Genomic DNA, 115,343 nt, shown 5'->3' with positions numbered 1-115,343 from the left:
CCTCGTCATCGCCCAGGACCCCGAGGAGGCCGAGCGGGACGGGATGCCTCGTCATGCGATCGCCACCGGTCGTGTCGATGCGATCATACGGATCGCTGACATGCCGGCAGCACTCGCCGCATTCGCCGAGCGTATGGCTCGGGAGACGGCCACGCCCGAACCGGACGATCGCGCGGCGCCGGCAAGTGGACTCACCGCGATCATCGACCTGCTCAACGAAGAGACCAACCACGATTTCCGGTTCTACAAGCCCGGGACGATTGAGCGTCGGATCGAGCGCAGGATCGGACTGAGTGGACTGAAGAGTCGCGACCTGACCGGCTATCGCGCGCTGCTCTCCGAAAATAAAGCCGAGCGAGACCTCCTCGCAGCCGATCTCTTGATCAATGTCACCAGCTTTTTTCGAGACGCGAAGGTCTTCGAGACGATCGAGCGTGTGACGATCCCTGCGCTGATCGGCGATCTTGCAGACGACCGATCGCTTCGCGTCTGGGTCGCGGGTTGCAGCACCGGGGAAGAGGCGTATTCACTTGCGATGGTCTGCTGCGATGCCATCGCTGCGTCCGGCCGCAAGATCAAGTTGCAGGTTTTTGCGTCGGACGTCGATGAAGCGGCGATCGAGACCGCGCGGGCAGGTCTCTATTCCTTCGATATTGCGTCGACGATTTCATCGGACCGCCTTGATCGCTACTTCGCGAAGGAGGATGGCGGTTACAGGATTACGACGGCGCTGCGCGGCGCGGTCGTCTTCACCGTCCAGGATATCCTGACCGATCCGCCGTTTTCCCGTATCGACCTCGTCTCCTGCCGCAACGTGTTGATCTACCTCAACGCCGACGCGCAGGCCAAGGTCATCTCGGTGTTCGATTTCGCCTTGCGCGAGGGAGGAATACTCCTGATCGGCCCGACAGAGACTGTCGGAAACACCAAGGGCCGCTTCGAGGTCGTGGCCAAAGCCGAGCGGCTGTACAGGCATGTCGCGCGCAGCCGGGTTGCAGCTGCTCCATTTCCGTTGAGCTTTGCGCAGACGATGCCCCTGCTGACCGCCGCGCAGACCGTGCCATCAGCGGGATCGCGGGCCACGTACTCGGAGATCTGCAACCGTGCAGTGATGTCGAGCCATGCGCCAGCGGCCGTTCTCATCAACCGAAACAGACAATGCCTGTATTCGTCCGGTCCCACGGAGCGCTACCTTCGAGTCGCTCCCGGATATGCGACGCATGACATTCTCGCCATGGCGACGCCGGCCCTCAGAACCAAGCTGAGGCTGGCCATCGAGCGCGTGGGCAAGGCCGAACCTCGTGTCGACGGCGGTCGATCGCGGCTCGTCCACGGTGGAAAGGCGATATGGTTCAGGATCGATGTCCAGTGGCTCGGGGCTGAACAGGATCTCCTGCTCATCTGCTTCGTGGAAGAGGCGCCGCCGGCGGGTCCCCGGTCGTCGTCCGGTCGAACCGGCGAGACCGCGCGAATTGCCGAATTGGAACTCGAGCTCGAGGCGGCTCGCGCTGAGCTCGAAACGACGATCCGGCATCAGGAGATCTCGAGCCAGGAACAAAAGTCCATCAATCAGGAAGCGCTTTCCGTCAATGAGGAATTCCAGTCAACGAACGAAGAGTTGCTGACCTCCAAAGAGGAGCTTCAATCCCTCAACGAAGAGCTGACCGCGCTCAACAGCCAGCTTCAGGAGGCGCTTGAGCGACAACGGCTGACGTCGGACGACTTGCAGAACGTGCTCTATAGCACCGACATCGGCACGCTGTTCCTTGATACTGAATTGAACATCCGGTTCTTCACCCCGGCGATCAAGTCGCTGTTTAGCGTCATTCCGGGTGATATCGGACGCCCGCTCGCCGATCTTGCTTCGATCGCGAACGATCCGCACCTCATCGGAGATGCGCGCAGGACCCTTACCGGGGAACTGGCGATCGAGCGCGAGATCAGCGGCCGGAACGAAGCCTGGTTCGTACGGCGGATCTTTCCCTATCGAGCCCATGATAACCGCGTAGAAGGTGTCGTCATCACCTTCGCCGACATAACTGAGCGCAAGGCTGGAGCCATTGCGCTGGAGGCCGCGAAACTGGATGCCGAGCGCGCCACACGCGCCAAATCGCGTTTCCTCGCCGCAGCGAGCCACGATCTGCGTCAGCCACTCCAGTCGCTCATGCTGCTGCATGGGATGCTGGCGCAAGTCGTCGAAGGCGATACCCCGCAACAGCTGATCTTGCGACAGAAGCGGGCGCTCGGCGCGATGTCCGGTATGTTGAACGCGCTGCTCGACATCAACCAGATCGAGGCGGGCGTCGTCATCCCACAATCCAAAATCTTCCGGATCTCAGATATCCTCGACCGCCTGCATGATGAGTTCATCGACGTGGCACAGGCGCAAGGTTTGTTGCTCACCAGCGTGCCGAGCTCCGCGCTGGTCTCGAGTGACCCCCGGCTGCTCGAACAGATAATTCGCAACCTCATTGGAAACGCGCTGAAATACACCGCGCGCGGCAAGATCCTTTTCGGATGCCGGCGGCGCGGCGACGACCTGCGCATCGAGGTCTGGGACACCGGAATCGGCATTGCCGCCGAAGATCTCGGGGTGATTTTCGACGAGTTCCATCAGTTGAGAACCTCTGGCGCATCCAGCCCGGGCCTCGGCCTAGGCCTGTCGATCGTTCAGCGCATCGGCCATCTGCTCGGTCATGGCATCGAGGTCCGCTCGGCGCCAGGCAAAGGCTCGGTCTTCGCGATCAGCGTTCGTTGTGCCAGCCCTGTGCCGGCGCCCGTCGTGAAGCCCGTCAGCCAGCAAAGAAAGGCGGTCGCGCGGGCGTTGCGGATCCTCATTGTCGAGGACGATCCGGACGTGCTCGCGTTGCTCGAACAGTGTGTGGTGCAGAGCGGCCATAGCATCACCACCGCGAGCGACGGACCGTCGGCGCTGGAGCGGGTCGCGTCGGACGCAGTGCTGCCGGACCTCCTGCTCAGCGACTACAGTCTGCAAGCCGGAATGACCGGCGTCGAGCTTCTAACGGCGCTCCGCGCCAGGCTCGACCAGCATTTGCCGGCGATCATTCTGACGGGAGACATTTCGAGCGAGATCCTCGCGATCATCGCGGCTGAAGACGGTATCCGCCTCAGCAAGCCTGTTGCCGCGAATGAACTCGTGGCCGCAATCACACAGCTCTGTGGTCATCCTCCGCGCCCCGCAGACCTGGTGACGTCGCAGCCCCCCAGCCTGTCACCATTCCTAGTCTACGTCATCGATGACAACGACGACGTGAGAACCGCCATCCGCGATGTGCTCCAGGCCGCCGGGCACCGCGTCGAGGACTATGCGACCGCCGAGTTGTTTCTCCAAGCCTATCGCCCCTGGCAGGAATGCTGCTTGCTGGTCGACGCTAATCTTCCCGGGATGTGTGGAGTTCCCCTCATCAGGGAGTTGCGTGCTCGAGGCGATCAGACTCCGGCGATCGTGATCACGGGCGTCGGCGAGATTAGCCTCGCTGTCGAGGCCATGCGATCAGGTGCGGCGGACTTCATCGAAAAGCCATTTGGGAGTGTCGAGCTCCTGGCGAGTGTCGCGCGTGCTCTCGATCTAGCGAGGGACGTCAACGTGACAAGGGAGGCCCGGAAGCTTGCCGCGAGCCATGTTGCCGAACTCACCCCGCGTCAGCGTGATGTGATGACCCGCGTTCTGGCTGGAAATCCGAGCAAAAACATCGCCGCCGACCTCGGCATCAGCCAGCGGACGGTCGAGAATCATCGCGCGTCCATAATGCGCAAGATGGCTGTTAGGTCGCTCCCCGAGCTCGCCCGACAGGCGCTGTTGGCCGAGCGGGAAGAACCTTGATCGACGGCAGCCCAGTTTCGGCCCTAACAAGCATAGGTCATTTCCCGATCTGACAGCCCCTGCAGGCCCGCGGACGGCTCAACCAGATTTATCGAGTATACCTCTGAAGAGGCCAGCGCGATCTCTCGAGGTAGAACTATGACAGCGGCTGCCGATCAAGGCGACACCCGGCGGAGCTTGCCGAGCAGGTGGAGATGGGGTGGATGCCGCTCTCACCCTCCGTCAGCATCGCAATTGCGAAGCTTGCGGTGTCGAAGCACAAGCTCAGGGGAGACGGCATCTATGAATGAAGTGGCGATCATCGGCGTTGATCTGGCGAAGAACGTGTTTCAGCTGCATGGCGCCGCGGCCGACGGGTCGGTCGTGTTCCGCAAGAAGCTGTCGCGCATGCAGTTCGCGCGTTTCATGGCGGGGCACCGGCCGTGCACCGTGGCGATGGAGGCTTGCGCTGGCGCGTATCATTGGGCGCGGGAACTGGCGGGACATGGTCATCGGGTCCGGCTGATCGCGCCGCACTACGTGAAGCCCTTCATGAAGCGGCAGAAGAACGACGCGGCCGACGCCGAGGCGATCGTCGAGGCTGCACAGCGTCCGATGATGCGCTTCGTCGCGCAGAAGACGGCAGAGCAGCAGGCGCGGGCCATCGCGTTTCGAACCCGTGAGCAGTTGGTGAAGCAGCGGACCAAGGCTGTAAACGCGCTTCGATCGCACCTCTACGAGTTCGGCACTGTCGCGCCTGAGGGGATCGGCCACATCTCGCGGCTTGCCGAGGTGATCGAAGATCCCAGCGCATTCCTGATCTGGATCGATCGATCTGCCGTATGCTCCTTGCGCAGATCGCCCATCTAACGAGTCAGATCAACGCGTTGAAGGCGAAGATCGCTGAGATGTCGAACACAGCAGAGACGCCGCGCCGCCTCCAGACGATGCCGGGCGTCGGGCCGATCACGGCGCTCGCGGTAGAGACCTTTGCGCCGCCGATGGGAGAGTTCCGGCACGGGCGCGACTTCGCCGCTTGGCTCGGCCTGGTGCCACGGCAGCACTCGACCGGCGGCAAACAGCAGCTGGGGAAGACGTCTAAGATGGGCCAGCGCGATATCCGGCGCTCGGCGATTACCGGGGCAATGGCGGTGATCCGATGGGCGTCACGCCGAGGTTCGCCGAGCGGATCCTGGCTGTCGCGGCTCTTGGAGCGCAAGCCACCGATGGTGGCGGCGGTGGCGCTCGCGAACAAGATGGCGCGGGGCATCTGGGCGATGCTGACGCGAGGCGAAGACTATCGCGGCCCGAAAATGATCGGCGCGTGAACTGGTGCCGGCGTCATCGGGGCGATGAAGTTGTGAGGAAGGCATGAGCTGAACGGGCAAATGATCGACATGATCCGGATGGGGCAGCCAGAAACATTCTCCGAGCCTCGAGCTCGCTGTTGGAGATCTGGTCCCGGTCCGCGCATCACCATCTCGGCCAGCGGCACTCATCAGGCCGCACCCAAAGGCCTGACAAGAGTACGCACTCGATCACATGCCCAAGGCTCAGGAATTCCTTGCAAACGGGGGCGGCATCCACAAGAGAATGTTCGCTCCCAGGCCCTCTCCCTCCGCCATCAGCTGAGTTCGAACGGTTCTCCGGCATTCGAAGGGTGTCAAAACCGCCAGTACGCGCGCGGTGTTGCGTGGGAGGTGTTGACTACGGAGGCGGCGGACAGGCTCGATTTCGCTCTCCACCCTGCGCTGTTCTCTGAAGCTATTGACTCCGTCCTTCTAGTCAACAGCTTCGAATGGCGCGGATCGCCTGAGGTTTTTTGTGTTCGAACCACGGCAGTTCTGCAAGCTCGATCACTAGGCGATCAGCGCCCACATCGAATTCTACCCCGAGCTGACGTTCGAAATTGACTCAGAGCGGACGTTCACGTCGAGCTTACGCGATACCTGTGACGTTGCCCCGAACTGTCACCACTCATTGGAGTGGGCCCCTCGGGGCGGACAAGATCAGGCGGCGTCTTTGACCGGCGGCCGGGGGTGCTGCTTCTCGTATTGTTCGGGGCTCAGGTAGCCAAGCGATGAGTGAAGGCGCCTGGCGTTATATTTGTCGATGAAGGCGGGGAGCTGCTCGGCGACGTCCTCGGCGGTGTCGAACTCAACCGGATAGACGCCTTCGACCTTCAGCGTCTTCATGAGACTTTCCATCATCGCGTTATCGTACGGATTGCCCCGCCGGCCCATCGAGCCGACGAGCTTCGCCTCGCGAAGGCGGCCTCGATACTTCTCGGCGGCATATTGCGACCCGCGGTCGCCGTGGTGCACACAGCCGGGCGGCGGTTGGCGAAGCGCGATTGCTGCCTCGAGCGCCGCCAGCGTCAGCCGGGCATCGATCCGCCGGCTCATTGCAAAGCTGACGATCCGGCGGGACCATGCATCCATGATGAGTGCGACGTAGACGAAGCCAACCGCTAGGGCGATGTAGGTGATGTCGGCTGTCCGATGTGCGGTAGCGGATGCTGGATGCGTCGCGCGATCGTCCTCGCGGGTGTGATGATCTCGCTCAGCGCATGCGTCGACGGTGAGTTCTGATAGCGTGCTGGCGTGTGTCCTGGTGCCGAAGTACCGGCAGGGGTTCCTCGATCGCGCCGCGGGTGAGATCGAGCAGTTGCCGGGAGACTCACCGACTTTGAATTTGATTGAAGACTACGCCGTGCTGCGCGCTCAGGCGCGGGCGTGCAAAGGAAGCTAGCCAGCTGCTCGGCTTTTACTGGACGAGCATTGGCCTCCCGCCGGACATCGAGGTGCCGGCGATTGTAGTCAGCGACGGGGCGGAGCTCGCGATGCGCCGCCCGCAGCTCGAGATCCAGGCACGTTACAGCGACCGGCTTTCGGACCTCACCGCCGAACGGCTCGATGCCGAGATCCGGATCGGCGCGCTACGCGATTCGAGCCACATCGCGCGGCCGGTCGCCTCGATCTGGGCTGCCGTGGTCGCAAGCCCGGCCCACTTCGCGGCGCATCCCGCGCGGCAAACCAACGGCGACCTTCGTGGCCACGCGATGGTCGCGCAGGAGCACGAAATGTGGCGCCTCCTCGACAAGGGACGCGAGGTGACGGTGTCGCCCCGTGCGCGGTTCGTCGCCGATAGCGGTCATGCCCTCCTTGCGGCGGCGCTGGCAGGGGTCGGGATCGCCCGGCTGCCACTCTTCCTGTGCGGGCCCGCTATCCGGTCGGGCGCGCTCGATGTCGTGCTGCCGCAATTTGGATCGCCCGAGGCCGGTCTCTCCGTGGTGCGCCCGCCCTCAGCCGGCCCGCCATCGGCGAAGCTGCGCCCTCACACAGTTCCTGCTGGAGCGGTTTGCCGATTGCGCTCTGTGAGCGGACCGGCAGGCGCAAACGCAGCCGGAGCGCCTCCCGGCGACGGCCCATCGTCGGGGTGCCCGGTGTTGTCCGGCCGCGGCACTATGGCCTCCTCGCTTTGCGCCGCGCGCAGGAGGGTCAGGAGCGCGCGGTTGAGCGGCACCGCAATGCCGAGCCTTTCTCCGGCGGCCACGATCGCCCCGTTGAGGGCGTCCAGCTCCAGCGCCCGGCCGGCCAGCCGATCGAGGTGCATCGAGGTGGTCATGTCGGCCGGGATGTCGCGCAGGGTGCCGAGGATCTGCGAGATGTCGTCCTCCGTCACCCGTACGCCGTCTGCGCGAGCGACCGCGACGGCTTCCTCCAGCATGGTCTCGGCGAGCGCACGGACGTCGTCTCGCCGGAAGACGCCGAGGCGCTGCAGCGTGAGGGCGGTGATCGGATTGGCAACCGAATTGATAAGGAGCTTGCGCCAGGCAAGCGCGGAGAGATTATCGCTGATGAAGATCCGCAGCGCTGTTCCGGCAAAGAGATCGCTGAAAGCACGGCCGTCTGGGTCAGCTTGGACCGCGAGGTCGAAGGTCGCCGGCTGACGCAGAACGACGCGATCGGCGCCGACCCGTTCGCCGCTGTAGCTGACGACGGCGGGAACGACCGTTGCCTCGCCGACCCACGGCGCCGTCCTTTCGACTTGTCCCACCCCGTTCTGCAAGACCGCGACGCGGGTCGAGCGGTGGCACAGGCCCGCGAGCCAGGGCGCGGCCGAGGGGGTCTGATGTGCCTTGGTGGCAAGGAGGACCCAGTCGACAGGCCCGGCGTCTTTTGGATCGGTGATCGCCTGGATCCGGACCGCGAGCTCTTCGTGAGATTGCTCGATCACGATGCGTTCGAGCGGCTGCCGGGCGCAGGCGATGATACGATTGCGCCCTGTGGCCTGAAGATATCCGGCCGCGACCGCGCCGATCCCGCCGAGACCCAGGACGGCCACCGTCAGTTCCATGGCGCCGTGCCGGCGAGGCGCTTCGCCTGCGACGGTCGCCGATGTTTTGACCTTGTCCATCTGGCGTCTCCTCTCACGCGAGCGCGTCGAGGAAGCGTCCTAGGACGGCGTTGAATACTGCCGGCTGTTGCCAGAACGGGGCGTGGCCTGCGCGCGGCAGCCGGTGGCAGCGACTGTCCCACAAGTTACCGTAGGCGATACTGTCGAGATAATCGAGATTCACCAGCGGATCGGCGGCTCCGTTCACCACGGCGATCGGAACCTTGCTTGTCTCCACCGCATGGCGCTGGTCGCCTCCGGCGCCGGCGCGCGCGGCCTTGAACAGGACGTCGCGGAACCTCTTGTCGGTGCGCCGGATCGCGGCCGGAAGGAACGGCGGGACGGGGTCGCCGATCATAGCGCGCGCGAAGGCCGTCACGTCCTCGAACGAGAGTTCGGGACGGCCGGCGAAACCGAGTTGCGCAGAAGCCTGGAATGCCTCTGCCATTGCGCCAGATCGCACCGGTGGCGTGCCTATGATCATGAGCCCCTTCAGCCCCGCGAAGCGCGACAGGAGGTCGATGCCGACGTGGCCGCCGAGCGACCAGCCGACGACGATCGCCTCCCCGATGCGCATGCAATTTAAGAGCTCGGCGATGACGTCGGCGAGACCGCTGCGTGTGTAGGTGCGGAGCGGATCGTGTGCATTGCCGGAGGCCCCGTGGCCGGGGAAGTCGACGGCGATCAGTCGCCGGCCTCTCGCGAGGGGGGAGTGGCGCTGGTGCTCGAAGATCTCGAGGGAGGAGGAGTTGCCGTGGAGGAAAACAACCGGCGTTCCGCCGGTGCCACTGTCCTCCCCGCTGTCTTCCACGGCCACGCGGCCGTGCGAGGTGTCGACGTGGGAGAGGGCCGCTGAGCGTTGCATAACTGAAGTCCTGTTCCGTCCCGCATGGATGAGGCGAGCCATCGAGCGCGCCCTGATGGGTCACGCTCGATGGGAACAGGAGCGGACGACCGCGCGATTTCAGCCGGGCGCGGCGAGGCTACGGCTGTAATGAAGCCGGTCGCCGGCGCTCAGTCGGCGAGCGCGTTGGCGGCATCCTCGATCATTGCAACTACGGCGGCGGGCTGGGAGATGAAGACGGCGTGGCTCGCGTCGATCTCCTCAATCTTGCTGCCGGCCCGCTTCGCCATTTCACGCATCAGGTCGGGATTGATCGCGCGGTCTTTGCCCGGGATGAGCGCCCAGCTCGGTTTTGTCTTCCAGGCGGGGTTGGAGATCTTTGTCTCGAACGTGATGGTTGCTGGGAAGACCTGCGAGTGCGCGAGGAATTCGGCATCCGCCGCGGGCAGGTCCGCCGCGAAGTCGGCCGCGAAGACGGCGGGGTCGAGATAGAGGAAGCCGTCGGACGTCGCCTTGATGCCGGTGGTGGCCGGCGGGGTTTCTCCGGCGAGGCCCGCGAGGGTCTCGCCTTCGTCCGGCTGGAAGGCTGCGATGTAGACAAGGCCCGCCACATCATCGGTGGTGCCGGCCTCGGTGATGATCATGCCGCCGTAGCTATGTCCGACGAGGACCGAGGGTCCGTCCTGCAGCTCCAGGACGCGGTGGGTCGCCGCGACGTCGTCGGCAAGCGTCGTCATCGGCGGCTGCACGATAGTGACGTTGTAGCCGCGGTCGGTCAGCCGGTCATAGACGCCGCGCCAGCCGGATCCGTCGACGAGGGCGCCGTGCACGATGACGACGTTCCTGATCGGCTCGGATTTGGCAGGCAGCGCGGTAGTGAGGGCGAGGAGGGCCGCCCCGGCAAGGGCGACGGCATTGATGGTCAGTTCCATTTCAGACACCGTTGATGAGGTTGCAGGAAGAGATCCCTGGCGGAACGGACCGCCGGCGGTACGAGCCCCGGTGCGGGGTTAACTGAGGCGGGTTCAGCCGTTCCGGTAGGTGTAACCGTACCCGTTGAGGGCCGGCGCGCCGCCGAGGTGGGCGTAGAGCACGCGCGATCCTTCTGCGAAGAAGCCCTTGCGCGTGAGGTCGATGAGGCCCTGCATCGACTTCCCCTCATAGACGGGGTCGATGATCATGGCCTCCGTGCGGGCCGCGAGGCGGATCGCGTCATTGGTCTCGTCCGACGGGATGCCGTAGGCAGGGTAGGCATAGTCCGTCTTGATGACGATCTCGTCGTCGCGCACGAGACGTCCCAGGCCGACGAGGTCCGCCGTGCCGTCCACGATCTTCCGCACCTGTGCGCGGGTCTGGTCCGGGGTGCCGGAGGCGTCGATGCCGATCACCCGGTCCGCCCGGTCCTGCGCCGCGAAGCCGACGATCATGCCGGCCTGCGTGGAGCCGGTGACGACGCACACGACCACGTAGTCGAACGTGAAGCCGAGATCCGCTTCCTGCTTGGCCACCTCCTCGGCAAAGCCGATGTAGCCGAGGGCGCCATATTTGTGGACCGATGCCCCGGCGGGGATCGGATAGGGCTTGCCGCCGGTCCGCTCGACCGACTGGATCGCGTCCTGCCAGCTCTGCCGGATGCCGATATCGAAGCCGTCATCGACGAGGCGGCTGTCCGCCCCCATGAGACGCGTCAGCATGATGTTGCCGACGCGGTCGTAAACCACGTCGTCGTGCGGCACCCATGCTTCCTGGATGACGACGCACTTCATGCCGATCTTGGCCGCCACCGCCGCCACCTGCCGCGTGTGGTTGGACTGGACGCCGCCAATCGACACCAGCGTGTCCGCGCCGGACTTGATGGCATCCGGCACGATGTATTCGAGCTTTCGGAGCTTGTTGCCGCCCATGGCGAGGCCGGAGTTGCAGTCGTCGCGCTTGGCCCAGATCTCCACCGACCCGCCAATAGCGTCGGACAGGCGCGGCAGACGCTCGATCGGCGTGGGGCCGAATGTGAGCGGATAACGGTCGAATTGGGTGAGTAGCGACATCACGACAACCTCGTCTAGGGAACGAGTGAAAAGTAGACTTTTTGCGGCGAAAGGTGCTCTCTGATTCGAGTGATGGATTTCCTTCAAGGGCGCTGGTTTCGCCCAAGATCTCAAAAATAAAACGAATGATAGCCAAAAGATGGAAGATTCTTTCAAAGCGCTCGACCGTATCGACATCAAGATCCTGCGGACGCTGCAGGCGGAGGGTCGGCTCACCAACGCCGAGCTTGCGCAGCGGGTCAGCGTCAGCGCCGCAACGTGCCACAGGCGGACGCAGAGGTTGTTCGACGAAGGCTTCATCACCGGAGTGCGGGCCGAGATCGCGCCGGCCGCTGTCGGCCTCAGCGCCCTCGTCATGGTCGGAGTGGTGCTGGACCGCTCGACGCCCGAAAGTTTCGGCGAGTTCGAAAGCGCGGTTCTCGCCCTAAAGGAGGTGCTCGACTGCAACCTCGTCGCGGGCGATTTCGATTATCTCCTCAAGATTCGTGTCCGCGATATGGCCGACTTCAACAAACTGCACAGCGCCAAGCTGATCTCGCTCCCCGGCGTGCGCCAGACCCGCACCTTCTTTGTCATGAAGGAGGTGAAGGAGAGCGGCCGCCTGCCGTTCTAAGCCCACGTCCAGATGAGCACCCGGCGCGTTGCGAATGTTACAATAGTAACTCTTCAGAATTCGCTCCGTAATACGCCCAGCCTACCTGCAGCTCCGCCAGAAATTTTTTCGGCATATTGTGTTCAGGGAGATGCATGTGACGAAACTCGTCCCAACGAAGGTCGCTTCGGGTCGCGGCAACGGCGGGGGTAACGGCCGCTCCTACGATTTCATCGTCTGCGGGGCCGGCTCAGCAGGCTCTGTCGTTGCCGGCCGCCTGGCGGAAAACCCGCAGGTGAGCGTGCTTCTGATCGAGGCGGGCGGCAGCGACGAGGTCCCCGAGGTGATGACGCCAGGCCAATGGCCGGCCAACCTCGGCTCCGCGCGCGACTGGGCCTTTTCCGCAGAGCCGAACCCGCACCTCAACGGCCGGCGGATGGCGCTCAACATGGGCAAGCTGCTCGGCGGAAGCTCCAGCATCAACGTCGGCGTCTGGGCGCGCGGCCACAGGAATGACTGGGAGCATTTCGCCGAGGCGGCCGGCGACCCCGCGTGGGGCTACGAGGCGATCCTCGAGATCTACAAGCGGGTCGAGGACTGGCAAGGCGCCAGCGATCCCGAGCGCCGCGGCGAAGGCGGGCCGATCTACGTGAACTCCGCGCAGAACCCCCAGCCCGTCGCCCGCGCGATGGTGGAGGCGGCGTGCACGCTCGGCATCCCGACGTTCGACAGTCCGAATGGCGTCATGATGGAAGGGCGCGGCGGCGCGGCGATCACCGATCTTCTGGTGAAGGGCGGTCAGCGCTCGTCGGTCTTCCGCTCCTATGTGCGTCCGCGGATGGGACAGGCGAACCTTACCGTGCTCACCGGCGTGCTGGTCAGTCGCCTGACTTGCGCCGGCGACGCGGTCATCGGTGTTGAGGTCATTGAGAATGGTCGGGTCGGCCGCTACGAGGCACGGCATGAGGTGATCGTCTCGATGGGGGCTGTGAATACGCCGAAGCTCCTCATGCAGTCCGGAATCGGGCCGGAGGGCGAGTTGCGCCGGCACGGGATTGACATGGTCCAGCACCTCGAAGGCGTCGGGCAGAACCATCAGGACCACGTCGCTTTCGGCTGCATCTTCGAGTGCAAGGCGCCGCAGGCGGTGAACTACGGCGGCTCCGAGGCCACGCTCTACTGGACGAGCGACGCTTCGCTGGACCTTCCGGACATCTTCCACTGCCAGCTGGAGTTCCCGGTGCCGAGCGCGCAGACCGCTTCGGCCGCCATTCCGGCGGACGGATGGACGATGTTCGCCGGCCTCGCGCATCCTAAAAGCCGCGGATCGCTGCATCTCACCGGCTGTGATGTGCACGATCGGATCCGGATCGAGGCGAACACGCTGTCGCATCCGGATGACCTTTCGGCCGCGTTCACCACGCTGGAGCTGGCGCGCGAACTCGGCAGCGACGCGGCCTTTAAGGAACTCGTGAAGGGCGAGGCCCTGCCGGGCAAGCTCTCCCGCGCCGCGATGGAAGACTATCTGCGCAATGCCGCGGTGACGTTCTGGCACCAGGCCGGTACTGCCAAGATGGGGCGGGACGAGATGTCGGTCGTCGACGCTGAGCTGAAGGTCTACGGCGTCGATCGCTTGCGGATTGCCGACGCCTCGGTCATGCCGGAGGTGACCAGCGGGAACACGATGGCCCCGTGTGTGGTGATCGGCGAGCGTTGCGCCGACATGATCCGCGCGTCCCACGGGATCTGACCCACGGGCCCGCGACGAGGGGTGGCCGTGCGGCCATCCCTTGCGGCCTCGTCCCGTCTACGCCGGCGGGGCGTTCAGCACGAGGCGTGTCCGTGGGTCGCGCGCTGCGCTCAGCCATGTCGCGAGCGCGTCGGCGAGCTGTGTGGGCGTGGGCGGGTAAGGGATCATCTCGGCGATCCCGGCACCCGTCAGCCGCTCGATGTTGAACTGCTTTGTGGTTCGGGCGGAGAGGATGATCGGCATCCCCGGCACGGCCTCGTGAAGCGCGCCGGGGTGGTCCGCGCCGGGGAACGGACCGTCGCCCGAGACAATCACGGCGGCATCGAAGCGCGTCGGTGCAGCGCGGGCGGCTTGGACGGCGCGCGCCCATTCGGCGAAGGCGACGGGCTCGTAGCCGAGCGCGGCCAGCACCTCCTCGAACCGCATGCGCCGCCGCGCGTCCGCCTCCATCAGCATCACCGTTTCGCCGGCGCCATACGTGAGCGCCCGATCCTCCGCGCACGCCGCCACCGGCGGTGCCTGCGGCAGCCAGACCTCAAAGCGGCTGCCGGCCCCCGGCGTGCTCTGGACGGTGATCGTGCCATGGTGATCGCGGGCGATCTCCAGCGCCGTGGCGAGGCCGAGACCGTTGCCCTGCCGACGCGTGGTGAAGAAGGGCTCGAAGATCCGCCCCAGCGTCGCCTCGTCCATGCCGCGCCCGCCGTCCTCCACGCTGATGACGACGTATGCGCCTGCCGCCAGCATGTCCGCCCCGGAGCCCTGCGGCTCCGCCAGGTTCACGGGGCGGGCGGAAAGCGAGACCGTCCCGTCGCCGTCCATCGCCTCGGCTGCGTTGCGGCAAAGGTTGAGGAGGATCTGTTGCAGCTGGCCGGGATCCGCCTGGATGGAGAGCGAACCCTGCGTCGGCGCGACGTCGAGGCGCGCGTACGGCGGAAGCGAGGTCGCAAGGAGCGACACCGTCTCGGCGAGGAGCGCGTCGACGGGGACCGCGCGGCGCATGCTCTCGCTGCGGCGCCCGAAGCCGAGGATCTGATCCACGAGCTGTCGTGCTCGCTCCGATGCGGCCCCGATCGCCTCGATGTGCTCGGCGAGGCGCGAGCCTGCCGCGGCGCCGCTCGACGCCATTTCCGCATAGCCCATGATCGCGCCGATGATGTTGTTGAAGTTGTGCGCGATGCCGCTCGTGAAGACGCCAACCGTCTCCATGCGCCGCGCGTGCTGGAGGTGCGCCTCCAGCCGCTCCCGCTCCTCCTCCAGCGCACCTTTGGCGACGGCGTTGGTCAGCGCATCGAACGCCAGCGCAAGGAGCTGGTCGGCGCCCGAATTGCGAAATGTGCGTGGGCGAAGGCAATCGAAACCGAGCACCGCACGGACTTCACCGCCGCTGACACGCGCGATCGAAAGAAGGCTTCCGCCGCAGGACCCGGCTAGGAGCGTGTACATCTTCGCGCGTCGCGCGCGCAGATTTTCGATGTGGACGATGCCGCCGTCCCCCAGGCCGGCCTTCGTCATGCAGGCCACCACGTCCCGCGACCAGCCAGGCGGGAAGGACGGACCGCCGCGCGCCCAGAACACGCTCTTCCCCGGCGGACCGGGTACGATGAACCAGCCGCGCGTGGCGCCGAAACTCGTTCCCAGCTCCTCGAGTGCGCGCTGGAGCTGCGCGTCCATCGTCCCGCGCGGCGTGTCGAGGAAGCGAAGCGAGATCCTCGCCACCACATGCTCGATCGCTGCGCGCCGGCGGATCAGAAGGATCCGCGCCCGAAGCTGAGCCCCGGCCCAGGCGAGCAGGCCGACGAGCGTGAATGCGATCCCGTAGAGGAAGAAGCGGGCCGCATCGGCGCAAGCTGCGATGGTCGCCTGCCTCAAGAGGAGCGCGTTGCGTGCGGGGTCGAGGCCGTTCGCGGTGCCGAGATCGGTGAGCGCGGCCAGCGTCTCCTCCATCTCGGGCAGAAGGAGGCGAAGCTGGCGAGCGTGCGTGATGAGGGCGGAGAGACCGGGATGACGCTCCGGATGGATCGGTTCGATCCGCGCGATCTCCGCATCGAGCTGCGCGAGGCTCGTCGGGGAGGGATCGACGATGATGTGGAGCACCGCTGTGGCGATCCCGTCCGCCTTGCGCGTTGCAGGTGTCGCCGCCGCATCGAGGTCCTCGCTGAGGCGGCTGAAGTAGGCGAGCGAGTTGTGAAGCAGCGCGTTCGTGCTCTTGAAGCGTTCGACCAACGCCTCCTCGGCTACGATCCGCGGCCGCAGCGCATCGGCTGCACGAATGAACACGTCGCATGCCGGTGCGGTTCGCCGCAGACGGTCCTGCGCGGCGAACATGGCGTCGAGCGCGCGTACGAGCGGGTCGTAGTGTCTGAGTGAGCTAGCGCGGGCGGAGAGGACGGCGCGATGCAATTCGTTCTCGGCGGTGATGAAGTCGTCGAACGCCGCCATCGCGTGGGCGCTCGCGCGTTCGTCCGCGCGGATGCTCTGCAGCCATCCCCAGCTGCCGGCGAGGAGGATCAGCATCGCGCCGACGGCGAGCCAGATCCCCTTCATGGCGCCGGACGGACCGGAACGCCACGATACTCGCCCGTCAGCGTTCCGAGGAACGCGACGAGCTTGTCGACCTCTTCGTCCGACAGCGATGCGTTGAGCTGCGCCCGCGCCATCCGGTGCACTGCCTCGGCAAGCGTCGCCGCGCTTCCGTCGTGAAAATAAGGTGCAGTGGCCGCGACATTGCGCAGGCCAGGGACCCGCACAATGTCGGGCGGCGGCGGGACAAGGGGCCGGAACACGCCCTGCCGCTGGAAGAGGTTCGCGCCGACGGCAATCCCCTGGTGGCAGGACGAGCAGCCCGTCGACTTGAAGAGCTGGTAGCCCTCGAACTCGACCTCGGACAGCATGTCGGCCTCACCCTTCAGCCAGCGGTCGAAGGGCGCGTTCGGCGTCGCGAGAGAGCGCTCGAACTCGACCAGCGCATCCACGACGTTGGCCGCGTCGATGGTTCGCCCGTAGGCGCTGCGAAAAGCAGCAGCGAACGCGTCATCCGCTCTCAACCGCTCCACGACGGTGGGGAGGGACGCCCCCATAATGCGCGGGTTCTCGATGAGGGCCGCGGCATGCCGGGCGGCGTCTCGGAAGCGCCCCTCCCAGCCGAGACGGTAGCTGTACGCGACGTTGAACACCGTCGGCGTGTTGACGCCGAGCCTGTCTCCGCCATCGCCGATGTCCAGTGCCGCGGCGCTCGCGCCGTTGCTCGCGAGGTCGTGGCATGAGGCGCAGCTCAGCGTACCGGAGCCGGACAGCCGGGTGTCGTGGAAGAGGCGCTCGCCGAGGGCGACGCGCGCCTCGTCGAGCCAAGGCTCGGCCGGAAGCGGCACGATCGGCTCGACGGCCGCGCCGCCCGCCGGCTGAAGCTGTGCCGCGGCGCCGCCGACGCCGTCACGGGTCCAGATCAGGCCAGCGCCCGTCAACACCGCGAGGGCAACGCAGGCCCACCGCCAACGGCGGGCGCGCATCAGAACGGCTCGACGCGGGCGGCGAAGATGTAGCCGATCCCGCGTTCGGTGAGGATCATCTGTGGCGCGCTCGGGTCCGCCTCAAGCTTGCGACGCAGCCGCAGCACCTGCACGTCGATGCTGCGATCGAAGACGTCCTCGTGTACCCGCGTCACCTGCAGCAGCCGCTCGCGCGATAGCGGCCGCTGCGGCGCCTCCAGAAACGCGTGGAGGAGCGTGTATTCGCCCTTGGTGAGCGGCACGATGGTGCCGGACGGGTCGGTGAGCCGGCGGTGGCGCCGCGCCAGCTGCCAGCCCGCGAAGCGATAGCCGCCCCGCTCCGGATCGCGGCTGCGCTGAGTGCGGCCGAACTCCTGCCGGCGCAAGATCGCGCGGATGCGCGCCAGAAGCTCACGGAGCGAGAACGGCTTCGTAAGGTAATCGTCGGCGCCGAGCTCCAGACCGACCACGCGATCGATCTCGTCGCGGCGGTGCCCGGTGAGGATCACGACCGGCACGTCCGAATGGGCGCGGATCTCACGCAGGACGTCAAATCCGTCGTCCTGTCCGAGCTGGACGTCCAGGATGACCAGACTGACCTGCGCATGGGTGAGGTGGCGGCGCATCTCCGCCCGGCCCGCCGCGGAAAGAACGGAGAGGCTGTTATCACCTAGGAAGTCGACCATCATGCGCAGGATCGTCTCATCGTCATCCACGACGAGAAGTGAGCCGGTACGCTGCGGCATGTCGCTTGGAAGTCTGGTCATGGCACGCGCGCCCGCCCGATGAATGGCCGTCCGATCGTCAAGTCTGTCCATGACTGCGTCTCGCCGGCGTGATGTGCTTGGGGTTTTTGCCGCCCATGGCGAGGCCTGAATCGCAGCTGTCGATCGAAAGGCCTCGTCTTGAGGGTAGGTGGAGAGTAGAACTTTCCGCCTGAAAGGTGCCCTCTAAGTTGCCTCATTGATTTCTGTAATTGCACGTAACCGTGGCTCTAGTCTGATAGAAACACCGAAACAGCGCCATAAAACGGAAGATTCTTCGGCGTCCTTTGACTGGATCGAGATCATGATCCTGCGCACAGTTCAGGCTGAGGGCAGCCCAAGAATGCCGAGCTTTCGCAGCGCGTCAGCGTCAGCCACCCGACATTCGACAGGCGCACGCAGCGGCTGGCGACGAAGGCTTCATCACAGGCCTGCGAGCCAAGAGGCGCGGAGAGACCGCCTCGTCCGGCGTCCCGGCCACGAGTCAACCCTGTTTCCCGGTCTGCGTGTGCGGCGGCCGCAAGCCCATGCTTGAGGGCCTGCGGCCGCATCTCGGCTAGCCGAAATCGTGATGGCTGACGTAGCGGGTCCGGCTCGCGTCGCTGAGGCGCACGAGGCCGATATCGCGCAACTCCCGTGGGCTGAGGTGCTCCAACGCGGCTGCCGTCCGGCGGGCCTGGCGCCGCCGGCGCGCCCGTTCCAACCCGGCGCGCCAGAGATCGCTCAGCCGGGCGCGGATGCGGCCTAGCGCGTTCGTGTGTGACGGATGCTGCGGCACCGGGGCGGGCACCGCGACGAGTGTGAGGGTCTTCACGTTCATCGGAGAACTCCATGGGGATCAGCGCGGATGCCGGCGCCCACTTGGCAAAGCGCAACGGGTCGATCCGCTGCCGCCTTAGCTGGAGGCCCGGCGTGTTCTCAGTGTTTCTGTTCCGGTTTTGCGTATTGCCTCTGTAACCACTCGTGTGTTGCACGGCGTCCGGTCGCGGCAGGTTTCGGCTGTAACCATTGCGGCCCGGATCGAGCGCGGGCGTGTAACCAACCTCCGCCATCTTGATGGTCTTCACACGGCGAATCAGGGAGACCTTGATGTTCTGCAATTCCAAACGGGCGAAATTCACCGCCTCCATCGCGGGCTCGCACATGCATGTGAGGGAAGCCGGCGCGGGCGATGCCGTGCTCCTCGGCCACAGCTACCTCTGGGACGGTGAGATGTGGCGGCCGCAGATGGAGATGCTCGCCGGCCGCTACCGCGTGATCGCGCCGGATCTGTGGGGCCACGGCGGGTCCGGCCCGCTGCCCGCCGGCACGACGATGCGCGACCTTGCCGAGCATCATCTCCTGCTGATGGACCAAATGAAGATCCGCCGGTTCGCGGTGATCGGCCTGTCGGTGGGCGCGATGTGGGCGGCCGAGCTCGCCCTCATGGCGCCGGGCCGCGTCACCGGCGTCGTGCTGATCAACAGCGCGCTGACACCTGAACCCGAACAAACCCGCGCCCGATATGACGCCTTGCTGCGTGCGGTCGAGGCCGCTGGATGCGTGACGCTTCCCGTCGCAGAGGCGGTCGCGCAGCTCTTCTTCTCGCCGGCACAAGAAGAGCGCTCGCCCCGCCTCATGGCCGACTTCGGCGCCCGGCTCCTCGGCTGGGACCGTGAGCGCCTCGCCGACAGCATCGTCCCTCTCGGCAGGCTGATCTTCGGCCGGGAGGATCGTCTCGCCGCCGTCGGCGCGCTCAGGATGCCGCGCCTCGTGATCGCGAGCGGTGAGGACAGATCCCGCACCATCGCCGAGGGCAAGGCGATGGCGACCGCGATGGACGCCGAGTTCGTGGCACTCCCCCGCGCCGGGCACATCGCTTCGCTGGAGGAGCCGGACCCCCTCTCGCCAAACATGACGCGGCTGCTCGAACGCGCGTTCGGACCGTCCGTCGAACCGCCCTTCCCGATGTGGTCCTACTGAGCCTTGCGTCTCGGATTGCGGCATCGTTCAGACCGTCGGGACGGTGCCGCCGTCGATGACGTATTCGGCGCCTGTGATCGTCGCAGCCCTCTCCGAAGCGAGGAAGGCGATCAGGCTCGCAACCTCTTCCGGCGCCGAAGGGCGGCCGATCGGAATGCCGCCAAGCCCGTCCATGATGATGCGCTTGCCGCCTTCGAGGTCGGTGCCGGCCTCCTGCGCAAGCCTCTCGGCGAGTTCCAGCGAGGACTCAGTCGCAATCCAGCCAGGCGCGACGCGCACGACGCGTACGCCTTTCGGCGAAACCTCCTTGGACAGCGCCTTGCTGTAGGCGGACAGCGCCGCCTTTGCCGCTGCGTAAGCGGTGGTGGACTGCGGCAGAGGAAGCTGCCGCTGGATCGAGCTGACGTGGATCACCACGCCCTCTCCCTCGTCCACCATGGCCGGCACCAGCGCTCTGTCGAGCCTAACGGCGGCCATGAGGTTGAGGTCGATCTCGGCGGTCCACGCGCCGTCATCCAGCGCGGCGAAACCGCCGGCCGGCGCAGTTGAGCCGCCGAGCATGTGGACGAGGATGTCGACGCCACCCAGCCGCGCTCGAGCTTCCTTCGCCAGCGTGGCGCAGCCCTCCGGTGTCGTGAGGTCGGCGGCGACGAACATTTTCTCCGGCAGGTCTGCCGGCCTCCTGCGTGCGGACGTCAGCACATTGGCACCGAGTTCGCGGAAGAGGGCGACGGTCGCCGCCCCCGCACCGCGCGTGCCGGAGGTCACCAGCGCGCGGCGACCGTCAAGCGTCAGAAACCGGCTCATGCGCCGATCCTGAGCTGGGTGATGGCACCATCCGCAAGACGGAAGGCGAACGTCAGATTGGCGGGACTGCCGGGGAAGTTGCCGGCGACCTTCGCCTGCACCTCGGTGACGTCGCCTTTTTGCTCAATGGCGAAAGGCTCCGCGGTGTGCTCGGTCTTCGCCTTGGCGGCCCGCCACCATGTCTCGATGGCATCTAAGCCGCGGTAGGTCTTCCCTTCATCCTCGACGACAGCGTCCTTGGCGAACGCGCTCATGGGCGCGGCTCCGTCGGCTTTTCCGTCGGCCTCAAAGTACGTCTTGATCGGCGATGGCAGGTTCATGAAACGCATCCCTTCGGTCTCTTGCTTGAGCATCGGATTTGGGGTCGACAACCGTCCCGGTTAGCGGGATGAATCGGGATGAGACATTGCGGATTTCGCAATAATGTATCGGCCGGCTCTCAATGACCTTCATGCCATTCTCGCTATCGCGCGCAGGGGTTCGTTTCGTGCCGCTGCGGGTGACCTCGGGATGTCCACCACGGCGCTCAGCAACGTGGTCGCAAAGCTGGAGGCCGAACTCGGTGTGCGGCTCTTCAACCGCACCACCCGCAGCGTTTCGCTGACCGGCGCGGGCCGCGCGTTCGTCGACGAGATCGCCGTCCCGCTCGAAGACATTCAAACCGCGATGGATGCGGCCCGCTCGCAGCAGGCGACGCCATCCGGAACGCTGCGGATCAACACGTTCGCGACCGCTGCGCGCGAGATCCTCTCACCGCTCGTTCTCACCTTCATTCGCCGATACCCGGAGGTGCAGGTCGACCTCGTAACCGAGGGCCGGATGGTGGACATCGTCGCCGAGGGGTTCGACCTCGGCGTGCGGGCCTGCAACCTCGTGCCGAGCGACATGATCGCCGTGCCGCTCGGGCGCCCGCAGCGCGCCGCGGTGGTGGGATCGCCGGCCTATTTCGAAGCGCACGCCCAGCCACAAACGCCGGCTGATCTCGGCCACCACCGCTGCATCCGCGTCCGCCTGCCGAGCGGTGCCCTCTACCGATGGCATTTCGAGAAGGATGGACAAAAGGCGGACGTGGACGTCACGGGTCCAGTCACGCTCGACGAAGCGTCGCTGGCGCGCAGTGCGGTGCTTGAGGGTATCGGCCTCGGCTACTTCCTGGAAGCCAACGTGCGGGCCGACATCGCGGAGGGCGATCTCGTGCGCGTGCTTGAGGACTGGACGCCGCCGCTAACGGACCTCTGCCTTTACTACCCGGGCCGCCGCAACGCATCCGCCGCCATGAAGGCCTTCGTCGCTCTCGCTCGCGAGGTCGGCCGACGATAGCAGTCCTGGTTGGCGTGGGCGCAACGGTTTCAGCCGAAACCAGAAGCTCCGGTTCTGAAATCCTCCGGCATTCGAGAAGGCTCAGGTCCGATCGACCTCACCGGCGAAAGGACCGTGGAATGAAACCCGCAGCCTGCTTCAACGCTCCTCGCAACACACCAAGGCCGATCGCCCTCCGGCTGGCGGCGTCGGCGCTCCTGATCCTCGCCGCAATGCCCGCCGGCGCACAGACGCCGGCTGTGGAGCGCGGCAGATATCTCGCCTCGATCATGGACTGCGGCGGGTGCCATGCGCCGCGGGACGCAAACGGTGTGCCCCTCCCCGGCGCCGGCCTTTCCGGCGGGACGGTCGGGTTCGAGGTTCCGGGGCTCGGCGCATTCTGGCCGCCCAACCTCACGCCGCACGACACCGGGCTCGGCGGCTGGACGACCGTTGATATCATCGCCGCGATTCGCTCGGGCGAGCGGCCGGACGGGCGGCTGCTGGCGCCCGCCATGCCCTTCGCGAACTACGCCCACCTCACGGACGCAGACGCCGCGGCGCTTGCCGCCTACCTCCAATCGCTCGAGCCGGTCGACCATCAGGTGCCACCGCCGGCCGGACCAGGTGTCGACACCCCCGCACCCGCGCCGGTCTTCCGCTTCGTCGCGCCGCAAGACTGACCCGCGTTTTCGGGTCCTCGCCGCCAGGACGAGGAACCGGGCACTGCTCACTTCCGGGCAAACGCCAGAAGATCCGCATTCACGACATCGGGATGCGTGGCAAAGAAGCCATGCGACAGGCCCGGATAGGTCTTCAGTTCTCCGTTCCGCACGAGCTTGATCGCCTTGTGCGCGGAATTCTCGATCGGGACGATCTGGTCGTCCTCGCCGTGAAGGATCGGAACCGGCACCGTGATCGACTGCAGATCCTGCGTGAAGTCGGTCTCGGAGAAGGCCGCGATCCCATCGTAGTGTGCCTTCGCACCGCGGGCCATGCCCTGACGCCACCAGTTGTCGATCAGACCCTGGCTGACTTCGGCACCGTCGCGGTTGAAGCCGTAGAACGGCCCGGACGGCACGTCGCGGTAGAACTGCGCACGGTTCGCCGTCAGTGCGGCGCGGAAGCCGTCGAACACCTCCTTCGGGATGCCGTCCGGGTTCGCCTCCGAGCGCACCATCACGGGCGGAACGGCGGTGAGCAGCGCCGCCTTCGCCACACGCCCCGCCTCCGCGCGGGCGACGTAGCGCGCAGCCTCGCCGCCGCCGATCGAGTGACCGATGTGGACCGTGTCGCGCAGGTCGAGCGCTGCGGCGAGATCGGCGACGTCGGCGGCTTAGTGGTCCATGTCATGACCAGTCGTCGCCCGAAAGCGGCCAGCCGTGGTGGAAGACCACGGGCTGCGCGTCCTTCGGCCCCCAGTCCTTGTAGAAGATTTCCGTTCCGTCGCGTGTTTCGATGGTCGCCATGGTGAAGTCTCCTTGTGTCTGAGCGTGGATGGGGCGCGGCAGGGCCGCCGCGACGGCGGTCGCTGCGGCCGTCAACATGAATGAGCGTCGGTTGACCTCGAGCGGCACCGTGGATCGCCTCGGTTTCGTTTAAACAGAGCTAAGCTCTCAATAGGACGATCGCGTGTGGCGGAACGGACAAATAGGAGGGCGAAACCGACACAGCCGCCGCGGACAGTGGCGAGCGTCGATGCTCGTGGCGCCTTCCCGAACATTCCGCCGAAGTCCAACCGGCGCTGGAAGAGCTGCTTCTCGCCCTTCCTCTACCGCGACCGGAACGCCATCGAGCGTATGTTCGGCCGCCTCAAAGACGACCGCCGCCGTCTGCCTCGCCGCGACCGTCAGCGAATGGATATGAGTCCCGACCCTACGGGGGATCGCCATGGTTCGTGAGCTACTCTAGCTGAGCGATCCGCATCTTGAGAGGTTTGCGCCGGTTCTGATCCTATTGCCGCCGTTCCGGATGCTCCGATCGCGGCACCCAACCTGGGATTGGTTCGGTCCCCACGGACGGCATAGCCGGGGCGGGGGTTGCTGATCGCGACGCTCGACAACAAGAGACCTTCATGCCTTAATGTGATCTTTATACGAGAAGTACATTCGGCGGCGATAACGCCACTCATGGGAAGCGAATGACGATATTATCCATCCGCTCTCAAGATTTTGATGTTTCCCGCCGCGTCGAAGAATTTCAGAATGTCGTTGCGGCCATAACAAAGGTGAACTTCGTCCCAGACGATGAAGATTCCTTCACCTCCGAGACCTCAATCGGCATCACGCGAAACCTGATCGTCGGTTATGGGCGGCACTCCGCGTCAACGGCATTTCGCACGTCCGGCCATGCCGCCGAGACCGACGACAATGTGATGTTCCACATGCCGCTTTCGGGAAGCTGTTCCATCGAACAGCGAGGCGGCGAACGCATCGAACTGAAAACCGGCCTTGTCTACGCCGATCCCGGCACGGTCCCCGGCGTCATCAGGTTTCATGGTGAACCCACCGAAGCGTTTTATGTGTCCATCCCCCGCATCCATCTCTCTGCGGCGACCTTGGGACTCAATGCCATGCTCCGCGGCACGGCATCGCTAACTCCACAATGGCGTCTGTTTTTCAACTACGCCCGCAGTCTGCATGAGGAAATGTCGAAGCTTGCGCCTGTGGAGGCGGAGCAATGCGCGACGCATGTGCAAGACTTGGCATTGATGGCGCTCGGCGCGACACGAGAAGCCGCCGAGGTCGCAGCAGGTCGCGGTGTAAGAGCAGCGCGGCTGAAATCCATCAAAGCGGATGTCGAGCGCCATCTGACCGCGCCTGATTTGACGGCGGCCGGAGTGGCCAAGCGTCACGGCATCAGCCCCCGTTATCTGCGCTCACTGTTCGCGAGCGAGGGCACCTCGTTCGGGGATTTCGTTGCCACGCGGCGTCTGGCGCTGGCCCACCGAATGCTCTCCGATCCGGGCAAAGCCGGAAACAGTATCGCCGGCATCGCTATGAGTGCAGGGTTCGGTGATCTGTCATGGTTCAATCTCCGCTTTCGCCGCGCCTATGGGATGTCGCCCAAGGATGTCCGCGCTCTCGCGTCGAGCGGATCACCCGGACATCTGCTCCGCTCTCCCACTGTTTGACCTCCCCTCTCCCCAAGACGGGCGATACCGGTCCACTTAATCTGCACCATGCGCACCTTGGCCGATCGGCGGGGGTGAAACGTATGCGCGAATGAGAGATCGAATGGAATCAAAGCCGTTCAATGATGGCTCGCCCTCGTCACGATCGGAAAGAAACGTGATGTGGGATTTCTCGGTCTCTCGCTCCCTTGGCCTCATGGGCCGCACGATGCCCTTCATCGCCGTGCGCGTGGTCGTCTATTTCGGCATGGCAATGGCGTATGTCGTCGCGACCGGCACAGGTGCCGGGATCGGTTGGGGGGTCGGCGCGCTCGGTGATGACGCGTTCCGCGCCGGAGCGATCTTCTGGGGTGGTGCAATCGGGTTCGGCTTGACCGCCGGCGTTCTCTACATCCTGCGCGAATATGTTCTCTATATCGTCAAGGCAGGCCATGTCGCGGTGCTGGTTGAACTACTCGACGGGCGCGACCTGCCTTCTGGCAAGTCGCAGGTCTCCCATGCAATTGCCGTGGTCAAGCAGCGCTTCGGCGAAGCCAGCGTGCTGTTCGCCATTGATCAGCTGGTCAAAGGCGTGTTGCGGACAGTGACCGGGCTCATTCAGGGAATCGCCTCGTTCCTGCCTATCCCCGGCTTGCAGCAGATGACGGGCATCCTGCGCGCCTTCCTCAACATTTCGGTTGGATTCATCGACGAGGTTATCCTCGCCTACGCCATCCGCACCGGATCGACCAATCCGTGGCAGTCGGCGCGGACCGCGCTGGTGCTCTACGGGCACAATTACAAGCCCATGCTCAAGAACGCAGCTTGGTTGACGATCATCGTCTACGGGCTTTCGTTCCTGGTCTTCCTTCTGATGCTGGCGCCCGCTGCAGCTCTGGTTTGGTTCATTCCCGGTGCATGGTCCGCAGGCGGTTTCATCTTCGCGCTGCTCTTTGCATGGGCCGTCAAGGCCGCGCTGATCGAGCCCTTCGCCATCACGTGCATGATGGACGTTTACTTCAAGACGATCGAGGGGCAGCAACCCAGCCCCGAATGGGACGCCAGATTGTCCGGCGTCTCGAAGCAATTCAACAGGATCAAGGATGAAGCCAGTGGCTGGCGCGGCGTGCCAGCCCCTGGCTTTGACGTATCGGTTCGTGAGGAAGGATCGACTTCGTGATTTCGCACCAAACGAGGAAAACGAGCCCGCTGGCTGGCTTGAGGCGCATCGGGATCGGGTATTTGGCGGCGTTCTGCTTCTTGTGCGGATTCGCGTTTCCTGTTGCGGCCCAGCAGGCGGATAGCGCCTCGATCCTGATCTACGATGCATCGGGCTCGATGTGGGGGCAACTCGACAGAGGTGTTACCAAGGTCGAAGTCGCCCGCGACGTGATCGGTGATTTCTTCGTCAGTCGCGATAATGCGGTGCCGCTAGGGGTCATCGCCTATGGCCATAACCGGCGCGGGGACTGCTCCGATATCCAGGTGATCGCCGATGTGGGGATCAACGACCCAACGGGGCTGTCATCGAGCCTGCATAGTCTCAATCCGCGCGGCATGACGCCGATCACGGATGCGCTCTCGCTCGCTGCATCCATGATCCCCCCCACGGCGGAATCAGCCGACATTATCCTCGTGACCGATGGGCTTGAAACCTGCGACGCCGATCCCTGCGCGCTGGCCGCGCAACTGGCGCAAGAGGGAATCGCCATCCGAGCCCATGTCGTCGGCTTCGGACTAACGTCTCAGGAAGCGGCAGCGATGAGCTGCGTGTCCGATGTTACGGGCGGGCTGTTGCTGACACCTCAGACGGGGCAGGAACTGGCCGACGCGCTCGACCAGATCGCGGCCGTCGAACCGACGCCCGAGCCTGAGTCGGTTGAGGAAGCGTTCTTCGACGTCGGCCCAAAGGCGGAGGCCGGGCACACCTATTCCATTTCATATCAGGGTACCGCGCGTCCCGACTATTACGCCGGCTTTACCCCGCGCGGAGAAGGCATGCCGTCAGTCAGCCCGTCCTTCGGCGTGATCGGCGGCGCTGGTGAAGCGGGCAACAATCCCTTCTCGAGAACAGCGCCGACCGACGCCGGTGAATACGACCTGATCATGCTCACGCATCAAGGCACAATCATCGCCACTCAGCCCATCGAGGTCGTGCCGCCATCCAACGGCTTCGACGCCATCGGATCGGTCGAGCCTGATACACGGTTCGAGTTTACCTGGCGTGGCCCCAATCAAGTCGGCCAGCGTATCGTGATCTCCCGGCCCGACGCTGCGCCCAACGACTATCAAGACAGTTGGGGCCATCCCTTCAGCAATCGGCAAACCCAACGCATGGGCCTTCGGGCACCGGCGGAGCCCGGCGTCTACGAACTGCGCTACCTTTCGGGCAACCAGCACGAGATATTGTTCTCCCGCCGGTTCGGTGTAGGCGTTCCCTTCGAGGACACCGACCTCACCAATACCGCCGACCTCGCCGCGCACGCCGCCGCGGTGACGCAAGCCGCGCCCGGCCAGGACGCCATGCCAATGGTGCGTGCGACCTTCCGTATCCCGGACAATTTCCCACAGATCCCGCTCTGGTGGTCGGCAGTCCCGCTTGATCCGGATATGAGCCCGGAAGCCTGGTCGCCCATTTCCGAAATGAGCGTCGCCGAGGGCGAGTTCGAGCCGGGCCGCTATCGGGTTTCTACGACAGGACCGGGCGAAGTGGAGTTCAGCACCGAAGTGGAAATCTACCCCGGTCGGGACAACGATTTCGTCATACCGCCGATTGACGAGTCTGATGACGAGGCTTCCGCGACGCTCGACGGTCCGTGGCAGATTATCTCGGTGCCGCCCTATCAAGTGCAGGCGGGGCCGGAGCAGCTGCTGACGTTGGCTCTCGAACAGGCGCGGCCCGATGGTCCTATCGGCGGAAGCTGGACAGCTCAGGAGAGCCTCGCCGGTCCGCAGGCGACCGGACGCGAAGGCACGATCACGACAGCGACGCCCTTTGGTGACGCGCTGCGCATGACCTTCACTGTGGGCGAGCCGATCCCCGCGCCCATGACGCTCTATCTGACGCGCTATGGCATCGGCTATGCTGGAACGCTTTCCTCCGGCGCGCAGGGCGTCAGCGTCGTGATGTGGCCCGGCGGTTTTGTGCCCCCTTCGCTACCCGACATGCGTGCGGCCGTGCATGGCCCGGCACCATCAGATTTCGTGGATTTGACCGCCTCCGACCCATCCACGAGCACAGCCGGTCCGACAGCGGACGGGATGGCCTTCCGCTGCATGGACACTCCGGCGGGCTGCCCGTTCCGTCACGAGGCCAGTGGGGTTTCTGCTACGCTTCCCAACAACTGGTCGATGACCGAGCCTTACTTCTACGAAACGGCTGGCGGCGCGCGCGCCGATCTGCCGACGGCCTCCTTCATTGCGGAAGATCTCGGCAACATCATCAGCGTCGAGCTCAACCCGCTTCAATGGATGGATGCGAACGGTCCCTGCCGGGCCATCGGTGCTCATCAACTCTGCATGTTCAGCGGACAGGGTATGCGAGCAGAGATCGGGTTCAAGGATATTGCTTCCTCGCTTCAGGTCACTTCATCGGGGCCGGACGATGCGGTCGCCGCGGAGTAGGACCCCCCAGCACCAGCGACACCAAAAAGGGTACCCCGAAAAGGCCAGCGTAGAAGTGCCAGCGCCAGAGCGCCCGGTAGAGGTCGAGCTGCAAACCTGCGACCCGCGGGGCAACTGTGGCGCCGACTCATGCGGCGCGCGGCTTCAGTGAACGGTGGCCCTGCCGGGTGCGCATGACGGACGATCGGCACGCTTTTCCCATTGCCTCGAACCGGCTCAGACGGAACTTCGTAACGGCACGATTGAACCAGGTGTGGAGAACCGATCCGACCTACGTTCCCACCCATGAAGGCGGGACTTCCTTGTGACGCTCATCGACACGGCGGGCCCCGTCGTTCGATGATGACCGCCTTCAACTCGGCGAGCGTGATGCTCCCGTGTATCCGTAAAAGGGAAATCTATATATAAATAGTAAATATATACTTTTCATGGAATGAAAAATTTAGATCCGTATATATCCGGATAACAATCCCCATAATGCAAGCGCGGCGCCAGAGGAAATAATTGCGAAAATACCTCCCTCGGCTTTCGTAAATACCCGATTTTTACGCTCTATCTGAGTGATGATAAACAAGGCAGTCCCGAATGCATAGATTATCAGGGCCAGCAATAGGTATTGGAGACCGCCTGCAAATATGAGGCCGACGGCGTAAAGCGTTGCAAGGAGCGCCACGACGAGATCGCCGCCGCGCTCCTTGACGAGCGTGCCATCCTCTTTGATCGCCAACTTCAGCGCGTAGGCCGCCGTCAGGAGATAAGGGAGGAGAATCATAGAAGACGTGAGTTTCACCGCGAGGATGAACGCCTCCTCGGCGAAGAGGGTCGCGATCAGGAACGTCTGGACGAGCCCATTCGTCAGCCACAGCGCGGCCGAAGGGACGGCGTTGCGGTTCTCGCGTGCGAGGAAGGCCGGCATGCTCTCCATTTTCGCGGCCGAGAAGAGCACTTCGGCCGCCAGGAGCGACCAGGCAAGATAGGCTCCGAGCACCGAGATGATGAGGCCGACGCTCACGAACACGGCCCCCCAGCGGCCGACCACCGCCTCGAGAACCCCCGCCATCGACGGGTTGCGCAAGGCCGCGAGGTCCGGGCGCAGGAGCACCCCGTATGACAGCATCGTCACGAGGACGAGGAGGCCGAGAACCCCCAAAAAGCCCAAGATCGTCGCGAGGCCAACATCGGATCGACGACGCGCATAGCGCGAATAGACGCTCGCCCCTTCGATCCCGACGAATACGAACACGGTAACGAGCATCGTCCCGCGCACCTGCGCACCGAGCCCGACCGCCTCGAAACCGGGCCCTCCTCCGAGATTTTCCGCGAAGGTTGGCGCGTCGAACGCGAACGCGACGATCGCGATGAAGACGAGGATCGGAATGATCTTCGCGATGGTGACGATGGTGTTGAGCGTCGACGCCTGCTTCACCCCACGGAGGATCATGAAGTGGAATGACCAGATGCCGATCGACGACACCGCCACCGCCGCTATCGTATTGCCGTCGCCGAACACCGGAAACACGGACCCAAGCGTCGATTTGATCAGCACCCAATAGGACACGTTGCCGAGGCAACCGACCGTCCAATAACCGAGCGCAGACAGAAAGCCGGGATAGTTGCCGAAGCCTGCCCGCGCGTAGGCGTAAACGCCGACATCGAGCTCCGGCTTTTTGCGCGCCAGCGTTTGGAAGACGAGCGCGAGCATCAGCATGCCCCCGCCCGCGATCGCCCACGCGATGAACGCCGCGAGCCCTCCCGCGACGCGACCGAAGGTCTGAGGCAGAGAGAAGATCCCGGCGCCAACCATCGAGCCGACGACCATCGCCGTCAGCGCCGGCAAGGCGAAGGTCTGTCGCGACGCCATCCGGGCGCGACGTCCCCTAGAAATCGACCGGGTCGCGGCTGATCGGACAGGTCATGCAGTGACCGCCGCCGCGACCACGCCCAAGCTCGGACCCGTCGATCGTGATCACCTCGATCCCGGCTTTCCGCAGGAGCGTGTTGGCGTAGGTGTTACGGTCGTAGGCGAAGACGACGCCCGGCGAGGCGCAGACGAGGTTCGCGCCCGAATCCCACTGGGTGCGTTCGCGCATATAATCGTCGCCTCCCGTCTCCACGACGCGCATCTCCTTGAGCCCGAGCGCGTCGCGGACGGTCTCGACGAGCGAGCCCTTCTCCATATGCACCTCGAACTTGCCCGGCTTGTCGCTCGGCCGGAGCGAGAACGCCTCGATCTTATCCACGATGTCCGGATAGATCAGGACGCAATCGCGGTCGGCGAAGGTGAAGACGGTGTCGAGATGCATCGCCGCGCGCAGTTTCGGCATCGCGGCGACGATCACCCTCTCGGCCGCGCCCGCCTCGAACAGCTTCGCAGCGAGCTGCCCAATCGCCTGACGCGAGGTGCGTTCGCTCATGCCGATGAGAACGTTGCCGCGCCCGATCGGCATGACGTCGCCCCCTTCGAGCGTCGCGAGACCCCAGTCCTTCGTCGGATCACCCCACCAGACGTGCACCTTGCCCGCAAAATCAGGGTGGAAGGTGTAGATCGCGGTGGTGAGGATCGTCTCCTCGTGCCGCGCGGGCCAATATAGCGGGTTCAGGGTCACGCCGCTGTAGATCCAGCAGGTCGTGTCCCGCGTGTAGAGCGTGTTAGGGAGGGGCGGCAGCAGGTATTCCGCCGGCCCCGGCGCATCGCGAATGAGGCGCAGCGCCTCGCCTTTCAAGGTCTCCGGAAAGTCGCGGGTCGACAGGCCGCCGATCAGCGCCTCGGCGAGCTCCCGGTCGGAAAGTCGCTCGAGATAGTCGCGGATCTCGTCCACCAGCATGATGCCCACCTGGTTCGGCACCACCTGCTGATCCAGAATCCACTTCTTCGCCTCGGGGATCGCCACCGTCTCGGCGAGAAGGTTATGCATCTCGACGACCTCGACGCCGCGATCCCGCATCTTGGTCACGAAGTCGAAATGGTCGCGCTTGGCGACGTCCACCCACAAGACATCGTCGAAGAGCAGCGCGTCGCAATTCGATGGGGTCAGGCGCTGGTGCGCTCGTCCCGGCGCGCACACCAGGACCTTGCGCAGCTGACCCACCTCGGAATGCACGCCGAAAGTCGTGTCCATGGGTGTCCTCCACTTTTTCGTGTTGTTATGGGCTGATGAGCCCGGTCACGAGGCCATAAAATCCGACGAGGCCACCGATGAGGGTCACCAGGAACGCGACGAGCTCGACCGGGGTGAAGAGCTTGGCGTTCTGTTCACGCCGAGCCCACACGTAAAGAATCGTCCCCGGCACGAAGAGTACTGTGACGAGGATCACGTACTTCAGCCCAGCCGCGATAAACATGAAGATCGTGTAGATGACCGCGATCCACGCGAAGATCTGGTCTCGGCGCCGCTCGCGCGGCGTCGTTTCGTAGCCGATGCCGCGGCGGGCGACGAGCACCCCATAACCCGCGACGAGAAGATAAGGCAGAAGCGTCGTCACGCTCGTCATGTCGAGCATGAAGTTGAAGGCGTCGCGCGACCAATAGGTCGAGATCACGAACAGCGAGACGACGACGTTGGTGAGCCAGAGCGCCGCGGCCGGCACGCGATTCTTGTTCTGCGACGTGAAGAGGCGCGGCATGTCCTTGGACTTGGCGGCCGCGAACAGCACTTCGGCGCAGATCAGCGACCACGCGAGATAGGCGCCGAGCACCGAGATCAGCACGCCGATCGAGATGAACACCGCGCCCCAATGGCCGACCACGAGCTCGAGCGCGCCGGCGAGCGAAGGGTTCTGCACGCCTGCGATCGCTGCGCGCGGCGCGGTCGCGTAGGGCAGCAGCGTGACGGCAACCATCAATCCCGTGACGGCCACGAAGCCGAGGATCGTCGCGGAGCCGATGTCCGCGCGAGTCTTGGCAAAGCGAGAATAGACGCTCGCCCCTTCGATCCCCAGGAACACGAAAACCGTGATCAGCATGGTGTCGCGCACCTGCGCAATCAAAGTCTTCGCCGGCATGTCGACGCCGCCGAAGAAATTTTCGGAGAACTGCGTGTAATTGAACGCGAACGCCATGATCAGGATCGCGACGATGATGGGAACGATCTTCGCGACTGTCACAATCGCGTTGATGAACGTCGCCTGCTCGACACCCCGCAATATCATGAAGTGGAACGACCAGATGCCGAGAAGAGACACGATGATCGCAAGCGCGCTGCTTCCATCTCCGAAGATTCCGGGGAAGAAACGACCGAGTGTTGAGCCGATCAAAACCCAATAAAAAACGTTGCCGAGACAGCTCCCGAGCCAATAACCGAAGGCCGAGAGAAAGCCCATATAATCGCCGAACCCAGCCTTCGCGTACGCGAAAACACCGGAATCAATGTCTGGCCGCTTCTCGGCCAGCGCCTGAAAAACACGGGCGAGCATGTACATGCCGGTCCCCGCGATAGTCCAGGCGATAATCGCACCGAACGGGCCGGTTGCCGTTGCAAATCGGCCAGGCAAATTGAATATGCCTGCGCCCACCATTGAGCCGACGACCATCGCTGTGAGGGCGAGAAGCGAAAGTTTCCCAGAAGGCCCACCCGTCATTTCACCTCCCCGCCTTGTAAAAGGTTTTATAAATTATGCACGGGAGAAAAATATTATAGATCATGATCCTTGATATGAGCAAGGAAATTTCGCGAACTCTAATTCGTCTAGTCTCATCTTCCGGCAGTCTCACCATTTGGTTCTTGCCGCAGAGACAACTGACCTGGGCACCTGTCCCTTCTAGGCTCAGGACCCATAAAGATGGTCCGTTAATGCGAATCTGATTCCACGATCTCTCAAGGGGGGATCGTTGTGAGCAATGCGCACTTCTGGCTGAGCGAGGCTCGGGCCGAGAGCCTGGCACCGCTTCTGCCGACCGTCTCGCGAGGCAAGCCGAGGGTCGATGATCGCCGGGTCATTCACGTCGACAAGGCCTACGACACCAACGCGATCCGCCGTGCGGTCGAGGCTGGTGGCGCCTTCCCGAACATTCCGCCGAAATCCAGCCGGCGCTGGAAGAGCTTGCTTCTCGCCCTTCCTCTACCGCGAAACCGCCCCGGAAACAGACGCAACGGTTCGCTTATTTCGTTTCTCATAAGCTCGTCGGCCGCCTTCGCGGCGAAGAAGAGCACGGAATACGAAGCGGCCATGACGGGGTGAACCGCTGCGGTCTGTTGGGCCTCCGCAGCCTGCCCCGTCGTCCAGCCGCCCCACCATCCGCCTCGACAAACTAGACGCAGGGGCAGCGTTGTCAAAGCCGAGCATGGTCCGAAGAATCCAGGTCGATCAGAACTGCAGTCATTCATTTTGGGTTGACGACATGTCAGTGGGGCGGGATGCAGCCTTGCCCAACCGTTGGGCGCACAAGGAGATGCACCATGGCCGACCGCATCCTCGTCCTGTACGGCTCGTACCGCGCCGATCGGCAGGGAATTCGCCTCGCGCGGTATCTCGTTGATGCGTTGACCGAGTTCGGCGCCGACACCGAACTGATTGATGCCAAGGCGCTCGATCTGCCGATGCTCGACCGGATGTATAAGGAATACGCCGCCGACGAAGCGCCTTCCGTGCTAAAGGAACTGGCCGGCAAGATCCGCACCGCCGACGCCTTCGTCTTCGTCACCGGTGAATACAATTGGGGTGTTCAGCCGGGACTGAAGAACCTGACCGACCATTTCCTCGAGGAATGGTTCTGGCGGCCTGCGGCGATCGCCAGCTATTCGGCCGGTCGCATCGCCGGCGCACGCGCCGCGCTCGCCTGGCACGGTACGCTATCGGAAATGGGGATGGTCGTCATTTCGAGCACGCTCGCCGTGGGCGGTATCGGCCACACTCTCGACGTCGACGCACAGCCGATCGGCGACGGCGGAGCTGCTCTGGCACAGGCCTTTCCGCGCTTCGCCGCCGATCTTGCCTGGTGGGCTGAGGCGGCCCGGGCGCAGCGCCTTGCAAAGGGCACACCGTACTGAACCGGCACAGCGCGGAGTGACCCCTCCCACACCGAGCGAGCTTCAGCATCAAAATCCTGGTCGCCGACCATGTTCGCCGTGGCAGATCCTGTCCCCCCGGGGCGGAGCGTGGCCGCATAGGTCGGCCACTGACAGTTCCACAACTCCCGTTGGCCATTTGCCGTCCACTGTCTGCGCTCCACGCGGAGGTGAGGGATGAAAGAGTGAGACGAGCAAAGCCGTCGGCATCAGGGCCAAGGCCGCCGACCGACAGGGCCGCGAGGCCGAGGATCGAATTGGCGGTCGCCGGGCCGCTCGCCGTACCCACCGTGATGGCGCCGAACGTTCCCTGGGACGCGCTCCCCGCGTAGGTCACGCTGACTCCATCGCCACCGTTCGACTCGACGGGTACGGCCCCCATCCCGGTGTTGATGGGCTGGTCGACGGTCGCGGTGATGACGGCCGAGGGGTTGACGGTCAGCGCGCCGCCATTGCCGCCCGCCGAAGGGCCGCCATCGGAGCCCGCGCCACCTTTCGAGAGCGCGAGGACGCTGCCATGTGCATCCAAGTGTTGCGGAATGTTGCCCTCTAGCCATAACACACTCCTGCTCCGCCTCTCCTGTATATTTGAAATAACTTAGGAAATACTGTTTCGGGAATATGGATCTTGCGTCGACCTCTCCGTCAAAACACATGATGTTAGAGCCGTGCCAATCCTAGGATGACATCTTCTGCCCGATAATACGTAGCAGGTGCTTCTCGCCCTCGGACGCTCAGCAACAGAGATGCCGGTTGCCGCTTCTTCCGTTGGAGCTGGGTGTGCCCGCGCCCACAAAGGCAGGACTTGATTGCCCAGCCGAACGGGACGAAGTAGCCTGCGGCCGCGTCGTCCTGTGTTCCACAAACTCCATCGCAAACGTGTGACGATGATCCGAATTACCTCCACGATCGCGATCGACGAGAGCGAGATCGACGAGAATTTCATTCGCGCCTCCGGTCCCGGCGGTCAGCACGTGAACAAGACGTCGTCCGCCGTCCAGCTCCGTTTCGATGCCCGCCGTTCACGATCGCTGCCAAACGATGTTGCCGTGCGTCTTATGCGGCTGGCGGGCAGCCGTCTGACCCGGGACGGCGTGATCGTCATCACCGCCCAAGCCCACCGCAGTCAGCAGAGAAATCGGGAAGACGCACTCGCGCGGTTGGTCGACCTCATCCGGGAAGCGACGACACAGAAAGCTGTCCGCCGAGCGACCAAGCCGTCGCTCGCGTCAAAGCGGCGCCGCCTGGAGGCGAAAGGCCGTCGTTCGACGATCAAGAACCTCAGGCAGGGCAAGCCCGGCCCAGAATAGCAAATGCCGCGGAGGACCGGGCGCTCGGGAGCCCACTCGGGGGCACGCCGGCCGTTCGCTTTTCGCTGTGACGGTGAAAGCTCAATCGAGCCGCTGCGGAAAGCCTCGAAACATCCATCCGGTACGGCCCGCTTTTTTCCATCGGCGGAAAAGGGTATCCGTTGTCGGATGCTCCTAAAAGCCTACGCTGTTCACCTCTTCACGGCCCTCGGCGCCTCGCTTGCCATGCTCGCACTGCTGGAGGCCGCGCAGCAGGATTGGGCCATGATGGCGATCTGGCTGGCCGTCGCCTTCGTCGTCGACGGGATAGACGGCCCTCTTGCCCGCCGCTACGACGTTCAAACCAATGCGCGCGTGATCGATGGGACACTGCTGGACCTGATCATCGACTTTCTCACCTATGTGATGATCCCCGCCTACGCCCTTTATGGATCGGGCCTGCTTCCAGGGTGGACGGGCTGGTTCGTGGTGCTTTTCATCCCGTTTGTCTCATCCCTTTACTTTGCTGATACACGCATGAAGACGGAGGACGGGTCGTTCCGTGGCTTTCCCGGATGCTGGAATATGGTGGTTCTGGCATTGCTGGTGATTCAGCCCGGTTGGGGAGTGATCCTCGGCCTGGTCCTGTTGCTGTCCGCTGCCCAGTTCCTCATGCTGCGGTTCATTCATCCGGTGCGTACGTCGCGCTGGCGGGCTGTGTCACTGCCCGTGGCGGTGATCTGGACAGGCTGCATTGCCTATTCCGCGTGGTTCGATTTCGCCCCGATGTCGGTATTGACCGGTATCGTGGCCGTAACGTCAGCCTATTTGCTGCTCGCGGGTATCGCACAGCAGATGATTTATAAATCGCGAAGCGCTGCACTGATTTAGAACGCTAGCGGACGGCGGGCCCCACCGGGTTACGTCGCGACGCCGTAGCGGGCGGGAGCTCAGCTTGGCCCGTTTGTGACAGGTCCGAACTTTCGGGGCATCGCTCTTCGTCGTATGCTGCCTCAAAGAAACAGCGTCGGTCGCCGGAATGGCCTCTGGGGGCTTGCTCGGAACGTCTGCTTTGGGCTCACCGCCGACCCGAGGTGGATCGGAATCATTCGGTTTTGGAAGCGTTGTACCGGGTGGACATCTCGGACATCCGATTGACCTCCCCTGTCGCACTGGTGATGCGATGGGCGCGTGATGGTCTTCGCGGAGGAGCCAACAGTGAGCGTCGCATTCAAGAAGGAGGACAGCGCCGACACCGCCTCGGAAACGGTGCTGCCCGACCGCCCGATCTCGCAACATCCGAACCTCGTGACCGCGCAGGGGCTCGCGGCGCTGGAGCGGCTGCTGGCCGAGGCGCGCCACGCCGTCGACGCCGCGTCGGGGATCGAGGACATCAACGAGCGGCGACGGCAGCAGGCGGTCCCGCTGCGCGACATGCGCTATCTCGCAGAGCGTGTCCGCACCGCCCAGGTGGTCGACGCGCCGGCATCGGCAGAGGCCGTGGCGTTTGGCGGAAACGTCACGTTCCGTCGCGACGACGGTCGGGTGCAGACATATCGCATCGTCGGCGAGGATGAAGCGGATCCCAGGACCGGAACGATTTCGTACGTCTCGCCGGTGGCGCAACGCCTCCTCGGCCGCGTGATCGGAGACGTGGTGGAGGTCGGCGGGCACGAACTTGAGGTCGTCTCCATCACGTGACGGTGGCATCTTCAGGGGATGCATCGTCGGCGATGTAGAGAGCTGCTAGACGGTGGTCCCGCCGTGCGCCTCGTCGATCAACCGATTAAGCCCGCATGACTCGAGACCAAGCGCCTCGACCGGATGACCGCAAGCGGTCCGCCGAGGCCGTCAACACAGGGATCGGGTGCCAAGGCATGAGATCGTCGGGCTGACGGTTGGGCCAGCCGCCGGCGATGCGCTCCAGGGTGAGGCTCAGCCAAGCGTGCGGGTCGATGCCGTTGAGTTTTGCCGCGTTAGCGCTCCCTTATCCCTCCCCTCGCTCCGGCGGCGGTGTGTCAGCGCCACCCCAGCCGGGCGAGGATCTCGCCGACGATTCCGCGACGGAAGGTGAGCACGCAGACGACGAAGATCACGCCCATGACCACCGTGACCCATGAGCCGATCGTTGCAAGGTAGTTCTGCAGCGTGACGATGACACCGGCGCCCACGACCGGGCCTAGGATCGTGCCCATGCCGCCGATCAGCGTCATCAGCACCACCTCGCCGGACATGTGCCAGTGGACGTCGGTCAACGTCGCGGTCTGGAAGACGATCGACTTGGTGGCGCCGGCGAGGCCGGCCAGCCCCGCCGAGATTGTGAACGCCATCACCTTGATCCGCGCGACCGGATAGCCGAGCGAGATCATGCGGGCCTCGTTCTCCCGGATTCCCTTCAGCGCCTGGCCGAACGGAGAATGCACCGTCCGCTGGATCATTGCGAAGCCGACGACGAAAATCGCCGCGACGAAGAAGTACATGTTGAGGCTGTCGCGCAGATCGATCAGGCCGAACAGCCTGCCCCGCGGGATACCCTGGATACCGTCCTCGCCATGCGTGAAAGGCACCTGCAGGCAGAAGAAGTACACCATCTGGGCCAGCGCCAGGGTGATCATCGCAAAATAGATGCCTCTCTGCCGGATTGCGATGGCGCCGAAAACGAGGCCCATGAGCGCCGCACCGACGGCCCCGGTCAGAATGCCGAGGAGTGGATCGAAACCCCACTCCTTGACGACGTGGCCGGTGTAATACGCCGCCATCCCGAAGAACGCGGCGTGCCCGAACGATAAGAGCCCGACATAGCCAAGCATCAGGTTGAACGCGCACGCGAACAGCGCGAAGCACAGGAGCTTCATCAGGAACACCGGGTAGAGGCCGGTGAAGGGAGCGACGACGAGCAAGGCGAGGCCCGCGGCCGCGAGAAGAAGATTGGCCGCGCGTCCGGCGGGGAAGCTCATTCGCGTGACCTCCCGAACAAACCGTGTGGCCGGATGATGAGCACGATCGCCATGATCACGAAGATCACCGTGGAGGAGGCTTCCGGGTAGAAGGTGCGCGTCAGCCCCTCGATCAAGCCGATGCCGAGGCCCGTCACGATGGAGCCGAGGATCGAGCCGAGCCCGCCGATGACGACGATTGCAAAGACGACGATGATCAGATTCTGCCCCATGATCGGGCTCACGGTGTAGATCGGCGCCGCGAGGACGCCGGCGAACCCGGCGAGCGCCACGGCGAATCCGTAGGTGAGGGTCATCATCAGCGGCACGTTGATGCCGAACGCCCGCACGAGGTCGGGCCGCTCGACGGCGGCGCGCAGGTAGGAGCCGAGCCGCGTGCGCTCGATCAGAAGCCATGTGCCGAAGCACACCAGCAGCGAGGCGACGATGACCCAGGCGCGATAAGTCGGCAAAAACATGAAGCCGAGATTGTAGCCGCCGGTCAGCATCTTCGGTGGCGCGTAGGGCTGACCGGAGACACCGTAGAAGTTGATGAACGTCCCCTCGATGATGAGGGCGAGACCGAAGGTGAAGAGCAGCCCGTACAGGTGGTCGAGCTCGTAGAGGCGCGACAGCATCGTGCGCTCGATGACGATGCCTGCGGCGCCGACGATCAGCGGCGACAGGATGAGCGCCGGCCAGTAGCCGATGCCGAGATACGTCAAGAGCAGCCACGCCATAAAGGCGCCCAGCATGTAGAGGGCGCCGTGCGCGAAGTTGATCACGTTCAACACGCCGAAGATGACCGCGAGACCGAGGCTGAGCAGCGCGTAGAACGCGCCGTTGATCAGCCCGATCAAAAGCTGGCCGAACAACAGCGGAGCTGGGATGCCCAGGAGCTCCTGCATTCGGCGATTCCCCCTCACTTTGGTCTGGAGATGGCGGGGTCCGAGGGCATGCCGCCGGACCCCTGGGGCTAGCGCGCTCGGCTCAGTTGGTGACGAGCGGGCAGGTGCTCTTGTCGAGCGGCTGGAAGGCCTCGTCGCCGGGGATGGTGGCGAGGATGTCGTAGTAGTCCCACGGCCCCTTCGATTCGTCCGGCGTCTTCACCTTGACGAGGTACATGTCGTGCACCATCCGCCCGTCCGGCCGGATCTTGCCGTCGGCCGCGAAGAAGTCGTTGATCGGCATGGTCTTCATCTGGTCGACCGCCGCCTTGCCGCCGTCGTCGTCGATCTCGGCGACTGCTTTGAGGTAGTGCGCGACGGCGGAGTAGACGCCGGCGTGCACCATGGTCGGCTTCTGTCCGTTCATCTTCTCGGCGAAGCGCTCGGCGAACTCGCGCGAGGCGTCGTCGCGGTCCCAGTAGAAGCCCGTCGTCAAGGTCAGGCCCTGCGCCACGTCGAGGCCCAGCGCATGGACGTCGGTGATGAAGCCGAGCAGCGCTGCGAGCTGCTGGCCGCTCTGGACGATGCCGAACGAGTTGGCCTGCTTGATGGCGTTGGTGGTGTCGCCGCCGGCATTGGCGAGGCCGATGACCTTGGCGCCCGAGGCCTGCGCCTGCAGGAGGAAGGACGAGAAGTCGGTCGTCGACAAGGGATGGTTCACGGACCCGACGACCGTGCCGCCGTTGGCCTCGACGACCGCGGCGGTGTCGGCCTGTAGCTGATGGCCGAAGGCGTAGTCGGCGGTGAGGAAGAACCAGGTGTCGCCGCCGCCCTCGACCACCGCCTTGCCGGTGCCGACGCTGAGCGCATAGGTGTCGTAGGTCCAGTGCACGAAGGTCGGCGCGCACTGGGCGTTGGTGAGCGCGGTCGTGGCCGCGCCGCTGTTGAGGAACGCGGTGTCGGTGTCGGCCGTCACCTGCTGCACGGCAAGCGCCACGGAGGAGGTCGGCACGTCGACGATCACGTCGACCCCGTCCTGGTCGATCCACTGCCGGGCGACCGAGGAGCCGACATCGGGCTTGTTCTGGTGATCGGCCGACAGCACCTCGACCTTGAGGTCCCCGCCGAAATCCTCGACCGCCATCCGGGCGGCGACGACCGAGCCCTCGCCGGAAAGGTCGGCATAAAGTCCCGAGCGGTCGTTCAGGACGCCGATTTTCACCACGCCGTCGGAAATTTCCGCCTGCGCCGTGGTGCCGAGTACCATGATCGCGGTGGTTGCCATCGCCAGTTTCATCAGCCGCATTCGTGTTCCTCCCTTATTGTTCTGATCCGGGGCCGGTTGGCGTCAGACCCCGAGAAGTTCGTAGAGTTCGCCCATGCGGGCGTCGATGTCGTCACGCGAGAACTGTTCGACCACCCGCCCGTGCTCGATGACATAGTGCCGGTCGGCAAGGCGGGCCGCGAAGTGGAAGTTCTGCTCCACCAGCACGATCGTAAAGCCGCGCTCGCGCAGTCGCTCAACGCTCACGCCGATTTGCTGCACGATCACCGGGGCGAGGCCCTCGGTCGGCTCGTCGAGCAGGAGGAGCTTGGCGCCGGTGCGCAAGATCCTCCCAATCGCAAGCATCTGCTGCTCTCCGCCCGAAAGGCGCGCGCCCGAAGCGCCCTTGCGCCGCTCTTCGAGGTTGGGAAACAATTCGAAGATCTCCGCGAGCTCGAGCCCGCCGGGCTGGACCGCCGGTGGCAAGAGGAGGTTCTCCTCCACCGTCAGGCTCGCGAAGATGCCCCGCTCCTCCGGGCAATAGGCGATGCCGCGCCGGGCGATGCGCTCCGGCTTCATCGCGATGATCTCCTCGCCCTCATGGAGGATCGAGCCCTGCCGCTGGCGGATGAGACCCATGATGGCGCGCAGCGTGGTCGTCTTGCCCGCGCCGTTGCGCCCCAGGAGGCTCACCACCTCGCCGCGGTTCACGTCGAAGTCGACGCCGTGCAGAATGTGTGATTCGCCGTACCAGGCGTTGAGATCGCGGGTGCTGAGGACCGGTTGCGGCTCAGTCACCGCCCGTTCCCATGTAGGCTTCGCGCACCGCCGGATCGTTCGACACCTGTTCGTAGGCCCCCTCGGCGAGGATCTGTCCGCGCTGCAGCACGGTGATGGTGTCCGATAGGGTCGCCACCACTTCCAGATTGTGCTCCACCATCAGGACCGTCCGGTTTTCGGACACCTTGCGGATGAGGTCGGACACGCGGGCGATGTCCTCGTGCCCCATGCCGGCCATCGGCTCGTCGAGCAGCATCAGCTCCGGCTCCAGCGCCAGCGTCGTCGCGATTTCGAGCGCGCGCTTGCGGCCATAGGGCATCTCGCTAGCGATGGTGTCGGCGTACTGCGACAGCCCGACCGCCTCGAGCAGCTCGCGCGCCCGCCCGTGCAGGCGATCGAGAACGCGGGTGGGCTTCCAGAACGAGAAGGTGAGCCCGGTCGGCTGCTGCAGCGCCAGGCGCACGTTCTCGAGCGCCGTGAGATGCGGGAAAACGGCCGAGATCTGAAACGAGCGGACCAGCCCCATGCGCGCCACCGAGCCTGCCGATTGGCGCGTGATGTCGCGCCCTGCATAGACGATGGAGCCGGAGGAGGGTTGCAGGAACTTGGTGATGAGATTGAAGCAGGTCGTCTTGCCGGCGCCGTTCGGCCCGATCAGCGCGTGGATCTCGCCCTTGCGAACACGAAGACTCACCCCGTTCACTGCCACGAATCCGGCGAATTGCTTCGTCAGATCATGCGTTTCCAAAAGATAATCGGTCACAAGATGGTCTGTCATGTACGCGACAACATACTCTACACCCCAGAGGCCGTCGAGCCGCGTTGATGCGGGCGAGGAACCCGGCGATCCACTTTCGTCTCCCCGCGTCGCGAGGCCGATCTCTTCGAGGAGATCATGCCGCGTGATGCGGCCCTCGCGACGCGCGCCGGATTTCTTCGTCAGCATCATCCGCCATGCCTTCGGCGAAAGGCGGAGTGGGACGCGGCGGCCAAGGACAGCGGCAGCAATGAAAGACGGTGCGCCTCATTGAGGACGCCTTCCATCAGGCTATGTGGGACGTGGAGGGCTGAGCGATGGCGCGAATGTCCAGATCAATGGTCAAGCCGCTCCCCTTCGGCCCCAAGCTGGTGCTCAACCAGTGGATCGCCAGCCTGTTCGGTTTCGTCGCGTCGCGCTACTCCGCCGCTCCGGCATAGTCCCCTGCCGCGAACGGCGGCCCGCTTTGGCGACGAACGGCGGCCTTGAACTGCGAGGGGGCGCAGTTGTTGCGGCGTTTGAAGGCACGCGTGAAACTCGCGTGGTCCTGGTAGCCGAGGTCGAGCGCGATCTCGATGATCGACATGTCGGTTTCCCGAAGCAGCTGTGCGGCCCTGGCTTGGCGGGCCTCTTCGAGCACCTCGCGGTAGGTGTATCCCTTTTGGCGCAGTCGCCGCTGGAGGCCCTGCGTGCTGAGACCGGCCAGCGTTGCGGCGCCCTCGATATCGCTCTTGCCGTCAAGCAGGCGCATGGCGACCAGCGCCGAAAGGGTTCGCGCCGGTTCGCCCGCATTCTTCATCACGGTATCGGCGACGAGCTCTCGAAGCGACACGACATGTTTCGGCCTGGGGACGCCGGGGTCGAGCCGCGCAGACAGAGCGGCTATCGGCACGGCAACGCCCGCGCCGCGGATGTCGCGTTTGCCGTGGGCCGGCACTTGCAATTTGTCTTCAAGCAATGCCGCAACGCCGTCCCGATCGTCGAAGGTTTCGATCCACGCCGGAAGCCACGATCGCCCGAGGTAGGCGCGGATGAAATCGATCATCGGCGGCAACGTGTGCTCAGCATGGATGGCCGATACGGCGTCCGGCTTTGGCGGGGTGTATCTCAGAACCATGTGCCGTCCGACGGGAGTGAACTCCATCGCCGGCCCGGTGTGCTGGACCCAGCTCGTGCCGGCCAGGCGTCCCAGCGCTTCGCCGAGTGTCGGCGCGTTCAGGGCATAAAGCGCATACGCGCCGTAACCCTTGTGCTTCATCCGCTCGCCGACCGTCAGTCCGAAGAGGCGATCACTGCTGTGTCTCGCGCAGCGGTCGAAGATGCGCTGCATCGCCGACACCGGCATCGGCATGTCGGGGGTGCTCAGTATCTTGATCGGCACACCCTCTGCCGCAAAGATCTTGTGGAGTGCCGCTTCCCCCTCTCGATCCTGGAAGATAGCCGGCAGCGGGCCAAAGCCGGAAACCCGCGTCAGAGGAATAGAAGGATGACCCGGCATACATCTTTATAAATTTTCGTCACATAATCTTTATTACGTCATATTTCAAAATAATTTGCAAGAATGCCAAATTTGACGGTGGTCAGGGCTGCTCGGCGGGCTTCGGCCCCAGCTGGCCGGCAAGCGTTCGCAATGTCGTGTCGAACGGGTTGGCCTCCAGCGCAGCTTCGAGAATGTCCCAGGCCGCAGCCGTATCACCCCTTGCCGCGGCGATGCGCACTTGCATGACCCACGCCTCCGTCCGCTGCGGATCCATCTCGGTCGCGGTGCGGAATGCATTCATCGCGGCATCAAAGTCGCGTCGGGTCAGCGCCATCCCTGCGCGTTGGAGCTGGGTCTCGGGATAGTCGAGGCGGGTCTCGATCGCCGCCTGCCATTCGGCCTCCGCACTCGCCTGTGCGCTTTGCGCCTCCGGCGGCAGCGTCTGGCCGAGGAGCGTGCGGGCGGCGGCAATGCGCACGTTGAGCCGCTCGTCCTCGAGCAGCGGTCTCAGCCGGTCGGTGCGTTCGGGCACCGGTGCGAGCCGCTGGACGTCGACCGCGGCTGCCCGCACGAGGGGATCGGGGTCGGCGAGGAGCGCGGCCGTCTCCGTCGCAGCCTGCGGCAGGCCGGATCGTGCCACCAGCCAGAGTGCGGTTGCGCGAACGATGCCGGCCATCTCGTCGTCGCGTGCAAGCGCGATCAGGTGACCCGCGGCCCAGGACGGGTTGGAGCGCCCCGCCGCAAGGATTTCGCCGTAGTGGGTGCCGCGATGGTCGCTGGCCGGGAAGCGCTTGGCGATTTCAGCCGCAGCCCATGCCGGCTGGCGGTCCGTATGGCAAGAGGTGCAGGCGTCCGACGCCCCGGTCCGCTCCGCGAGGTCCGGTCGCGGGATGCGGAAGGAATGATCGGCCCGCCAGTCATTGCCCATGTAGACTTTCTCCGCCATGTGGCAGTTCTTGCATGCCGCCCCAGGCGTGTCGGTCTCATGAAAATGGTGCGAGGGGCTGTCATATTCCTTCTTCGCAAGGGTCGGAAAGCGGGTGTTGCCGGCCGGGTTGTGGCACTGGGTGCAGACCGCGTTGCCATCGGCGCGCAGACGGGTGCTGTGGGGGTCGTGGCAGTCGCCGCAGCTCACGCCTTTGGCGTACATCTTGGACTGAAGGAACGAGCCGTAGACGTAAACTTCGTCCTCGATCTGACCGTCCGCCTGATAAAGGCCCGGCAGGAGGAGCGAGAGGTTGTAGGCATCGTGATAGGGGGTGCCCGGCGGGGGAGTGCCCTCCGTCAGCGGCTCGCGCCGCGAGTGGCAGCCGGCGCACTGCTCGAGTTGGGTGGTGCGCTCGCCAAGGTCGATCGGGAAGCCCCCGTTCGCCGGCGCGGGATTGTCACTCGACGCTACGCTCGCAGCCGCGTCCACCCAAGCAACGTGCGCGCTCCCCGGTCCGTGACACGCCTCGCAACCGACGCCAATCTCCGCCGCCTTGGACGCGAACGTGCCGGCCGCCGCGTCGAAGCCTTTTTCAAATCCGGTGGCATGGCAGACGGCGCAGCGGCCGTTCCAATTCTTGTAGGGGCCGCTCCAGTGCATTCCGTCGCTGGGCGAAAGGTTGGTGCCGGGGTAAAGGTGAAACCAGCGGTCCTTCTCCGTGTCCCACACCACGTCGAAGCTCTGGAGCCGGCCGGGCTCGGTCTCGAAAAGATATTGTTGCAGCGGCTCGACACCGATGACGGAATGGACCGGATAGGTGCGCTGTGTGCCGTCCGCTTCCGTGACGTCGGCGACAGGCGTGCCGCCCGGCGAGGTGGTGAAGCGCGCGCGCATCCCTTCGCCGACGAACGCGGAGCCTGAAAAATCTGCACTGATCGCGCCGTCCGAGGGAAACGTCCAGGCGAGTGCGTGGTCCGACCCCTCCCATCGCAGCGCTTCGGATTGGTGGCAGCCGACGCATGTCGCGGAGCCGGCATAGGTCGCCGGCGCGGGCTGTTCGGCGCGGCCGTTGCCGTACACGGCGACCGAAAGAACCGTGATGCACGCGATGAGCCAGAGGATGACGGTGGTGCGCACGTGAGGCCCTTACTTCGACCCTTGGCTGCAGGATACATCGCAAAAAAGCGCGGGAAGGCTCTTGGCCTCCCCGCGAACACGGTGGCGTAAAAGATCAGTCGCGGCCGTGGTGCTGGTTGTTCTTCATGTGCTTCACCTGCTGCACGACCTGGTCGAGGTTGTAGCTCTCCGGGTCCTGCATCGGCGGGAAGTCCACGTAGGATTCCAGCTCCTTCAGCCAGAGCGCCTGGCCGAGCGGCAAGAGGTTCCAGTCGTACACGTAGGCGGTGGCGGGGGCGGCCAGCGCGCCGGCGACACCGAACAGCGTCTTGGTCTGCGTGCCGATCGCGGTCTCGAACGGATCGCGCTTGATGTTCACAACCTGCGTCCAGGCATAGGTCTGCACGCCGTGGATGAAACCGTTCGGATCGTCAGACACCATCGCGAAGTACATCTTCCAGTTCTTCCAGCGAACCGCCGAGGGCTGGGAGCCGGAGTAGTAGAAGAAGGTGTCTCGAGCCGATTCCTCGGTTTCGCCGGTGAGATAGTCGAGCTGGTTCACACCGTCGAGCGTGGTCTTCTTGATGCCGGGATAGCTGCCGGTTTCGATCTGCGACTTCAGCTCGTTGTCCTTCGGGCCGCCGGCGATTTCCACCAGGGTGGGGAGCCAGTCGAGCGAGGCGAAGATATCGTTCTTGACCGTACCGGGCTTGATCTTGCCGGGCCAGCGGATCACGAGCGGCGCACGCATGCCGCCTTCCCAGGTGGACAGCTTGCCCCCCTTGAACGGGGTCACGCCGCCGTCGGGGAAGGAGATCGTCTCGGCACCGTTGTCGGTCGTGAAGACCAGGATGGTGTTTTCGAGCTCGCCCATGTCTTCCAGCTTCTTGATGACAAGGCCGATGTTGTCGTCAAGCTGCTTCATTCCGGCTTCGTTGACGCCCCAGTCCTTGCCGCCCGGCTCGCCGACCATGCCCAAATACTTGTCCGACAGCATCGTCGTGACGTGCATGCGGGCGGGGTTGTACCAAACGAAGAACGGCTTGCCGGTCGACTCGGGATCGTTCCGGTCCAGGAAGTCGATGACCTTGGCGGAGATCTCCTCGTCGATCGTCTTGGAGCGCTCCAGCGTGATCGGCCCCTCGGGGCTGCACGTCTGGTTGGCGGCCGTGCCGTCGGAGGAGGTGCAGGACAGCACCGGGCGAGGCGGCGTCAGGCAGATCGTGGTCGCCGGATCGACCGCGTTCGGGTCCTCCTCGAGTCCGGGGATCGGCGTGTTCTTGCATGGCGGCGCGACGGTCTGCTCATTGACCGACTTATTGATGTCCGGGAAGCTGACACCCTGCATCGCGTCGAGGTGGTAGAGGTAGCCCCAGAACTCCTGGAAGCCGTGCGCGGTCGGCAGGGCGTCGGTGTGGTCGCCGAGGTGGTTCTTGCCGAACTCGCCGGTGGTGTAGCCGAGGTCGTGCAAGAACTTGGCGATGGACGGCGTGCCGGGCCGCAAATACGAGGGGCTGCCCGGAAGCTGCGGGGGGATCATCCCGGTGCGGATCGGCGTCATGCCGGTGAAAAAGGCGTTGCGGCCGGCCGTGCAGCTTTGCTCGGCATAGTAGTCGGTGAACATGGCGCCTTCTTCACCGATCCGGTCGATGTTCGGCGTCTCTCCGACCATCAGCCCACGGTGATAGATGGAAGGCTGCATCCAGCCGATGTCGTCGGCCATGATGAACATGATGTTCGGCTTCTTGTCCGCGCCGGCTGCGGGAGCGGGAGTCGCCGCACTGTCTGCCGGAGCGGGCGTCGTGGCGGTGTTTTGCGCATGCGCGACCCCGCCAAGGGCGATCGTGGTCGCAACCGCCAGGGTCATCGAGAGTTTCAAAGGCTTATCTCCTCCGTAAGAACGCCGGAAAGGCCCGCCTTACTGAGGGGGCCGACCGAGGCCGGAAAGCGACAGGAAAGCCTTCGTAGACCCGTGGTGCCGCTCAATCTTTCGACCGCTTGCGTTGCTATGCGAGGGGCTCTTGCGGCTCTTTGCATTTCGCGTCAGGCCCATGAACCTCCGTCAATGGTCGCGCGTCTGAAGGAGTCTATTGGAGAGTTCGGCCGGACGTGAAACGTTGCGCCGGGTCGGACGCGCCGGTGCGCATCCAATCCGTGCCGACGTGAAATGCAAAGCGCCCCACGCAGCGTCGCGCTAAAGTGGTTCAGCGCAACGCTCACATCACGTTGAAACCTGTGGCCGATATTACCATTACTGTTCCACCCGGAACGTCTGCCGAAGAGCTCTCCCGGATCCACGCCATATTCCCGGACGCGGGCTTCGTTGCCCCGGCGGCCGCAGCGGCAGGACCGCCGAGCCTGGACGATGCGCTGTCATCGGCCGTGGTCGCGGCCCGCTCCTTTCCCGCCGAACTCGCGCAAGCCCTCTCGGCGGCCGGTGGAGTGGACCTCTTCGTCTATACGGCTCTAGCCATTCTCGCCGGCGCAGTGGGCGAACTCCTTGTCCGGCTCGTCATGCCGGGCGGCGCGAAAAACTTTGCGGCCCCCGCGGGCAGCCACCGCTTTCGCGATCGCGTCCCGCGGGCACTGCGCTTCGTCATCACACGGGCGATCGCGCTCCTGGTGTTTGCCGTGGTCGCGGTCGTTGCCGGCCGGCTGATGTTTCACAGCGAGGAAGCGCGCATCCTCGGCCGCCACATTCTGACCGCCATCGTTTTCGCGCGGGTCATCATCCTCTTCGTGCAGGTGTGTGCGGCGCCCGGCGCGCCGGAACGCCGCCTGATGGGATTGTCGGAGGCGGACGCGCGTGTCTTCAGCCGCGCGGGTCTCTTCATTGCCGTTGCGACGGGGCTCATCGGCGCGCTGCGTGGCTTCGTCTCGTTGGCCGCCGGCACCGGCGCCTCGGGCGAGCTCGCCCGCGTGGTTCTCGCCATCCTTCTGGGCGCTGCGACCATCACCTTTTTCCTGTGGATCCGCCGCCCGGTCGCCGACCTTATCGGCCGGTCGATGACGGCCGGCAGCGACAGCGCCTCGGCATGGGGCGCCCGTGTCGCCCGGCGCACCATCACACTCTACATCCTGCTTGTGCTCGTCGATGTGACGTTGAAATCGCTCGGCGCGCTCGGACTTCTCGGGCCGGCCGCAGCCGCCGGTGCCGGCTCCACCGTCTTCCTGCTCGTCCTTGCACCGCTCGCGGTCGCCGGTCTCAGACTCTGGGCCAGCGAGCTTGATCCAGGTGAGCAGACGCCGGTTGTCCTCGGCGCCTTCGCCCTCGTGGAAGGTGCGTTGATCATCGGCGTCGCCGCCCTCCTGTTCGTGGCGTGGGGGATCGACCCGTTCGGCGCACCGGGCGCCACCGGACTCGCCGCCATCGTCCCCCGGCTCATGGAAGCGGCCATCGTCGTCATCGTCGGCGTCGCGGTGTGGCGGGCGGTCATCGGTATTCTGGGCGGCCCGCGGCGGGCCGCAGGAGACGCGGACCCGCCCGCCGAGCACGGCGAAATGGGTGGCGCCGGCAACCGGATGGACACGATCCTGCCGATCCTGCGCGGCACCTCGCTCTCGCTGATCGCTCTGGTGACGGCCTTCACCGCGCTGATGGCGCTCGGCGTGAACGTGGCCCCGCTTCTCGCCTCCGCCGGCGTCCTGGGTCTTGCGATCGGCTTCGGCGCGCAAACGCTGGTCGCCGATATCATCAGCGGCCTCTTCTACCTCTACGAGGACGCCCTGCGGGTCGGCGAATACATCGAGACCGACGCCGGTGGCGGCGCGGTGGAGAAGATCTCCATCCGCTCGGCGACTCTGCGCCATCCGCGAGGCGCGCTCATCACCGTGCCGTTCTCCAAGATGGGCACCATCAAGAACAACAGCCGCGACTGGGCGGTGATGAAGTTCTCCTTCCGCGTGCCTGCCGACACGGACGTCGAGATGGTCCGAAAGCTCGTGAAAAAGGTCGGGGAGGAGATGGCGCAGGATCTGGAGCTGAAGGACGCCATCATCGCGCCGCTGAAATCGCAGGGCGCCATCGGCATCACCGGGCGCAGCTTCGAGATCGGTTGCAAGTTCACCGCGGTTCCCGGCCAGCAGTTCGGCCTGCGCCGGCACGCCTTCGCGATGCTGCAGAAAGCGCTGAAGGAAAAGGGCGTCACGTTGGCCGGGCAGGACATCGACTTCTCGCAACTCGCCGGCTCCCGTCCGGCCTGACCGCCCGGCCCGCCAGCGTCCAGCCGATCCGTTCGATCACAGCGGGGCTGATCGCGACACCGGTCGACGTTACCGCCGTATGCGGAGCGCGCCGATGAGAGCGCCCCGCGGGATCCTATCGATCGTCGCCCGGCCGGCCCCGCGGGGCCAGCACAGGATTAAGCCGATCCGTCCGCGGCAAGGAAGAAGCGGATCATTGCGGCCGACGCATCGGGACCGTCCGGGTCGGTGTAGGAGCCGGCCTCCGATCCCCCCGCCCACGCATGACCCATCCCCTCGACAATTCGCATCTCCGCGACGACGACGCCGTCCCGCTCGAGCCGATGCACGGTCTCCGATCGCCCGTTCGGCGAGCCGGCGATCCGCTCGACGCTGCGCCGCCCCACGGGCAACCGGTCCTCCATCGCATCGAAGATCGACGCGGCGTTGCTGGGGACCACGGTCTTGTCGGCCGTGCCGTGGACGATGATCAGCCGCGGATGGGCGTCCGTCGCCGGCCCGGCTCGGAGCGGGCCGCCGCTGCCATTCATGGCCGAGAACGCCGACATCACGTCGGATGCGGCACCGTAGCCGAGCCCGGAGTGGATCCCGACCGCATCGTAGACCTCCGGATAAGTCGCCGCCACCACAGCCGCCATCGCACCGCCGGCTGACAGACCGGCGACGAAGACCCGGCCGGAGGCGATGCCGTACTCGTCCCGCAGCGCCGTCGTGAGATCCGCGAGAATGGCGGGCTCGCCATCGCCGCGGCGTTGATGGTTCGGGTCGAACCAGTTCCAGCACCCGGACATATTGGCCCGCCGTGACTGGCCCGGATATGCGACGAGGAGCCCGTGCTCCGACGCGAGACGGTTCATGTCCGTTCCTGCGGCAAAGTCGTCCGGATCCTGGTTGCAGCCGTGCAGCATCACAATGAGGCCGTTCGGCACGCCCGACGTCGTCGCCGGGACGTAGAGGCGGTAGTCACGGCTCCCCGCGCGCCCTTGGAACGTGCGCGAGATGAACCGCGCGTCGGCCGGGGCTGTCCGTGGTGCAGCGGGGCCGTGGGAGGCAGGGCTTGGCGCACGTCGCGCCTTGAGCATCGTGACGACCTTGCCGAGCGGGTAGGTCGGCCGCCCGGACGACTGCGGCTCGCCGCTCGAGACCCGCGCCGTCGCAAGCCGCGGCACGCCTGAGGGGTCACGCGGCGCGACGTTGCCGGGGGGCACTGGCGCGGCCTCTGCGTCGGGAGTGAACGCACTCGGGCCGCCGAGATTGAGGGCGGAACGGATGATCGCCGTCGCCTGTTGAGGCTGTCCGTCGCGCACGGCGGCAGTCGCCCGACGCATGGCCGAGGTCAGGTGCTTGTTCATAGACGTCCTTCGCCGGCGATGGCCGGCAGTACGAGTGTCCCGTCAGGCGATGCGGTCGGCGATCGCGGCCTTCACGTCCCGGCTCGCCTGGAGCGTACCGAGAACGGTGATCGAAGCGATCGTGGCCGCGGCGAGATCCGGCGTGACGTCGGCTGCGATCCGCATCAGCCCGACGACCTTGATGTGAAGCCGCTCGCCTGCCGCCCGCGCCGCTTCCAGCTCTTGCCTCGTGACGTCGCGCAGGCCGAGATCGAGCATGTGACGATCGATCGCTCGCGAGACCTCACCAGCGTGCCCGGTGATCTGATTGCGGATTGCCGTGCGAATGAAATCGGTCCGGTTCTGGTAGAACCCTTCCTGGACGAGCAGATCGATCCGGCCAAGGTCGACCGGACCAAGGTTGATCGTGATCTTTTCCGTTTCCATCCGCGCTCGACCAAAGGCCGCCTCTCACCATCCCACTGGATGGTATATGGATGGTAAGCGGAGGGTTGGCAAGAGGAACGTGAGGCGCGCGCCAAGCTGGGGCGGCCAAGCCGTACCGGACATCAAGCCATACTCGCGAGGCCGCTCGTCGGCACGAGGGTGAGAGCGGGCGCCATCCAGGGGGCCGCAGCAGGCTCAGCGCGTCCCGCTCCGACAATCCGCACGCGAGCTCATCGCGATGCTCATGGGTGGCGCGACGCACGCGTGGGCGGATATTTTCGTCCCGGGGTGCTGGCTGGATCGAGGTTGACCGGGCGAGCGGCACGGTCGCGAGCCGCAATCTCATTTGCGTCGCGACGGCGCGTTCAGCCGCACGCGCTGCTCCGCTCAAGGCGCCGTCCAGCCGAGCGGCTGGCGTCTCTTCGGGGTGTTCGTGAACGTGCCCGTCATGCGTCCAGGCGGCTGAAGTGCATCGCCGGCATCGATCGGGTCACAAAAAAAGGAGAGCCCGGGCGGGCTCTCCTTTCGCGTCGTCAGTGAGCGCTCGCTCAGTCGACGAGCTGGAGGTTCGACGCCGACTCGCGGCCGTCGCGACCGCGCTCGACATCGAAGGTCACCTTCTGGCCTTCATCGACGCCGCTAAGGCCGGCGCGCTCGACGGCGGAGATGTGAAGGAAGACATCCCGCGAACCCGTCTCCGGCTGGATGAAGCCGAAGCCCTTTTGAGAGTTGAACCACTTCACGGTGCCATTGGTCATCGTGTTTCTCCAAAGAAAATTGCTGCCCGCCGAATGCGGCAGCCTGGCTGCAGTCAGAGCAAAAATCGTGAACTGAAGCCGTTTGGAGACAGTGTTCGATTATTGTAACTTAGCCAAACACATATGCACCCCCCGCCCTGCGATTGCAAGCAAAAGATTTTCTGCCATAAACCCGCCGTTACCACATCAGTAGGCGGCCGAACTCGGCCTGCCGGAGCGGGATATAATTCCAATCCAAAGATTGGTCATTGCGCTTTGTCTTTTTCTCCCTAGATATTGAACTGGACAGTAGCCGATCTGGCTCGCCGCTCTTCTTCGTTTAATCTTCATCGTTCGGAACGGCCGTCTTCGGTCGCGCCTGACGGGCTGCGTTCATCGCATGCCTATGCAAAGGAATTCGTGTGGCGAAAAGCCAGAAGCGAGCAGAATCGATGCCGAAGACCGCAGACCCAGCCGCCAAGACGGCGAAGAAGGTTGCCGGCCCGAAATACCTCCGCGACTCCATGACCTCCGCTCCCACCGCGACCAACATGACCGGCAAGGGCAAGACGCCGCGCGGAGGCAGCAAGGCATGACCGGCACTGGCGCCACCGACGCCGTGGAGACCATGAGCGAGGCCGACTATCAATTGCCGGCAGACCTCTTCGTCGCTCGCCGCGTGAATTCCAAGCGTGGCGGGCTTCACTACCACCGCTTCGTGACCGCCGCCGAAGCGATCAAATTCGCGGGCGAGAATTACTCCCCTCTGCGGCCTGAGGACCTCGTCATGTCGGTCGGCAACAAGCGCTTCAATTTTTCTGCGGTGAAGTTGATGCGCCATCGCGCAGACGCGCAGCTGAACGCTGCGGAACCGGACCGGTGAACGACAGAGCGATCGGTGCCGGCGGCTCCCCGGCCGATCCGGGAGGGCAGCCACCGGCGACGGCAGCCTCCCACCGGCCTCCCGCACTCGATCGTCCGAAGGCACAGGATCCGCGCGCGCTCAGCCGGGCGCTGAAAGCCTATGCCGCGCCCGACATGGGCCGAAGCCTCTTCGAGGTCGCAATCTCGGTCGCGCCGTTTGTCGGGCTATGGTTCGCGATGTGGCTGGCCCTGACCAGCGTCGGCTACGCCCTGACGCTACTGCTCGCCGTGCCGGCGGCCGGCTTCCTCGTGCGCATCTTCCTCATCCAGCACGATTGCGGCCATGGCGCCGTGTTCAACCGGCAATCCGTCAACAACTGGCTCGGCCGGGTGCTCGGCGTGGTGACGCTGACACCATACGACCACTGGCGCCGCACGCACGCGCTCCATCACGCCGGCTCCGGCAACCTCGATCGCCGCGGCATCGGTGACGTCGAGACGCTGACCGTGCGCGAGTATCTCGCGCGGGGCCGGTGGGGCAGGCTCCAATACCGCCTCTATCGGCATCCGCTCATCCTGTTCGGCGTGGGACCGTTCTTCGTCTTCCTTCTGCATCATCGGCTGCCGATCGGCTTCATGCGCGCCGGTCGCATGCACTGGGTGAGCACGATGGGCACCAACCTCGCCATCGCCGGTGCGGTCGGCGGGATGGCGTGGGCCATCGGCATCGTGCCATTCCTGATGATCCACCTGCCGGTCGTCCTCCTCGCCTCCGCGGCCGGCGTCTGGCTGTTCTACGTCCAGCATCAGTTCGAAGAGACCCATTGGGACGCGTCAGACCGCTGGACGCATCCGACGGCTGCACTCAAGGGAAGCTCGCACTACGACCTGCCCGCAGTCCTGCGATGGGTCACGGCGAATATCGGCATCCATCATGTGCACCACCTGTCGAGCCGGATTCCGCACTACCGACTGCCTGAGGTGCTGCGCGACTTTCCCGAGCTTCGGGAGGTCAACCGCCTGACATTCGCGGACAGCCTGAAATGTGTCCGCCTGATGCTGTGGGACGAAAGCCACCGGCGCCTGGTGCCGCTGCGTTCCCTCCGTGAGGGTCCGGCGATGCCGTGAGAGTTGGCGACGCCATCTGGCCGGCGCCTCCTGTCACGCGAGCGTTTCAACCTCCGACAGCGCAAGGATGTTCACGACAAGTCTGGGCGACTGAGGCGGGGGTTCGCCGGGCCGATCGCAGCCACCATTCTCCTTGCGTGCTTTACCGTCGCCATCGCCTCGGACGCTTGGGCGTAGGATGGCCGTCGGCGAATGCCGGTCACGCTTTCGAGTGGAACTGGCGCGCCCTGCGATACCGGATTCCGGCCCGACCCCCAGGGCAAAGCATGCGCTCAGAGCGCCCTCCCCGAAAACGCGTACACAACGGGCCGGGCGTATGGTGATGGGTGGGGGCGCCCTAGAGCTTGACCGGAATTCTAACGTTGAGATGACGATAAGAGTGCGTCTGTATACGGCCAGATCACGCCTCAAGCCGAGAAGAGGTCGAGGTTGAGACTTTTCGCAACCGCGGAAATACCGGCGAGCGCGCGCACGCTGTTCCCAGCCTCGTCGAGTGGCGGTGCGAAGGCCGCGATTGCGAGCTTACCGGGGGCCACCGCCAACATGCCGCCACCGACGCCGCTCTTGCCAGGCAAGCCGACAATATAGGCGAAATCGCCGGAGAACGTGTAGAGACCCTCCATCATCATCTCGGCGAGGATGGGCGGCACGTTGTCCTTGGATACCACCCGCTCACCCGTCTTCGGGTTGACGCCACCGTTGGCGAACGTCGCCCCCATGGTCGCAAGGTCCACCGTGTCGAGGAGTGTCGAACACTGACGGGTGTAGATGTCGAGCGCCTCCATCGGGTCGGAGTAGCAGGTGCCCGCCGAATAGAGCAGCCACGCGATCGCGCGGTTGTGGAAGTTGGTGGTCTGCTCCGACTGGTTCACCTCGTCCGACAGCGACAGCGGACGCCCGGCGAGGCGGGACTGCATGTCGAGAATCTTGTCCCAACGCGCATCGGCGGTCGCCCCCTCGACGAGGCTCGCCGTAGCAATGGCACCGGCGTTGACGAGCGGTGACATCGGCTTTCCCTGAGCCAGCTCCAGCGCCATCACCGAGTTGAACGGCAAGCCGGTCGGATCCGAGCCCACCTTCTCGCGCAGCGCATCCCGCCCGATCGTCTCCATGATGAGAGCGAGGGTGGCGACCTTGGAGATGGATTCGATGGCGAAGGCGAAGCGGCTGTCGCCCGCCTCCACCACCGTTCCCTCCCGCGTCACCACCGCGAGGGCGGCGAGCCCAGACGGTACCGACGCGAGATAGGGGATGTAGTCGGCGTTCTTGCCGCCATCCACCTGCAGCATCGCCTGATGTGCGGTGTTCACGGCAGCGGTGATGGCCTCGGTGTCGGGAATCGGAAGCGTCATGTCTTACGTCTTTCTGGACAGGGTCATCGGTATAAGAGGGGCTCCGCCCACCTGGCCTCCGAAGGCCAGGCGGGCGGGCGAGCGTCAGTTGTCGCGCGGCACCAGGCGGTGCGTCGCCCGCGCCCTCGGATGCATGAAGAAATGACCGAGCGGTGCGTTGTGGGTCTTGATGTGCACGAGGTCGACCTGCGGCACCTTCCCGGACTTGTTGTGCAGCGCATAGATGATGAACGGGATCACCAAGACGACCAGGAACGAGATCCCGAGGGCCTCGACATAGTGCTCACTCCCTGCCGCACCGGGCAGGCCGGTCGGCGGGAAGAACGACACCACGAAGGCGACCAGCGAGATGATGAAGCCTGACAGCGCGACCGCCATCTTCACTTTGGTTCCGCCGGGAATCTGATAGCTACGCTTCAGTTCCTTCTGCTTCAGCGCCAGCTTCATGTACGCGAGGAACAGAAGGAAGTAGGTCATCAGATAGAGAACGACCGTCAGCGCCAGGGCAATGAGGAAGGCCATGTTGCCGCCGCCCATGTTGGTGAAGACGATCATCGCAATCGTGGTGAGGGCGAGCTGGAAGATCACCAGCGGCACCGGCACGCCGTGCTTGTTCACCTTCGCCATCGGCGCCGGCAGAATCCCCTTCTGGGCGGTCACGTACATGCCGCGCGAGGGGCCGACGATCCAGGCCGCGATCTCGGCCACCACGCCGAGGATGAGGAGCGCGGCGATGATCCGCACGATCCATTCGAGCCCTGGCCCGTAGGTCAGAATCAGCGCGTTGAAGGTCTGCACCACGCCGGCACTGAGGTTGATCTGATCCTTCGGAATCACCGAGGCCACGGCAAGACCGCCGATGGAGCTCAAGACGATGGCGCAGATCATCAAGAGGAACATCGCCAGCGGATAGTCGCGCGAGGGGTTGCGCATCTCGTTGACGTGCGTGGCCGAGGCCTCGACGCCCATGTAACTCAGGATGAAAGCGACGAAGACGACCAACGTGCCGAGCTGGGTGAAGTCGGGGACAAAGGTGTTCGCGCTCATCTCGATCTCCAGCGGCGCGCCGCTGCTGATGTGGAGGATGGCGAGCGCGACGAGGATTGCCAGCGGCAGGAGGATGCCGCCGAAGAAGCCGAGCTTTGCGATCTGCGCGGTGTAACGCGTGCCGCCAAACTGGCTGAAGGCGAGGACCCACAAGATGATAAGACCGGCGATGGTCTTCGTCACCGGGTCATTGTTGAGGGCGGGCCAGGCGAGGATGTAGGAGAGCGCGCCGAGCACGAAGTAGATCATCGGCAGGAAGCCGATTGCGATCTCCAAATAGGTGAAGGAGATCGCCGCGAAGCCCCATCGCTCGCCGAGCGTGTTGGAGACCCAGGCGAAAACGCCGCCCTCCTCCCAGCCTTCGACCGTCGCCATTTCCGCCGCGCAGAGCGCCACGGGGATGAACCAGAGAAGGCCACCGACGAGGAGGAAAAAGACCAGGCTGAAGCCCGACGTGGCAAAGGTCGGATATTCGTAGACGGCCATCACCATCGAGGCGGTAATGGCGAAGAAGCCTATCAGGGAGAGTTGCTTAGGAGCGACTGCGGTGCCCGAGCTCCCGGCGGGGGCCACCGGCTTGGGTTGGTCTGACATAATCACCTTCGTTGCGTGGATGGGTGCCATAAGGTCTGGGCCGCGGCAGGAGCGGGGCCGGAACACGCCCATCGCTCTCGTCCTCCCGTCGAGCGAGAGCGAGCCGCTTCATGTCCAGCGCGAGGGCCCGGCCGCATCCGGTGCGACCGGGCCGATCGAGGTTCAGTTGTGGGTGTAGGCGGCCCGCTCTTTTTCGGTCAGCGGCTGGGCCACCGGCCGTTTGTCGAAGCCTTCGATCGCCCGCTTCATGTCGTCGATCAGCAGCTGCGCCATGTCCATGGACACGCCTTGCCGCACCATGACCCGCATGATTGGAATGTCCGACGCGTCGTCGATGAGATTGAAGGCCGGCACCTGCCAACCCCGCTCCAGAAGCTTCGCCGACAGGTCGAAGAGAGAGTAAGGCAGCTCCGCCCCGGTTTTCACCCGGAAGCAGACCGCGGGAATGCCCGCATGCGGATCGCCAGTGTTGATGAAGTCGAACGGGCCGAGCTTCTCGACCTCCTGGGCGATGAACTGGGCCGTTTTGTAACAAGCGTCTTGAACACGCTGGTACCCGTCGCGACCGAGGCGGTTGAAGAGATAATACTGGCTGACGATCTGCCCCGCGGGACGGGAGAAGTTGATCGCGAAGGTCCCCACCTCCCCGCCGAGATAGGGGACTGAAAAGATGAGATCGTCCGGCAGATCCTTCGCGTCGCGCCACACCACCCAGCCAACGCCGAGAGGCGCGAGCCCGTATTTGTGACCCGAGGTGGAGATCGACTTCACCCGCGGCAGGCGGAAGTCCCAGACGATATCGGGCGCACAGAACGGAGCGAGGAAGCCTCCAGAGGCGCCGTCGACGTGGATGTCGACCGAAAGGCCGGTGTCGGCCTCCAGCTTGTCGAGCGCGTCAGCCAGCGGCTTCACCAGCTCATAGTGCCCGGTGTAGGTGACTCCGAGCGTGGGGACGACTGCGATCGTGTTCTCGTCCACGAGCTCGAGCATCGACTCCGGGTCCATCTGGAAGCGGTCGTGAGTCATCTTCACTTCGCGCTTCTCGATCTCCCAATAGCGGCAGAACTTGTCCCAGCAGACCTGCACCGGACCGCAGACGAGGTTCGGCTTGTCGGTCGACTTGCCTTCGGCCTTCCGCCGCGCCTTCCAGCGCCACTTCGCGGCCATACCGCCCAACATGCAGGCCTCAGACGACCCCGTGGTGGACGTGCCGACGGTGTTGGCCGCGTCCGGCGCATTCCAGAGATCGGCGAGCATGTGGGCGCAACGCGTCTCCAGCTCGGCGGTCTGCGGATACTCGCTTTTGTCGATCATGTTGCGGTCGATCGAGCGATCCATGATCTCGTGGATCTCCCGCTCTTCCCACGTCTGACAGAAGGTCGCGAGGTTTTGCCGTGGGTTGCCATCGAGGAACAGCTCATCCTCCACCACCTGGAGGATATCGCGCGGATTCTGTTCGTCGGCGGGGAACCGGTACTTTGGCAGCGGCTTCGACAAATCGCGGGCCGCGTATGTCGTGTCGAGCAATTTGTGACGAATATCGTCTCGTGCAATCAGCGTCATGCCAGGTCACTCCAGATCGTTCGTTGCCAGAATGCAACCAACGACGACATCTAGTCAATAAAGATTTCACGAAGAGATTGAACCAATTTAACAGGCTCTCTTTTTTGTAATTACATACTGGACGAAATAAATACTGGACCTTACCGCATAAATTTGTATTCACGAATATCCCATTTGGGATAATTATCGCTGATTCCGGCATAATTCGTCGGACCACGCGGCTCCGGTGATCGCCGCGTAAAATTGACGTATAATTGGCTGATCCGAGCTAGGCTCATGATCACGGCGCGATCACTCTAAGCTTTCGCGGCCCGATACTGCCCCCAGCACGCGGCACTGATTGGAAGTTTCGGCAACACCCCTCCCTATCTCGCACAACTCCAAGCATCGTTACTTGTTTTATTGAACGAAATAAATCTCATCGAAATCCACGCCCTGATCGAAAGACGCTAAATTCATTCGCCGTACAGCGGGGTAAACCACATCAACGATAAACCGCTTCCACAACGCGCGAATGTCTTCGACTGAGACTCAAGCCCCGTGAACACGATCCGTTAAGGCGGATCCAATTCCACGATCGCTGAAAGAAAGGCGCCATGATCCATGAGCATTTTGGGCTGAACGAGGCGCAGTTCGAGCGGGCGGCTCCCGAACAATGCGAACATGACCATGACGGTCCACACAATATTCTGAAACATCTTACAAATAGATCTTCAGAAAATCCGTCTCGCTTTCCATTTCACGGAGTCGTGGAGCGATGCACCCAACGGCGCCTCAGCCCGACTGCATCGGCAACCCTTACCTAAATCCAATGAATCCGACGCCCATCCCTTGACCCGGTCGGTATGATTTTCATAGGAATAGCTCATACCATCACGCAACCGAGTCCAAGATGCCCCGCTGGATAATCCATGCCGCCGTCCTGCTTCTCACCATTGGTGCGACGCTCGGAACGGGGCGCGCCGAAAGCCGCCTCGCCATGTCCTGGCCGGTCGATATCGGCCCTCTCAATCCGCACCTTTACTCTCCGAACCAGATGTTCGCGCAGGCGATGGTCTATGAGCCGCTGGTCAAGTACCAGGCGGACGGCACCTTGGCGCCGTGGCTCGCCGAACGCTGGACGATCTCGGACGATGGACGCGTCTATACGTTCACGCTGCGAAAAGACGTCACCTTCTCGAACGGGGAGCCGTTCGACGCCGCGGCCGTGGTCGCGAATTTCGGCGCGGCGCTCGCGAATCTCCCACGCCATGCCTGGCTCGAACTCGCGAACCAGATCCGCAAAGTCGAAGCCGTCGATGACGGCACGGTGCGCCTGACGCTCGACGACCCCTATTATCCGATCCTTCAAGAGCTCGCTCTGCCGCGTCCCTTCCGGTTCATCGCTCCGTCCCAATTCGTCAATGGCGGCACGGTGGACGGGATCGTGGCGCCCATCGGCACGGGGCCGTGGGTGCTCGCCGAGTCCCATCTCGGCGAAAATTATGTCTTCCGCAGGAATCCGACCTATTGGGGCGACCAACCGACGTACGACAGCGTCGACGTGAAAATCATCCCCGACCCGAATAGTCGCGCGATCGCGTTGGAAACGGGAGATATCGATCTCGTCTATGGGGCCGAAGGCCCCGTCTCGCCCGACACGTTCGCGCGATTCCAGGCGATGGGCGCGTTGACCACCGCCATGTCCGCGCCGCTCGAAACGCAGATGGTCGCGATGAACAGCCAGCAAGGGCCCACCGCCGACCGCGCCGTTCGCCGCGCGATCAATCATGCCGTCGACAAGGACACGATGATCGAGACCGTGCTCTACGGGACGCAGACGCGGGCCGACTTCCTCTTCGCCCCGAACGTTCCCTATGCCGATATCGGCCTGACTCCGTACGCTTATGATCCCGCGAAGGCCGTCGCCCTTCTCGAGGAGGCCGGCTGGCACCTCGAACCCGGTCGAAAAGTGCGCAGCCGCGACGGCGAGCCGCTGGTCATCGAGCTCTGCTTCGTCGGCAATGACGCCCTCGCCAAATCGATCAGCGAAGTGCTTCAGGCCGAACTCTCGAAGGTCGGCATCGGGATCACGTTGGTCGGAGAAGAAGCCAGCAGCATCTATGCCCGGCAACGGGACGGCCGGTTCGGGATGATCTTCAACCGCACCTGGGGCGCGCCCTACGATCCGCACGCGTTCGTGAGCTCGATGCGGACGCCGGCCCATGCCGACTATCAGGCGCAGCTCGGCCTCGCGGACAAGGCGGAGATCGACGCCGCCATCGGCGCGGCCCTGATCTCGACCGACGCGGAGGAGCGGCAGGCGATCTATCGGCAGATCCTCACCCGCCTCCATGACGCGGCGATCTATCTTCCGCTGACATACGTGTCGGCGATCGCGGTCGCTCGGCCCGAGGTCGAAGCGGTGTCGTTCGGCGCAATCGCGAGCGAGATCCCGTTCGACCGCTTTCGCCCGGCGACGCAGTAACCGATGCTCGGCTTCATTGTCCGGCGGGTGCTTCTGCTGCCGCCGATGCTTCTCGGCGCGTCGCTCGTGATCTTCCTGCTCCTGCGCCTCGGGCCGTCGGACCCCGCGATGGACTATCTCCGCCTCTCACGCGTTCCGCCGACAGCTGAGGCCCTGGAGGCGGCACGCGCGCTGCTCGGCCTCGATCGCCCGATCGCGGATCAGTATGTCGACTGGCTCTGGAACGCCGTCCATCTCGATTTCGGGGTGTCTTATGCGCTGCAGCGGCCGGTATTGCCGGATCTCTTATATTTCCTCCCGGCCACGTTGCAGCTCGCGGGCGTCGCCCTTCTCCTGACGCTCACGATTTCCATACCGCTCGGCGTGTGGGCCGCCCGCCACCGCGATGGTTGGCCGGACCAGCTCGTGCGCGTCATCGCCTTCTTCGGCGTCTCGATGCCGAATTTTTGGCTGGGCTTCCTGCTGATCCTCCTGTTCTCGGTGCATCTCGGCTGGCTTCCGGCGATGGGCCGTGGAGGGGTGGCCCACATCCTGATGCCGGCCGTCGCCATCTCGTTGATGTCGCTCTCGATCAACGCCCGTCTCTTGCGCGCGAGTATGCTGGAGGTCGCCGGGCAGCGTCACGTCACCTACGCCCGGCTGCGCGGCCTGTCCGCCGGCAAGGTGGAGCGAACGCACATTCTCAGAAACGCGCTTTTGCCGATCATCACCGCGACGGGCATGCACATCGGCGAACTGATCGGCGGGACGCTCATCATCGAAGCGGTGTTCGGGTGGCCGGGGATCGGCCGTTATGCGGTCTCGGCCATCTTCAACCGCGATTATCCGGTGGTGCAGTGCTTCACGCTGCTGATGGTCGCGATCTTCGTCGTCTGCAACCTCATCGTCGACATCGTCTATGCCTGGGCGGATCCGCGCATCCGCATGTCCGCATCGGGTATGCGATGACCGCAATCGTCCAATCACGCGCCGCATCCGTCGCCGGCTTCTGGCGCGATTCCGGCTGGGCGGTCCGGGTCGGGATCACCGTCGCGGTCGCCCTCGTTCTCGTGGCGGTGTTCGCCCCCGCGATCGCGCCATATGACCCGGATGCGGTGAATTTGACAGCGCGCCTCCAAGGCCCGAGCGCGGCCCACTGGTTCGGAACGGATCATCTCGGCCGGGATATTCTCTCGCGGCTCATCGCCGGTTCCCGTGTCTCGTTGGGCGCGGTCGCGATCACCTTGTCGCTGATCCTGGCGCTGGGCATCGTCATCGGCGGAACGGCCGGCTTTATCGGTGGGCGAACCGATCAGATCATCATGCGGCTGACCGACATTTTCCTCACCTTCCCCACGCTCGTCCTGGCGCTCTTCATGGTGGGCATACTCGGCACCGGGCTCGTCAATGTGATCATCGCCATCGCCCTTTCACATTGGGCCTGGTACGCGCGGATCGTTCGCGGCATCGTCCTTTCGCTCACCCACCGTGACTATATCCTCGCCGCCCGCATGGCCGGGATCACGCGGTGGCGCATCTTCGCGCGCCACCTGCTGCCGGCGACGGTCGCGCAGCTTCTCGTCCTCGCCACGCTCGATATCGGGCACATCATGCTGCACGTCTCGGGCCTGTCCTTTCTCGGTCTCGGCGTGGTCCCGCCGACGGCCGAATGGGGCGTGATGATGTCCGACGCGCGCCAGTTCGTATGGACCGAGCCGCTTTTGATGTTCTGGCCGGGCCTCGCGCTGTTCGTGAGCGTCATGGCCTTCAATCTCGTCGGCGATGCGGTGCGCGACCGGCTCGACCCCAACGTTCGCATGGAGCACGGCCATTGACCCCCGCACGCTTGACCATCCGCGACATCACAGTCGAGACGTGGCGCCACGGCACGACGACGCGCCTCGTTGACGGGGTGTCGCTCAGTCTTGCGGCGGGCGAGGTCTTGGCCCTCGTCGGCGCCAGCGGCTCGGGCAAGTCGTTGACCTGTGCGGCAAGCCTCGACGTCCTGCCGCCCGGCACCAGACGGACGACGGGCACCGTCGCGATCGACGACCGCGAAACGGGCTTCGCCGCCCTGCGCGGTCGCCTGGTCGCGAGCATCATGCAAAACCCGCGCAGCGCCTTCAATCCGGTGCGGACCATGCGCGACCATGCGATCGAGACCTTCCACGCCTTGGGCATCGGCCGAAGCGAATGGCGGCCACTGATGGAAGCGTCGATGAAGGAGGCCGGCCTCGACGATCCGGCCGGCCTCCTCGGCCTTCATCCATTCGAGATGAGTGGCGGAATGCTGCAGCGGATGATGATCGCCCTCGCGCTCGCGAGCCGTGCCCCGTTCCTTTTCGCCGACGAGCCGACGACGGACCTCGATCTCATCGTCCAGCGCGACATCCTCGATCTGCTCGACCGTCTGCGCGAACAACGTCGGCTCGGGATCCTGATCGTCACCCATGACATGGGTGTTGTCGCGCGGCTGGCCGATCGGGTCGCCGTGATGGAATCCGGCCGCATCTGCGAGACCGGCCCGGTGCGGCAAATCTTCGAGCGACCCGCCGCGCCGACCACCCGGCGCCTCGTCGAGGCCCATCTCTCCCTCTATGGCAAAGCACTCGCCGCATGAGCCTTTTGTCGGCGCACAACGTCAGTCGCTTCTACGGAACGAAGACCTTCGCGGGTGGCGGGCGGGAGAGGCCCGCCCTTTCCAAGGTCTCGATGACCATCGAGGCCGGAGAGACCGTGGCCCTTCTCGGGCGGAGCGGCTGCGGGAAGAGCACACTGTCCCGGCTTCTCGTCGGCCTCGACACGCCGGACGAGGGCGACATTCGCTTTCGGGGCGAATCGCTTCGATCTATGGGCCGTGCGGGTTGGCAAGAGCTGCGGCGAACGGTTCAGATGGTTTTTCAGGACCCGATCGGCGCGGTCGATCCGCGCGCCACCGTCGGCGACATCATCGCCGAACCGCTCCGCCCGCTGTGCGGCCTCGTTGGCCGCGCGGCGCGGGACAGGGTGCACGAACTGCTCTTGACGGTGGCGCTACGGGCGGACGATGCGGACAAGCTTCCGCAGCAACTGAGCGGCGGCCAGCTCCAACGCGTCTGCATCGCTCGGGCATTGGCACCGCGGCCGCGGCTCGTCATCCTCGACGAGGCGGTCTCCAATCTCGATCTACACCTTCAGATCCGAATGCTGGACCTTTTCGCCGCCCTACAGCGCGATCACGATATTTCGTTTCTCTTCGTCACCCACGATCTTCGCCTCGTGGAACGCATCTGTTCCCGCCTCCTCGTGATGGATGGCGGCCGAATTGCGGAACGTGCGCCCGTGAACTCCCCTCTTGAGCTCGCGTCTCCAGAGGGGAAAGCTCTCGCCAATGCGATCCTCCCCGCCCTTCCGCTGCGCTGAGGTGCAAAGGCGAAGCTTCTGAAGCGTCGACATGAGGTCGGCGGCGAGCCCGCCCGCCGACCTCGCCGGCACGGCCGCTAGAGTCTGCGAGCGCCGCTATGGCGCTCGGCTGCCCACGCTTTGCGACGCCTTCGCGCCCGGCCTTACGGCGTGGCTTCACGCAAGAGCGTCGGCCACTGCCTTGCCGCAGGACACCGTGTCGGCCGATCCGCCAAGGTCGCGGGTGCGCAGAGACGGCTCGGCGAGGACCCGCTCGATCGCCGCGACCACATCGGCGGCGGCGCCGGAATGGCCGAGGTGATCGAGCATCATCGCGCCCGCCCAGATTTGACCGATCGGGTTGGCGACGCCTTGCCCGGCGATGTCCGGGGCCGAGCCGTGCACCGGCTCGAACAGCGACGGGAACGCCCGCTCCGGGTTGATATTTCCCGAGGGCGCGATGCCGATGGTGCCGGTACAGGCCGGCCCGAGGTCGGACAGGATGTCGCCGAAGAGGTTCGAGGCCACGACCACGTCGAACCGATCGGGATTCAGGACGAAATGCGCGGTGAGGATGTCGATATGGTACTTGTCGACGTGGACGCCGGGATAGTCCTTCGCCATCTCTGCCACACGCTCGTCCCAGTATGGCATCGTGATGGAGATGCCGTTGGACTTCGTGGCCGAAGTCAACCGGGCACGGGGACGCTTCGCGGCCAGATCGAATGCATATTTCAGCACGCGGTCGACGCCGATCCGGCTCATCACCGTCTCCTGCAAGACGATCTCGCGCGGAGTCCCCTCGTACATCTTTCCGCCGACCGAGGAATATTCACCCTCGGTGTTCTCGCGCACGATCCACATATCGATGTCGCCGGGTCCACGGCCCGCGAGCGGGCTCGGGACACCGGGCATCAGCCGCGCGGGACGCAGGTTGATATACTGGTCGAACTGGCGGCGGAACTGGATCAGCGAGCCCCACAGCGAAACGTGATCCGGCACGGTCTCCGGCCAGCCGACGGCGCCGAAGTATAGAGCGTCGTGCCCGCCGATCCGGTCCTTCCAGTCGTCGGGCATCATCTGCCCGTGCTTCTGGTAGTAGTCGCAGCCGGCGAAGTCGAACTCGTCGAACCGGATGTCGATGGCGTGTCGCTTCGCGACGGCCTCCAGGACCCGCAGCCCTTCCGGGACGACTTCCTTGCCGATCCCGTCGCCGGGGATGACGGCTATGGTGAGGTGGTTGCTCGACATCATGACTCTCAGTTGTTGCGGCCGCGGATGGCGCCGATCACGGCGTCGGTGACCATTCGGGTCGTGGCCGTGCCACCGAGGTCGGGCGTGTGGAGGTCGGTATCGGCGGTAACCGTCTCGACCGCAAGCATGAGCCGATCGGCTGCGGGTTTCTCGCCGAGATGGTCCAGCATCATGGCTGCGGTCCAGAAGGTCGCGACGGGATTGGCGACGCCCTTGCCGGTGATGTCGAAGGCGGATCCGTGGATCGGCTCGAACATCGAAGGCGTGTCACGCTCCGGGTTGAGGTTGGCCGTGGGCGCCACGCCGATGGAGCCGGACAGCGCGGCCGCGAGGTCCGAAAGGATGTCGGCGTGGAGGTTGGTGGCGACGATCGTGTCCAGTGAGGCCGGGTTCATGGTCATGCGGACGGTCATCGCGTCGACGAGCATCTTGTCCCAAGTGACGTCGGGAAACTCGGCGGCCACCTCGGCGGCGATCTGGTCCCACAGCACCATCCCGTGGCGCTGGGCGTTGGACTTGGTGACGACTGTCAGAAGCTTGCGCGGCCGTGACTGGGCGAGGCGGAAGGCGAAGCGCATGATGCGCTCGATCCCCGCACGCGTGAAGATCGAGACGTCGGTCGCGATCTCGAGCGGCAGACCGGGGTGCGAGCGCCCACCCTGGCCGGCATATTCGCCCTCGGAATTCTCGCGCACGATCACCCAGTCGAGCTCGCCGCCGTTCACATGGCGCAGCGGCGACTGGATGCCCGGCAGGACGCGGGTGGGCCGGACGTTGGCATACTGGTCGAGCGGCTGACAGATCGCGAGCCGCAGGCCCCACAGAGTGAGATGATCCGGCACGTCGGGCGCGCCGACGGCGCCGAAGAGGATCGCGTCGAAGGCGCGCAGCTGGTCGGCGCCGTCCTGCGGCATGAACGAGCCGGTGCGCTTGTAGCGTTCGGTCGACCAGTCGAAATTCTCGACTGCGACGTCGAAACCACCGTCCTTTTCAGCCAGCGCATGAAGGACTTCGAGGCAGGCGTCCACCACCTCCAAGCCGATGCCGTCGCCGCCGATGGCGGCGATCTTGTGCGTACGTTTGCTCATTGTTTCGTCCGTTTCAGAAGAGGAGCCCGGCGGGCATGCGCAGCAGCAGGACGTTCGCCATCAGCCACCAGAAGCCCGTGCAGATGATCGCGCCGGCGGCGATCCACAGGAGCCATGTGCGCAGCGGCGGGCGGTCATAGTCCGCGATCAGGGTGATGACGATGAAAGCGGCGAAGCTGGTCACGAGGAAGCCGAGCTCGGGCAACACGAATACCCAGGCGAGCAGGACCGCCGCCAGGAGGAGGCGGCGGAGCGCGCCGCCATCCAGCACCAGAGGCGCGCGCCCCGCAGGATTGGCCGGGCGCCGTAGATTCTGGAGGATCAGCAGCACCGAGAACAGCGCGAGCGCCACAGCGATCGTGCGCGGGAAGACCATCCCCAGCATCGACATGCCCGAGGCGCCCATCCAGATCGCCACGCTGAGGAGCACGAACGCTGCTGCGAAGCCCATGCCGGCGACGTCGCGGGTCTTGATCTCCGGCGCGATCGCCGCACCGGCGTCGTCTTCGGCGGCGGTCGCCGCAGCGAGCTGCTTGCGCCGCCTTGCCTTCCAGTCGGCCCAGATCGGGAAGACCAGCGTCACCAGCGCGGCCACGATGATCCCGATCGAGATCGGCCGGCCGAAGAACATCTCGGGCAGCCGGTCCGATGCGCTGCCGATGAGCCAGGTCTGAACGAAGCCCTGCTCCGCGATGGACCCGAGAACGAGGCCGAGCACGATGGGCGAAGGCTGGAAGCCGTAGCGGTTGAGGATCCAGGCGACGATGCCGAGACCGACCATCAGCTGCGCGTCATCGACGTTCGAGTGGATCGCGAAGGAGCCGATGATGGTGAGCAGCGCGACGGTCGGCGCGAGCACCGCCTTCGGCACGCTGGCGATCGAGGCGAACGCGTAGCGCCCGATCAGGAGGCCGACCGGCAGCATCAGCAGCGTGGCGATCAGGAGGCCCCAGATGAAGGTGTAGACGACCGGCGCATCGGTGGTGAACAGCGTCGGACCGATCTTGATGCCCTGCACCAACAAAGCGCCGAGGATGATCGCGTCGGGCGGCGTGCCGGGAATGCCCAGCACCAGCGTCGGGATGAAGCCGCCGCCGACGGTCGCGTTGTTGGCGGCCTCGGTGGCGATCACGCCGTCGGGGTTGCCCTTGCCGAAGGTCTCGGGCTTGGCGGAGGCCCGGCGCGCCTCCGAATAGGACACGAGGCCCGCGATGGAACCGCCGGCGCCCGGCAGGATGCCGACCACCGTGCCGATCACCGACGAGCGCAACAGGTTGAACTTGCTCCGCATCGACAGCGCGAGACCCTCGGCGGTCCGAAGCCCGCCCTGCGCCGATGGTTTCAGGTGCGGGTCGGCGCTGGCGACGAGATCGAGGATCACGGGGACGCAGTAAAGGCCGATGATCGCCGAGGTGAGGTCGATCCCGCCCAGGAAGCGCTGCATGTCCAGCGTATAGCGGACGTCTCCGCCGACGACCGCGACGCCGATCATCGACAGGAAGAGGCCGATACAGGCGCCGATGAGCCCCTTGAGGGTGTTCCCCACCGACAGCGCCGCGATCAGCGTGAGCCCGAACATCGCCAGCCAGAAATACTCGGTCGGGCCGAAGGCGAGGGCGACGCGCGCCAGCGGCGGGGCAAGCAGCAGGAGTGCGATGGCGCCGACCATGCCGCCGACGACCGAGGCGATGGTGGCGACCGACACGGCGAGCCCGCCATCGCCGCGCTTGGCCATGGGGAAGCCGTCGAAGGTGGTGGCGATCGACGACGGCGTGCCGGGCGTGTTGACGAGAATCGCCGCGAAGGCGCCGCCGTAGATCGCGCCGGTGTAGATCGCGCCGAGGGCGATGAGGCCGGCGGCGGGATCCATGGTGAAGGTGAAGGGGACAAGCACGGCCACCGCCATGGTCGCCGAGAGGCCGGGCAGCGCACCGATCACCGTACCCAGCACCACGCCCGCGAGGGCGAGTACCAGGTTGAACGGTGTCAGCGCATCCAGGAGGTAGCCGAGGATGTCCATGACGGAGGCGTCGTTACTCGATGATACCGAGTGCCTTGGCGCCGGCGGTGTACTCCTCGACACGCTCGGCGACGAAGGCGTCCATGTCGTCGTAGCCGATGTCGGTCAGCACGAAGCCGCCGTCTTCCATCTTCTTCACGAACTCGGGCTGCGCATTGATCTCGGAGACGATGTCGGAGATCCGCTGACGCATCTCCTCGGAGGTCGAGGACGGGACCGCGACACCGCGGTAGGCGCCGCCGACGATGTCGTAGCCGAGCTCCTTGAAGGTCGGCACGTCGGGGAACACCGGCAGGCGTTCCTCGGAGGCGACGGCGAGCATGCGCATCGCGTCTCCCTGGCTGACGCCCGAGGTCGCGTAGTTGAAGCCGGCCATCGTCGCGCCGCCGAGCACGGCGGTGATCGACGGGCCGGTGCCGGAGAAGGGAACGTAGGTGGTCGTCACCCCGGCCTCTTCGTTGAAACGGATGGCCGCGAGGTTGTTCGACGAGTTGGAGCCGGACCCGGCGAAGGTGACGAGACCCGGATTGGCCTTGGCATACTCCACGAGCTGCTCGAGGCTGGTGAACTCGCTCTCGGCCCGCACGAAGATCGCGTCGGGCGTATAGTGGAAGTAGTGGACCGGCGTCAGGTCCTCGGTCTGGTAGCCGACCGATCCGGCCAGCGGCTGCAGGACGGTGTGCGGCAGGTTGATGCCCATGATGGTGTAGCCGTCGCCGGAGAGCGAGTTCAGCTGCGACCAGGCTTGCGCACCGCCGGCGCCCGGCTGGTACTGGATGACGACCTGCTGGCCGGTGACGGCCTCCCACTCGGACTGTTGGAAGCGGGCCGAGATGTCCGACTCGCCGCCCGCGTTAAACGGGATGATGTAGGTCATCGGCTTCGTCGGGAAGTCGGCGGCGGTCTGAGCCGCGAGCGGGGTTGCAGCGAGCAGCCCGGCAAAGAGCGTGGCAAATGCAGTCTTCATTGGTTTCCTCCTCGTAACGTGACGCGGTGGGCCGCGCTTCATTTTGATCGAGGGAAGTCTCGGGCGATCAGAGGACCTCCTCGTGGCTCCCTCGTTCGTCGGACAAGTCACGTCCAGTGGCACGATGGCCGGTCCGTGACGCAAGCAGAATACCGACCGTAGACAAATTTATCGATGTCGGTAAGTTCATAATCGGAATGTGATTATTGCGGTGAAGTCAGCAATGAGAGAGAGCGACCTCGGCTTTTTTGTGCTGCTGGCGAGTCGGGGAAGTTTCGCCGAAGCGGCACGCGACAGCGGGGTCACCGCATCGGCGGTCAGCCGGCGCCTCGCGAGGCTGGAGGAACGCCTCGGCGTGAGGCTGATGAACCGGACGACGCGACGGGTCAGTCTCACCGGCGAAGGCAAGGTCTATTTCAGCAAGGCCACCAGACTGTTGGGGGAGATCGAGGAGCTCGAGAACAGCCTGCGGTCCGGGCAGGAGATGCCGAGCGGCTTGCTTCGCATCAACGCCACCTTCGGCTTCAGCCGGGAACACATCGCCCCGGCCGTGTCCGCGTTCTGCCGCACCTACCCGGACGTGGAGGTGCAACTGATCGTATCCGATGCTCCGCTGAACCTCATCGAACAGGGGCTCGACCTGAATATCCGGTTCGGCAATCCGCCGACGAGCAATCTCATGCAGCGCCTGCTGCAGAGGAACCGGCGGTACATGTGCGCTTCACCGGACTACCTCGAACGGCACGGCGTGCCGCAGCGCCTTGACGATCTGCACGATCACAACTGCATCGTGCTTCGGCAGGACCACGATATCTACGCCATCTGGCGGTTCGACGAACGCGGCGGCGAGAGCCCTTCGGCACAGATCAAAGGCGGGCTCAGCACGAATGACGGCGAGATGGCCCGCGAGTGGGTGCTGGCCGGCCACGGGATCATGCTGCGATCCGAGTGGGACATTGCCCGCCATGTGCGCGAGGGGCGCTTGCGGGTGGTGCTGCCGGACTATGTCCAGACCGCAAATATCGCGGCCATTTATCCCGAGCGTCATAACCTCACCGCGAAGGTCCGCGTCTTCGTCGATCTCCTGGCCGAACGGATTCGCCAGGCGGATGCCGTTGCGCCCCTCCAGATCGGGGCGGCGGATATCGGCGGTTAACGGCGTTTGCGCTGCTGATCCATGCCGACTATGCATCGGTGCGGCGGTGGGGTGCGCCCGATGGACATCAACCTTCTCGATGATTTTCTGGAGCTTGCGCGCGAACTCAACTTCTCGCGCGCGGCCGAAAACCGGAACCTGACCCAGCCGGCCTTCAGCCGTCGCATCAGGAGCCTCGAAAAGGCGATCGGGACGCCGCTCGTCCGTCGCACCACCCGCCAGGTCGCCCTCACGGCTGCGGGAAAGGCATTTCAGCCGATGGCGGAGGCGATCGTGCGGATGCTGGTGGACGCGCGCGGGGAGGCGCTCAAGGCTGCCGGAGACGATCAACGACATCTTAACCTCGCGGCGACTCATGCGCTGTCGTACACCTTCGTCCCGAAGTGGCTCGTCGCCATTGGCGGTCCGGCGGAAATTGGCGCGCTCAACCTCATCTCGGATACGCACCAGCAATGTGTGCGGCTCATGAAGGCGGGTGCGGTCAACTTTTTCGTCAGCCACATGAGCCCGGCCGGCGCGGACGATCTCCCGGAGCAGCAATTCAATCGCCATCCCATCGGGCGCGATCGGCTGATTCCGCTCTGCGCTCCCGATTCACAAGGCCGGCCGCGCTGGACGCTGGGCGCCGAGGGGGCCGAGGTTCCCTTCATCGCTTACGCCGCCGCCTCGGGCTTCCACGCGATCCTCAAAGCGCACTGGGCGCGCCACGGCCGCCCCGGCCTCGCGCCGATGATGAATTCCGTCCTGGCTGCGACCAACCTGACGATGGCGAAGGAGGGACAGGGCGTCGCCTTTCTCCCCCACTCGCTCGCCGAAGGTGACATTGAGCGCGGCAGGCTCGTTCGCGCCGGCGGCGCGGCGCTCGATGTGCCGGTGCAAATCGTCGTCTTCCGGCCACGCCCGCGGATGTCGCCGCACCACGAGGCGTTCTGGCGCAACCTGCTCGCGGCGACACCGGCAGATGATTAATGCATCATTAGCATGAATATAGCTGCAGTCGGCATTGGCGCCGCCGCCGCGTCATGCGCTATCTGAACCCCGATCGCCGCTGGCGAAAGGGGGAGCCTGCCCATGCGCATCGTCGACATCCGTGAGGTCACCAAGCCGATCTCGTCACCGATCTCCAACGCCTATATCGACTTCAGCAAGATGACGTCGAGCCTGGTGGCCGTCGTGACCGATGTGATCAAAGACGGTCGCAGGGTCGTCGGCTACGGCTTCAACTCGAACGGACGCTACGGCCAGGGTGGCCTCATCCGCGAGCGCTTTCGCGACCGGATCCTGCAGGCCGAACCTGCCTCGCTTCTGAATGAGGACGCCAGCAATCTGGACGGCCACAAGATCTGGGCTGCCATGATGCAGAACGAGAAGCCGGGCGGGCACGGCGAGAGGTCGGTCGCCGTTGGCACCATCGACATGGCCGTGTGGGACGCCATTGCTAAGATCGAGGGCAAGCCGCTCTTTCGGCTGCTGGCCGAGCGCAAGGGCGTCGAGCCGAACCCGAGCGTCTTCGTCTACGCCGCCGGTGGCTATTATTACCCCGGCAAGGACATTTCCGCTTTGCGGGCGGAGATGCGCGGCTATCTCAATCGCGGCTACACCGTGGTGAAGATGAAGATCGGCGGTGCGTCCATTGACGAAGACCAGCGCAGGATTGAGGCCGTCTTGGCGGAAATCGGCGATCAGGCAGAACTCGCCGTCGACGCGAACGGCCGGCTCGACCTCGAAACGGCGATCGCCTATGCGAAAATGCTGCGCAACTATCCGCTGTTCTGGCTCGAGGAGGTCGGCGATCCGCTGGACTTCCAGTTGCAGGCGGCGATGGCCGAATTTTATCCCGGGGCCATGGCGACCGGCGAGAATCTCTTCTCCCATCAGGACGCACGGAATCTCATCCGATACGGCGGCATGCGCCCGGACCGCGACTGGCTTCAGTTCGACTGCGCGCTGGCGTACGGGCTCGTCGAGTATCTGCGAATCCTCGACAGTCTCGATCAACTGGGCTGGTCGCCGTCGCGCTGCATCCCGCACGGAGGCCACCAGATGTCGCTGAACATCGCGGCCGGCCTCGGGCTGGGCGGCAACGAAAGCTATCCCGATCTTTTCCAGCCGTACGGAGGCTTCCCGGACGGGGTGACGGTCGAGAACGGCCACATCGTGATGCCGGAGCTTCCGGGAATCGGTTTCGAGGGGAAGGCTGATCTGATCAGCGTAATGCGGGAGCTTGCCGAGTAACGCGACGCCGGCAGGTTCCGAGCCCTGCTGCCAGCTTCGTCACCCGGATTCTGGTGGCGGCGGAAACAACCTCGTGGCGCGAATGATCAGGCGCTCTGCACAGCCGCTCTAATCGCCGCGAGCGGTCTGCAGCAGGCCCCGTTCGTCGTCGCCGAGCGCCCCGGGCATGGCATGGGGGCGCTGCACGAGACTGTCGGGATCCGCCAACCGCACCACGCCCCCTCGCCCCCAATTTCGACCAGCTCTGCGGGGAACAGCTCGTCCCACATCGGATCGAGGGCGTTGAGGGCCGAGGGATCGTCATGCGGCGAGGATGGCGACGGTGATCAACAGCGAGATACCGTTGCTGTCAGCTCCTGCGCATCAGGATCATCTTCTCCTCAGTCATGTCGCGCATCGTATAGGGGATGCCGCCGGTGCCGTATCCTGACTCCTTGCGGCCGGCGAAGGGCATCCAGTCCGTGCGGAAGGCGGTGGGATCGTTGATCATCACGGCGGATGCTGCGAGCCGATTGGCGGCGCGCATGGCAATATCGATGTCCTGCGCGAAGACGCTGGCCTGGAAGGCGGTGGGCAGGGAATTGGCCTGCGCGATCGCCTCGTCGAGATCGCGGTAGCGATAGACCGCGACCACGGGGCCGAAGGTCTCAAGTGTGGAGACCCTCGCATCGGCGGCGGGATCGAGAAGAACCGCCGGCTGCAGCGTCGTCTCGGAGAGGCGTTGGCCGCCGGTCGCCAGAACCGCCCCGCCGGTGACCGCCTCCTCGATCCACTCAGCGACCCGGTCGGCCTCGCGCGGCAGGATCAGCGGCCCGACCTCGGTGTCCTTCAGCGTAGGATCGGCCGTGCGCAGCTTTTCGACGCGCTCGACGAGCTTTTGGGTGAAATCGTCGGCGATGTTCTCGTGAACGAAGATGCGTTGCGTCGACACGCAGACCTGGCCGGCGTGATAATAGCCGCCCTTGACGATGGGCTCGACGACCTTCCCGAGATCGGCACTCCAATCGACGATGGCCGGTGCTGCGCCGCCATGCTCGAGCGCCGAGCGCGTGCCCGGCGCGAGCTTTGCGTGGAGCGACCATCCGACCCTCGCCGAGCCGATGAAGCTCAGGAAGGCGATGCGCCTGTCCGTCGCCAGCCGCTCGGCGAGAGCATTGTCCTCGGTGACGAAGCTCTGACACCAGGGCTCGGGGAGGCCGGCTTCGTGGACCAGCGCCACGAAGTCGAGGCAGGACAGCGGCGTCGTGCTCGCCGGCTTGACGATGACCGGACAGCCGGTCGCGATCGCCGGCGCGACCTGGTGCACGATGAGGTTCAGCGGATGATTGAAGGCCGAGATCGCCGCGACGGTCCCGATGGGCTCCCGGGTCGTGAAGGCCCAGCGGTTCTCCGCCGCGGCCGACAGACCCATCGAAATTTCGCGACCGGCGAGATTGCGCAGTTCGTCGGCGGCGTTGTGAACACCGTCGATGGCGCGGTTCGTCTCGACGATGGCGTCGGGCAGCGGCTTGCCGCCCTCACGCGCGATCTGCAGGGCGAGGTGGTCGCGCCTGTCCTCCATCAGCGCGGCCAGCTTGCGCAGGATCGCAATGCGCTGGTGCGGCTTCAGCCAGCCGTCACGGTCCCGGAAGACGCGCTCGGCCGCCTCCAGCTTGCGCTCCAGCGCGGCAGCATCGTCGGTCTCGATCTCGGCGATCGGCGCGCGGTCGAATGCCTGCACGACCTTCAGCATGTTCGGGCTCCTTGCGTCTCAGGCGTTGGTCTCGGTCGGAAAAGCCGCGCCTGGTCAGGCACACTCCACGTCGGGCGTGCGGTTGCGCAGCTCGTCGACCAGAACGCGGGTGTTCTCGGAATAGTCGACCGGCACTTCGACCAGATGCACGCCGCCGCCGGCGAACGCGGCCTCCAGCGTCGGCACGAGATCCTCCACCGCGTTCACGCGTGAGCCCTTCGCGCCATAGGACTCGGCGTAGCGCACGAAATCGGGGTTGCCGAAGCTCATGCCGAAATCGGGGAAGCCGTCGACGGCCTGCTTCCAGCGGATCATGCCGTAGGCGCTGTCGTTCAGGACGACCACCACGAGGTTGAGGCCGCGCCGCACCGCGGTTTCCATCTCCTGCGAGTTCATCATGAAGCCGCCATCGCCGCAGATCGCCATGACGCGCCGCTCCGGATGGAGCATCGCCGCCATCATGGCCGAGGGGAGGCCCGCGCCCATCGTGGCGAGCGCATTGTCGAGCAGCAGCGTGTTGGCGACGTGGGTGCGGTAATTTCGGGCGAACCAAATCTTGTACATGCCATTGTCGAGGCAGACGATTCCGTCGTCGGGCATCACCTGGCGCACGTCGTGGACGAGTCGCTGGGGCGTCACCGGAAAGCGGTCCTCCTCGGCGCGGTCGTTGATCCGCGCGAGGATCCTCTGGCGCAGATCGAGCATGCCCTCGTCGGCCGACAGCCGGCCTTCGAGCCGTTCGCCGAGCGCTGTGACCGTCGCCCCGATATCGCCGATCAGTTCGATGTCCGGGTGATAGACTTCCTCGACCGTCGCGGACGAGTAGCCGACGTGAATGACCTTCGGCCCGCCGGCGCTCTTCATCAGGAAGGGCGGTTTCTCCACCGTGTCGTGGCCGATGGCGATGACGAGGTCGGCGCGCGCGACGGCTTCGTGGACATAATCACCCTCCGACAGCGCCGCCGTCCCAATGTAGAGATTGGAGCCGCCGGTGACGGCGCCCTTGCCCATCTGCGTGTTGAAGAAGGGCAGCCGGGTGCGCGCGATGAACGTCGACAGCGCTTCGACCAAAGACGGCCGGTTGCCCGCCGCACCGACCATCACGAGCGGGCGCTTGGCGGCGAGGATCGCCTCCGCCACCCGGTCGAGCGAGGCCGCACCCGCAACGGGCAGCTCCAGCGTGTGGACCGGGATGACTGACGCGTTCTCGACGTCTTCGGCGGCGACATCTTCCGGCAATTCGAGATGGACCGGGCCGGGCCGCTCTTCCATCGCGATCCGAAAGGCATCGCGCACCATTGCGGGGATCGCGGCCGCGCTGACGATCTGCCGCGTCATCTTGGTGAGCGGCTTCATCGAGGCGACGATATCAACGATCTGGAAACGGGCCTGCTTCGCGCTCATGACCGGTTTCTGGCCGGTGATGAGGATCATCGGCATGGCGCCGAGATGAGCATAGGCCGCGCCGGTCGACAGATTGAGGGCACCTGGACCGAGCGTGGCGAGGCAGACACCCGGCTTGCCCGTAAGCCGCCCATGGGTCGCCGCCATGAAGGCCGCAGCCTGCTCGTGTCGCGTCAGGATCACTTCAATACGCGAGGTCCGAAGCGACTCCAGAATGTCGAGGTTTTCCTCCCCCGGCACGCCGAAGATGCGAGTCACGCCCTCGTTCTCCAGCGCTGCAACGAAGAGGTCCGACCCTTTTGTCATGATTCCGATCCTTGCGTTGACGAATTCGATAGCGATCCGCGACAGTCATACATGGCCAGGCCCAAGGCGGTAGGGTCAGCGGGGCAGCGCATCGGTCGGTCCCGATTCCATGAGACGTGGTTTCAACACGCATTCGCCGGTGTGGCCGGCACGGCGGCCACACGAAGCGGCGATCCGGGTCTGGGGTGGCCGGTCCCGTCACGAACGCGGATGCCCATCAAAAAACGAGGCGTGCGGCGGGAATTCGACCGCGCGAGGTCGGCTATTCGGCTCTGGTGGAGGGCGAGGGTCACGCCGGAGTGTCTGTCGCTCGGCTCTTCGTTGCCACCCGGCAACCCTCACGCTTTGCCGGGCGTGCGGCGTATCCGCCCTGGCCGTGGATCGCGCGGCCTCGGGTGCTGGCGCACGGCGAGGTCGCGCGGCGTGAGCGCTCGAGGTGATCGTCGGCCTCGGAACGGGGCGCGTCGGGTGGGATCGTCTGGTTTGTCAGGGCGGGTTGTAGGCGTGTCGTCGTTCGAGGGACGGGAGCCGCGGGGTTTCTCGACCCCGCGGCTCCGCGCCCGATCAGCTTGCAGCGGCGATGAGACGGCGGGCAGCCTCCGCCGAGGAATTCGGGTTCTGCCCAGTGATGAGGTTCCCGTCCTGAACGACGAAGGAGGCCCAGTCCGCGCCCTTGGAGAACACGCCGCCGTTCGCCTTCAACTCATCCTCCACCAGGAAAGGCACCACATCGGTGAGTCCGACCGCCTCTTCCTCAGAGTTGGCGAAGCCTGTCACGGGCCGGCCGGCGACGAGAAAATTGCCATCCGTTCCCTTGACGTGGCGTAGGACGCCGGGCGCGTGGCAGACGAGCGCGAGCGGCTTGCCGGCGGCGTTCATCGTCTCGAGGAGGGCAATCGACGTCTTATCCTCGGCAAGATCCCAAAGCGGGCCGTGGCCGCCGGGATAGAACACGGCGTCATAATCCGCCGCGCTCACGTCCGCGAGCTTGACGGTGTTCGCCAGCACCTCTTGCGCCGCGGTGTCGGCTTTGAAGCGATGGGTGCTTTCCGTCTGGAACTGCGGCTCGTCGCTCTTCGGGTCGAGCGGGGGCTGTCCGCCCTTGACCGACGCGACGGTCACGTCGACCCCGGCGTCGACGAAGGCGAAGTAGGGCGCGGCGAATTCCTCCAGCCAGAAGCCGGTCTTGCGGCCGGTGTTGCCGAGGGTGTCGTGTGAGGTGAGAACCATCAGGATCTTCATAGGATTGCTCCAAATCATTTGAAATAGACTGGTCGTCTCAAGACAAGCGAAAACGCGGCGAAGGGCGGCCCGTTTTCGCGTTCAGGTTATGGCGAGGCGGTGGCGGGTCTCCGCCAGCGCAGCGGCGAGCGGAGTATCGTTGTGGGCGATCTTCGCGATCAGGCTGGCGCCGAGCCAGGATTGGTAAAGACTGAGGGCGACCGCCGCGGCGGGCTCCTTCAGCCCGATCGAGCCGTCCCGCTGTCCGGCGGTGACGGCGCCTGTGAGGCGCGCGACGATGGCGTCGGTGCCGGCCTTCAAGGCGCGGCGCATCGTGTCGGACAGGTCGGAGACCTCGGCGGCGAGCTTGACCACGAGGCAGTTGCTCTCAGGATGCGAGGCCGATTGGTTTTCGGCCCACATCTCGAAGTAAGCGACCAATTGGTCGCGGCCGTTTCCGGCATGGTCGAACGTCTCGTCCATCTGCTTCAAATAGTGCTCGAAGTAGCGCGTCAGCAGCGCTTCCCCGAACGCCTCCTTCGAAGCGAAGTAGTGGTAGAAAGACCCTTTCGGAACGTGGGCGGCGCGGAGTATCTCGTTCAGGCCGACACCCGAGAAGCCCTTCCCGCTCATGATGAGATGGGCGGTGCTGAGGATGTGCTCTCGCACGTCGACCGATGGGGGTGCCGTTGTCATGGACCCCATCTAAGGACGATTAGACCAGTCGTCTAGAGGGCGGAATCATTTTCCGTCGATATTCCCTCGCGCCGCCGCAGCGTTGGGGTTTCGTCTGGAACCGTGGGCCGATCCGGCGCGGTCGCTCCCCTGACGCTCTAGCGTCGTGGACTCATGGTGGCGAAGCCATAAAGCGTGAGGACGCGAGAGCGACGGCGGCCATGACGTTTCGGGCGAGTTGTCGAAACAGGTCGCGATGCGGCGGAAGTGCTTCAGCTTGTTGAAGTGGCGCTCTCGATCATGATCGGCCCGGACCGATGTTCGTCGACGTCGGTGCCGCAAATACCGACGACGATCAGCGCGATCACCACGTCGCCGTGGCGGGGTTCGAGATCGACCTCGATGTCGTCGCGGAGATCGCGCTTGCCGTGGTAGCGTATCGCCTACATGGGGCTTTCCTCCGATCGGGGACGATGTTCAGGCGTTGCCGGGAACCGGTGAGGATGACGGTTCACGCTGCCCGAGAACGCCGGAGGCGACCGCGAGCACGAGCGCCGCGAGCGATAGGACGGCGCCCGCCCAGTTCGGTGCGGCGTATCCGTATCCGGACGCGATGACCGCGCCGCCAAGTCCCGCGCCGATCGCATTGCCGAGGTTGAACAGGCCGATATTGACGGCTGCCGCGAGGTTCGGCGCGCCCGCGGCCCGAGCGTTGTCCGTCACCAGCTTCTGGATCGGCGCAACGGTTGCGAATCCGAAGGCAGACATGAGGAAGATCGAGATGGCGGATGCGATCTGGCTCTCGGCGAACGCGTAGAACGCCAGGAGGACGACCGCCTGCGCGCTCAGCGAAACGTAGAGGAGCGGCATGAGCGCCTTGTCCGCGAACCGGCCACCCAGAATGTTGCCGACGAACAGGCCGAGGCCGAACAGAGAGAGGAGCCACGTCACGGCGGCCGCGTCGAAGCCGGCGACCTCCGTCGCCATCGGCGCGACGTAGGTGATGGAGGTGAAGAAGGCAGCTGGGCCGAGGATCGTGATGCCCATCGCGAGGAGGCAGCGCACGTCGGTGAAGGCGGCGAGCTCCTCGCCGAGACGCGGCGGCGTTTGCCGTTCCGTACGGGGCACCCAGGCGAGCACTCCGGCGATGGCCACGACGCCGACCACGGCGATCGCGGCGAACGTCGCCCGCCACGAGACCGTCTGTGCGAGCCACGTCCCGGCGGGCGTGCCGATCAATGTCGCCACGGTGAGGCCCGTGAAGACAAAGGCGATGGCGCTCGTCCGGCGACCCGGCGCGACGAGGTCCGCCGCCATGATCGAGCCGATGCCGAAGAAGGCGCCATGCGTCAGCGATGTGATCACCCGCCCGAGGAGCGCGACCGCATAGGTCGGTGCCACGGCCGTGACGATGTTGCCGACGATGAAGAGGACGAGGAGGCCGGCCAGCATCGTCTTACGCGGCAGCCTCGCCCCGAGGATGATGGTGATCGGCGCGCCGATGAACACGCCGAGCGCGTAGCTTGTCGCCATATGTCCGGCGACGGGTATCGTGATGTCGAAGGTCGCGGCGACTTCGGGGAGTAATCCGGAGACGACGAATTCCGTGGTTCCAATTCCGAACGCTGCAATGGCGAGCGCCCACAAGGCAATAGGCACGATCGGCACCTTTCGTGATGTCGTTGGATGCTGGCGGAGATCTCGGCGGGCGACCGATCAGCCGATGGCGCCACCCCTCCCCAACTATGCCTCAAGCACATAGGTTATGAGCTATCGCGCCCGGTAGTCGCGATCTGAGACCAACATCTGTGCGCGGAGATCACGAATGAATCGAGACGGGGTCGATCGAACAGCCGAAATGGCGACCTTCGTCGCGGTCGTGCGGGAGGGAAGCCTATCGGCGGCCGCGCGCGCGCTCGACCTGACGCCGTCGGCCGTCAGCCGGATCGTCGCGCGGCTCGAATCGCGGCTCGGGGTGCAGCTCATCGTCCGCACGACGCGCCGGCTCCGCCTGACGTCGGAAGGCGAGGACTATGCGCGTTCGGCGCGGCGCATCCTCGCCGAGATCGACGAGGCGGAGCGGTCGATCGCCGACCAGGGGTGCCCGCGCGGGCGGATCCGCATGACGATGCCCGCAGCCTATGCCCGCCTGGTCCTCGTGCCGCTGCTGGCCGAATTCGTGACCCTTTATCCGGGCATCACGCTCGATCTCGACGTCAGCGATGAAATCGCCGACGTCATGGGGGGCGAGGTCGACATCGCGATCCGGTCGGGGCCGCTCGCTGACAGTCCGCTCACCGCGCGACGGCTCGGCGAGACCGGCCAGTCGGTGGTTGCGTCGCCGGCCTATCTCGCCCGGGAAGGGACGCCTCTGGTGCCGGCCGACCTCGCCCGGCACAACTGTCTCGACTTCGGCTTCCGGCGCGCCGAGGCGGGATGGCTGTTTCGCGACGGCGAGCGCACCACGGCCCTACGGGTCGGCGGCACAATCACCGCCAACAGCGGTGAAACACTCGTGCAACTCGCGCTCGATGGCCATGGCGTCACACGGGTCGGCACCTTCCACGTCGCCGAGCACCTGGCGAGCGGTCGTCTGGTGGCGGTGCTCGAAGACTTCAATCCGCGCGACCGGGAGGCGCTTCACGCCGTCTATATTGGCGGTGCGATGATGCCGGCGCGCAACCGCGTCCTGATCGATTTCCTCGTTGACCGGATGTCCACGCGGCGAGCACAAGACGCGCCCGGCGGCTGACGGTCTGCCCCGCGGCCGGCAAAACACCCCGACCGCCGTGTGTTCCACCCTCGCCCGTGTCGTCCTGGCCGGAAGGCGAAGCCGTCGCCGCCTCGTCAGGTGCTTTGCTCGGCCTCGCTCCCGGCCAGTCCCGATCCCGCTTCCGTCTGCGCCTGCGGCGAGGGATCCATGGCGCCGGCATTTCGAGCGGCTTCGGCGACACGGGCGATTGCTTCATCCGGGCCCGTCGCGGTCGGGCGAAGGCTTATGATGAGATGGTGAACACCGATCCGCCGCTGCTCGTCGATGATGTTTGTGAGGCCCTGGACGCCGGTGCGGTAACCGAGATCGATAGGCGCCGCCGGGCCGCTCTCGTCCGTGAGTTCGATCTGGACGGCGACGCCGAAGGCGCGGAACGCGTCCGCCGCGTGCCGCTCGACGGCGGACCGCCAGATGGCGTGTCGGTCGCGCTGGCCGGCGGGCTCCCGGTGATAGGTGAACCAGCCGCCGGCGTTTCGGGCGATCCAGTCGACGGTCTGCCCGGCGGAGCCGATCGCGTAGAGTGGCGGCGGCGCGAAGGGGGCCGGGTGAAGGTCGTAGTCCTCGCCCAGCATCGTGAGGGCCTCGGGAGACCGGAGCGCCGCCGCGAGCACGGCCCAGCGCTCGCGGAAGGTGGCCCCCCGGTCCTCGAGGCTCTCGCCGAAGGCGGCGAACTCCTGCGGCCGGTCTCCGGCGCCGAGGCCGAGCAGGAGACGCTCGCCGGAGAGTGCCTGCAGCGATGCCGCGGCCTTCGCCACATGAAGCGCGTGGCGCAGTGGCAGCACCGTGGCCGCGGTGCCGAACGCGATCCGCCGGGTCCGCGCCGCGACGGCGCCGAGCGCGACGAACGGATCGAGATGACCGAATTCCTCCGGATACCAGGAGCCGTTGAGCGGCACGTCCCGGACCCACCAAGCAGCGAACCCGAGCGCATCGGCTTCAGCGGCGATGTCGACCTGTTCGCGGAAGTCGATCGACGTCGCGGACGCACGGCGGACCGGCGCGATCAGGCCGATCGATATCTCACCATCTCGGACGATGGGATTGGGCGGTGCGCTTGCTGACATGCGAAGGCCATTGTTCGTTACGGGTTTCGGGATCGTGCCGCCCGGCTTCGGGCTATTGGAGCGTCAGACTTGAGCCGATCCGCCGTCGACGAAGACTTCGCTGCCGGTCATGAAGCTGCTGTCGTCCGAGGCCAGGAACAGTGCCACCGCCGCGGTCTCCTCGGGATGCCCGAGGCGCCCTAGCGGGACCTCAGTTGCGAAGCCTTGAAGAAAGGCATCTTCCCCTCCGGGCTTCGCCAGGCCCTTGAGGCCAGGAGTTTCGGTCGGGCCGGGAGAGAGCACGTTGACGCGGATACCTGTCCCCTTCAGGTCGAGGGCCCAGCTTCGGGCGAAGTTTCGGATCGCGGCCTTTGTCGCGCTATAGACACTGAACGTCGGCGTCCCTGTCGAGCCCGTGGTCGATCCCGTGAGGATGATGGACCCGCCGGTCGACATGAGCGGCAGCGCTTTCTGCACCGTGAACAGCGTCCCCTTGACGTTGACGCCGAACGTCAGATCGAACGACGCCTCCTCGATGGCGCCGAGCGGCTCGAAGCTGCCGAGGCCGGCGTTGGCGAACAGCACATCGATGCGACCGCTCGTCTCCCGCACGACATCGAACAGCCGGTCGAGATCCTCAAGGCGCGAGACGTCACCTTGGATCGCGGTCACGCCGGCGCCGATCGACTCGGCTGCCCTGTCCAGCTCCTCCTGGCGACGGCCGGTGATGAACACCTCCGCACCCTCCGCAACGAAGCGTTTGGCCGTCGCCAGTCCGATGCCGCTGTTGCCGCCGGTGATGACAGCGACTTTGCCTTGAAGCCTACCCATCTCGATCTCCTTGAAACGAAGTCGACCGAACTTGGAGGCTTGCTTTTCTTTCTTCCAGTATGCACCTTTTGGTAAGTGCCTTTGCGGAGCCTCCGAGAATGAAGGAACCCGAATTCACCTGCGGATTGGATGCCTCACTGGCCGCCATCGGTGGCAAGTGGAAGCCGTTGATCCTCTTCCACCTCGCCCACGAGACCCGGCGCTACGGGGCGCTGCGCCGCGCCATCGGCAAGGTCAGCGACAAGGTTCTCACCCAGCAACTGAAGGAGCTGGAGGCGGATGGGATCGTCAATCGGCGGGATTTTCAGGAGATACCGCCGAAGGTCGAGTACTCCCTCACCGATTTCGGCCAGTCGCTCGCGATAGCGCTCGGCCCGCTCTGTGCCTGGGGCACGGATCATATGAGCGAAGTCGCGAGGCTCATATCGCGGCGACACATGACCGGTTCCGACAAGGCGGCCTGAGGTCACAATCGACGGCGCCAGGCGTCGTCAAGACATGCCCCTTGTTCTGCGCCGGATCGGGCATGCTCATCTCCTGCCTGCCCTAGCCGCCGCAATCAGGGCTGCATGACGACTCGCCCGAACGGCCGGCCCCGCTCGGCGTGGTCATGCGCCTCTGCCGCGTCCTCGAGGGCGAACGTTCGGTCGATCACCACCTCGAGCGAGCCGCCGGCGGCGTCGGCGAGCATATGATCCACCGTCACGCCGACCTCCGGGCGGGTGTAGAGCGGCCCCATGAAGACGCCGAGGAGCGACTGATTGGCGGCCATCGCCGGCCACAGGTCGGGGTTCAGCGTCCCGCCGCCGGCGTTACCGACGAAGACCAACCGCCCTTCGGGCCGCAGCGCGCGAAGCGAGGTCTCCAACGTCGTGCCGACCGGATCGACCACGAGATCGGCGCCCTGGCCGCCCGTCGCTGCGGTGACCGCCGCGACGACGTCGTCGCTCCGGTGGTCGACGACGTGGTCGGCCCCGATCGCGGTGAGCCTCGCCAGCCGGTCGGCCCCGCTGGATACGGCGACGACCGTCGCACCGGCCCGCTTGGCGAGCTGGATCGCCGCGATCCCGACGCCGCCCGCGCCGGCCTGAATGAGAACCGTCTCCCCCGCCTTCAGGGCGCCGCGGGCGAAGAGGCAGTGATGGGCGGTGCCGAACGAGATCGGCACCGCCGCCGCGCGGGCAAAGTCGAGGCCGTCCGGCACGCGCCAGGTCTGCGCCTCGGGAACGGCGCGCAAGGCGGCGTGCGATCCCTCACTGGCGAAGGCCGTCACCCTGTCGCCGACCACACGGGTCGTCACCGCCGCTCCGACCGCGATCACCGTTCCCGCCGACGCATATCCGACGACGTAATTCTTGCGCGGCGGTGGCGTTGTTCGACGCCGAATGAGGTCGCCGCCCTCGATCGAGATCGCCGCGACGTCGATCAGGACTTCGTCCGGGCCGGGTTCGGGGTCCGCAATGTCGACGGTGCGCAGGACGTCGGGCGTCCCGCATTCGCTATAGATTGCTGCTCTCACGAGGGGCTCCGTTCGATGGTCGGACCCAGCGCCGACAGGGCGTCACGCATCCGCGTTTGCGCCCTTCAGGACGCTGTTCACCGCGTCCGCGCCGCCCGTGGCGGACAGCACGACGAGGGGGTTCCAGTAATCCTTGTAGCGGCTGATCAACCCGTCCCGCAGGTCGACGACCGAGACATAGGTTTGGTCGTAGCGCGCTCCGGTCGCGTTGGCGTAGGCCTTCGAGGTGAACTCGAGCACGCCGTTATGGCCGTCGCTCGACACGAACGCACGTTCAAGCGTGAGCGCCTCGATGGTGAAGAGTTCGCCGACCTTCGGCAGATACGCCTCCAGCGCTGCCTTGCCGTCGATGATTTCGATCCCGCCCGGGACGGAGAACGGGAATTCGAACGAAACATCATCGGTCATCATGTCGAGCAGCGTCTCCGCGCCCGGCGCCAACGCCTCGCCGAGGCCTTCGCGCAGAAGGGCGGAAAGGCTGGGGAACTGGTCGTGTGGGCTGCTCATGGTGTTCCCTCGGGTTGGATGGAACGCTATCGTTCCGGCGTTCCGGTAGAGATGGGGCGCGATGGATGGAACGCAAGAGTATCGACGATCGGAAGCGACGAAAGCCGAGTGGTGCCGCGCTGATCCGGTCCGACCTCACCACGGCGCTTGTCCGAGCCTTCTTCGAAGAGTGGGCGAACGTCGGATACGCCGCCATCAGCCTGGAGCGTGTCGCGGCACGGGCGGGCGCAGGCAAGGCCGCGATCTACCGGCGCTGGCCGGGCAAGCGCGAGTTTGCGTCCGAAGCGATCGAGCGCGTCGCCGTCGGGCTGGGCGAGTTCTCCGACCACGGGTCGCTGGAGGCGGACATCACCGCCTACCTCACGAAGACACGCCTCGCTTTGCGCCATCCACTGGTGCGCCGGATCGTGCCGGACCTCGCCGCCGAACGCATCCGCTCCGGCGACCTCGCCGCGGTGCTGGATCGCATCGCGGCGGCGCGGCGGGCTCTCGGCGAAGCGCTGCTCGACCGCGCCGTCGCGCGGGGCGAGATCCCTGCCACGATCGACCGCGACCTCGCGCTCGACCTCATCCCCTCGCCGCTTTATTGGCGGATGGTCGTGCGGGGCAAGCCGGCCGGGCGGGACGATATCAAACGGCAGGTGACCGCCCTCGTCGCCGCACTGAAGGCGTGCTGAACGGCGACCGTTCCGGCTCCTCGGTGGAGCGACAGGCCGCCCGGGCGCCTCCCCTTGGCTTGGTAAATGGCGGTCGCGAGCCGGGCGAGAGGGAGACGGCGGTGGGCACGCCCGGTCGCTCGGCAGCGATCTGCGTCATCATCTTGGTGTCGGCCCGAACGAGGCCATGGGTCGCGCTCGCCGCGGCATCCGTGGTGTGGGGCCTCGCGGATTATCTGAAGATTTATGCCAGCTTCGCCCTCAACCACGGCGCCACGGCGGCGGCGGTTCGCGAGATCGCGCATATTGTGGTCATCCTGGTAGTGTTTCCCCGCGCGATCATGGCCTCACAGGCGATCTCCGACCTGATCGCCCCGCACCAGGGCTGAGCGCTTCAGCACGTCGACGAAAGCCCGCAGCGGTGCCGGCACGTGCCGGTTTCCCGGATAATAGAGGCACAGCCCCGGAATTGGCGGACACCAGTCGGGAAGCACCGTGACGAGGCTACCTTCGCGTAGCGCCGCGCGGGCAAAATGCTCGGGCACGTAGGCGATGCCGAGCCCGTCGCGTGCCGCCGCCACCATCAGGCGATTGTTGTCGAGCGTCAGAACGCCAGGGACGTCGACCCGGCTCTCGACGCCGTGCCGCGCAAACTCCCAGCGATAGAGTTTGCCGCTGCCGAGGCGCTGGCGGATGCAGCTATGACCGGCGAGATCGTCGGGCACCGTCGGCGTCCCGCGCGCCGAAAGGTAGGACGGCGCGGCCACCGCGAGGAACCGCGCGTCGCCGCCGAACGGAACGGCGATCATGTCCTGCGGGACACTCTCGCGCAGCCGCACGCCGGCATCGAAGCCCGCGGCGACGATGTCGACGAGGCGGCCTTCGGTCGCGATGTCGACCGCCACATGCGGATGGTGCTCGAGGACCGCCGGCACGACGTCGGACAGCAGCATTTCCGCGGCAGATTCCATGCAATTGATCCGCACCGTGCCGCTGGCCGCATCTGCGGTGAGATCGAGCGCCGCATCGAGGTCGGCGAGCAGCGGTTCGAGGCGGCGCACCAGCCTCTCGCCGGCCTCGGTCGGCGCGACGCTGCGCGTGGTGCGGTTCAGAAGGCGCGCGCCGAGTTCGCGCTCGAGCCCGATCACCATGTGAGACAGTGCCGAGCGCGACAGGCCCAACGCGTCCGCCGCCTCCCGAAAGCTGCGATGTCGCGCGACGGCGGCGAACGCCTTCAGGTCGGCGAGGCGTGGCGTCCCCATTGGTGGCGATCCTTCACCAAGTCATCTCGATTGTGCTGCCTTATCGCACGCCCGTGCCAGCGCCAATTGTCCGCCATCACGGAGACCACCACCAATGAAGACCTGGTTCATCACCGGCGCGTCCGCCGGTCTCGGGCGGATCATGGCGGAGACGCTGCTCACCCGCGGCGACCGCGTCGTCGGCACGGCCCGCCGCACCGGCGCGCTGGACGATCTCGCCGCCGCCTATCCATCCACCTTTACCGTCGTCCCGCTCGACGTGACCGACAGTGCGGCCGTCCGGCGCACGGTCGATACGGCGTTCGCCGCCGGGCGCATCGACGTCCTCGTGAACAATGCCGGCTACGGACTATTCGGCGCGGCCGAGGAGGCGAGCGACGCCGACATCGAGCGGCAGGTCGCGACCAATCTCGTCGGCGCGATGGCGGTGATCCGCGCCGCGCTGCCTCACCTGCGCGCGCAGGGCGGGGGGCGGATCATGCAGGTCTCGTCAGAGGGCGGGCAGTTCGCCTACCCGGGCTTCTCGTCCTACCACGCGACGAAGTGGGGCATCGAAGGCTACTGCGAGTCCCTTGCGCAAGAGGTCGTCCCGTTCGGTATCGACGTCGTCGTCGTCCAGCCCGGACCGACGGCCACCAGCTTCGGCGCCAATCTGACGATGCCGAAGCCGATGCCGGCCTATGACACGACGCCCGTCGGCGACGTCCGCCGCGCGATGACGAGCGGCGCGTTCGTCCTGACCGGCGACGCCGAGCGCACCGTCGACGCGATGATCGAAGCCGGCGACGCGGCGAACCCGGCGTTCCGACTCACACTGACATCGACGGCGTTCACCAATATATCCGGCGCACTGCGCGACCGCCTCGCGGCGCTCGAAGCGCAGGAGACCGTTGCGCGGGGGGCCGATCGTGATGCGTAGAGCGCGCCTTCGAGCGATCGTCGCGGCCTTCGCGCTCGCGACCCTGTCCGCCACCCCCACCATGGCGCAGGAGGCCCCGAACCAGGTGGTCGGCACGTGGCGCATGGTGTCCGCCCATATCGAGCGGGCGGACGGAACGCGTATCGCGGCCTATGGGAACCGGCCGAGCGGGCTCCTGATCTTCGCGCCGGACATGCACTATGTGGAGGTCCTGACAAACGGCGACCTCCCGCCTTTTGCCTCCGGGGTCCGCGGCGAGGGGACGGACGCGGAGAACCGCGCGGCGATGGCGTCCAGCATCGGCATGTTCGGCACCTACACGGTCGACGCGGACGGCGCCTTCAGCGGCAACCGCGTCGAAGGAGCGACCTTCCCCAACTGGATCGGCAACGTGCGCACGACACGCGAGCTTCGCCTCGTGGTCGACGGCGACACCATGACGGAACAGTTTACCCGCCCGGACGGAACGCAGATCGAGATCGTGTTCGCACGGGTGAGATGATCGGGGTCACTCTGTTTGTGTTGCGGTCCTGTCAGGACCCGATTGCATACGCGTTTGGGCTCTTCGCCATGTCGGCTGATCGCCGCCGTCACGAAACGCGCTAGAAGCGGTAGGACAGCGTGAGCTGGCCGCCCCGGCTGACGAAATCCTCGCCCGCGTGGACCTCATACTCGACGCGGGCATCCCAACTCTTTTCCTTGTAGAGCTGCAGGCCCGCCTTCAAGGTCGCCAGCACATCCGGCGTGTCCGTCCTGGCGGTGAAAGTCTCGTCGGTTCCGGCCATCACCATGCGGGGATCGACGCTGCGCTCGTCCTCGGTGGAGAACGCCCCGCCGAAACTGAGATAGTCGCGCAGGATCGCCGCATCGAGCACGCTCCGGCGAAAGCCGAACTCCACCGAGGGCGCGTGGTTGCCGCGCGTGGTGAGCGCGGTGTCGCCGTTGCAGAAGATGCGCGCGTTGCCGCCGTCGCCGCCTTTGCCGCCGATCGCAATGTCGATGAACACGCCCGCGCTGTCGGCGTAGCCGCCATTGCCGCCGCCGCCGCCGCTGCTATCGCCGATGGCGGTGCCCGGCCGCCTGCCGCCGATGATGCCGCCCGAGCCGCCGATCGACTGCGCGACGATGCCGATGGCGCCGATCCCCGCTCCGGTGGCGTCGCCGGTCGTGACGCTGCAGTCGATGGTCAAGGTGACGAGCCCGCCGGTCGTCGCGACGGCGTCGGACGAGCCCTGAGCGCCGAGGAGCGTGCCGGCGGTGAACACGGGGTTGCCGCCGCCATCCGACCCGACCACGGCCGCCGCGTCGTTGCGCGCGATGCCGCCGCCGGAGCTGATCGCAGCGATCCCCACTGCGCTGTCGCCGAGGGTGACGATGGTGCCGCGATGGGTGACGGTGATCGTGTCGCCGCCGCCGGTGGCAAGTCCGGTCTGGCCGACGACATTGCTGCCGTCATCGTAGCTGCCGACCACCGGCCGCCGCCGATGCTGAGCGCGGCGAGGCCGAAGGCGTGCGTCGGCTCGGTGGCGACGGTGCCGGACGGCCCGAGCGAACCTCGGACCGCCCGAGCCGGTCAGGCTGCGGCGGCGAGCGGCGGGACAAGCGTCTCGGCCTCGCCCGCGACGTCGACCACGACTTTCCCTCGCAAGCCGCGACGCGAGCCGGCCTCGAGGATCTCGTGTCCCTCTCCAAGGCGCTCGAGCGGGAGGACCGCGCCGACCACCGGCCGCACGAGACCGCGTTCGACAAGCTTCGTCAGCTCGTCGAGCTTGCCGCGATTCTGGCGGGTGAACACGAAGTGATAGGAGGCGTTCCGCCCCCAGGCTTCGATGAGATTCTGCGGCGCTGCGATATCGACGATCGAGACGACGCGTCCGAAGGGCGCGAGAACGAGCGGGCTCCTCGTCAACGTGTCACCGCCGACCGTGTCGAAAACGACGTCGACCCCTCGCCCGCCGGTGAGTGCATTCACGGCGTCGACATAGTCGGTGGCGGCGTAATCGACCACATCGTCCGCGCCGAGCGCACGCACGAACTCATGATTGTCGGAACGGGCCGTCGTGATGACCCGCGCGCCGATGGCTTTCGCAATCTGGATCGCGATCGTTCCGACGCCACCGGCACCGCCATGGATGAGGATCGTCTCACCGACACGCAGGCCTGCACGGGTCACGAAGGCTTCCCAGACGGTCCCGCCCACGAGCGTCAGGCTCGCGGCCTCCACGTGCGACAGGTTGCGCGGCTTACGGCTCACGAGATCGACGTCGGCGACATGGACTTCGGCGTAGGATCCGGCGTCCCCGAAGATCTTCGGCGTATAGTAGACCTCGTCACCCGGCGCGAACTCCGTCACGTCGGCCCCGACGCTCTCGACGACGCCGGAGACGTCGTGCCCGATCACCGCCGGCAGCGGGACGGAGTCGGGATAATCGCCGCGCCGGATCTGATAGTCGAGCGGGTTGATCGCCGTTGCATGGACGCGCACGCGGACCTGCCGCGCACCGACCGACGGGACGGGACGTGTCTGTATTTCGAACGCGTCGGGACCGCCGAAGCGGGTGAGGACGACGGCTTTCATGGTATCGGACATTCGAAGAACCTTTCGTTAAATCGAGATATTTCGATGCGTTTGAACCCATTACGGCGCGCTATGGCCGACGATCCCTGTCAGAGATCGCGACCGATCATCGCCGCCAGCTCACGGATCGCGACCTCGTTGCGCTTGTAATAGGTCCACTTTCCCCGGCGGGTCGCGATAACAAGATCTGCTTTCGAGAGGACGCTCATGTACTGCGAGGTCGTCGATTGAGACAGACCCATCCCGTCCTGGATACTGCTGACACACACACCATCGACCGCGACATCTCCTTCATCCTGAGGCGGAAAGGATCGCTCCGGGTCTTTCAAGCCGGAGAGAATCTTCAACCTGATCGGGTTCGCGAGGGCTTTGAAGGCGGTCAAGAGGTCCATACCGATCTACGTATTACGAAACCTCGATTTGTCAATATGGTTCGCCGGCCGGTCGTCGGCGGCCGGATCCTCCCGGCCTCCCCCGCGTGTCCGAGCGACCGAGATGAAGGCGGCCGATATCATCGCCCCATGGCGTCCGACGGCCCGCCTGTTCGGATGAGACGGAGCTTGTGAACCCCGCCACGGCTCGTCGCGATCCTGCGCATCTGGTAACGCCCGCAACTGGGATCGCGAGCGGGGCCGAGAATGAGTGCGCAGTCGAAGATGAAACCGAAGGACGTTTCGCGAGGAATTCTCACGATCTGCGCCGGTGTGGCCTTTCTCGTCATGAACGACGCGGTCGCGAAGGTGCTGACCGACCGGTACGATCCGATCCAGATCATCTTCCTGCGCAACCTGATCGCGGTCCCGATGATCGTTACGGTCGTGCTTTTCCTGCGAGGACCGGGGGCGCTGCGCACCGCGCATTTGGGTCTGCACGCGGTGCGCGGGCTGCTGATGCTTCTCGGCGCGTATCTTTATTTCACCAGCCTCAGCTTCCTCCCACTGACAGAGGCCACGGCCCTGGTGTTCGCGGCTCCGATTTTCATTACGGCGCTTTCGGTGCCCCTCCTCGGCGAAGCGGTCGGCTGGCGCCGCTGGGGCGCTGTCATCGTCGGCTTCGTCGGCGTTCTCATCATCGTCCAACCCGGTGGCTCGACGTTTCAGCCGGCGTCTCTGCTGCCGGTGGGGGCGGCGTTCGTCTATGCGCTGTTCATGATCAGCGCCCGCTGGCTCGGACCGGGCGAAGGGCTATGGACGATGATGCTGTTCGTCGTCCTGTTTCCCCTGATCTACGCAACCCCCTTCGCCCTGTGGGTCTGGTCGCCGGTCGCGCTGAGCGACGTGAAGCTGCTCGTGGTGATCGCGGTCTGCGGAAGCCTCGGCATCACGTTGATCGGGCAGGCGTTTCGACTGGCGCCGGCCGCGGTCGTCGCCCCCTTCGACTACACGTCGCTGATCTGGGCGACGGGTCTCGGCTGGGTGATCTGGAGCGACGTGCCCTCGTTCTGGACCATCGTCGGCGCGTTGGTGATCGCCGCGAGCGGGATCGTCATCGTGCTGCGTGAGGCGAGATAGATCCGCTCGGCCGTCCGGGCGGCTTTTGCATGTTTCATCGATGAACGGCGGCGGCCTTATCGCATGTCCGCCCGGATCGCGTAACGATGCTGGATCAGGCGATCGGCCCCCTTGAAGAAGGTCATCCTTCGGGCTTGGGCGCGATGGATGGGACCGAGATGCATATCGACCTCGATGCGCTCGAAGCCAGCCTCGGCGAGAAGTCCGGCAACGCGATCGGCCCTGGCCCCTTGCGCGAATGGAACCCTCTCGAGGATCGACCGATGCGCCCGCGCCAGCCGCACGGCCTCCTCGTCCGGGGCGCCGGAGCCACCCCGCATCCAGCCCCGAGCGCGCTCGAAAACACTGGCCAATCGCGCGAGGAGGGTCGTCGACACAAAGTCGCCGTCGATGACGAGGAGGCGGCCGTCCGGCCGCAAGACCCGCCGCCACTCCCGGAACGCGGCGGGCGGGTCCACCAGCGTCCAGACAAGGTGGCGGGTGACGATCACGTCGAACGAGGCGTCGGGCAGCATGGTGAACTCGGCATCACCCATGAGAAAATCGATGTCGCGGCCACGGAATGCCGCCTTGGCGCGCGCCTGCTCCAGCATGGGCTCGGACCAGTCGAGCCCGGTGACGCGGAAGCCGAGATCGTCCATCAGGTGGGCGATGACGGCGGTTCCCGTCGCCAGGTCGAGAGCGGCTCGCCCTTGCCCGGGGCCGAGATGACGGGTGAGGAGCGCATGCCAGGCGCGCCACTCCGCCGCCGAGCCGATTTCGTGGCCCGGATGGCTGTCGAAGGTCGCCGCGCGCTCTGACCAGTAGGCCTTGATCTCCTCACGCAGACCGAAGTTGCCGCCACGCTGCTCCTGCACTTTTGCCCTCGCTCGTTTATACTTTGAAGTGTTCTAATCGAACGCACTCTAGAATTCTTTAAGTTATCTTGTATTCCAGCCGCGTTGACGCTTCACAATTCGTCTCATAAAGCATCGTCCCGAATAAGCGAGGGGCGAAATCATGAGCATCATCTCCAATCTTGCGAAATCGATGCGACCGGCCCGCGGCGCGGCGACCGGGATGGCGGTCGCGAGTCTCGCGTTCCTTTGCAGCCCCGCCAACGCCGACCCGGTGACGATCACCGACGTCGCCGGCCGCACGGTCACGGTCGAGGCGCCGGTCGGCCCCATGATCCTCGGCGAGGGGCGGCTCATGTATGCGGTCGCGGCGCTCGAGACGGGCAATCCATTCGCCCGCGTCGTGGGTTGGCGTGACGACCTCATCAAGAACGACGCGGAGACCTACGCCGTCTACCGCGCCAAATTCCCGGAAGCCGACGGCATCCCGACCTTCGGCGGCGTCAAAGACGGCACGTTCGACATCGAGCAGGCGATCAGCCTCGAACCGGACATCGTCGTCATGAACCTCGAGGCCAAGGCGGCGACCGACGAAATGGGCCTCGTCGGCAAGCTCGAGGCGGTCGGCATTCCCCTCGTCTATATCGACTTTCGCGACGCGCCGATCGCCAACACTGCGAAGAGCCTTGAAATCCTCGGCACCCTCCTCGGCGAGGAGGAGCGCGCCAGCGAGCTGATCGCGTTCCGCGACGACGAGATCGCCAAGGTCACCGAGAGGCTGGCCGAGGCCAATCCCGACCGCCCCCTCGTTTTCCTGGAGCGCGCCGCCGGCTGGAGCGACGAGTGCTGCATGTCGTTCGGCTCGGAGAATTTCGGCGCGATGGTCGAGATGGCCGGCGGTCGGAACATGGCGAAGCCGTTCATTCCCGGCACCTTCGGCACACTGAACCCGGAGCAGGTGGTCGCCTCCGATCCGGACGTCGTGATCGCAACGGGCGCCAACTGGGAGGCATCGAGCCCCGGCGGCATGTGGGTCGGCCTCGGCCCGAACGCCGACACGGACGAGGCGCGCGAGAAGCTCGAGGCGCTGATGACGCGCCCGGCCTATACCGGCGTGAAGGCGGTGGAGACCGGCGACGTCCACGCAGTCTGGCACCAATTTTATAACAGCCCCTACCAGTTCATCGTGATCCAGCAGATGGCGAAGTGGCTGCATCCGGACCTGTTCGCCGACCTCGATCCCGAAGCGACCTTCGAGATGTTGCACGAGCGCTTCCTCCCGGTGGACTACGATCCCGGCTATTTCGTCTCCTTGGGGAAGGATTGATCGCGTCGGGACGCAGAGACCGATGGCGCTCTCCTCCCCAGCGATGGTGACGCGCGGGCGCTACCGCGCCATGACGGCCTGGCGCTTCGTGGTGCTGATGGGCCTCCTCGCCGCGCTGGCCCTTTCCGTCACCGTCGACCTTGCGACGGGGCCAGCCCGCTACGCCCTCACAGACGTGTTCCGCGCGCTCGTCGACCCACACGGAGTCGACAATCAAATCCGCGTCGTCATCTGGCAGATCCGCCTCCCGGTGGCACTGATGGCCGTCACCGTCGGCGCAGCGCTCGCCGTCGCCGGGGCGCAGATGCAGACCATCCTCGCCAACCCGCTGGCGAGCCCGTTCACCCTCGGCCTCTCGGCCGCTGCGAGCTTCGGCGCTGCGCTCGCGGTGGTCCTGGGCGTTGCCATCGTGCCGGCCCTGACGCCCTACATGGTTCCGCTCAACGCCTTCATCATGGCGATGGCGACGGCCCTCCTGATCCACGTCTTCAGCCGCCTCAGGGGCGTGACCACGGAGACGATCGTGCTCCTCGGGATCGCGCTGGTGTTCTCGTTCAACGCCGCGCTGGCGCTGCTGCAATATCTCGCGTCCGAGCAGGCTTTGGGGGCGATCGTGTTCTGGACCATGGGCTCGCTCGTGAAAGCGACGTGGGGGAAGGTCGCTATCACAGCGCTCGCCCTCGCCCTCACGATCCCGCTGTTCGCCCGCCATGCCTGGGCGCTGACGGCGTTGCGTCTCGGCGACGACAAGGCGGCGAGCTTCGGCGTGAAGGTCTCGCGGCTACGATTGGAGACGATGATGCTCGTCGCGCTGCTCGCGGCGATTCCCGTCTCATTCGTCGGCACCATCGGCTTCATCGGCCTTGTCGGCCCGCACATCGCGCGGATGCTCGTCGGCGAGGACCAGCGTTTCTTCCTGCCGGCCGCCATGCTGTCGGGCGCGCTCATCCTGTCGGTCACCTCGGTGGTGTCCAAATCCCTCATCCCCGGAGCGATCCTGCCCATCGGCGTCATCACCGCACTGGTGGGCGTGCCGTTCTTCGTGTCGCTCATCTTCTCGATCAAGCGCCGCGCATGGTGAGGCTCACGCTCGACGACGTCGGAGCGCGCTACGGCCGCACCGAGGTAATCTCCGGCATCACCACCCCGCCGTTGAAGGGCGGCGAGCTCACCGCGCTGATCGGCCCGAACGCAGCCGGCAAGTCGACGCTCTTCAAGCGCATCGCCGGCCTTGTGGCCGGGCCGGGCACCGTCACTGCGGTCCACGACCCCGATGAGCACGCGCGCATCACCTATATGCCGCAGGATACCGGCGCCAACGCGGTGCTGACGGTCTACGAATCGGTGCTGCTGGCGGCCAAGCAGGGCGGATCGTGGCGCGTGCGCGACGACGAGCTCGCGCGGATCGACGCGCTTCTCGCCGCGCTCAGAATCGAGGATATCGCCTTCCGCGGTCTCGGCACGCTATCGGGCGGTCAGCGCCAGCTCGTCGCCGTCGCGCAGGCGCTGGTGCGCGAACCGAACGTCCTCCTGATGGACGAGCCGACCTCCGCGCTCGACCTCCATCGCCAGATCGAGGTTCTGACGTTCATGGAGGCGTTTGCCGCGCGCCGGGGCATGGCGGTGCTGATCGCCCTGCACGACCTCAATCACGCGATGCGCTATTGCCGCAACTGCATCGTGGTCGCGAACGGGCGGATGGTCGCTTGCGGGGAGACCGCCTCCATCATAACGCCCGATCTGCTGCGCGAGGTCTGGCGCGTCGAGGCGCGGATCGAAACGTGTTCGCGCGGCACGAGGCTCGTCGTGGTCGACGGATCCGCGCTGGACACCGCGGCGGGAGAATGACGTCGGGCATGATCGGCGCGATGGGTCTGCACCCCACGATCGCACCGAGCCGATGATCGGTGACGGAGAGGCTGCCTTCGCCGGGAGCGAGGAAGCCGCATCCCGCGGCCTCACCACGCGCGCGCAGATTGGGCGCCCGCCCATCCCGGACGCCTCGTCCGTCTGAGCTCGGCGACTCGCGTCGTTTCAGCGGCGATCCCCGGCCGCCAACGCCCTCGCGCTGGTGCGAATCCCCATCCCCCGCGTCAGCGAGCCTGTGCCCGGATCAGCAGGTCGCCAGGCCCAAATGGCCCCGCAACCGGTTCTTCACGAACACGGCGTCGCGCGGCGGCAGCGAGCGCGGAAGGTTTTCCGCATGGACCTTCAGGACATGCAGACGCGGGCCTTCCGCCGCCATGGCAAGACGCGCGCACAGCGCATCGACGTCGGCCAATGTTCGCAGGAGACCCGTGTCGGCAAAGCCTGTCGCGGCCGCGACTCGGGCGAGATCGATCCCGTGGCCGGTGTGGCTCCCCTGCATTCCGGTTTCACCAAAATGCTCGTTGTCGAGCACGATGATGTCGAGGTTACGCGGGCTGGCGACAGCGATGGTCGCGAACGCGCCCAAGGCCATGAGCTGCTCCCCGTCGCCGGTGATCACCATCACCCGACGGCCGGGCTGCGCCTGGGCGAGGCCGAGGCCGACGAGCGCGGCGGCGCCCATCGCGCCCCAGAGATAGTAGTTGTCCGCGCGGTCGCCGGCGGCATGAACGTCGTAGCTCGGCGAGCCGAGGCCGGTCACGACGAGGGCGTCGCCGCGCGCCTCCAAAAGCCGGGCGACCGCCGCGCGGCGATCCATGGTCGAAGTGCCGGGGGCCTGGTCCACGCTGCTCACCACTTCTTTTTGCCGAGAAGGCGCTGACCGATCAGCACGGCCACCTGCTGGTCGCTATCGAATGCCATTCTGGCCGCCTGCTCGACCGTCGCGACGACATCCTCGCCTGTCTCCGCCCGGTGGACGGTGACGCCGATGGCGGTCAATGCGGCTTCGGTGGCCCGCCCCATCGGCACCTGCCACGGGTTGAACTCGTCCCACTCGCCCCGCATCGTCACCAGCATCAGGAGCGGGATGCGGGCCTGTACGGGCAGCGACAGCATGTTGATGCAGTTGCCGACACCAGACGATTGCATGAGAACGACCGATCGCGTGCCGCCGAGCCAGGAGCCGCAGGCGATCGCGACCCCCTCCTCCTCACTCGTCAGCACGTTGGAGACGACAGCGCCGTCCGCCTCGAAAAGGCCGATCAGGGTGGAATGCCCGGCGTCCGGCACGTAGGCCATGTGGCGCACGTCGGCAGCGCGGAGGGCGTCGTAGGTGGCTCGGGGCCAGTCGGTGCTAGGGTCGGCTCTCACGAATGCGGCTCCGGCATCTGATTCATTCTGCCATAGCCTTTCCGAAATTGAATGACATCGACCCTTTTGGTCGATCAGATATAGCGATATTCTATCGCCGTGGACATTCCGCAGCTCCGAACCATTTTGCACGTCGCCGAGCTCGGCAGCCTCTCGAAGGCGTCAGACCGGCTGAAAATCGCACAGCCGGCCCTTTCGCGGCAGGTGAGGCTGCTGGAGGCCGAACTCGGCGTGCGCCTGTTCGACCGGCACGGGCGCGGGATGGTGGCGACCGAAGCCGGCCGCGACGTGCTCCGCCATGCCCGCCGCATCATGGCCGAGCTCGACGAAATCCGAGCCTGCGTTTCCGGCGAGGACACACCGCTTCGCGGACATATCGCAGTCGGGATGCCGCCGACGGTGTCGGATCTCCTCTCGGTGCGGCTCGTTGCGGCGTTTCAGGAGCGCCACCCGGAGGCGACCCTTCGCATCGTCAGCGCCTATTCCGCGAGCCTCATCGACTGGCTCCAACGGGGGGAGATCAACGTCGCCATCATATATGGCACACGGCCGGGGCCCTCACTCGTCGCGACGCCATTGATCGAAGAGACGCTGTCGCTGATCGGCCCGGCCGGCTCGCCGCCGCGCGAGGCGCCTGTCGACGTCGACGAAATCTCCACATTGCGGCTCTTTTTGCCGAGCGTCGGGAACGGCCTTCGGACCGTCGTCGAGCAATGGGCCGAGGCGACGGGCGCCTCGCTCGACGTGCGGGTCGAGGCGGACAGTTACGCGACGCTGAAGAGCCTCGTGGAGGGCGGGCGGGGCTATACGATCCTGCCCATCGCCCCGCTTTTCGGGGAAATCGCCGCCGGCAAGCTCTGGCACGCCCCGTTCGCGGAACCGGCGCCCCGCCGCCGGCTCCTCCTCGTGACGCCGGCGGACAGGGCGACCTCACGCCTCGCCCGCTATGCCGTGCGCACCATCCAGGAGACCACGCGCGCCCTCGCCCAAGCCGGCGTCTGGCATGGGCGGGTCCTGATCCCGGAGCCCTAGAATTCCACGAAGGTCCGTCGCGCCGCTCGTGTCATGGCCGGCGTCGCCGCCATCCGCCGGATGCGACGCGCGCCGCCGTTCCGACGGTCGCCATCATCGACGGGCCGATGTCGTGGCTCTCCCGCAGTTTGATACGCGATCGAGCCGCGAAGCCGCGTCCCGCTATAGATCCGGTGAACCTCCTTCTTGTAGGAACGAGGGATCCAGATCGCAGGCTGACGGTGCCGTGCGGCTAGGGGAGAGATATGAACATTCTGCAACATGAAACGCAGCCGCTGGAGAAATGGCGCGACGGAGTGATGACGCTGCTGCGCGTCTCGGCCATCTCGCGCTCCGCCCAGCTCTGCATATTTGAGCAGTTTTGCGATCCGGGCCTCGGCGCGCCGATCCACCTCCACGCGGTGGAGGAAGTCCTCGAGGTGATGGAGGGAGAAGCCGAAATCCACCTGAGCGGCGAGACCGGGACGATGCGGCCCAACGAGTCGATCATCATCCCGGCCGGTGCGCGGCACGGTTTTCGCAACATCGGGTCCGGCATTCTCAAGGTGCGCGCCACCCTGGCAGCGCCGATTTTCGAGGCGACGTACGACGATCGGACCGAGCTCGCCCGCCGCTACGTCCCCTGATCCCGGCCCGGCGCGCGGCGTGGCGTCGCGCGCCGGGGCTCGGATTGGGATCGACGATCGGCCGGGATCAGGCATCGAGTTCGGGAACGGCCAATGCGCCACGAAAATTTATTTATAGCGAAACCACATAAGGGACCGCGCTCATATTTAAAATTAAGCAGCAACGCCGATGCAAGCATTGAAGTTTAATAACACAATTATGAGATACGTTTACCTGACAATTTGCGCGACTATTTGGATCATTCCCGCCATTTCCTTTGCCGCCTCAACGCTTATGTTCCCACTTGTCTTGAATAATTCACCGATACGGCTATGCGTTATAGCCGCGCTCTTATTGAGTCCATTTTTCGTGATGAGTTTGCCAACGCGCACACGGAACCTTTGGCTCTACGTTGCCGTATTTTGCGGTCAAGTTTTTGGATTGGGATACATTAACCGCTGGTTTTAGGCGGAATAAACCCTTGAGGTTTCGATCTCGAAATGCTTACAACAATCTATCGGAAAATAATTCTTTTTATATTGATAGGTACTGTGCACGCTTGCGGCGGGAAGCCTGAACTAACTCTTTACAAAAAAAACTCGAAATTAAATCTATCCGAAACATTTAGAAGATTATAGATCAGCTTCACAATTGAACATATTGTAAAGAGATAACTTTCTACGTCTCGATGGGCTATACGACTAGTCGATTGCCTCCAACGCTTGCTACCCACGAGCGCGGACGGTGGTGATGGCGCCGGGATCGGCGCGCTAGACGAAAGGTCGAGCCGCCGGACTATCAGCGTTTCACCGGCGAGCAGTAGCGCCTTCGCATTGTCGACGAGGATCCTGCCTTTCGCGCTTCAAATCGAGATTTTGCTCGACGGTCGTGACCCGGGCGTAATCGATCTCATGAGGTAGCAGACCCGCCGTCGATGTCAGGAAAGAATTAGCGTCGATTTCCCGACTGAGTCATTTGCGATGCTAACGCGCCAAATCGCGCCCCACCGCAGGCGGGACCGCAAAGAAGCCGACCGTTGAACCGGTTCAAGCGCCCGTCCTAGCCGCCTGCCCGATCCAGAGCGGCTCAAGGCCGCGATAAGCCACTCGGAGGTAACAGCCGGGGCCTTGCGGCCGTTGTTGACCGGCCGCGGCTGCCAGGCTGGGGCCCCGACTTAGAAGGTGCCGTTGGCGGTGATCTCCGCGGTGTTTGCGTGGAGATGCGCCACGAGGTCGGGATCGAGGTTCATCCGCGCGGCCAGCATGGCGAGATAGCCCTTCTCGGCCGCCCCTTCGGGATCGATGGCGAGCAGCGAGGCTGCATAAATTTCGGCGGCCCGCTCGGGTGTGGTGGCGCCGCTCGCCACCGCGCCGACGTCCAGCGGCTGAGCGAGTTCGGCCTCGATGAACGCCTTCTGGTCCGGGTCAAGTTCAAGGCCGTCGAGCTGCGCGGCGATGCGGGCGCGCTCTCTCTCGTCAATGTGCCCGTCCGCTTTGGCTGCGGCGATCATGGCGCGCAGGAGGACAACGCTGAGATCGTCCTGCTCGGCGCTGCTATGGGGCAAGAACGCCGTGCCTTCGGGGGACGGTAGCGTCGCGGCCGCCGCCGGCGCGGTCGCGGGAGCCTTGTTGGCCTGCCAGTCGCGCCACGCCTTGTAGGCCAAGCCGCCGATCAAGGCGGCACCACCCAGCTTGAGCGCGGTGCCGGCGAGCTTGCGCGGCTTCTTGCCGCCGAGGAGCAGCCCGGCGAGACCGCCGGCGGCAGATCCGGCCATGAAACCGCCCTTGCCCTTCAAAAGCCCCTGAAGGTCGAGCTGCCCTGCCGCCTGCCGGAGGGTGCCGAGCGTCCCTCCCGCATCACTCATCGGCGTGGATGTTGCGGAGCCAGCTCCTTGGACCTGCCCCAGAAAGCGGTCCAGCAGTGCTTTGGCATCGTTCATCGAGGGATTACTCCTGATAGAGGGCGGACTGACGCGCACCAGCCGGCGAGCGGCGGCTGTCATCACATGAGGCCCGATGCTGGTGATTCCAAGTCGGGGGAATCGTCTCACGCGGAAGCCCAACGAGGCGGCGACGCCAACGGATGCGACCGAGCGCCTCAACGCCTCGCTCCCCGCGCATCAGCGGAGCGCGAGGCGCCCCATGGGCGGACAACTGGCTTGCGGATCAGGTGCTTGCCGCTTGGTGGCGTTTCACTCCACGGTGCCCCCGCGCCCGTTTGGCAGAAGCCTGCCGAAGGCGCTCCCTTGCGCGGTGCGACACGCAGACGCCTCGCTCCCTAACCCTCATCCAATCAAGGAGCGGTGTGCCGGAGCCATGGCCGGCGGTGCATCAGCGGCGGGATCGCCGCGGCGTTGTCGGCTCGACGGGGCGCGGGGCGCATGAGGCCCGCCGATACACCACGATCAGTCCATTCGGTGGGTGGAGAACGGTCGGTGTTGCGGCAAACCCTCGGCGACCGCGTCCGGCCCATCAGGCGCGACGTCGGCCGCTCGCTCGCGGATCACCGGGCCCCGCGACCGGGATGGGTGCGGCAAATTTTCCAGCGTGCGGCCGACCGCGTTCACCGACGGTCGGTCCCGCCGGGGCCTCACCAGCGCACCGTCAGGCCGAGCCGGCCGCCGAACGCATGGCCGGCGTCCTCGTCCACCCGCACATCATAGTCGCCGGAGGCCACCAGCTCGACCCTGTCCGACATGACCATCGACGCGCCGAGACCGACCTGCACCCGCGTGCCGCCGAGCCCGGCGTCGAACGACATCGGATTGCCGCCGCTCGGACCGGCGAACGTCACCTCGGGGCCGTCGCCGAAGGCCTGCCAGAGGTTGGCCCGCGCCCAGCCGGTCAGCGCCTGGCCGTTTTCCAGCGACCAGCCGCGACTCACCCGCCCGCCGATACGGCCGAAGACATCGTTGCCCGCGCCATAGTCGACGAGGCCGTACCGATCCGCGCCATCCTCGAAGGACAAATTCTGATAGACGAGCTGCGCCTGCGGCTCGATCGCCCAGCCAGCGCCGAGATCGAAGCGATAGCCGGCCTCCAGCGAGCCGATCACGCCGAAACCGTCGGTCTCCAGCGTCTCCCCGAGCGACGATCGCGCGCTGGCCTGATCGTAGAAGGTGCCCTGCAGCACCGCATCGATATGGAGACCGCCCGCCCGCGTGTGATTCCAGTAGGCCCCGAGCGAATAGGCGTCCATCGACACCGTGCCCGCCGAACCGCCATAGACGGCATCCACGCTGCCGCGCGCATGACCCGCGCCGACATAGAAGCCGATCAGATTCTGGACCGTGTCACCGGGCTGCGACAGCCGATGATCATAGCCCGCCTGGAACCCGGCGAGGTCGACATCGTAGCTCGGGCCGTCACGCTCGAAGCGGTCCAGTCGCGCCGCCGCGTCGTCGCCACCGCCGCCGCGACTGCCGGTCTGCCCGAAGACTCGGCCCCAGGCGGCGCTTTGATCGCCGGGTGCACGAGCCGCGACGCGCTCGTCGCGCGTGCCCAGAATAGCAAGGCCGTATTGCGAGGCGATCGCCGGGAGGGCGGTATCGACCGCCACCTCCGGCCTCAAATTGGGCAATGCGCCGGGCCCGGTCCGACCGCCGTGCGTCGACCGCAGGAACCAGTCCTCGCGCCCGAGCGCGCCGCCGCGATAGAGCCCATACTCGAGCGCGCCGCTCGCGACGCGACTTCCGAGCGTGAAGGCGGTCGGCGCGGTCTCGCCGCCGTTCACGGTTTCGATCAGCCGGATGCCGTCGCCGGTGGTGAGCCCGCCGTCGCCGGTCGGCGCGACGAGGACGCGGGTGTGCCCGCTCGCCAGCCCGCCATCGATGATGAGCCGGTCGGCCGCGCCCGCGCCTTTCAGCGCCGCGTTCATCACCAGCGTCCCATTGGTGGCGGCATAATTGCCGACGGTCAGACTTTGGTGGCTCCCGCCCACCGGCGACGCGAATGCGATCGTGCTTGCCCTATTCACCAGATCGTCGACCTTGGAACGCACGCCGAGCCCGGCGGCCGGGAGCTCCCATGCGCTGCCATCGGTCAGCGTCAGGTCGACCCTCGCATCGGGCGAACGGGTGATCGCGCCGACCAACCGCGAACCCGAGGCGGTGAGCGCAAGGCCGGTCCCCTCCGCCACGACGACCGTACCGCTCGCGGCGGACAGCGTGCTGTTCGTCAGCGAGAGCGAAGCGCTGCGCGTCTCCGATGATGCATCGACGGAGAACGCCGCGACCGACGCCGCCGACGTGCCGAAGGCGGAGACGCTCACACCGTCGAGATCGACGCGTGCGCCCTGCCCCAGCACGATAGCATGGGCATCGGCGCCATGCGTCATGACCGACCCGCCGGCGAGCCCGACGGAGGCCCCGCCCCCTTGCGCGAGCACGCCATAACTGCCTGACGCCACGGTCTCGACAGAGAGGTTCGTGCCCAGCATCCGCGCCGCGCCGTCATCACCCGAGACGTGCAGGCCGACGCCGTTCCCGCTCAATCTGATGCGGCTGTCGACGAGGTCGACCACGCCGTTCGCCTCCACCCACACGCCGTCGCCGCGCGCGAGGTCGATGTCGACGCCGACGCCGCGGATCGTGGCGGGGGCGCCGCCCCCGGCATGAAGCCCCGCGAGCGCCGTTCCGGTGATGCTCACGCGGTCCAGCTCGGCGACCGCATTGTCGCGCGCGTCGATCCCAATGCCGCTGATCTCGTCGCCGGACATGCGGATGCTCACGTCCGTCAGGGACAGTGAGGCGGTTCCCGTCGTCGTCGCCAGGAACGCGCCGTCGCCGCCGAACGAGGCCGTGATATCGCCGCCATGACCGAGGGTCACGCTGCCGTCGCCGACATAGATCGCGGGCACATAGTCCTGGATCGGGGCGAGGGTCACGCGGCCATTGGCCGTGGCGGCACCGCCATTGTCGGCATAGACGGCGGCGCGCGTGAGGAACGGCCCACTGATGAGCCCGGTCCAGACCGTCCCCGCCTCGACGGTCTCGCGCGTGCCGTCGGCCGCGACTTGGATCTGGTTGTCCGGCCCGGTCCAGCCGAGAATACCGAGCAGCTCGCGGAACAGATGCGCCGGCGCATCGGGATCGTCGAAATTGCTGGAGTTGATCAGAATGCTGATCGTGCGGTCGTTCGCGCGGTCGTACATGACGAGCGCCTCGAAGCCGAGGCCGTTGCCGGTATGGCCGATAAAGCCGGCGATCTCGCCCATGCCGAAGCCGTAGCTGTCATATTCCGGGCTTTCCGGGTCGGACGCGGTGGAACCGAAGGATTTCAGCCGCTCGACGAACTCGCGCCGCGAGAGCAGCTCCCCGCTGCCGACCGCCTCGCCCCAGCGCTCCACATCCCCGATGACGCCGATCAACCCGCCCGACGCACCCGCGCCCGTGGTGTTGAATGCGGCGAGCGATTCCGGCGGAGTGCCGTCATTATAATCGATATAGCCGACCGCATTCGGCGTCGGCATGGCGTCCGGGCCCTGATACTCCACCGAGCTCAAGCCGAGCTTCCGCGACAGGCGGCGCTCGACCTCCACCGACCAGTCGTTGCCGGTCGTCGCCTTGATCAACTCGCCGAGCAGAACGGTATTGGTGTTCGAATATTCGTAAGACGTGCCCGGCGCGAACTGGAGCGGCTCGACGAAGGCGAAGGCGAGGAGCTCCTGCGGGGTCCAGTCCCGGCCGGGATCGGCCACAAGCTCCGGGCCGAAATCCGGGGACGCCGTATAGTTGAAGAGGCCGGAACGCATCTGCGCGAGCTGACGGATCGTGATCACGTCGCCGCTCGGCACGCCGCTCACATAGTCGCCGATCGGATCGTCGAGATTGATGCGCCCCTCGTCGGCCAACTGCAGGACGACGGTGGTGACGAACGACTTGGTGACACTGCGATAGCCGAAATAGGTCTCCGCCGTCGGCGCCGCACCGTCCGCGAGATTCGCGACACCGGCGTTCGACGTCCAGCGCAAATCGCCCTGACGGACCGAGACCGAGGCTCCGGGAATGCGCTTGGTGGTCAACGCCCGATCGATGGCACGCTGCATCTGCAACGCGGTGGTCGGGTTGTCCCACGGAACATCTTGCGCCTCTTGCGCCTGTGCGAGTGTTCCCTGCGCGCAGACCATCAGAAGCGCGGCGACGAGGCGGAGCCGACGTTTGCCCGAAGCAACAATGCAGTACAAACCGGCCCCCAAAGCCCTGATTTTCAGTGCCTGGCACCGTATCAGCGTTCGGTGCGAAATCCATTCCCAGCTCCCTCGCGGGGAATGGACGCGTGCCGCGCCGTCTCGATCCGTGCGAAAAACAGCGCACACTGCGCCGTGTCTCGCCCATACTGTCGACCGGACCAGGGTTTCTCGGCCGATCGGGCCTCAGACCACCGACGGGCCAAAAGCCGGTGCGGACGATCTCCGCGGCCGGCCCAAATCGACGATGTTTCAGACCGTAGCGGCTCCAAGCGGCACGCTGCTCGTGGCCGTCCGCTCACCCGTCTCGTGGTCGAAGAAGGTTATCTCGTGCGGATCGATCGACACGTGGACCGGCTCGTTGATCGAGAGCTCACTATAACCGTCGATCTGGACCATGATGGACGAGTCGTCCTGATCATCGTCGAAAAGAACGTTTGCGTCGTCGAGACGGATGGCGACGATCGAATGGGTGCCGAGGTGCTCGACCAGTGACACCTTGCCCGCGATGCGGTCCGGCGCCGCTTCGGTGTGGATCGTGAAGCTGCCGGGACGCACGCCAACGATCACGGGACCGCGGGACTCGCCGTGCCAAGGGAGCTTTGCCTGGCCGATGCGAAGCATACCGTCGGAAAACGCCGCGTCGATGAGGTTCATCGGGGGCGTGCCCACGAAGCGCGCGACGAAGGTGTTGGCCGGCTCCTGGAAGAGGGCGCGCGGCGTGCCGACCTGTTGCAGCTTGCCGCCCCGCATGAGGGCAATGCGGGTTCCCATCGTCATCGCCTCCACCTGGTCGTGCGTGACGTAGACGAACGTTCCGCCGAGGCGGGCGTGGAGGCGGGCGATCTCGGCCCGCATCGAGGTGCGCAGCTTGGCGTCGAGGTTCGAGAGCGGCTCGTCCATCAAGAAGACGGCCGGCTGGCGGACCATGGCGCGCCCCACCGCGACGCGCTGCCGCTGGCCGCCCGACAGCGTGCGGGGCAGCCTGTCCATCAACGGGCCAAGCCCGAGAATGCGGCCGACATCCTCGACCGTGTCGGCGACTTCGGGACTTTTCTCGATCCGCCGCTTCGCCAAACCGCCGATCAGCGGCAGATGCATCCACCAACGGAAACGTTTCATCAGCAGCGGAAACGCAATGTTTCGCCGCACCGTCAGGTGCGGATAGAGCGCATAGGACTGGAACACGAAGGCGATATCGCGGTCGCCCGGCGCCATCTCCTCGACGCGTGTCTCACCGATTTCGATTTCCCCGTCGCTGACGGCTTCGAGCCCGGCGAGGATCCGCAGGAGCGTCGACTTCCCGCAACCCGACGGGCCGAGCAGGACGAGGAACTCCCCGTCCTCCACGTCGAGCGAGAGATCTTCGATGACGGTGACCGCGCCGAAGCGCTTGGACAGGTTACGAACGTTGATCGAGGCCATTGAATTCTCTCAGCCTTTGACGCTTCCGGCCGTCAGACCCGAGACAACATAGCGTTGTGCTATCAGGTAGAAGACGATCGACGGGAGTGTGTAGATGATGCCAGTGGCCATCACGAGATGGATCGGCACGGCATATTCACCGACCAGGCCGGCAATACCGACGGAGGCGGGGCGTAAGTCGGCCGCATTGATGAAGGTTTGCGCGAACAGATACTCGTTCCAGCCGTGGAAGAATGCGATCACGGCGGTGGCGGCGAGCGTCGGAGCGACCAACGGCAGCGCGACACCCATGACGATATCGAAACGACTGCAGCCGTCGATGCGAGCGGCCTCCTCCACCTCCTGCGGAATGGCATCGAAGGCGCCCTTCAGAATCCAGGTCACGATCGGCGCGCCGAATGCCGCGTTGGCGATGATGAGGCCGGTCAGCGTGTCGAGCAGCTCCAGCGAGCGGAACACGGCATAGAGCGGCACGAGAAGCATCGCCTCGGGCAGCATCTGAGTGACGAACAGACCGAGCGCCAGCATCGCCTTGCCGCGGAACCGAAAGCGCGACAGAGCATAGGCCGGCAGGACCGACAGAATGAGACACAGGACCGTCGTCCCGGCCGCGACGATGAAGCTGTTCGTCAGCCAACTCGCGATCGGCACCGCCGAAAACACCTCGACGAAGACGCCGAGCCGGGTGAACGAGGGGACCAGCGTCGGGGTCTCGATCATGAGCTGGTCGGGCGGCGTCGTCGCGGTGACGAGCATCCAGTAAAACGGAAAGACGATCAGCCCGAGGACGATGAGCACGCCGAAGACGAACGGGGAGGTGCCTTTCATGCCGCCCCCCGTGCCCGCATCTCGGCCCGCCGGCTCGCGCCGTAATAGAGGAGCGTGACGACCGACGCGATCAGCAGGCCGATCATGCCGATGGCGGCCGCAGTGCCGAGGTCGCGATAGATGAACCCTTCGCGGTAGAGTTCCGTCACAAGTGTGTTCGTCGCGCCGAGCGGGCCGCCGCCGGTGAGGATCCAGATGATATCGAAACGCCGCAGCGACCAGATCGTCGTAAACAGGGAGATCAGGGCCACGGTCGGCGCGATCGTCGGCCAGGTGACGGTCTTGAAGACGTTGAGCCTGTCGGCCCGGTCGATGATGGCCGCCTCCTTCACTTCGGAGGGAACGCCTTGCAGCGCGGCGAGGATGACGACGGACGAGAACGGAAAGATCTGCCAGACCGTGGCGATGAGGACGGCCGGCAAGGCAAAGGTCGTGCTGTCGAGCCAATTTTCGGCGCCACTCGCGAGCCCGAGCGATTTCTGCAGGATCGTGAAGATCCCGTATTGGGCGTTGAACATCCAGCTGAAGATCAGCGCCACGGCGACGGAGGGCGCGGCCCAGGGGATCGTCACCAAGGCGCGCGCAACGCTGCGGCCGCGGAAATCATGGTTCATCAACAGGGCCGTGCCGAGCCCGAGGCCGATCCCGAACACCACGCTGCCCGCCGTGTAGAGCGCCGTGACGATCAGCACCTGGTGGAAATTGGGATCCGAGATGATGAAGCGATAATTCGACAGACCGATGAACTGACCGGCGTCGGGACGCATCAGCGACGTGTCGGTGAAGCTGATCCAGAACTCCTGGAGCAGCGGCCCGGCGAGAATCGCGAAGAGGTACGCGACGAGCGGGAAGATGAAGACGTAAGGGGTCCAGGGGCTGCCCTCCAGGGCAGCCCCCCGCCGTTTCGACATGGGGCGCTGCATGGTTCTGTGCTCGCGGCAGCTTCGATCAGCGACGCAGGACGCGGCGCTCGATCTGGCTTTGCGCCCGGTCCATCGCCTCCTGCGGATCGTCGCCCGACTTCAGAACGCGCACCACCTCTTCGAGAATGATCTGCTGCATCTGCGGCGTCTCATCCGCATAGCCGGGGACGAGTTGCGGCGTCCCGTAGTCGGCCTGCGAGGTGTAGACCTCCATCACCTTCTCGAAGGTCTTGGCGGTTTCCGTGTCGCCTTCCGGGCGGGCCACCTTGGTGCCGGCATAGACCTCACCCGGGATCGTGAGAAGCGCCTGCTGCGCCTCGGGCGAGAGCACCCACTTCACGAATTCGGTGGCGGCGTCCTTGTTCTTCGAGTTCGCGTTCACCGCGAGCGCGGCGAGGACCATACCTTGTTCCGGGTGCGGGAAGGGGGAGGGAACCGCCTCGAGCGGCAGGTCGGGCGCCTTGTTCGCGAGGAGGCCCGCGACGCCGCCATTGTCGATCATGTAAGCGACTTTGCCCTCCCAGAACATCTGACGATATTCCGATGAGGTGGCGCCGACAGGGATGACGCCGGCATCGTACATTTCCTTGTACGCGGCGACGCCCGCGACGACCTCGGGACTGTTGATCGTGAGGTTGCCCTCGGCATCGGCCCATTCGCCGCCGAAGCCGTAGACGAAATTGCAAAGGTCCTGCCAGAAGCCCGCCGCCTGGTTCATCGTCGTGCGGAAGGCGTAGCCGTAGACGCTATCCGTGCGCGCCGCCTTGGCGTCTTCGATCAGCTCCTCGAACGTCTCCGGCACGCCTTTGGCGAGGTCGGCATTATAGAGCAACACATACGGCGTCATGCTGAACACCACGCCGTAGCGGGTGCCATCGAGCTTCATGTATTGATCCGGGCCGATGAAGTCGTACTCGCCATCGGCGATCGTATCGTCGAGGTCCATCAGCAGGCCGGCGCTCGCGGCCGGCATGAAAACGTCGAGATCGAGCCGCATGACGTCCGGCCCCTGCCCACCACCGAGCTGGGTCAACACGGTATTGGCGAAGCTGGAGAACGGAATCCCGACCGCCTTCACTTCGATATCGTCATGGGCTTCGTTAAAGCCGTCGATCCATTTCTGGTAGATCGGGCCACGGCTCGGATCGGCCAGCACCGACGCGGCGAACTCGATCGTGGTCTTGTCCTGCGCGGCGGCGACGCTGGAATGCGCCGCGACACTGGCCATGGCGACCCCGGCGAAGAGCGCCGCCTTGAAAGCGGCCCCGGACCGCCACCCGCGCCCAAAGCTCCGATTGGATTGGACCATTCCGGTCATTCCGTCCTCCCTGATGTGGCGACAGTCTTGTGTGCGACGCGCCTTTGCCTTCGCGGCTCTTTCTATGGCGATGCGCCATCCCCGCGTGTGCTGCCGGTCGACGGCAGGCGCACTTGGTCAGCGTGGTTCGCAACGCTCGAGAAACATTATATAGACTTTTGATCAAAGTCTATAGTAGATAGCGACGTCTCCTCCCGATGGAGATGCGGCGCGCGTGATCGCGCCGGCGCCATCGACGCCCAGCGCCCCGAGAGAAGGACCCGGACGGGATGAAAATAACGAAACTCAAAACGTTCGTGGTCGATGCTGCCCGCGCCAACTACGTGTTCGTGAAGATCTTCACGGATGAGGGTGTGACGGGGGTCGGCGAAGGCACCATCGAGATGGGCGAGAAGACGCTCGCCGCCCGTATTCTGGAGATGGAGCCGTATCTTGTCGGCAAGGATCCGTTTCAGAGTGAACATCACACCCTGACGCTGTTGCGCGACTCCTATTGGCGGCTCGGCGTCTACAATCGCAGCGCCATCGCCGCCATCGACGGTGCCCTCCTCGATATCAAGGGCAAGGCGATGGGCGTGCCGGTCTACGAGCTTCTCGGCGGCAAGCAGCGCGACACCATCCGTTGCTACGCCAATGGCTGGTTTTCCGGGGCCGAAACGCCCGACGACTTCGCACGGCTCGCAAAAGAGACGGTGGCGCGTGGCTTCCAGGCGCTCAAGTGGGATCCGTTCGGCAGCGCCTGGCTCTATCAGAGCCGGCGGGAACGCCACCAGGCGCTCGATATCGTGGCCGCGGTGCGGGACGCCATCGGCAACGACGTCGACCTCATGATCGAAGGTCACGGCCGGTTCGACGTCGCCACCGCGACGGTAATCGCCCGCGACCTCGCCCCCTTCGACCCCGCCTTCTTCGAGGAGCCCGTACCGCCGGACAGTCTCGACGCGCTAGCCGCCGTGCGCCGCAAGTCGCCGGTGCCGATCGCGGCCGGCGAACGCTGTTTCGAAATGGCCCGCTTCTCGGAGATGCTCGCGAAGGACGCCGTGGACATACTCCAGCCCGACATCACCCATGTCGGCGGCATCTCCGCCGCGCGGGCGATCGCTGCAATGGCGCACGCCCGGTTCATCCCCGTCGCGCCGCACAACCCCCTCGGCCCCGTCGCGAATGCGATGACGTTGAGCTTCGCCGCCACCGTCCCGAACATCACTTGGCTCGAGACCTCGGTGCGCGATGTGCCGTGGCGCGGCGTGGTCACCAACGAGAAGGTGACGATCGAGAACGGTCATATGGTCATCCCCGACCGCCCCGGTCTCGGCATCGACATCGATGAAGAGGCGTGCGCGGCTCACCCTTACCGTCATTACACCAACAACCATTATGACGGCCGCGTCACTCAGGTGCGGTCAGCCTCGTCCGTCGCCTACTTCGACGCCGTCCAACCCGAAAACCAAGAGACTTGAGATGCCAGACACCACCGACAGCCCTCGCTTTCTCCACGCGATGATCCGCGTGCGCGATCTCGACGCCTCGCTCGCCTTCTATTGCGGTCAGCTCGGCATGCAGGAGGTGAAGCGCTCGGACGTGCCGGAAGGAAAGTACACGAACGTCTTCGTCGGCTACGGCCCGCAGGAGACCCATGCGGTGATCGAGCTCACGTACAATTACGGCGACCACACCTACGACAAGGGCGACGGCTTCGGTCATCTCGCGGTCGGCGTGAAGGGGATCTATGAGGTGTGCGACCGGCTCGCAAAGGCCGGGGTGAAGATCACGCGCCCCGCCGGTCCGCTGAAATTCGGCACGACCCTCATCGCCTTCATCGAAGATCCGGACGGTTACAAGATCGAGCTCGTGGAATCCGATCCGAACTGAGCGGGTGTGAGGAAGCGAGAGAGGCCACCCGGTCCTGGTGGCCAATGGCGCGCAGTTTCGTAAAATAGAGCCATGTCCGACACGTCTCCCCAGAAGCGCACCCATCATTCGCACCGGATCTCCAACCTGATCCGGGACGACATCATGAAGGGCGTCTTCCCCCCAGGGGCCCGGCTGAAGACGGAGGATCTTGCGGCGCGCTACGCGGTGAGCGCAAATCCGGTGCGTGAGGCGTTGTGGCGTCTCCACGGCGAAGGATTCGTGGTCACCGTGCCCAATCAGGGCGCGCGCGTGCGCATCGTCGACGACGACTTCGTGCGCAACATCTATGAGCTGCGACGGCTGATCGAACCGCATTTCGTGCGGCGGTTCTGCGCGCGCGCCTCGCGCGAGGGCATCGACCGCCTACAGGCGGCGGCCGAGGATTTCGCCCGCGAGGCGGAGGCCCCGGAAGCCGACTTTTTCCGGATGGACGACCTCAACCGCGCCTTCCACGGGATCATCCTCGAAGACGAACCGAACGTCGAGGCGATCCGCGTCCTCGAGACGTATGCGGTGTTTCTCGTCCTCGCCCGCTCGAAACTCGCCGTGACGCGGGGGCGCCTGATGGTGCGCGTCCGGGAACACGCGGCCATCGTCGACGCCCTGGCAGAGGGCGACGCGGACAAGGCGGCGGAGGCGGCGGACCGTCACATCCTGTCGGCGGCGGAAGACTTCCTCGACCAGCTCCGTCATGCCCGCATGGCCCAGCCGAGCCGCGCGCCCGCTGCGACCTGACGGGCTGGGACCGCCGGCGACCGCCCTTCCCAACCCATTGCGATCCCATCGGTCCCGCTTGCGTTTCGGACCGGCGCGGCGGATAATTTGACGCTAGCGCGAACCGTCGAGCTGCCCCGGGTCGGCCACGCGGATCCGCATCCATGGCACCGCCCGTCGCGGCGTCGACATCCGGACATTTGCGGTGCGGATTTCGCCGCGTCGCGCTCGGCTTTGCACGTTCGCCGTTTCCTGACTGTGCGTCAGTTTGGTGAAGTCGATGAGGGCTCTCAGGCTTGTCCTCCTTCTGGCATTGTCATGCGCTGCTTGTGGCTCGGTAACCGCCGCCGCCCAGGCGCCCACGAGCCCGCCTCCTCCCTCGGTGCAGGAGCTCATTCGGCTTTTGCAGGACCCCGCGGTGGCGGCGTGGCTCCATAACGCGCAGGTCGCCAGCGCCCCCGCCGCGGCACAGCCGGCCCCGCCGGAGAGCGAAGAGCAGCTCGTCGCGACCGACCTCGTTCAGCATGTCGATCGCGTGCGGGCGCATCTGCGGGCGATGGCGGCGGCGGCGCCTCAATTCCCCGTCGAATCGCGGCACGCGGTCGGCGAATTCCGACGCGAGCGCGCGGAGCATCCGCCCGGCAGCACGCTCGCCCTCTTTCTCCTCTCTTTGGGCCTTGGAGCCGCGGCCGAGTTCCTGCTGCGGCGCGCTCTGCTCGGCCGCCGGCCGGCGCCGAGCAACGCGGTACGGCGCGACGGGGCGGAGCGCATCGACGCGTCCGGTGTGCGGCTCATGGTTTCGCTGCTCTCGGTCGCGGTGTTCGCCGCCGCGAGCATCGGACCGTTCCTCGCCATCGAGTGGCCGCCGCTTTTGAAGGAACTCGCGCTCAACGTCCTCCTCGCCATCATCCTCACCCGGTTGGCGCTCGCGGTCCTGCGCGCGATCTTCGCGTCGGCACAGGACAACACCGCCACCGCCGGCGACGATCGCGAGCCCCGCCCCGCCGCACGGAACGCCATCCGGTTCTGGCAGCGACACACCACCGCCTTCATCATCTATCTCGTCTGGGGCACGGTCGTAACGCGGGTGATGCTGTCCTTCGGGTTCAGCCCCGATGTGCGGCAGCTCGCAGCCTACATTCTCGCGCTCGGACTTCTCGCGATCGCTCTCGCCGCCGTCTGGCGTCGACCGCCCCGCCATTCCGCAGCCCTCACGCCCCCCTGGCGGCGGGCGGTCATCGGGATCCTTCTCACGATCTTCGTGCTCGCGGTCTGGCTCTTGTGGGTCGCCGGCATGAGGGGAGCCTTCTGGCTCGCGCTGTTGGCGCTCGTTCTTCCCCGCGCCATCGCCTTCACCCACGCGACGATCTCGCGGCTCCTCACGCCGCCCGACGCGACCGCGCCGCCGACCACCCGGCGGGCGCTCCTCGAGGTGACGGTCGACCGCGGCGTGCGGGCGCTCCTCATCGTCGCCGCCGCGTTCTGGCTGGCCCATGTCGGCGGCGTCGACTTGGCCCGCATCACGAGCGCGGAGACGCCGCTATCCCGCCTGATGGGCGGCGTGCTGACGAGCGTCGTCGTCCTCCTCGTCGCCGATTTCGTCTGGCAGCTCGTCAAGACCGGGCTGAATGCCGAGCTCTCCGCCGCCTCCATCGCCCAGCCGGGCAGCGACGCGGCCATACGGGACGCGCGCCTGCGGACGCTGATCCCGATCTTCCGCAACGTCATCTACATCGTGATCATCGTGTTCGCGGCGCTCATGGCGCTTGCGGCGCTCGGCGTCCAGATCGGACCGCTGATCGCGGGCGCGGGCGTCGTCGGCGTCGCCGTCGGCTTCGGTGCGCAGAACCTCGTGAAGGACATCATCGCCGGAATGTTCTACCTCGTCGACGACGCCTTCCGGGTCGGCGAGTACATCCAGAGCGGCTCCTATAAGGGGACGGTGGAGGGGTTCAGCCTCCGCTCGATCCGGCTGCGCCACCAGAACGGGCCGATCTTCGTCATTCCGTTCAGCGAGCTCGGCGCGGTCGAGAATATGAGCCGCGACTGGGTGATCGAGAAGTTCAATATCAGCGTCACTTACGATTCCGACATCGAGAAGGCGAAGAAGCTCGTGCGGCAGATCGGGCAGGATCTGTTGAACGAGCCCGACTTCGCCCAACACATCCTCGAGACGCTGAAGATGCAGGGCGTCGACCGCCTCGGAGACTATGCCGTCGAGCTCCGCTGCAAGATGAAGACGCGTCCCGGCGAACAGTTCGTCATCCGGCGCAAGGCCCTCGCGATGATCAAGAAGA

The 115,343-nt window shown here is 65.4% G+C and carries 95 protein-coding genes and 9 pseudogenes (2 of these 104 only partly in view); 47 read left to right on the top strand and 57 right to left on the bottom strand.

The window, feature by feature from the left end; all coding sequences use genetic code 11:
* Positions 1-3,844, top strand: partial view of a chemotaxis protein CheB gene (locus L1787_RS11975; RefSeq protein ID WP_235709075.1) — the 3' portion only. 437 nt of this gene lie to the left of the window's left edge; 3,844 of the gene's 4,281 nt are visible here — the last part of the coding sequence; the start codon falls outside the window, past its left edge; its stop codon occupies positions 3,842-3,844.
* Between the two features lie 282 nt (positions 3,845-4,126).
* Positions 4,127-5,151: pseudogene (locus tag L1787_RS11970) on the top strand (IS110 family RNA-guided transposase).
* 681 nt (positions 5,152-5,832) lie between these two features.
* Here the strand turns inward: L1787_RS11970 and L1787_RS11965 are convergent.
* Positions 5,833-6,483 carry an IS3 family transposase gene (locus L1787_RS11965; protein ID WP_369415089.1) on the bottom strand — a complete coding sequence of 217 codons (651 nt, stop codon included), beginning with the start codon at positions 6,481-6,483 and terminating at the stop codon, positions 5,833-5,835.
* Between the two features lie 182 nt (positions 6,484-6,665).
* Between L1787_RS11965 and L1787_RS26045 the strand changes: the two are divergent.
* A pseudogene (locus L1787_RS26045) lies at positions 6,666-7,130 on the top strand (substrate binding domain-containing protein); the annotation flags it as partial.
* 29 nt (positions 7,131-7,159) lie between these two features.
* On the opposite strand, the gene L1787_RS11960 reads toward L1787_RS26045, so the two are convergent.
* The 4 genes from L1787_RS11960 to L1787_RS11945 all read right to left on the bottom strand — a co-directional run bounded on the left by L1787_RS11960 (position 7,160) and on the right by L1787_RS11945 (position 11,110).
* The gene (locus L1787_RS11960) at positions 7,160-8,242 is read right to left on the bottom strand and encodes a 2-dehydropantoate 2-reductase (RefSeq protein ID WP_235709074.1); all 1,083 of its coding nucleotides are present in this window, start codon (positions 8,240-8,242) and stop codon (positions 7,160-7,162) included.
* A gap of 13 nt (positions 8,243-8,255) precedes the next feature.
* Entirely contained in the window at positions 8,256-9,128 is an 873-nt protein-coding gene (locus L1787_RS11955; protein WP_235709073.1) for an alpha/beta fold hydrolase, read from the bottom strand.
* Between the two features lie 107 nt (positions 9,129-9,235).
* Positions 9,236-9,997, bottom strand: coding sequence for an alpha/beta fold hydrolase (locus tag L1787_RS11950; protein WP_235709072.1), 762 nt, complete (start codon positions 9,995-9,997; stop codon positions 9,236-9,238).
* 93 nt (positions 9,998-10,090) lie between these two features.
* Positions 10,091-11,110: a 1-aminocyclopropane-1-carboxylate deaminase gene (locus tag L1787_RS11945; RefSeq protein WP_235709071.1), complete on the bottom strand. Its 1,020-nt coding sequence runs from the start codon at positions 11,108-11,110 to the stop codon at positions 10,091-10,093.
* Between the two features lie 139 nt (positions 11,111-11,249).
* On the opposite strand from L1787_RS11945, the gene L1787_RS11940 reads away from it, so the two are divergent.
* Together L1787_RS11940 and L1787_RS11935 are read left to right on the top strand one after the other, a co-directional pair.
* Positions 11,250-11,723 carry an Lrp/AsnC family transcriptional regulator gene (locus tag L1787_RS11940; protein WP_235709070.1) on the top strand — a complete coding sequence of 158 codons (474 nt, stop codon included), beginning with the start codon at positions 11,250-11,252 and terminating at the stop codon, positions 11,721-11,723.
* 130 nt (positions 11,724-11,853) lie between these two features.
* Positions 11,854-13,452: a GMC family oxidoreductase gene (locus tag L1787_RS11935; protein WP_439648283.1), complete on the top strand. Its 1,599-nt coding sequence runs from the start codon at positions 11,854-11,856 to the stop codon at positions 13,450-13,452.
* A 57-nt stretch (positions 13,453-13,509) separates the two neighbouring features.
* Here L1787_RS11935 and L1787_RS11930 read toward each other — a convergent pair whose 3' ends face one another.
* The 4 genes from L1787_RS11930 to L1787_RS11915 form a co-directional block, all read right to left on the bottom strand.
* The gene (locus L1787_RS11930; protein ID WP_235709069.1) at positions 13,510-15,996 is read right to left on the bottom strand and encodes a two-component system VirA-like sensor kinase; all 2,487 of its coding nucleotides are present in this window, start codon (positions 15,994-15,996) and stop codon (positions 13,510-13,512) included.
* Positions 15,993-16,958 carry a cytochrome-c peroxidase gene (locus L1787_RS11925; protein ID WP_235709068.1) on the bottom strand — a complete coding sequence of 322 codons (966 nt, stop codon included), beginning with the start codon at positions 16,956-16,958 and terminating at the stop codon, positions 15,993-15,995. Before L1787_RS11925 ends, L1787_RS11930 begins: the two co-directional genes overlap by 4 nt.
* Positions 16,958-17,704: a response regulator gene (locus L1787_RS11920; RefSeq protein WP_235709120.1), complete on the bottom strand. Its 747-nt coding sequence runs from the start codon at positions 17,702-17,704 to the stop codon at positions 16,958-16,960. The genes L1787_RS11925 and L1787_RS11920 overlap by 1 nt, the downstream gene beginning before the upstream one ends.
* Positions 17,705-18,257: 553 nt before the next feature.
* Positions 18,258-18,521 carry a YjiS-like domain-containing protein gene (locus L1787_RS11915; protein ID WP_235709067.1) on the bottom strand — a complete coding sequence of 88 codons (264 nt, stop codon included), beginning with the start codon at positions 18,519-18,521 and terminating at the stop codon, positions 18,258-18,260.
* A gap of 269 nt (positions 18,522-18,790) precedes the next feature.
* Here L1787_RS11915 and L1787_RS11910 point away from each other — a divergent pair, with 269 nt between their 5' ends.
* Positions 18,791-19,663 (top strand): alpha/beta fold hydrolase, encoded by an 873-nt coding sequence (locus L1787_RS11910; RefSeq protein ID WP_235709066.1) that lies wholly within the window; start codon positions 18,791-18,793, stop codon positions 19,661-19,663.
* A gap of 27 nt (positions 19,664-19,690) precedes the next feature.
* Here the strand turns inward: L1787_RS11910 and L1787_RS11905 are convergent, their stop codons facing one another.
* On the bottom strand, positions 19,691-20,470 hold the full coding sequence (locus tag L1787_RS11905) for an SDR family oxidoreductase (RefSeq protein ID WP_235709065.1): 780 nt from the start codon (positions 20,468-20,470) through the stop codon (positions 19,691-19,693).
* Positions 20,467-20,823 (bottom strand): nuclear transport factor 2 family protein, encoded by a 357-nt coding sequence (locus tag L1787_RS11900; RefSeq protein ID WP_235709064.1) that lies wholly within the window; start codon positions 20,821-20,823, stop codon positions 20,467-20,469. The genes L1787_RS11905 and L1787_RS11900 overlap by 4 nt, the downstream gene beginning before the upstream one ends.
* Before the next feature lie 70 nt (positions 20,824-20,893).
* Here L1787_RS11900 and L1787_RS11895 point away from each other — a divergent pair, with 70 nt between their 5' ends.
* Together L1787_RS11895 and L1787_RS11890 are read left to right on the top strand one after the other, a co-directional pair.
* Positions 20,894-21,790: a LysR family transcriptional regulator gene (locus L1787_RS11895; protein WP_235709063.1), complete on the top strand. Its 897-nt coding sequence runs from the start codon at positions 20,894-20,896 to the stop codon at positions 21,788-21,790.
* A 119-nt stretch (positions 21,791-21,909) separates the two neighbouring features.
* Complete coding sequence (locus L1787_RS11890; protein ID WP_235709062.1) at positions 21,910-22,452, top strand: c-type cytochrome; 543 nt, start codon at positions 21,910-21,912, stop codon at positions 22,450-22,452.
* 47 nt (positions 22,453-22,499) lie between these two features.
* Here L1787_RS11890 and L1787_RS11885 read toward each other — a convergent pair.
* Positions 22,500-23,316, bottom strand: a pseudogene (locus L1787_RS11885) (alpha/beta fold hydrolase).
* A gap of 159 nt (positions 23,317-23,475) precedes the next feature.
* On the opposite strand from L1787_RS11885, the pseudogene L1787_RS26235 reads away from it, so the two are divergent.
* The 4 genes and pseudogenes from L1787_RS26235 to L1787_RS11865 all read left to right on the top strand — a co-directional run.
* Positions 23,476-23,670 (top strand): annotated as a pseudogene (locus tag L1787_RS26235) (hypothetical protein); the annotation flags it as partial.
* Between the two features lie 239 nt (positions 23,671-23,909).
* Positions 23,910-24,902, top strand: coding sequence for a helix-turn-helix transcriptional regulator (locus tag L1787_RS11875; RefSeq protein ID WP_235709061.1), 993 nt, complete (start codon positions 23,910-23,912; stop codon positions 24,900-24,902).
* Between the two features lie 160 nt (positions 24,903-25,062).
* Positions 25,063-26,061 (top strand): hypothetical protein, encoded by a 999-nt coding sequence (locus L1787_RS11870; protein ID WP_235709119.1) that lies wholly within the window; start codon positions 25,063-25,065, stop codon positions 26,059-26,061.
* Complete coding sequence (locus L1787_RS11865; RefSeq protein WP_235709060.1) at positions 26,058-28,505, top strand: vWA domain-containing protein; 2,448 nt, start codon at positions 26,058-26,060, stop codon at positions 28,503-28,505. Before L1787_RS11870 ends, L1787_RS11865 begins: the two co-directional genes overlap by 4 nt.
* Positions 28,506-28,947: 442 nt before the next feature.
* Here the strand turns inward: L1787_RS11865 and L1787_RS11860 are convergent, their stop codons facing one another.
* From L1787_RS11860 to L1787_RS11850, 3 genes are read right to left on the bottom strand one after another with little or no spacing between them, the layout of a single operon-like run.
* Positions 28,948-30,366, bottom strand: a complete 1,419-nt coding sequence (locus L1787_RS11860) for a basic amino acid/polyamine antiporter (RefSeq protein WP_235709059.1) — start codon at positions 30,364-30,366, stop codon at positions 28,948-28,950.
* A gap of 16 nt (positions 30,367-30,382) precedes the next feature.
* Entirely contained in the window at positions 30,383-31,624 is a 1,242-nt protein-coding gene (gene arcA / locus L1787_RS11855) for an arginine deiminase (protein WP_235709058.1), read from the bottom strand.
* A 25-nt stretch (positions 31,625-31,649) separates the two neighbouring features.
* Positions 31,650-33,083, bottom strand: coding sequence for a basic amino acid/polyamine antiporter (locus L1787_RS11850; protein WP_235709057.1), 1,434 nt, complete (start codon positions 33,081-33,083; stop codon positions 31,650-31,652).
* Between the two features lie 252 nt (positions 33,084-33,335).
* Between L1787_RS11850 and L1787_RS11845 the strand changes: the two are divergent.
* The 6 genes and pseudogenes from L1787_RS11845 to greA form a co-directional block, all read left to right on the top strand.
* A pseudogene (locus tag L1787_RS11845) lies at positions 33,336-33,443 on the top strand (IS5/IS1182 family transposase); the annotation flags it as partial.
* 6 nt (positions 33,444-33,449) lie between these two features.
* Positions 33,450-33,570: pseudogene (locus L1787_RS11840) on the top strand (IS5/IS1182 family transposase); the annotation flags it as partial.
* Positions 33,571-33,901: 331 nt separating this feature from the next.
* Complete coding sequence (locus L1787_RS11835) at positions 33,902-34,492, top strand: NADPH-dependent FMN reductase (protein ID WP_235709056.1); 591 nt, start codon at positions 33,902-33,904, stop codon at positions 34,490-34,492.
* Between the two features lie 905 nt (positions 34,493-35,397).
* The gene (gene arfB / locus L1787_RS11830) at positions 35,398-35,820 is read left to right on the top strand and encodes an alternative ribosome rescue aminoacyl-tRNA hydrolase ArfB (RefSeq protein WP_235709055.1); all 423 of its coding nucleotides are present in this window, start codon (positions 35,398-35,400) and stop codon (positions 35,818-35,820) included.
* 168 nt (positions 35,821-35,988) lie between these two features.
* Complete coding sequence (locus tag L1787_RS11825) at positions 35,989-36,690, top strand: CDP-alcohol phosphatidyltransferase family protein (RefSeq protein WP_235709054.1); 702 nt, start codon at positions 35,989-35,991, stop codon at positions 36,688-36,690.
* Between the two features lie 327 nt (positions 36,691-37,017).
* The gene (greA, locus tag L1787_RS11820; RefSeq protein WP_235709118.1) at positions 37,018-37,500 is read left to right on the top strand and encodes a transcription elongation factor GreA; all 483 of its coding nucleotides are present in this window, start codon (positions 37,018-37,020) and stop codon (positions 37,498-37,500) included.
* Positions 37,501-37,585: 85 nt separating this feature from the next.
* Here the strand turns inward: greA and L1787_RS11815 are convergent.
* The 9 genes and pseudogenes from L1787_RS11815 to L1787_RS11775 all read right to left on the bottom strand — a co-directional run.
* Positions 37,586-37,759 (bottom strand): annotated as a pseudogene (locus tag L1787_RS11815) (transposase domain-containing protein); the annotation flags it as partial.
* Between the two features lie 58 nt (positions 37,760-37,817).
* Positions 37,818-38,756: a branched-chain amino acid ABC transporter permease gene (locus L1787_RS11810; protein ID WP_235709053.1), complete on the bottom strand. Its 939-nt coding sequence runs from the start codon at positions 38,754-38,756 to the stop codon at positions 37,818-37,820.
* Entirely contained in the window at positions 38,753-39,643 is an 891-nt protein-coding gene (locus L1787_RS11805) for a branched-chain amino acid ABC transporter permease (protein ID WP_235709052.1), read from the bottom strand. The genes L1787_RS11810 and L1787_RS11805 overlap by 4 nt, the downstream gene beginning before the upstream one ends.
* 82 nt (positions 39,644-39,725) lie before the next feature.
* A complete protein-coding gene (locus tag L1787_RS11800) occupies positions 39,726-40,928 on the bottom strand; it encodes an ABC transporter substrate-binding protein (RefSeq protein WP_235709051.1) in 1,203 nt (400 codons plus the stop codon).
* Positions 40,929-40,970: 42 nt separating this feature from the next.
* Positions 40,971-41,684, bottom strand: coding sequence for an ABC transporter ATP-binding protein (locus tag L1787_RS11795; protein ID WP_235709050.1), 714 nt, complete (start codon positions 41,682-41,684; stop codon positions 40,971-40,973).
* Positions 41,677-42,444 carry an ABC transporter ATP-binding protein gene (locus tag L1787_RS11790; RefSeq protein WP_235709117.1) on the bottom strand — a complete coding sequence of 256 codons (768 nt, stop codon included), beginning with the start codon at positions 42,442-42,444 and terminating at the stop codon, positions 41,677-41,679. The genes L1787_RS11795 and L1787_RS11790 overlap by 8 nt, the downstream gene beginning before the upstream one ends.
* Before the next feature lie 397 nt (positions 42,445-42,841).
* On the bottom strand, positions 42,842-43,921 hold the full coding sequence (locus tag L1787_RS11785) for a helix-turn-helix domain-containing protein (RefSeq protein WP_235709049.1): 1,080 nt from the start codon (positions 43,919-43,921) through the stop codon (positions 42,842-42,844).
* An 82-nt stretch (positions 43,922-44,003) separates the two neighbouring features.
* Positions 44,004-45,968 (bottom strand): multiheme c-type cytochrome, encoded by a 1,965-nt coding sequence (locus L1787_RS11780; RefSeq protein WP_235709048.1) that lies wholly within the window; start codon positions 45,966-45,968, stop codon positions 44,004-44,006.
* Between the two features lie 94 nt (positions 45,969-46,062).
* On the bottom strand, positions 46,063-47,679 hold the full coding sequence (locus L1787_RS11775; RefSeq protein ID WP_235709116.1) for an arylsulfatase: 1,617 nt from the start codon (positions 47,677-47,679) through the stop codon (positions 46,063-46,065).
* Positions 47,680-48,182: 503 nt separating this feature from the next.
* Between L1787_RS11775 and L1787_RS26040 the strand changes: the two genes are divergently transcribed.
* Complete coding sequence (locus L1787_RS26040; protein WP_235709047.1) at positions 48,183-50,150, top strand: mechanosensitive ion channel family protein; 1,968 nt, start codon at positions 48,183-48,185, stop codon at positions 50,148-50,150.
* Positions 50,151-50,308: 158 nt separating this feature from the next.
* On the opposite strand, the gene L1787_RS11765 is transcribed toward L1787_RS26040, so the two are convergent.
* The 3 genes from L1787_RS11765 to L1787_RS11755 form a co-directional block, all read right to left on the bottom strand.
* Entirely contained in the window at positions 50,309-51,502 is a 1,194-nt protein-coding gene (locus tag L1787_RS11765; protein WP_235709046.1) for an extracellular catalytic domain type 1 short-chain-length polyhydroxyalkanoate depolymerase, read from the bottom strand.
* Positions 51,503-51,544: 42 nt separating this feature from the next.
* Complete coding sequence (locus L1787_RS11760; RefSeq protein WP_235709045.1) at positions 51,545-51,928, bottom strand: ribbon-helix-helix domain-containing protein; 384 nt, start codon at positions 51,926-51,928, stop codon at positions 51,545-51,547.
* A gap of 548 nt (positions 51,929-52,476) precedes the next feature.
* Positions 52,477-52,686: a cold-shock protein gene (locus L1787_RS11755; RefSeq protein WP_235709044.1), complete on the bottom strand. Its 210-nt coding sequence runs from the start codon at positions 52,684-52,686 to the stop codon at positions 52,477-52,479.
* 401 nt (positions 52,687-53,087) lie between these two features.
* Between L1787_RS11755 and L1787_RS11750 the strand changes: the two genes are divergently transcribed.
* From L1787_RS11750 to L1787_RS11740, 3 genes are all read left to right on the top strand, one after another.
* On the top strand, positions 53,088-53,261 hold the full coding sequence (locus L1787_RS11750; protein ID WP_235709043.1) for a hypothetical protein: 174 nt from the start codon (positions 53,088-53,090) through the stop codon (positions 53,259-53,261).
* Complete coding sequence (locus tag L1787_RS11745; protein WP_235709042.1) at positions 53,258-53,548, top strand: hypothetical protein; 291 nt, start codon at positions 53,258-53,260, stop codon at positions 53,546-53,548. The genes L1787_RS11750 and L1787_RS11745 overlap by 4 nt, the downstream gene beginning before the upstream one ends.
* Positions 53,549-53,679: 131 nt before the next feature.
* Positions 53,680-54,657, top strand: coding sequence for a fatty acid desaturase (locus tag L1787_RS11740; RefSeq protein WP_235709115.1), 978 nt, complete (start codon positions 53,680-53,682; stop codon positions 54,655-54,657).
* Positions 54,658-55,064: 407 nt separating this feature from the next.
* Here the strand turns inward: L1787_RS11740 and glsA are convergent, their stop codons facing one another.
* From glsA to gad, 3 genes are all read right to left on the bottom strand, one after another.
* Entirely contained in the window at positions 55,065-56,009 is a 945-nt protein-coding gene (gene glsA / locus L1787_RS11735) for a glutaminase A (RefSeq protein ID WP_439648282.1), read from the bottom strand.
* Positions 56,010-56,093: 84 nt separating this feature from the next.
* Complete coding sequence (gene gadC, locus L1787_RS11730; RefSeq protein ID WP_235709041.1) at positions 56,094-57,650, bottom strand: glutamate/gamma-aminobutyrate antiporter; 1,557 nt, start codon at positions 57,648-57,650, stop codon at positions 56,094-56,096.
* Positions 57,651-57,812: 162 nt separating this feature from the next.
* Positions 57,813-59,213, bottom strand: coding sequence for a glutamate decarboxylase (gene gad / locus L1787_RS11725; RefSeq protein WP_235709040.1), 1,401 nt, complete (start codon positions 59,211-59,213; stop codon positions 57,813-57,815).
* 892 nt (positions 59,214-60,105) lie between these two features.
* Here gad and nikA point away from each other — a divergent pair.
* From nikA to nikE, 5 genes are read left to right on the top strand one after another with little or no spacing between them, the layout of a single operon-like run.
* Positions 60,106-61,680 (top strand): nickel ABC transporter substrate-binding protein, encoded by a 1,575-nt coding sequence (nikA, locus tag L1787_RS11720; RefSeq protein ID WP_439648281.1) that lies wholly within the window; start codon positions 60,106-60,108, stop codon positions 61,678-61,680.
* A gap of 3 nt (positions 61,681-61,683) precedes the next feature.
* The gene (nikB, locus tag L1787_RS11715; RefSeq protein ID WP_235709039.1) at positions 61,684-62,628 is read left to right on the top strand and encodes a nickel ABC transporter permease subunit NikB; all 945 of its coding nucleotides are present in this window, start codon (positions 61,684-61,686) and stop codon (positions 62,626-62,628) included.
* Positions 62,625-63,494, top strand: a complete 870-nt coding sequence (gene nikC / locus L1787_RS11710) for a nickel ABC transporter permease subunit NikC (RefSeq protein ID WP_235709038.1) — start codon at positions 62,625-62,627, stop codon at positions 63,492-63,494. The genes nikB and nikC overlap by 4 nt, the downstream gene beginning before the upstream one ends.
* Positions 63,491-64,279: an ATP-binding cassette domain-containing protein gene (locus L1787_RS11705; protein ID WP_439648280.1), complete on the top strand. Its 789-nt coding sequence runs from the start codon at positions 63,491-63,493 to the stop codon at positions 64,277-64,279. Before nikC ends, L1787_RS11705 begins: the two co-directional genes overlap by 4 nt.
* The gene (gene nikE / locus L1787_RS11700; RefSeq protein ID WP_235709037.1) at positions 64,276-65,061 is read left to right on the top strand and encodes a nickel ABC transporter ATP-binding protein NikE; all 786 of its coding nucleotides are present in this window, start codon (positions 64,276-64,278) and stop codon (positions 65,059-65,061) included. Before L1787_RS11705 ends, nikE begins: the two co-directional genes overlap by 4 nt.
* Positions 65,062-65,217: 156 nt before the next feature.
* On the opposite strand, the gene L1787_RS11695 is transcribed toward nikE, so the two are convergent.
* The 4 genes from L1787_RS11695 to L1787_RS11680 are packed head-to-tail and all read right to left on the bottom strand — an operon-like array spanning position 65,218 to position 70,369.
* Positions 65,218-66,291: a tartrate dehydrogenase gene (locus L1787_RS11695; protein WP_304523959.1), complete on the bottom strand. Its 1,074-nt coding sequence runs from the start codon at positions 66,289-66,291 to the stop codon at positions 65,218-65,220.
* 8 nt (positions 66,292-66,299) lie between these two features.
* Positions 66,300-67,382: a tartrate dehydrogenase gene (locus L1787_RS11690; protein ID WP_235709035.1), complete on the bottom strand. Its 1,083-nt coding sequence runs from the start codon at positions 67,380-67,382 to the stop codon at positions 66,300-66,302.
* Between the two features lie 13 nt (positions 67,383-67,395).
* Positions 67,396-69,402, bottom strand: a complete 2,007-nt coding sequence (locus L1787_RS11685) for a tripartite tricarboxylate transporter permease (protein WP_235709034.1) — start codon at positions 69,400-69,402, stop codon at positions 67,396-67,398.
* 13 nt (positions 69,403-69,415) lie between these two features.
* On the bottom strand, positions 69,416-70,369 hold the full coding sequence (locus L1787_RS11680) for a Bug family tripartite tricarboxylate transporter substrate binding protein (protein ID WP_235709032.1): 954 nt from the start codon (positions 70,367-70,369) through the stop codon (positions 69,416-69,418).
* 223 nt (positions 70,370-70,592) lie between these two features.
* On the opposite strand from L1787_RS11680, the gene L1787_RS11675 reads away from it, so the two are divergent.
* The 4 genes and pseudogenes from L1787_RS11675 to L1787_RS11665 all read left to right on the top strand — a co-directional run bounded on the left by L1787_RS11675 (position 70,593) and on the right by L1787_RS11665 (position 73,760).
* Complete coding sequence (locus tag L1787_RS11675) at positions 70,593-71,525, top strand: LysR family transcriptional regulator (protein WP_235709031.1); 933 nt, start codon at positions 70,593-70,595, stop codon at positions 71,523-71,525.
* Positions 71,526-71,546: 21 nt separating this feature from the next.
* A pseudogene (locus L1787_RS26035) lies at positions 71,547-71,759 on the top strand (LysR family transcriptional regulator); the annotation flags it as partial.
* A gap of 24 nt (positions 71,760-71,783) precedes the next feature.
* Positions 71,784-72,494: a LysR substrate-binding domain-containing protein gene (locus tag L1787_RS11670; RefSeq protein ID WP_235709030.1), complete on the top strand. Its 711-nt coding sequence runs from the start codon at positions 71,784-71,786 to the stop codon at positions 72,492-72,494.
* Positions 72,495-72,596: 102 nt separating this feature from the next.
* Complete coding sequence (locus tag L1787_RS11665; RefSeq protein ID WP_304523958.1) at positions 72,597-73,760, top strand: mandelate racemase/muconate lactonizing enzyme family protein; 1,164 nt, start codon at positions 72,597-72,599, stop codon at positions 73,758-73,760.
* A gap of 349 nt (positions 73,761-74,109) precedes the next feature.
* Here the strand turns inward: L1787_RS11665 and L1787_RS11660 are convergent, their stop codons facing one another.
* The 6 genes and pseudogenes from L1787_RS11660 to L1787_RS11640 form a co-directional block, all read right to left on the bottom strand.
* Complete coding sequence (locus L1787_RS11660; protein WP_235709027.1) at positions 74,110-75,492, bottom strand: aldehyde dehydrogenase family protein; 1,383 nt, start codon at positions 75,490-75,492, stop codon at positions 74,110-74,112.
* Between the two features lie 54 nt (positions 75,493-75,546).
* On the bottom strand, positions 75,547-77,202 hold the full coding sequence (locus L1787_RS11655; protein WP_235709026.1) for an acetolactate synthase large subunit: 1,656 nt from the start codon (positions 77,200-77,202) through the stop codon (positions 75,547-75,549).
* Positions 77,203-77,766: 564 nt separating this feature from the next.
* Positions 77,767-78,444 carry a type 1 glutamine amidotransferase domain-containing protein gene (locus tag L1787_RS11650; RefSeq protein WP_235709025.1) on the bottom strand — a complete coding sequence of 226 codons (678 nt, stop codon included), beginning with the start codon at positions 78,442-78,444 and terminating at the stop codon, positions 77,767-77,769.
* Between the two features lie 81 nt (positions 78,445-78,525).
* On the bottom strand, positions 78,526-79,119 hold the full coding sequence (locus tag L1787_RS11645) for a TetR/AcrR family transcriptional regulator (protein ID WP_235709024.1): 594 nt from the start codon (positions 79,117-79,119) through the stop codon (positions 78,526-78,528).
* 144 nt (positions 79,120-79,263) lie between these two features.
* Positions 79,264-79,392, bottom strand: a pseudogene (locus L1787_RS26230) (IS5/IS1182 family transposase); the annotation flags it as partial.
* 183 nt (positions 79,393-79,575) lie between these two features.
* A complete protein-coding gene (locus tag L1787_RS11640) occupies positions 79,576-80,757 on the bottom strand; it encodes an MFS transporter (RefSeq protein ID WP_235709022.1) in 1,182 nt (393 codons plus the stop codon).
* Positions 80,758-80,923: 166 nt separating this feature from the next.
* Between L1787_RS11640 and L1787_RS11635 the strand changes: the two genes are divergently transcribed.
* A complete protein-coding gene (locus tag L1787_RS11635) occupies positions 80,924-81,850 on the top strand; it encodes a LysR family transcriptional regulator (protein WP_439648279.1) in 927 nt (308 codons plus the stop codon).
* Between the two features lie 95 nt (positions 81,851-81,945).
* Here L1787_RS11635 and L1787_RS11630 read toward each other — a convergent pair whose 3' ends face one another.
* Together L1787_RS11630 and L1787_RS11625 are read right to left on the bottom strand one after the other, a co-directional pair.
* Positions 81,946-82,935 (bottom strand): LLM class flavin-dependent oxidoreductase, encoded by a 990-nt coding sequence (locus tag L1787_RS11630; protein ID WP_235709020.1) that lies wholly within the window; start codon positions 82,933-82,935, stop codon positions 81,946-81,948.
* A 63-nt stretch (positions 82,936-82,998) separates the two neighbouring features.
* Positions 82,999-83,745: an SDR family NAD(P)-dependent oxidoreductase gene (locus tag L1787_RS11625; RefSeq protein ID WP_235709019.1), complete on the bottom strand. Its 747-nt coding sequence runs from the start codon at positions 83,743-83,745 to the stop codon at positions 82,999-83,001.
* Between the two features lie 98 nt (positions 83,746-83,843).
* On the opposite strand from L1787_RS11625, the gene L1787_RS11620 reads away from it, so the two are divergent.
* Complete coding sequence (locus L1787_RS11620) at positions 83,844-84,209, top strand: winged helix-turn-helix transcriptional regulator (RefSeq protein WP_235709018.1); 366 nt, start codon at positions 83,844-83,846, stop codon at positions 84,207-84,209.
* A 95-nt stretch (positions 84,210-84,304) separates the two neighbouring features.
* Here L1787_RS11620 and L1787_RS11615 read toward each other — a convergent pair whose 3' ends face one another.
* Positions 84,305-85,264, bottom strand: a complete 960-nt coding sequence (locus L1787_RS11615; RefSeq protein ID WP_235709017.1) for a quinone oxidoreductase family protein — start codon at positions 85,262-85,264, stop codon at positions 84,305-84,307.
* Between the two features lie 42 nt (positions 85,265-85,306).
* Positions 85,307-85,771 (bottom strand): nuclear transport factor 2 family protein, encoded by a 465-nt coding sequence (locus L1787_RS11610; protein ID WP_235709016.1) that lies wholly within the window; start codon positions 85,769-85,771, stop codon positions 85,307-85,309.
* Positions 85,772-85,836: 65 nt separating this feature from the next.
* Here L1787_RS11610 and L1787_RS11605 point away from each other — a divergent pair, with 65 nt between their 5' ends.
* A complete protein-coding gene (locus L1787_RS11605) occupies positions 85,837-86,448 on the top strand; it encodes a TetR-like C-terminal domain-containing protein (RefSeq protein ID WP_235709015.1) in 612 nt (203 codons plus the stop codon).
* Between the two features lie 101 nt (positions 86,449-86,549).
* Positions 86,550-86,816, top strand: a complete 267-nt coding sequence (locus tag L1787_RS11600) for a carboxymuconolactone decarboxylase family protein (protein ID WP_235709014.1) — start codon at positions 86,550-86,552, stop codon at positions 86,814-86,816.
* On the opposite strand, the gene L1787_RS11595 is transcribed toward L1787_RS11600, so the two are convergent.
* The gene (locus L1787_RS11595; RefSeq protein ID WP_235709013.1) at positions 86,775-87,689 is read right to left on the bottom strand and encodes a LysR family transcriptional regulator; all 915 of its coding nucleotides are present in this window, start codon (positions 87,687-87,689) and stop codon (positions 86,775-86,777) included. The two genes, L1787_RS11600 and L1787_RS11595, sit on opposite strands and share 42 nt — an antisense overlap.
* Before the next feature lie 94 nt (positions 87,690-87,783).
* On the opposite strand from L1787_RS11595, the gene L1787_RS11590 reads away from it, so the two are divergent.
* Together L1787_RS11590 and L1787_RS11585 are read left to right on the top strand one after the other, a co-directional pair.
* Positions 87,784-88,608 carry an SDR family oxidoreductase gene (locus tag L1787_RS11590; RefSeq protein WP_235709012.1) on the top strand — a complete coding sequence of 275 codons (825 nt, stop codon included), beginning with the start codon at positions 87,784-87,786 and terminating at the stop codon, positions 88,606-88,608.
* The gene (locus tag L1787_RS11585; protein ID WP_235709010.1) at positions 88,601-89,110 is read left to right on the top strand and encodes a lipocalin-like domain-containing protein; all 510 of its coding nucleotides are present in this window, start codon (positions 88,601-88,603) and stop codon (positions 89,108-89,110) included. The genes L1787_RS11590 and L1787_RS11585 overlap by 8 nt, the downstream gene beginning before the upstream one ends.
* A gap of 100 nt (positions 89,111-89,210) precedes the next feature.
* Here the strand turns inward: L1787_RS11585 and L1787_RS11580 are convergent, their stop codons facing one another.
* From L1787_RS11580 to L1787_RS11570, 3 genes are all read right to left on the bottom strand, one after another.
* Complete coding sequence (locus tag L1787_RS11580) at positions 89,211-90,080, bottom strand: hypothetical protein (RefSeq protein WP_235709122.1); 870 nt, start codon at positions 90,078-90,080, stop codon at positions 89,211-89,213.
* Positions 90,081-90,181: 101 nt separating this feature from the next.
* Complete coding sequence (locus L1787_RS11575; RefSeq protein WP_235709008.1) at positions 90,182-91,198, bottom strand: zinc-dependent alcohol dehydrogenase family protein; 1,017 nt, start codon at positions 91,196-91,198, stop codon at positions 90,182-90,184.
* Positions 91,199-91,275: 77 nt separating this feature from the next.
* Positions 91,276-91,578, bottom strand: a complete 303-nt coding sequence (locus tag L1787_RS11570; RefSeq protein WP_235709006.1) for an ArsR/SmtB family transcription factor — start codon at positions 91,576-91,578, stop codon at positions 91,276-91,278.
* Between the two features lie 246 nt (positions 91,579-91,824).
* On the opposite strand from L1787_RS11570, the gene L1787_RS11565 reads away from it, so the two are divergent.
* Positions 91,825-92,697: a DMT family transporter gene (locus tag L1787_RS11565; protein ID WP_235709004.1), complete on the top strand. Its 873-nt coding sequence runs from the start codon at positions 91,825-91,827 to the stop codon at positions 92,695-92,697.
* Between the two features lie 56 nt (positions 92,698-92,753).
* Here L1787_RS11565 and L1787_RS11560 read toward each other — a convergent pair whose 3' ends face one another.
* Positions 92,754-93,554 (bottom strand): class I SAM-dependent methyltransferase, encoded by an 801-nt coding sequence (locus tag L1787_RS11560; RefSeq protein ID WP_235709002.1) that lies wholly within the window; start codon positions 93,552-93,554, stop codon positions 92,754-92,756.
* A gap of 202 nt (positions 93,555-93,756) precedes the next feature.
* On the opposite strand from L1787_RS11560, the gene L1787_RS11555 reads away from it, so the two are divergent.
* From L1787_RS11555 to L1787_RS11545, 3 genes are read left to right on the top strand one after another with little or no spacing between them, the layout of a single operon-like run.
* Entirely contained in the window at positions 93,757-94,860 is a 1,104-nt protein-coding gene (locus tag L1787_RS11555) for an ABC transporter substrate-binding protein (RefSeq protein WP_439648284.1), read from the top strand.
* A 22-nt stretch (positions 94,861-94,882) separates the two neighbouring features.
* Positions 94,883-95,941: a FecCD family ABC transporter permease gene (locus L1787_RS11550; protein ID WP_235709001.1), complete on the top strand. Its 1,059-nt coding sequence runs from the start codon at positions 94,883-94,885 to the stop codon at positions 95,939-95,941.
* On the top strand, positions 95,935-96,708 hold the full coding sequence (locus L1787_RS11545) for an ABC transporter ATP-binding protein (RefSeq protein WP_235708995.1): 774 nt from the start codon (positions 95,935-95,937) through the stop codon (positions 96,706-96,708). The genes L1787_RS11550 and L1787_RS11545 overlap by 7 nt, the downstream gene beginning before the upstream one ends.
* A 265-nt stretch (positions 96,709-96,973) precedes the next feature.
* Here the strand turns inward: L1787_RS11545 and L1787_RS11540 are convergent, their stop codons facing one another.
* The gene (locus tag L1787_RS11540) at positions 96,974-97,546 is read right to left on the bottom strand and encodes a thiamine pyrophosphate-dependent enzyme (RefSeq protein ID WP_235709109.1); all 573 of its coding nucleotides are present in this window, start codon (positions 97,544-97,546) and stop codon (positions 96,974-96,976) included.
* Positions 97,547-97,578: 32 nt separating this feature from the next.
* Positions 97,579-98,100, bottom strand: coding sequence for a thiamine pyrophosphate-binding protein (locus tag L1787_RS11535; protein ID WP_235708993.1), 522 nt, complete (start codon positions 98,098-98,100; stop codon positions 97,579-97,581).
* Between the two features lie 99 nt (positions 98,101-98,199).
* On the opposite strand from L1787_RS11535, the gene L1787_RS11530 reads away from it, so the two are divergent.
* Complete coding sequence (locus tag L1787_RS11530) at positions 98,200-99,132, top strand: LysR family transcriptional regulator (RefSeq protein WP_235708991.1); 933 nt, start codon at positions 98,200-98,202, stop codon at positions 99,130-99,132.
* 245 nt (positions 99,133-99,377) lie between these two features.
* Complete coding sequence (locus tag L1787_RS11525) at positions 99,378-99,758, top strand: cupin domain-containing protein (RefSeq protein ID WP_235708989.1); 381 nt, start codon at positions 99,378-99,380, stop codon at positions 99,756-99,758.
* Between the two features lie 1,154 nt (positions 99,759-100,912).
* Here L1787_RS11525 and L1787_RS11520 read toward each other — a convergent pair.
* From L1787_RS11520 to L1787_RS11495, 6 genes are all read right to left on the bottom strand, one after another.
* A complete protein-coding gene (locus tag L1787_RS11520) occupies positions 100,913-101,677 on the bottom strand; it encodes a tellurite resistance TerB family protein (protein ID WP_235708988.1) in 765 nt (254 codons plus the stop codon).
* A 650-nt stretch (positions 101,678-102,327) separates the two neighbouring features.
* A complete protein-coding gene (locus L1787_RS11515) occupies positions 102,328-105,921 on the bottom strand; it encodes an autotransporter outer membrane beta-barrel domain-containing protein (RefSeq protein WP_235708986.1) in 3,594 nt (1,197 codons plus the stop codon).
* Between the two features lie 255 nt (positions 105,922-106,176).
* On the bottom strand, positions 106,177-107,349 hold the full coding sequence (locus tag L1787_RS11510) for an ABC transporter ATP-binding protein (RefSeq protein WP_235708984.1): 1,173 nt from the start codon (positions 107,347-107,349) through the stop codon (positions 106,177-106,179).
* A gap of 9 nt (positions 107,350-107,358) precedes the next feature.
* Complete coding sequence (locus tag L1787_RS11505; protein ID WP_235708982.1) at positions 107,359-108,177, bottom strand: carbohydrate ABC transporter permease; 819 nt, start codon at positions 108,175-108,177, stop codon at positions 107,359-107,361.
* Positions 108,174-109,088, bottom strand: a complete 915-nt coding sequence (locus L1787_RS11500) for a carbohydrate ABC transporter permease (protein ID WP_235708981.1) — start codon at positions 109,086-109,088, stop codon at positions 108,174-108,176. The genes L1787_RS11505 and L1787_RS11500 overlap by 4 nt, the downstream gene beginning before the upstream one ends.
* Before the next feature lie 37 nt (positions 109,089-109,125).
* Positions 109,126-110,418 (bottom strand): ABC transporter substrate-binding protein, encoded by a 1,293-nt coding sequence (locus L1787_RS11495; RefSeq protein ID WP_235708980.1) that lies wholly within the window; start codon positions 110,416-110,418, stop codon positions 109,126-109,128.
* 269 nt (positions 110,419-110,687) lie between these two features.
* Here L1787_RS11495 and dgoD point away from each other — a divergent pair, with 269 nt between their 5' ends.
* The 4 genes from dgoD to L1787_RS26030 all read left to right on the top strand — a co-directional run.
* Positions 110,688-111,878, top strand: a complete 1,191-nt coding sequence (dgoD, locus tag L1787_RS11490; protein WP_235708979.1) for a galactonate dehydratase — start codon at positions 110,688-110,690, stop codon at positions 111,876-111,878.
* A gap of 1 nt (position 111,879) precedes the next feature.
* Positions 111,880-112,290, top strand: coding sequence for a lactoylglutathione lyase (gene gloA, locus L1787_RS11485; protein ID WP_235708978.1), 411 nt, complete (start codon positions 111,880-111,882; stop codon positions 112,288-112,290).
* 72 nt (positions 112,291-112,362) lie between these two features.
* Positions 112,363-113,067, top strand: coding sequence for a GntR family transcriptional regulator (locus L1787_RS11480; protein WP_235708977.1), 705 nt, complete (start codon positions 112,363-112,365; stop codon positions 113,065-113,067).
* A 397-nt stretch (positions 113,068-113,464) separates the two neighbouring features.
* A protein-coding gene (locus L1787_RS26030) for a mechanosensitive ion channel domain-containing protein (RefSeq protein WP_235708976.1) crosses the window boundary here: on the top strand, positions 113,465-115,343 show its 5' portion. Its footprint extends 122 nt past the window's final position; 1,879 of the gene's 2,001 nt are visible here — the first part of the coding sequence; the start codon lies at positions 113,465-113,467; its stop codon lies beyond the right edge, outside the window.

Origin of the sequence: Acuticoccus kalidii (assembly GCF_021556395.1) — a bacterium.
In the GTDB taxonomy this organism is placed as follows: Bacteria; Pseudomonadota; Alphaproteobacteria; order Rhizobiales; family Amorphaceae; genus Acuticoccus; species Acuticoccus kalidii.
The sequence above is the reverse complement of the archived record's forward strand: the minus strand, read 5'-3'. Positions and strand labels throughout refer to the sequence as shown.

What these genes read in the sequence shown, in the direction of transcription:
- L1787_RS11590 (WP_235709012.1), top strand. Translation starts at nt 87,784, where the DNA reads ATGAAGACCTGGTTCATCACCGGCGCGTCCGCCGGTCTCGGGCGGATC.
- L1787_RS11800 (WP_235709051.1), bottom strand. Translation starts at nt 40,928, where the DNA reads ATGCGGCTGATGAAACTGGCGATGGCAACCACCGCGATCATGGTACTC.
- L1787_RS11605 (WP_235709015.1), top strand. Translation starts at nt 85,837, where the DNA reads ATGGAACGCAAGAGTATCGACGATCGGAAGCGACGAAAGCCGAGTGGT.
- gadC (WP_235709041.1), bottom strand. Translation starts at nt 57,650, where the DNA reads ATGTCAGACCAACCCAAGCCGGTGGCCCCCGCCGGGAGCTCGGGCACC.
- L1787_RS11900 (WP_235709064.1), bottom strand. Translation starts at nt 20,823, where the DNA reads ATGCTCAAGCAAGAGACCGAAGGGATGCGTTTCATGAACCTGCCATCG.
- L1787_RS11680 (WP_235709032.1), bottom strand. Translation starts at nt 70,369, where the DNA reads ATGAAGACTGCATTTGCCACGCTCTTTGCCGGGCTGCTCGCTGCAACC.
- L1787_RS11850 (WP_235709057.1), bottom strand. Translation starts at nt 33,083, where the DNA reads ATGACGGGTGGGCCTTCTGGGAAACTTTCGCTTCTCGCCCTCACAGCG.
- arcA (WP_235709058.1), bottom strand. Translation starts at nt 31,624, where the DNA reads ATGGACACGACTTTCGGCGTGCATTCCGAGGTGGGTCAGCTGCGCAAG.
- L1787_RS11950 (WP_235709072.1), bottom strand. Translation starts at nt 9,997, where the DNA reads ATGGAACTGACCATCAATGCCGTCGCCCTTGCCGGGGCGGCCCTCCTC.
- L1787_RS11760 (WP_235709045.1), bottom strand. Translation starts at nt 51,928, where the DNA reads ATGGAAACGGAAAAGATCACGATCAACCTTGGTCCGGTCGACCTTGGC.
- L1787_RS11545 (WP_235708995.1), top strand. Translation starts at nt 95,935, where the DNA reads ATGGTGAGGCTCACGCTCGACGACGTCGGAGCGCGCTACGGCCGCACC.
- nikC (WP_235709038.1), top strand. Translation starts at nt 62,625, where the DNA reads ATGACCGCAATCGTCCAATCACGCGCCGCATCCGTCGCCGGCTTCTGG.
- L1787_RS11650 (WP_235709025.1), bottom strand. Translation starts at nt 78,444, where the DNA reads ATGAAGATCCTGATGGTTCTCACCTCACACGACACCCTCGGCAACACC.
- L1787_RS11525 (WP_235708989.1), top strand. Translation starts at nt 99,378, where the DNA reads ATGAACATTCTGCAACATGAAACGCAGCCGCTGGAGAAATGGCGCGAC.
- L1787_RS11620 (WP_235709018.1), top strand. Translation starts at nt 83,844, where the DNA reads ATGAAGGAACCCGAATTCACCTGCGGATTGGATGCCTCACTGGCCGCC.
- L1787_RS11570 (WP_235709006.1), bottom strand. Translation starts at nt 91,578, where the DNA reads ATGGACCTCTTGACCGCCTTCAAAGCCCTCGCGAACCCGATCAGGTTG.
- L1787_RS11875 (WP_235709061.1), top strand. Translation starts at nt 23,910, where the DNA reads ATGACGATATTATCCATCCGCTCTCAAGATTTTGATGTTTCCCGCCGC.
- L1787_RS11810 (WP_235709053.1), bottom strand. Translation starts at nt 38,756, where the DNA reads ATGAGCTTCCCCGCCGGACGCGCGGCCAATCTTCTTCTCGCGGCCGCG.
- L1787_RS11505 (WP_235708982.1), bottom strand. Translation starts at nt 108,177, where the DNA reads ATGAAAGGCACCTCCCCGTTCGTCTTCGGCGTGCTCATCGTCCTCGGG.
- nikE (WP_235709037.1), top strand. Translation starts at nt 64,276, where the DNA reads ATGAGCCTTTTGTCGGCGCACAACGTCAGTCGCTTCTACGGAACGAAG.
- L1787_RS11835 (WP_235709056.1), top strand. Translation starts at nt 33,902, where the DNA reads ATGGCCGACCGCATCCTCGTCCTGTACGGCTCGTACCGCGCCGATCGG.
- L1787_RS11585 (WP_235709010.1), top strand. Translation starts at nt 88,601, where the DNA reads ATGCGTAGAGCGCGCCTTCGAGCGATCGTCGCGGCCTTCGCGCTCGCG.
- L1787_RS11495 (WP_235708980.1), bottom strand. Translation starts at nt 110,418, where the DNA reads ATGACCGGAATGGTCCAATCCAATCGGAGCTTTGGGCGCGGGTGGCGG.
- L1787_RS11870 (WP_235709119.1), top strand. Translation starts at nt 25,063, where the DNA reads ATGTGGGATTTCTCGGTCTCTCGCTCCCTTGGCCTCATGGGCCGCACG.
- L1787_RS11765 (WP_235709046.1), bottom strand. Translation starts at nt 51,502, where the DNA reads ATGAACAAGCACCTGACCTCGGCCATGCGTCGGGCGACTGCCGCCGTG.
- L1787_RS11675 (WP_235709031.1), top strand. Translation starts at nt 70,593, where the DNA reads ATGAGAGAGAGCGACCTCGGCTTTTTTGTGCTGCTGGCGAGTCGGGGA.
- L1787_RS11635 (WP_439648279.1), top strand. Translation starts at nt 80,924, where the DNA reads ATGAATCGAGACGGGGTCGATCGAACAGCCGAAATGGCGACCTTCGTC.
- L1787_RS11540 (WP_235709109.1), bottom strand. Translation starts at nt 97,546, where the DNA reads ATGGATCGCCGCGCGGCGGTCGCCCGGCTTTTGGAGGCGCGCGGCGAC.
- L1787_RS11925 (WP_235709068.1), bottom strand. Translation starts at nt 16,958, where the DNA reads ATGCGCGCCCGCCGTTGGCGGTGGGCCTGCGTTGCCCTCGCGGTGTTG.
- L1787_RS11755 (WP_235709044.1), bottom strand. Translation starts at nt 52,686, where the DNA reads ATGACCAATGGCACCGTGAAGTGGTTCAACTCTCAAAAGGGCTTCGGC.
- L1787_RS11625 (WP_235709019.1), bottom strand. Translation starts at nt 83,745, where the DNA reads ATGGGTAGGCTTCAAGGCAAAGTCGCTGTCATCACCGGCGGCAACAGC.
- L1787_RS11575 (WP_235709008.1), bottom strand. Translation starts at nt 91,198, where the DNA reads ATGTCCGATACCATGAAAGCCGTCGTCCTCACCCGCTTCGGCGGTCCC.
- L1787_RS11500 (WP_235708981.1), bottom strand. Translation starts at nt 109,088, where the DNA reads ATGTCGAAACGGCGGGGGGCTGCCCTGGAGGGCAGCCCCTGGACCCCT.
- L1787_RS11790 (WP_235709117.1), bottom strand. Translation starts at nt 42,444, where the DNA reads ATGACAGACCATCTTGTGACCGATTATCTTTTGGAAACGCATGATCTG.
- L1787_RS11695 (WP_304523959.1), bottom strand. Translation starts at nt 66,291, where the DNA reads ATGTCGAGCAACCACCTCACCATAGCCGTCATCCCCGGCGACGGGATC.
- gad (WP_235709040.1), bottom strand. Translation starts at nt 59,213, where the DNA reads ATGACGCTGATTGCACGAGACGATATTCGTCACAAATTGCTCGACACG.
- arfB (WP_235709055.1), top strand. Translation starts at nt 35,398, where the DNA reads ATGATCCGAATTACCTCCACGATCGCGATCGACGAGAGCGAGATCGAC.
- L1787_RS11655 (WP_235709026.1), bottom strand. Translation starts at nt 77,202, where the DNA reads ATGACAAAAGGGTCGGACCTCTTCGTTGCAGCGCTGGAGAACGAGGGC.
- L1787_RS11805 (WP_235709052.1), bottom strand. Translation starts at nt 39,643, where the DNA reads ATGCAGGAGCTCCTGGGCATCCCAGCTCCGCTGTTGTTCGGCCAGCTT.
- L1787_RS11520 (WP_235708988.1), bottom strand. Translation starts at nt 101,677, where the DNA reads ATGAACGATGCCAAAGCACTGCTGGACCGCTTTCTGGGGCAGGTCCAA.
- L1787_RS11910 (WP_235709066.1), top strand. Translation starts at nt 18,791, where the DNA reads ATGTTCTGCAATTCCAAACGGGCGAAATTCACCGCCTCCATCGCGGGC.
- L1787_RS11555 (WP_439648284.1), top strand. Translation starts at nt 93,757, where the DNA reads ATGGCGGTCGCGAGTCTCGCGTTCCTTTGCAGCCCCGCCAACGCCGAC.
- L1787_RS11595 (WP_235709013.1), bottom strand. Translation starts at nt 87,689, where the DNA reads ATGGGGACGCCACGCCTCGCCGACCTGAAGGCGTTCGCCGCCGTCGCG.
- L1787_RS11630 (WP_235709020.1), bottom strand. Translation starts at nt 82,935, where the DNA reads ATGTCAGCAAGCGCACCGCCCAATCCCATCGTCCGAGATGGTGAGATA.
- L1787_RS11610 (WP_235709016.1), bottom strand. Translation starts at nt 85,771, where the DNA reads ATGAGCAGCCCACACGACCAGTTCCCCAGCCTTTCCGCCCTTCTGCGC.
- nikB (WP_235709039.1), top strand. Translation starts at nt 61,684, where the DNA reads ATGCTCGGCTTCATTGTCCGGCGGGTGCTTCTGCTGCCGCCGATGCTT.
- L1787_RS11745 (WP_235709042.1), top strand. Translation starts at nt 53,258, where the DNA reads ATGACCGGCACTGGCGCCACCGACGCCGTGGAGACCATGAGCGAGGCC.
- L1787_RS11945 (WP_235709071.1), bottom strand. Translation starts at nt 11,110, where the DNA reads ATGTCGCTACTCACCCAATTCGACCGTTATCCGCTCACATTCGGCCCC.
- L1787_RS11930 (WP_235709069.1), bottom strand. Translation starts at nt 15,996, where the DNA reads ATGAAGGGGATCTGGCTCGCCGTCGGCGCGATGCTGATCCTCCTCGCC.
- L1787_RS11895 (WP_235709063.1), top strand. Translation starts at nt 20,894, where the DNA reads ATGTATCGGCCGGCTCTCAATGACCTTCATGCCATTCTCGCTATCGCG.
- nikA (WP_439648281.1), top strand. Translation starts at nt 60,106, where the DNA reads ATGCCCCGCTGGATAATCCATGCCGCCGTCCTGCTTCTCACCATTGGT.
- L1787_RS11860 (WP_235709059.1), bottom strand. Translation starts at nt 30,366, where the DNA reads ATGGCGTCGCGACAGACCTTCGCCTTGCCGGCGCTGACGGCGATGGTC.
- L1787_RS11775 (WP_235709116.1), bottom strand. Translation starts at nt 47,679, where the DNA reads ATGTTCATCATGGCCGACGACATCGGCTGGATGCAGCCTTCCATCTAT.
- L1787_RS11510 (WP_235708984.1), bottom strand. Translation starts at nt 107,349, where the DNA reads ATGGCCTCGATCAACGTTCGTAACCTGTCCAAGCGCTTCGGCGCGGTC.
- L1787_RS11685 (WP_235709034.1), bottom strand. Translation starts at nt 69,402, where the DNA reads ATGGACATCCTCGGCTACCTCCTGGATGCGCTGACACCGTTCAACCTG.
- L1787_RS11670 (WP_235709030.1), top strand. Translation starts at nt 71,784, where the DNA reads ATGGCGGAGGCGATCGTGCGGATGCTGGTGGACGCGCGCGGGGAGGCG.
- L1787_RS11480 (WP_235708977.1), top strand. Translation starts at nt 112,363, where the DNA reads ATGTCCGACACGTCTCCCCAGAAGCGCACCCATCATTCGCACCGGATC.
- L1787_RS11660 (WP_235709027.1), bottom strand. Translation starts at nt 75,492, where the DNA reads ATGCTGAAGGTCGTGCAGGCATTCGACCGCGCGCCGATCGCCGAGATC.
- L1787_RS11920 (WP_235709120.1), bottom strand. Translation starts at nt 17,704, where the DNA reads ATGACCAGACTTCCAAGCGACATGCCGCAGCGTACCGGCTCACTTCTC.
- L1787_RS11550 (WP_235709001.1), top strand. Translation starts at nt 94,883, where the DNA reads ATGGCGCTCTCCTCCCCAGCGATGGTGACGCGCGGGCGCTACCGCGCC.
- L1787_RS11915 (WP_235709067.1), bottom strand. Translation starts at nt 18,521, where the DNA reads ATGAACGTGAAGACCCTCACACTCGTCGCGGTGCCCGCCCCGGTGCCG.
- L1787_RS11645 (WP_235709024.1), bottom strand. Translation starts at nt 79,119, where the DNA reads ATGACAACGGCACCCCCATCGGTCGACGTGCGAGAGCACATCCTCAGC.
- dgoD (WP_235708979.1), top strand. Translation starts at nt 110,688, where the DNA reads ATGAAAATAACGAAACTCAAAACGTTCGTGGTCGATGCTGCCCGCGCC.
- glsA (WP_439648282.1), bottom strand. Translation starts at nt 56,009, where the DNA reads ATGACGCTTCCGATTCCCGACACCGAGGCCATCACCGCTGCCGTGAAC.
- gloA (WP_235708978.1), top strand. Translation starts at nt 111,880, where the DNA reads ATGCCAGACACCACCGACAGCCCTCGCTTTCTCCACGCGATGATCCGC.
- L1787_RS11940 (WP_235709070.1), top strand. Translation starts at nt 11,250, where the DNA reads ATGGAAGATTCTTTCAAAGCGCTCGACCGTATCGACATCAAGATCCTG.
- L1787_RS11825 (WP_235709054.1), top strand. Translation starts at nt 35,989, where the DNA reads ATGCTCCTAAAAGCCTACGCTGTTCACCTCTTCACGGCCCTCGGCGCC.
- L1787_RS11785 (WP_235709049.1), bottom strand. Translation starts at nt 43,921, where the DNA reads ATGCCGGGTCATCCTTCTATTCCTCTGACGCGGGTTTCCGGCTTTGGC.
- L1787_RS11890 (WP_235709062.1), top strand. Translation starts at nt 21,910, where the DNA reads ATGAAACCCGCAGCCTGCTTCAACGCTCCTCGCAACACACCAAGGCCG.
- L1787_RS11905 (WP_235709065.1), bottom strand. Translation starts at nt 20,470, where the DNA reads ATGAGCCGGTTTCTGACGCTTGACGGTCGCCGCGCGCTGGTGACCTCC.
- L1787_RS11960 (WP_235709074.1), bottom strand. Translation starts at nt 8,242, where the DNA reads ATGGACAAGGTCAAAACATCGGCGACCGTCGCAGGCGAAGCGCCTCGC.
- L1787_RS11565 (WP_235709004.1), top strand. Translation starts at nt 91,825, where the DNA reads ATGAGTGCGCAGTCGAAGATGAAACCGAAGGACGTTTCGCGAGGAATT.
- L1787_RS11955 (WP_235709073.1), bottom strand. Translation starts at nt 9,128, where the DNA reads ATGGCTCGCCTCATCCATGCGGGACGGAACAGGACTTCAGTTATGCAA.
- L1787_RS11690 (WP_235709035.1), bottom strand. Translation starts at nt 67,382, where the DNA reads ATGAGCAAACGTACGCACAAGATCGCCGCCATCGGCGGCGACGGCATC.
- L1787_RS11935 (WP_439648283.1), top strand. Translation starts at nt 11,854, where the DNA reads ATGCATGTGACGAAACTCGTCCCAACGAAGGTCGCTTCGGGTCGCGGC.
- L1787_RS11665 (WP_304523958.1), top strand. Translation starts at nt 72,597, where the DNA reads ATGCGCATCGTCGACATCCGTGAGGTCACCAAGCCGATCTCGTCACCG.